The organism is Mucilaginibacter sp. CAU 1740 (assembly GCF_039839285.1).
Lineage (GTDB): Bacteria > Bacteroidota > Bacteroidia > Sphingobacteriales > Sphingobacteriaceae > Mucilaginibacter.
Window position 1 is genome coordinate 173,015 of record NZ_JBDOQS010000009.1, and the last position, 115,343, is coordinate 288,357.

General features: G+C 43.0%; 92 protein-coding genes (1 of these 92 cut by a window edge). 35 read left to right on the forward strand and 57 right to left on the reverse strand.

The genetic code is table 11. The features are described from left to right. Window positions 1-44 precede the first annotated feature (44 nt). Complete coding sequence (locus tag AAFN85_RS19820) at window positions 45-1,451, reverse strand: hypothetical protein (RefSeq protein WP_347529344.1); 1,407 nt, start codon at window positions 1,449-1,451, stop codon at window positions 45-47. Continuing rightward, complete coding sequence (locus tag AAFN85_RS19825; protein WP_347529345.1) at window positions 1,448-2,089, reverse strand: sigma-70 family RNA polymerase sigma factor; 642 nt, start codon at window positions 2,087-2,089, stop codon at window positions 1,448-1,450. Before AAFN85_RS19825 ends, AAFN85_RS19820 begins: the two co-directional genes overlap by 4 nt. Before the next feature lie 580 nt (window positions 2,090-2,669). On the opposite strand from AAFN85_RS19825, the gene AAFN85_RS19830 reads away from it, so the two are divergent. Beyond that, a complete protein-coding gene (locus AAFN85_RS19830) occupies window positions 2,670-3,470 on the forward strand; it encodes a glycosyltransferase family 2 protein (RefSeq protein WP_347529346.1) in 801 nt (266 codons plus the stop codon). 191 nt (window positions 3,471-3,661) lie between these two features. On the opposite strand, the gene AAFN85_RS19835 is transcribed toward AAFN85_RS19830, so the two are convergent. Together AAFN85_RS19835 and AAFN85_RS19840 are read right to left on the reverse strand one after the other, a co-directional pair. Beyond that, on the reverse strand, window positions 3,662-4,864 hold the full coding sequence (locus tag AAFN85_RS19835; protein WP_347529347.1) for a glycosyltransferase family 4 protein: 1,203 nt from the start codon (window positions 4,862-4,864) through the stop codon (window positions 3,662-3,664). Beyond that, complete coding sequence (locus AAFN85_RS19840) at window positions 4,861-6,273, reverse strand: lipid II flippase MurJ (RefSeq protein WP_347529348.1); 1,413 nt, start codon at window positions 6,271-6,273, stop codon at window positions 4,861-4,863. The genes AAFN85_RS19835 and AAFN85_RS19840 overlap by 4 nt, the downstream gene beginning before the upstream one ends. A 252-nt stretch (window positions 6,274-6,525) precedes the next feature. On the opposite strand from AAFN85_RS19840, the gene AAFN85_RS19845 reads away from it, so the two are divergent. The 6 genes from AAFN85_RS19845 to AAFN85_RS19870 all read left to right on the forward strand — a co-directional run bounded on the left by AAFN85_RS19845 (window position 6,526) and on the right by AAFN85_RS19870 (window position 13,712). Continuing rightward, window positions 6,526-8,175 carry a hypothetical protein gene (locus AAFN85_RS19845; RefSeq protein WP_347529349.1) on the forward strand — a complete coding sequence of 550 codons (1,650 nt, stop codon included), beginning with the start codon at window positions 6,526-6,528 and terminating at the stop codon, window positions 8,173-8,175. Next, window positions 8,168-9,187, forward strand: coding sequence for a glycosyltransferase (locus AAFN85_RS19850; RefSeq protein WP_347529350.1), 1,020 nt, complete (start codon window positions 8,168-8,170; stop codon window positions 9,185-9,187). The genes AAFN85_RS19845 and AAFN85_RS19850 overlap by 8 nt, the downstream gene beginning before the upstream one ends. After that, the gene (locus tag AAFN85_RS19855; RefSeq protein ID WP_347529351.1) at window positions 9,177-10,379 is read left to right on the forward strand and encodes a glycosyltransferase family 1 protein; all 1,203 of its coding nucleotides are present in this window, start codon (window positions 9,177-9,179) and stop codon (window positions 10,377-10,379) included. Before AAFN85_RS19850 ends, AAFN85_RS19855 begins: the two co-directional genes overlap by 11 nt. After that, complete coding sequence (locus tag AAFN85_RS19860) at window positions 10,318-11,445, forward strand: DUF1972 domain-containing protein (RefSeq protein WP_347529352.1); 1,128 nt, start codon at window positions 10,318-10,320, stop codon at window positions 11,443-11,445. Before AAFN85_RS19855 ends, AAFN85_RS19860 begins: the two co-directional genes overlap by 62 nt. Further along, window positions 11,423-12,676 carry an O-antigen ligase family protein gene (locus AAFN85_RS19865; protein WP_347529353.1) on the forward strand — a complete coding sequence of 418 codons (1,254 nt, stop codon included), beginning with the start codon at window positions 11,423-11,425 and terminating at the stop codon, window positions 12,674-12,676. The genes AAFN85_RS19860 and AAFN85_RS19865 overlap by 23 nt, the downstream gene beginning before the upstream one ends. Before the next feature lie 163 nt (window positions 12,677-12,839). Further along, window positions 12,840-13,712, forward strand: a complete 873-nt coding sequence (locus AAFN85_RS19870) for a hypothetical protein (protein WP_347529354.1) — start codon at window positions 12,840-12,842, stop codon at window positions 13,710-13,712. 257 nt (window positions 13,713-13,969) lie between these two features. Here AAFN85_RS19870 and AAFN85_RS19875 read toward each other — a convergent pair whose 3' ends face one another. From AAFN85_RS19875 to AAFN85_RS19890, 4 genes are all read right to left on the reverse strand, one after another. Then, window positions 13,970-14,791 carry a class I SAM-dependent methyltransferase gene (locus AAFN85_RS19875; protein WP_347529355.1) on the reverse strand — a complete coding sequence of 274 codons (822 nt, stop codon included), beginning with the start codon at window positions 14,789-14,791 and terminating at the stop codon, window positions 13,970-13,972. Further along, entirely contained in the window at window positions 14,788-16,251 is a 1,464-nt protein-coding gene (locus AAFN85_RS19880) for a radical SAM protein (protein ID WP_347529356.1), read from the reverse strand. The genes AAFN85_RS19875 and AAFN85_RS19880 overlap by 4 nt, the downstream gene beginning before the upstream one ends. Before the next feature lie 205 nt (window positions 16,252-16,456). Then, window positions 16,457-17,509, reverse strand: a complete 1,053-nt coding sequence (locus AAFN85_RS19885) for a radical SAM protein (protein ID WP_347529357.1) — start codon at window positions 17,507-17,509, stop codon at window positions 16,457-16,459. A 3-nt stretch (window positions 17,510-17,512) separates the two neighbouring features. Then, a complete protein-coding gene (locus AAFN85_RS19890; protein ID WP_347529358.1) occupies window positions 17,513-19,015 on the reverse strand; it encodes a radical SAM protein in 1,503 nt (500 codons plus the stop codon). A 116-nt stretch (window positions 19,016-19,131) separates the two neighbouring features. On the opposite strand from AAFN85_RS19890, the gene AAFN85_RS19895 reads away from it, so the two are divergent. The 6 genes from AAFN85_RS19895 (at window position 19,132) to AAFN85_RS19920 (ending at window position 24,585) form a co-directional block, all read left to right on the forward strand. Further along, window positions 19,132-19,257, forward strand: coding sequence for a hypothetical protein (locus AAFN85_RS19895; RefSeq protein ID WP_347529359.1), 126 nt, complete (start codon window positions 19,132-19,134; stop codon window positions 19,255-19,257). A gap of 398 nt (window positions 19,258-19,655) precedes the next feature. Next, entirely contained in the window at window positions 19,656-20,408 is a 753-nt protein-coding gene (locus AAFN85_RS19900; RefSeq protein ID WP_347529360.1) for a methyltransferase domain-containing protein, read from the forward strand. After that, window positions 20,395-21,552: an amidohydrolase family protein gene (locus tag AAFN85_RS19905; RefSeq protein WP_347529361.1), complete on the forward strand. Its 1,158-nt coding sequence runs from the start codon at window positions 20,395-20,397 to the stop codon at window positions 21,550-21,552. Before AAFN85_RS19900 ends, AAFN85_RS19905 begins: the two co-directional genes overlap by 14 nt. Next, window positions 21,549-22,553 carry a polysaccharide deacetylase family protein gene (locus tag AAFN85_RS19910; RefSeq protein ID WP_347529362.1) on the forward strand — a complete coding sequence of 335 codons (1,005 nt, stop codon included), beginning with the start codon at window positions 21,549-21,551 and terminating at the stop codon, window positions 22,551-22,553. The genes AAFN85_RS19905 and AAFN85_RS19910 overlap by 4 nt, the downstream gene beginning before the upstream one ends. Continuing rightward, window positions 22,546-23,484: a GNAT family N-acetyltransferase gene (locus tag AAFN85_RS19915; protein ID WP_347529363.1), complete on the forward strand. Its 939-nt coding sequence runs from the start codon at window positions 22,546-22,548 to the stop codon at window positions 23,482-23,484. Before AAFN85_RS19910 ends, AAFN85_RS19915 begins: the two co-directional genes overlap by 8 nt. After that, window positions 23,485-24,585: a glycosyltransferase gene (locus AAFN85_RS19920; RefSeq protein ID WP_347529364.1), complete on the forward strand. Its 1,101-nt coding sequence runs from the start codon at window positions 23,485-23,487 to the stop codon at window positions 24,583-24,585. A gap of 172 nt (window positions 24,586-24,757) precedes the next feature. Here AAFN85_RS19920 and AAFN85_RS19925 read toward each other — a convergent pair whose 3' ends face one another. From AAFN85_RS19925 to AAFN85_RS19935, 3 genes are all read right to left on the reverse strand, one after another. Further along, a complete protein-coding gene (locus tag AAFN85_RS19925) occupies window positions 24,758-25,813 on the reverse strand; it encodes a glycosyltransferase (protein WP_347529365.1) in 1,056 nt (351 codons plus the stop codon). Beyond that, window positions 25,810-27,471, reverse strand: coding sequence for an ABC transporter ATP-binding protein (locus tag AAFN85_RS19930; protein WP_347529366.1), 1,662 nt, complete (start codon window positions 27,469-27,471; stop codon window positions 25,810-25,812). The genes AAFN85_RS19925 and AAFN85_RS19930 overlap by 4 nt, the downstream gene beginning before the upstream one ends. Before the next feature lie 254 nt (window positions 27,472-27,725). Further along, complete coding sequence (locus tag AAFN85_RS19935; RefSeq protein ID WP_347529367.1) at window positions 27,726-29,396, reverse strand: hypothetical protein; 1,671 nt, start codon at window positions 29,394-29,396, stop codon at window positions 27,726-27,728. A 323-nt stretch (window positions 29,397-29,719) separates the two neighbouring features. Between AAFN85_RS19935 and AAFN85_RS19940 the strand changes: the two genes are divergently transcribed. From AAFN85_RS19940 to AAFN85_RS19955, 4 genes are all read left to right on the forward strand, one after another. Then, window positions 29,720-30,268: a sigma-70 family RNA polymerase sigma factor gene (locus AAFN85_RS19940; protein ID WP_347529368.1), complete on the forward strand. Its 549-nt coding sequence runs from the start codon at window positions 29,720-29,722 to the stop codon at window positions 30,266-30,268. Window positions 30,269-30,317: 49 nt separating this feature from the next. After that, window positions 30,318-31,370 (forward strand): FecR domain-containing protein, encoded by a 1,053-nt coding sequence (locus AAFN85_RS19945; RefSeq protein WP_347529369.1) that lies wholly within the window; start codon window positions 30,318-30,320, stop codon window positions 31,368-31,370. A 130-nt stretch (window positions 31,371-31,500) separates the two neighbouring features. Further along, on the forward strand, window positions 31,501-34,692 hold the full coding sequence (locus tag AAFN85_RS19950; RefSeq protein ID WP_347529370.1) for a TonB-dependent receptor: 3,192 nt from the start codon (window positions 31,501-31,503) through the stop codon (window positions 34,690-34,692). Window positions 34,693-34,716: 24 nt separating this feature from the next. After that, entirely contained in the window at window positions 34,717-36,297 is a 1,581-nt protein-coding gene (locus AAFN85_RS19955; RefSeq protein WP_347529371.1) for a RagB/SusD family nutrient uptake outer membrane protein, read from the forward strand. Between the two features lie 291 nt (window positions 36,298-36,588). Here the strand turns inward: AAFN85_RS19955 and AAFN85_RS19960 are convergent, their stop codons facing one another. The 29 genes from AAFN85_RS19960 to AAFN85_RS20100 form a co-directional block, all read right to left on the reverse strand. Then, complete coding sequence (locus AAFN85_RS19960; RefSeq protein WP_347529372.1) at window positions 36,589-37,890, reverse strand: ATP-binding protein; 1,302 nt, start codon at window positions 37,888-37,890, stop codon at window positions 36,589-36,591. After that, window positions 37,874-39,247 carry a sigma-54 dependent transcriptional regulator gene (locus AAFN85_RS19965; protein ID WP_347529373.1) on the reverse strand — a complete coding sequence of 458 codons (1,374 nt, stop codon included), beginning with the start codon at window positions 39,245-39,247 and terminating at the stop codon, window positions 37,874-37,876. The genes AAFN85_RS19960 and AAFN85_RS19965 overlap by 17 nt, the downstream gene beginning before the upstream one ends. Window positions 39,248-39,268: 21 nt before the next feature. After that, window positions 39,269-40,453, reverse strand: coding sequence for an ABC transporter permease (locus tag AAFN85_RS19970; protein WP_347529374.1), 1,185 nt, complete (start codon window positions 40,451-40,453; stop codon window positions 39,269-39,271). Between the two features lie 24 nt (window positions 40,454-40,477). After that, entirely contained in the window at window positions 40,478-41,707 is a 1,230-nt protein-coding gene (locus AAFN85_RS19975) for an FtsX-like permease family protein (protein ID WP_347529375.1), read from the reverse strand. Between the two features lie 23 nt (window positions 41,708-41,730). Beyond that, window positions 41,731-42,396, reverse strand: a complete 666-nt coding sequence (locus AAFN85_RS19980; protein WP_347529376.1) for an ABC transporter ATP-binding protein — start codon at window positions 42,394-42,396, stop codon at window positions 41,731-41,733. 48 nt (window positions 42,397-42,444) lie between these two features. Next, on the reverse strand, window positions 42,445-43,902 hold the full coding sequence (locus AAFN85_RS19985) for a TolC family protein (protein WP_347529377.1): 1,458 nt from the start codon (window positions 43,900-43,902) through the stop codon (window positions 42,445-42,447). Window positions 43,903-44,086: 184 nt separating this feature from the next. Continuing rightward, window positions 44,087-45,334 (reverse strand): HlyD family efflux transporter periplasmic adaptor subunit, encoded by a 1,248-nt coding sequence (locus AAFN85_RS19990; protein WP_347529378.1) that lies wholly within the window; start codon window positions 45,332-45,334, stop codon window positions 44,087-44,089. A 209-nt stretch (window positions 45,335-45,543) separates the two neighbouring features. Next, on the reverse strand, window positions 45,544-46,050 hold the full coding sequence (locus AAFN85_RS19995; RefSeq protein ID WP_347529379.1) for a hypothetical protein: 507 nt from the start codon (window positions 46,048-46,050) through the stop codon (window positions 45,544-45,546). Between the two features lie 197 nt (window positions 46,051-46,247). Continuing rightward, on the reverse strand, window positions 46,248-47,030 hold the full coding sequence (locus tag AAFN85_RS20000; RefSeq protein ID WP_347529380.1) for an NIPSNAP family protein: 783 nt from the start codon (window positions 47,028-47,030) through the stop codon (window positions 46,248-46,250). A gap of 30 nt (window positions 47,031-47,060) precedes the next feature. Further along, window positions 47,061-51,278 (reverse strand): two-component regulator propeller domain-containing protein, encoded by a 4,218-nt coding sequence (locus tag AAFN85_RS20005; RefSeq protein WP_347529381.1) that lies wholly within the window; start codon window positions 51,276-51,278, stop codon window positions 47,061-47,063. A gap of 210 nt (window positions 51,279-51,488) precedes the next feature. Further along, the gene (locus tag AAFN85_RS20010) at window positions 51,489-52,259 is read right to left on the reverse strand and encodes a DUF1080 domain-containing protein (RefSeq protein ID WP_347529382.1); all 771 of its coding nucleotides are present in this window, start codon (window positions 52,257-52,259) and stop codon (window positions 51,489-51,491) included. 20 nt (window positions 52,260-52,279) lie between these two features. Continuing rightward, window positions 52,280-53,155, reverse strand: coding sequence for a sugar phosphate isomerase/epimerase (locus AAFN85_RS20015; RefSeq protein WP_347529383.1), 876 nt, complete (start codon window positions 53,153-53,155; stop codon window positions 52,280-52,282). A gap of 51 nt (window positions 53,156-53,206) precedes the next feature. Continuing rightward, entirely contained in the window at window positions 53,207-54,106 is a 900-nt protein-coding gene (locus tag AAFN85_RS20020; protein ID WP_347529384.1) for a TIM barrel protein, read from the reverse strand. Between the two features lie 25 nt (window positions 54,107-54,131). After that, a complete protein-coding gene (locus AAFN85_RS20025) occupies window positions 54,132-55,355 on the reverse strand; it encodes a nucleoside permease (RefSeq protein ID WP_347529385.1) in 1,224 nt (407 codons plus the stop codon). Between the two features lie 15 nt (window positions 55,356-55,370). Beyond that, on the reverse strand, window positions 55,371-55,811 hold the full coding sequence (locus AAFN85_RS20030) for a c-type cytochrome (RefSeq protein ID WP_347529386.1): 441 nt from the start codon (window positions 55,809-55,811) through the stop codon (window positions 55,371-55,373). 142 nt (window positions 55,812-55,953) lie between these two features. Beyond that, on the reverse strand, window positions 55,954-57,261 hold the full coding sequence (locus AAFN85_RS20035; protein WP_347529387.1) for an MFS transporter: 1,308 nt from the start codon (window positions 57,259-57,261) through the stop codon (window positions 55,954-55,956). A gap of 433 nt (window positions 57,262-57,694) precedes the next feature. After that, complete coding sequence (locus AAFN85_RS20040) at window positions 57,695-58,747, reverse strand: sugar phosphate isomerase/epimerase (RefSeq protein WP_347529388.1); 1,053 nt, start codon at window positions 58,745-58,747, stop codon at window positions 57,695-57,697. Window positions 58,748-58,774: 27 nt separating this feature from the next. Next, window positions 58,775-59,926 (reverse strand): Gfo/Idh/MocA family oxidoreductase, encoded by a 1,152-nt coding sequence (locus tag AAFN85_RS20045; protein ID WP_347529389.1) that lies wholly within the window; start codon window positions 59,924-59,926, stop codon window positions 58,775-58,777. A gap of 140 nt (window positions 59,927-60,066) precedes the next feature. Next, window positions 60,067-60,633 (reverse strand): gluconate 2-dehydrogenase subunit 3 family protein, encoded by a 567-nt coding sequence (locus AAFN85_RS20050; protein WP_347529390.1) that lies wholly within the window; start codon window positions 60,631-60,633, stop codon window positions 60,067-60,069. A gap of 119 nt (window positions 60,634-60,752) precedes the next feature. Continuing rightward, entirely contained in the window at window positions 60,753-62,180 is a 1,428-nt protein-coding gene (locus AAFN85_RS20055) for a Gfo/Idh/MocA family oxidoreductase (protein WP_347529391.1), read from the reverse strand. Between the two features lie 37 nt (window positions 62,181-62,217). Then, a complete protein-coding gene (locus AAFN85_RS20060; protein ID WP_347529392.1) occupies window positions 62,218-63,897 on the reverse strand; it encodes a GMC family oxidoreductase in 1,680 nt (559 codons plus the stop codon). Between the two features lie 222 nt (window positions 63,898-64,119). Beyond that, the gene (locus tag AAFN85_RS20065; protein ID WP_347529393.1) at window positions 64,120-65,835 is read right to left on the reverse strand and encodes a GMC family oxidoreductase; all 1,716 of its coding nucleotides are present in this window, start codon (window positions 65,833-65,835) and stop codon (window positions 64,120-64,122) included. Window positions 65,836-65,838: 3 nt separating this feature from the next. Next, window positions 65,839-66,450 (reverse strand): gluconate 2-dehydrogenase subunit 3 family protein, encoded by a 612-nt coding sequence (locus AAFN85_RS20070; RefSeq protein ID WP_347529394.1) that lies wholly within the window; start codon window positions 66,448-66,450, stop codon window positions 65,839-65,841. A gap of 183 nt (window positions 66,451-66,633) precedes the next feature. Continuing rightward, window positions 66,634-67,548, reverse strand: a complete 915-nt coding sequence (locus AAFN85_RS20075) for a TIM barrel protein (protein WP_347529395.1) — start codon at window positions 67,546-67,548, stop codon at window positions 66,634-66,636. Window positions 67,549-67,564: 16 nt separating this feature from the next. Further along, a complete protein-coding gene (locus AAFN85_RS20080; protein WP_347529396.1) occupies window positions 67,565-69,094 on the reverse strand; it encodes a hypothetical protein in 1,530 nt (509 codons plus the stop codon). A 247-nt stretch (window positions 69,095-69,341) separates the two neighbouring features. Then, window positions 69,342-70,412, reverse strand: coding sequence for a fatty acid desaturase (locus AAFN85_RS20085; protein ID WP_347529397.1), 1,071 nt, complete (start codon window positions 70,410-70,412; stop codon window positions 69,342-69,344). A gap of 339 nt (window positions 70,413-70,751) precedes the next feature. Continuing rightward, the gene (locus AAFN85_RS20090; protein WP_347529398.1) at window positions 70,752-71,090 is read right to left on the reverse strand and encodes a hypothetical protein; all 339 of its coding nucleotides are present in this window, start codon (window positions 71,088-71,090) and stop codon (window positions 70,752-70,754) included. A 63-nt stretch (window positions 71,091-71,153) separates the two neighbouring features. Continuing rightward, complete coding sequence (locus AAFN85_RS20095) at window positions 71,154-73,076, reverse strand: tetratricopeptide repeat-containing sensor histidine kinase (protein WP_347529399.1); 1,923 nt, start codon at window positions 73,074-73,076, stop codon at window positions 71,154-71,156. A 56-nt stretch (window positions 73,077-73,132) separates the two neighbouring features. Then, window positions 73,133-73,699 (reverse strand): acyl-CoA thioesterase, encoded by a 567-nt coding sequence (locus tag AAFN85_RS20100; RefSeq protein WP_347529400.1) that lies wholly within the window; start codon window positions 73,697-73,699, stop codon window positions 73,133-73,135. A 219-nt stretch (window positions 73,700-73,918) separates the two neighbouring features. Here AAFN85_RS20100 and AAFN85_RS20105 point away from each other — a divergent pair, with 219 nt between their 5' ends. Then, entirely contained in the window at window positions 73,919-74,641 is a 723-nt protein-coding gene (locus AAFN85_RS20105; RefSeq protein WP_347529401.1) for a hypothetical protein, read from the forward strand. A gap of 137 nt (window positions 74,642-74,778) precedes the next feature. Here AAFN85_RS20105 and AAFN85_RS20110 read toward each other — a convergent pair whose 3' ends face one another. From AAFN85_RS20110 to AAFN85_RS20130, 5 genes are all read right to left on the reverse strand, one after another. Further along, a complete protein-coding gene (locus AAFN85_RS20110) occupies window positions 74,779-75,282 on the reverse strand; it encodes a peptidylprolyl isomerase (RefSeq protein WP_347529402.1) in 504 nt (167 codons plus the stop codon). After that, a complete protein-coding gene (locus AAFN85_RS20115) occupies window positions 75,279-77,315 on the reverse strand; it encodes a thioredoxin domain-containing protein (protein ID WP_347529403.1) in 2,037 nt (678 codons plus the stop codon). Before AAFN85_RS20115 ends, AAFN85_RS20110 begins: the two co-directional genes overlap by 4 nt. 92 nt (window positions 77,316-77,407) lie before the next feature. Then, window positions 77,408-78,349, reverse strand: a complete 942-nt coding sequence (locus tag AAFN85_RS20120; RefSeq protein ID WP_347529404.1) for a DUF6438 domain-containing protein — start codon at window positions 78,347-78,349, stop codon at window positions 77,408-77,410. Between the two features lie 152 nt (window positions 78,350-78,501). After that, window positions 78,502-79,479, reverse strand: a complete 978-nt coding sequence (locus AAFN85_RS20125; protein WP_347529474.1) for an alkaline phosphatase family protein — start codon at window positions 79,477-79,479, stop codon at window positions 78,502-78,504. Continuing rightward, complete coding sequence (locus tag AAFN85_RS20130; protein ID WP_347529405.1) at window positions 79,434-79,808, reverse strand: alkaline phosphatase family protein; 375 nt, start codon at window positions 79,806-79,808, stop codon at window positions 79,434-79,436. The genes AAFN85_RS20125 and AAFN85_RS20130 overlap by 46 nt, the downstream gene beginning before the upstream one ends. A gap of 466 nt (window positions 79,809-80,274) precedes the next feature. Here AAFN85_RS20130 and AAFN85_RS20135 point away from each other — a divergent pair, with 466 nt between their 5' ends. After that, window positions 80,275-82,239: a M1 family metallopeptidase gene (locus AAFN85_RS20135; protein WP_347529406.1), complete on the forward strand. Its 1,965-nt coding sequence runs from the start codon at window positions 80,275-80,277 to the stop codon at window positions 82,237-82,239. A gap of 4 nt (window positions 82,240-82,243) precedes the next feature. Here the strand turns inward: AAFN85_RS20135 and AAFN85_RS20140 are convergent, their stop codons facing one another. Further along, window positions 82,244-83,479: a hypothetical protein gene (locus AAFN85_RS20140; RefSeq protein ID WP_347529407.1), complete on the reverse strand. Its 1,236-nt coding sequence runs from the start codon at window positions 83,477-83,479 to the stop codon at window positions 82,244-82,246. A 322-nt stretch (window positions 83,480-83,801) separates the two neighbouring features. On the opposite strand from AAFN85_RS20140, the gene AAFN85_RS20145 reads away from it, so the two are divergent. Continuing rightward, window positions 83,802-84,161: a response regulator gene (locus tag AAFN85_RS20145; RefSeq protein WP_347529408.1), complete on the forward strand. Its 360-nt coding sequence runs from the start codon at window positions 83,802-83,804 to the stop codon at window positions 84,159-84,161. Window positions 84,162-84,238: 77 nt separating this feature from the next. Here AAFN85_RS20145 and AAFN85_RS20150 read toward each other — a convergent pair whose 3' ends face one another. Continuing rightward, window positions 84,239-84,799 (reverse strand): NADAR family protein, encoded by a 561-nt coding sequence (locus tag AAFN85_RS20150; RefSeq protein ID WP_347529409.1) that lies wholly within the window; start codon window positions 84,797-84,799, stop codon window positions 84,239-84,241. A gap of 58 nt (window positions 84,800-84,857) precedes the next feature. Continuing rightward, window positions 84,858-85,364, reverse strand: coding sequence for a hypothetical protein (locus tag AAFN85_RS20155; protein ID WP_347529410.1), 507 nt, complete (start codon window positions 85,362-85,364; stop codon window positions 84,858-84,860). A 170-nt stretch (window positions 85,365-85,534) separates the two neighbouring features. Between AAFN85_RS20155 and AAFN85_RS20160 the strand changes: the two genes are divergently transcribed. From AAFN85_RS20160 to AAFN85_RS20170, 3 genes are all read left to right on the forward strand, one after another. Next, complete coding sequence (locus AAFN85_RS20160) at window positions 85,535-87,820, forward strand: UvrD-helicase domain-containing protein (RefSeq protein ID WP_347529411.1); 2,286 nt, start codon at window positions 85,535-85,537, stop codon at window positions 87,818-87,820. Between the two features lie 163 nt (window positions 87,821-87,983). Continuing rightward, complete coding sequence (locus tag AAFN85_RS20165; protein ID WP_347529412.1) at window positions 87,984-88,352, forward strand: helix-turn-helix transcriptional regulator; 369 nt, start codon at window positions 87,984-87,986, stop codon at window positions 88,350-88,352. Window positions 88,353-88,574: 222 nt separating this feature from the next. Continuing rightward, window positions 88,575-88,874: a hypothetical protein gene (locus AAFN85_RS20170; protein WP_347529413.1), complete on the forward strand. Its 300-nt coding sequence runs from the start codon at window positions 88,575-88,577 to the stop codon at window positions 88,872-88,874. A gap of 20 nt (window positions 88,875-88,894) precedes the next feature. Here the strand turns inward: AAFN85_RS20170 and AAFN85_RS20175 are convergent, their stop codons facing one another. Then, window positions 88,895-90,325, reverse strand: coding sequence for a tetratricopeptide repeat protein (locus AAFN85_RS20175; RefSeq protein WP_347529414.1), 1,431 nt, complete (start codon window positions 90,323-90,325; stop codon window positions 88,895-88,897). Between the two features lie 551 nt (window positions 90,326-90,876). On the opposite strand from AAFN85_RS20175, the gene AAFN85_RS20180 reads away from it, so the two are divergent. The 7 genes from AAFN85_RS20180 to AAFN85_RS20210 all read left to right on the forward strand — a co-directional run bounded on the left by AAFN85_RS20180 (window position 90,877) and on the right by AAFN85_RS20210 (window position 94,717). Further along, window positions 90,877-91,038 carry a hypothetical protein gene (locus tag AAFN85_RS20180; RefSeq protein WP_347529415.1) on the forward strand — a complete coding sequence of 54 codons (162 nt, stop codon included), beginning with the start codon at window positions 90,877-90,879 and terminating at the stop codon, window positions 91,036-91,038. Between the two features lie 62 nt (window positions 91,039-91,100). Continuing rightward, window positions 91,101-91,244 (forward strand): hypothetical protein, encoded by a 144-nt coding sequence (locus tag AAFN85_RS20185; protein ID WP_347529416.1) that lies wholly within the window; start codon window positions 91,101-91,103, stop codon window positions 91,242-91,244. Between the two features lie 31 nt (window positions 91,245-91,275). Then, window positions 91,276-91,428: a hypothetical protein gene (locus tag AAFN85_RS20190; RefSeq protein WP_347529417.1), complete on the forward strand. Its 153-nt coding sequence runs from the start codon at window positions 91,276-91,278 to the stop codon at window positions 91,426-91,428. A 73-nt stretch (window positions 91,429-91,501) separates the two neighbouring features. Next, window positions 91,502-92,797, forward strand: coding sequence for a hypothetical protein (locus AAFN85_RS20195; protein ID WP_347529418.1), 1,296 nt, complete (start codon window positions 91,502-91,504; stop codon window positions 92,795-92,797). Window positions 92,798-92,834: 37 nt separating this feature from the next. Continuing rightward, window positions 92,835-92,999: a hypothetical protein gene (locus tag AAFN85_RS20200; RefSeq protein ID WP_347529419.1), complete on the forward strand. Its 165-nt coding sequence runs from the start codon at window positions 92,835-92,837 to the stop codon at window positions 92,997-92,999. Window positions 93,000-93,105: 106 nt separating this feature from the next. After that, a complete protein-coding gene (locus tag AAFN85_RS20205) occupies window positions 93,106-94,476 on the forward strand; it encodes a dipeptidase (RefSeq protein ID WP_347529420.1) in 1,371 nt (456 codons plus the stop codon). A 103-nt stretch (window positions 94,477-94,579) separates the two neighbouring features. After that, window positions 94,580-94,717 (forward strand): hypothetical protein, encoded by a 138-nt coding sequence (locus AAFN85_RS20210; protein WP_347529421.1) that lies wholly within the window; start codon window positions 94,580-94,582, stop codon window positions 94,715-94,717. Between the two features lie 47 nt (window positions 94,718-94,764). On the opposite strand, the gene AAFN85_RS20215 is transcribed toward AAFN85_RS20210, so the two are convergent. Both AAFN85_RS20215 and AAFN85_RS20220 read right to left on the reverse strand, forming a co-directional pair. After that, complete coding sequence (locus AAFN85_RS20215; RefSeq protein ID WP_347529422.1) at window positions 94,765-95,223, reverse strand: GNAT family N-acetyltransferase; 459 nt, start codon at window positions 95,221-95,223, stop codon at window positions 94,765-94,767. Between the two features lie 9 nt (window positions 95,224-95,232). Then, complete coding sequence (locus AAFN85_RS20220; protein WP_347529475.1) at window positions 95,233-96,330, reverse strand: dipeptide epimerase; 1,098 nt, start codon at window positions 96,328-96,330, stop codon at window positions 95,233-95,235. A gap of 225 nt (window positions 96,331-96,555) precedes the next feature. Between AAFN85_RS20220 and AAFN85_RS20225 the strand changes: the two genes are divergently transcribed. From AAFN85_RS20225 to AAFN85_RS20240, 4 genes are all read left to right on the forward strand, one after another. Continuing rightward, window positions 96,556-97,284, forward strand: a complete 729-nt coding sequence (locus tag AAFN85_RS20225; protein WP_347529476.1) for a DUF4290 domain-containing protein — start codon at window positions 96,556-96,558, stop codon at window positions 97,282-97,284. Between the two features lie 211 nt (window positions 97,285-97,495). Continuing rightward, a complete protein-coding gene (gene murA / locus AAFN85_RS20230) occupies window positions 97,496-98,803 on the forward strand; it encodes a UDP-N-acetylglucosamine 1-carboxyvinyltransferase (RefSeq protein ID WP_347529423.1) in 1,308 nt (435 codons plus the stop codon). 180 nt (window positions 98,804-98,983) lie between these two features. After that, window positions 98,984-100,546, forward strand: a complete 1,563-nt coding sequence (locus AAFN85_RS20235) for a glycosyltransferase family 39 protein (RefSeq protein ID WP_347529424.1) — start codon at window positions 98,984-98,986, stop codon at window positions 100,544-100,546. A gap of 100 nt (window positions 100,547-100,646) precedes the next feature. Further along, a complete protein-coding gene (locus AAFN85_RS20240) occupies window positions 100,647-101,762 on the forward strand; it encodes a DUF6438 domain-containing protein (RefSeq protein ID WP_347529425.1) in 1,116 nt (371 codons plus the stop codon). Window positions 101,763-101,832: 70 nt separating this feature from the next. Here the strand turns inward: AAFN85_RS20240 and AAFN85_RS20245 are convergent, their stop codons facing one another. Further along, the gene (locus tag AAFN85_RS20245) at window positions 101,833-103,194 is read right to left on the reverse strand and encodes a pyridoxal-phosphate dependent enzyme (RefSeq protein WP_347529426.1); all 1,362 of its coding nucleotides are present in this window, start codon (window positions 103,192-103,194) and stop codon (window positions 101,833-101,835) included. A 213-nt stretch (window positions 103,195-103,407) separates the two neighbouring features. Here AAFN85_RS20245 and AAFN85_RS20250 point away from each other — a divergent pair, with 213 nt between their 5' ends. Then, the gene (locus AAFN85_RS20250; RefSeq protein ID WP_347529427.1) at window positions 103,408-109,293 is read left to right on the forward strand and encodes a carboxypeptidase-like regulatory domain-containing protein; all 5,886 of its coding nucleotides are present in this window, start codon (window positions 103,408-103,410) and stop codon (window positions 109,291-109,293) included. A gap of 116 nt (window positions 109,294-109,409) precedes the next feature. Here AAFN85_RS20250 and AAFN85_RS20255 read toward each other — a convergent pair whose 3' ends face one another. The 5 genes from AAFN85_RS20255 to AAFN85_RS20275 form a co-directional block, all read right to left on the reverse strand. Further along, entirely contained in the window at window positions 109,410-110,264 is an 855-nt protein-coding gene (locus tag AAFN85_RS20255) for an AMP nucleosidase (protein ID WP_347529428.1), read from the reverse strand. Between the two features lie 94 nt (window positions 110,265-110,358). After that, window positions 110,359-111,597, reverse strand: coding sequence for an ATP-dependent Clp protease ATP-binding subunit ClpX (gene clpX, locus AAFN85_RS20260; RefSeq protein ID WP_347529477.1), 1,239 nt, complete (start codon window positions 111,595-111,597; stop codon window positions 110,359-110,361). Between the two features lie 144 nt (window positions 111,598-111,741). Continuing rightward, window positions 111,742-112,467 (reverse strand): ATP-dependent Clp endopeptidase proteolytic subunit ClpP, encoded by a 726-nt coding sequence (gene clpP, locus AAFN85_RS20265; protein WP_347529429.1) that lies wholly within the window; start codon window positions 112,465-112,467, stop codon window positions 111,742-111,744. A 406-nt stretch (window positions 112,468-112,873) separates the two neighbouring features. After that, window positions 112,874-114,232, reverse strand: a complete 1,359-nt coding sequence (gene tig, locus AAFN85_RS20270; protein ID WP_347529430.1) for a trigger factor — start codon at window positions 114,230-114,232, stop codon at window positions 112,874-112,876. A 241-nt stretch (window positions 114,233-114,473) separates the two neighbouring features. Beyond that, window positions 114,474-115,343 carry the 3' portion of a c-type cytochrome gene (locus AAFN85_RS20275; protein WP_347529431.1) on the reverse strand. It continues 105 nt past the right edge of the window, so only the last 870 of its 975 coding nucleotides appear in the window; its start codon lies beyond the right edge, outside the window — the gene reads right to left on this strand; it ends in the stop codon at window positions 114,474-114,476.

Consider the following 115,343-nt stretch of genomic DNA (forward strand, 5'->3'; position numbering starts at 1 on the left):
GTAAATGTGCCGCAAGATAAGCATTCCAATTGTTTTACGCCGAATTACGGTTTCCGGAAAGCGTTGATGTTATACGTAACCCCCACAGCCACACCGGTTGATTGAAGCTTCAGATCAGAGTATCCAACCCCCGAAAGCGGCACTTTCATGTAAGGCTGTACACTCAAACCAAACTTCGAATTGATCTTACGCTCATAAGTAGCATTCAGGTTCAATATACTCAGGTAATAGCCTTTGCTGTTTGGCACAGTGTAAGTTTGCGGCCATGCAGGGTTGTTACCATCTGCATAGTTATAGGTGTATTTTTCATGCAGCATGATGTATGATGAAAACCCTGTACCAACAGAAATTTTATTGCGGAAGTTGCCAAAAACCTGGTAGCCGATATTGATAGGAATATCCAGCATTTTACAATCGGCAGTTACATCACTTGGCTCATGTTTAAATACATAAGCCGTATTGTAATTGGCAAAGCTGGTATTGTAAGGTTTTGACGAATAAACCACACCGCTTGTTATGGTTAGCTTTTTAGTTAACCCTAATGAAAGTAAAGCGCCATAATTACTGCCCATTTTACCCTGGAATGAACTTGTACCATTTACATCCGATGATGCCAGTGCTGTAATAGCCAGTTGCGGGCGGTACCCGAAACCTTGCTTGGTTATTTTTTTTGCAGGCTTATCGGTATTTACGGCCGCTGGGGGTATATCTATCTGGGATTTAAAATCTGGCGATGTATGGGCCATCGTTATATCAAGTGATGGAACCATATTGGCCAGTGCATTTGACAAATTACCATTGCGCTTGTCAATGCTATTAATACCAGCTATCCTGGCAGCATTATTTAGTGTCGCTGTATCGCGCTTAGTTTTTGCAAGGTTATCATTCCCCACAACGCTACTGCCTGGTCCGCTTGCAAATGGCGCTGAAGGTTGTTGACCCACAAGCTGTTTTTTCTGTTTCCTTTTATCGGCAGCAAGGTTATCTCCAGTTTTTTGCGTATTCCAAATGGTATCCTTTTTCGATTTAGCAGCTGCTAAATTCTTAGCAGAGTGTTTATTCCAGTTGGTATCCTTTTCGGGAATTACAGCCAGATTATCACCAACCGACTGTTTGTTGGCAACCGTATCTTTTAAAGGCTGTTTCGTAGCATCATCATTTGCACCTTGTTTTGTTTGAGGCTTGGTTATAGTTGGTTTTACACCCGCCTGTGTATTATTGTCATCAATAACTTTGGCAGGTTTGATAAAAAACCACCAGCCCAAAGCCAATAACAACATAGCTGCTATTGCACTGGCCCGTGGCAGCCAATAAACAATGCCACGGCGCTTTTTGCCCGCATCCAGCATTTGCTCAAAGGCGTCCCAGTCATCCTCGTTAAACGCGCGATGATTGGCCGGGTCGTCCATCGACTTTTTAAATAAGTTATCTAAATCCTCTTCGCTTTTCATCCTCTGATCCCGTTATTTAAAAAAGTGCTCCGTACATCGATGCCGTTATAGGCCACAATCGGATTAAAATCCATTCCCCTATTGTAATTGGTTTTATTAGCAGTTTCCTCTGCCTTTAATATCATCTGTTTCAGTTTATGCCTTGCTTTATGTAGGTTTGATTTTGAAGTGCCGGGGCTAATGTTCAACATTTCGCCAATTTCCTCGTGCGAGTAGCCATCAATAGCGAAAAGGTTAAATACTGTACGATACGCCTGGGGTAGTTGCTGTATCATGGCCAGTAGGTCTTCATAATTTAAATTATTGTCGGTCAAATCACCTTCGGTCATACCTTCGGCCTTTTCCAGGTCGTCGGTGTAAGCCATTTTTAAATTGGCCCGGTAATAATCAATAGATACGTTCATCATGATTCGCCCGAGCCAGGCTTTGAAAGGGCGTGTGGTATCAAACCTGTCGATATGGGTAAACACCTTCATAAAGCCCTGGTTCATTACCTCGGCGGCTTCATCTCTGTTGCCTGCATAACGGAGGCAAATGCCCATAGAAAAGCCATAAAATGCCTTATAGAGCATTTTCTGACATTTCCTATCCTGCTTTACGCAGCCATTAATCAGTTGATGTAACTCTTCTTCGCCCATGGGGTTGATAAAACCGTAACCAAACCTATAAATTTAATCTTATATACGCACATCACGGCAATAATTATAAAAAGGTTGCCTTGGTTGTGAAATATTTTTACAACCAACCCATCGTACTGATTACCAGATAATTATTTCACACTTTTTGAGAATTATTATACAAAACATTGTACGATCATAATAAACACCATGTTTAAGAGTCGGATAAATATATTTTTGGAATTGTAGGCAACTTTATCACAAACTTATACCGTAAGGTATTATAAAATTAAGCTGGCTGTAAGCCAATTATGAGAATCCAGATCAATCCTAACTTTCCTATAAATAATTGTAGCATTTGTGGTGCCCGACCTGTTATTGAGCAAGCAAAAGACCGCTGGATCATCATTTGCCCCACCCCAAATTGCAAAAATAAAGTTGCAGATAAGTTTGTAAACTTTAACGAGTGGAATAAAAGAAACCGCTAAATATTTTTAAAAGTTTAACATTATCGAGGCAACCTCAGGCAATTGATAAACGATATACTTTATAAACCGGCACGCAAACCGGTGTTATAATTATATACTTTATACTGTTGCTGATGGTACCTGTGTCTGTTGTGATCATTACTAAAAACGAAGCCGCTTTTATTACAGATTGTGTAAAAATGGCCAGCCTGATTACAGATGATATTGTTGTGATTGATAACGACAGCAGCGACGGCACCCCGCAAATAGCCACAAGTTTAGGCTGCCGGGTATTTCAAAAAAGCTGGAGCGGCTATGGAGCCAACAAAAATAAAGGCATAGCACAGGCGCGCTACAACTGGATACTCAGTATTGACGCCGATGAAGTGCCAGACCAGGAACTTGTGGATGCATTACATTCTTTAAAATTAGATAACCATAACCAGGTTTATGACATCCGCTTCAGATCATACTTCGGCAAAAAGCTTATCCGCTTTGGTAACTGGGGCAATGATCACCACCTGCGTTTGTTTAACCGGTCGCTGGCAAAATGGAGCGAAACTGAGGTACATGAAACCTTGATGTTACCTGCTAATGCCGAAATAGTAAAAATTGGAGGCTACCTGCACCACCATTCGGTTACAGATATTGACGATTTTAATACAAAAGCAATTCACTATGCCCGGCTCAGCGCGGCTAAATATTACAAGGCCGGCAAAAAGGCAACATTTGTAAAACTGCATTTTTCGGCAGCGTTTGGCTTTTTGCGGAACTATATGGTGAGGTTAGGTTTTTTAGATGGCGCGGAAGGTTTGGCTATTGCCAGGGTGATCTACAAAAACACAAAGCTTAAGTACCAATATTTAAAAGAGTTTGAAACCAAACCGGGGATTGAGAATATTTACAGGAACGACCTGGTAGTTGAACAGGTATAATTAACCAGCGCAAGTCTGATTTCTACTTTTGTCATTTCGACAAACATGCGCGGGGGTTGAGTGAAGGCTTGGGGAGAAATCTCGTACGACATGCTTTTAAACGATGCTTAGCGGCTTTGCATAGCGTATAAGATTTCTCTTTCGCCCCAGCGCGCTACCCACCTCTGCTCTATCGAAATGACATTTTTTTATTACTTGCTCAAAACCTCTCCATAAAACTGCACCGTTTGCCTCGCGATAATATCAATATCAAAAAAAGCTTTCACTTTTTCATTTCCGGCTCTGCCAAGCTTCAAGCACAGCTCAGGGTCTTTTAATAATGATAAAATAGCATCAGCCAACCCATTAACATTATCAGGATCTATCAACAATCCGTTTACTCCATCATCAATTAATTCAGGCCCCGATGTACGGTTTGAGTTAATTACCGCTGTGCCACAAGCCATGGCCTCGAGCGGGGCCAAAGCGAAGGCTTCCGAATAAGAAGGAAAAACAGCAACGGCCGCACCGCTTAAATCAGCATACAGCTCGTCGGCCGCAACATGGCCTTTAAATATTACACTACTTTTCGCTGCCTCATTTAAATAAGCCTCAACCTTTTTTTGCGGGCCTTTACCCAACACAAACAACCGGGCATCGGGAATATTTTGATTGACAATATTCCAGGCTTTGGCCAACTGATAAATGCCTTTCTTTTGCATTAGGCTGCCGGTAAAAACTACCTTCAAAGGATCTCGCGAAGCAGCGCTCAATTTCAAATCCGTATTAATACCGTTATATAAAACCGTTATCGGGTTATTATACTGTAAATAGGCCGCGCTTTTATCGGCGGTGTAACTACTGGCACTACTTACTGCCCTGGCTTGATTCAATATAGCCTGCTCCATTTTAATAATGTGTGGTGCTGTAAGCAATCCGGCTTCGCTATTAAAATAGGTAATGGTGCCGTTCATTTTTACTACAACCGGTACCAATAGCTGCGGAAATGGCACATACGATCTGCAAAAGCGGATATAGTCATTATAATCCGGCATCTCAATAATATCTATCTTTTCATCGGTAATTATTTGCTCCAGCTTTTTCTGGTATGATGCAAGGCTCTTGATTATGTTTTTTTCTACGATGCCCGTCTCACGCAAAATTCTGTTAGCAAATCTCCTTAAAAATGATTGCCCGCTATCGGCCCAGTTGCCGCCTGCCTTCCACCTGTACCTGTAAACGTTTACTCCCTCATCAACAAACTCATCTTCACCACTATATCCCTCGCTATACATTCCGGCCACTATTACTTTATGACCCAGCTTTGCCATCTGTCGGGCTATCAACCGCACGTAGGTACCTATCCCGCCATGCTTGCCGGGAGGATATTCATCGCAGAGGTAAAGGATATTCATCGGGCTAAAAATTGTTTACTGTGTTCAATATGTTTTTTGTTGATCTGTTTGGATAGCAAGGCCACCACTATATAAAAAGCTATCGCCAACAAAAGCCTGAGCATAAAATGAATATTGAGCAAGCCTGTTACAAACCATGCTGCAAGCGCGGTAAGCATAAAAAAAGCAAAGGATGATAAGCCAATAGCCATTACCCGTTTATTTACCAGTCGGTAATATAAAATAGCCTGCAACAGGTTTGTGGCCAGAAACGCCAGGGCCGATCCTACTCCTCCAAGCAAAGGTATCGCTACAAGGTTTAACGCTATGTTAGCGATAGCACAGCTCACGGTAATAGTTGATACAGTTTTATATTTTTTTGCCCCGAAACTCACCGACCACAGCAAGTTGATAAAAAACTGCAGCGGGATACATGCCGATAGGATTAAAAATTCGGTAGCATTTGTTGCGCCGTACTTCCCTCCTGTTATCAGCCCAACCAACGGTGTCCATAAAATATTTAATATCAGTGTGATCAGCATCGCCAAAAAAAGTTCAACCCGATTAAATGAGTTTACCCTTTCCTCAAATTCAGCATTCATTTTACCGGCCATAAACCTGGCAAGCCTTGGTAAAATAACCGGGGCTATAATGAGCATGGGCAGGCGCGATAGCTCATAAGCCCGATAGGCGAAACTGTAATCAGCCAGTACAGCCTTGCTGGCCATAAAACCCAGTAACAGCCAATCCATCCGCGAAAGGCTCATATCAAATATTACCGAAATATATTGTGCCGATGCTTCTTTAAGCAACTTTTTATAAGCCTGAAAACGTACCTTAAAACTAAACTGGGTTTTGGAAATGATATAGATAAGCAATGCCAACAGTTCGGCAACGGCAGTACAGATCATTACGGTAACTATGGTATTTACTTCAAGTCGGTTGGTTTTCATGAGCCAAACCGCGGCGGCTATCCTTGCACTATTGGTGATGATAGCTATGATACCGTAAGGCGTAAATTTTTCCTTGGCGTTTAAATATTGCTTTAATGGGATGCCGATAAACAACAGGCCTTGCGCTACAAAAAACCAGGGCAGTATTTTATAAACGCTATCATTTCCCCAAGTACTCAACAACAGCAAAACCAGCAATGCTGTAAAAAATGCGGTAACCGAATGAAACAAAAATGCCGCCGCCGCCCAATCCGACCGGCCCGATGCGGCTATCCGCCGTACCACAACCTGCTCCAAACCAAAACCTAAAATGGTAGTGATAAAAATTGATAGAGCATTCATCCAGCTGATGGCCCCAAAACTATCTTTACTTAAATAAACCGAAATGAGGTAAAAAAACACGCTGCCCAGCACCTGCACTGCGAGGGCCTGCAAGCCCGACGAAAAAATTTTTACAAACGCTTTATTCCTGAGCAATGCCGTGTGGTTATTGTTTTTATAAGGCTATACCACCGTTTTTGCGGGTTGGTTGCCTGTAATATTTTTATAACTGGTTTAAATATCCGCAATATCCTGCTAATAGCAAGGCAACCATTCCATTTTTCGAGCCGTAATTCCTTTTAAAATAAGAGTTGTGCTAAAAGCTTTCCCGATTGGACGAAATCGGGCTGAAGCACAACTTAAATTAATAGAAAGCGACGAATGATTGCAGGTTTGCCGGGGATTGACATGAAAAAATGGAAAAGCTATGCCGACTGGCGACTGCTCATTTTCCTGTTGCTTTTTATTAATGTAAAGATCCCGGTAAAAGCTGTAGCTATACTGTTTGTTTATATCTCCCAACCCAATTTCAAGTTCGGCTTCAAGCTTAAAAACAGCAGGCTACCGCTTTTTTACTTGTTGGTTTTCCCCATAGCAGTTATAGCTTTTATTACAGATAAAAGTCTGTTCACATTAAATTACCTGATGGTATTTGGTTGGGGCATGGCCTGTTGGGCATTGGCGTTATTAGCCATTCATCAGGTTAAATTAATGGTAGATAAGTTGAGCGCCGAAACTATCTATCATACGTTGATCGCTTTTTTCATTATCAACGCCCTGGTTTCGGCCAGTAACCTGGGTTACATTATGTGGGTTACTAAAACCATCAACCCGTATACTTTCAGGGGAATGTTCCAGCAGTATTTTATCAATACTGGTGATAATATTGCGGGCGTAAGTTTGGATATCTCATCAACTAACGCGGTGCTATGTGCCTTTGGGGCTTTATATTTTATTTTTAAAAGGAACCTTGCCATGCTGATAGTTTGCGTGGCTACGCTTTCGCTTACCTATAGCAACCTTGTAAGCGTGCTATTTATGCTGGCTTTAGGCTTTACATTCATTTTTAAAAGCACCCGCGATCAAAAAAGCCTCATCGTCATAACCATCCTGATATATGCAGTTTCGTTGGTAAAAATATCTCCTCAAAACGAAACTTATATCGATGAAATGATGAAGCAAACGTTTGGTAAGCCAACACCGGCTAATTCAAACATTAATCAATCGCATCAAACGGGCAACGCTTTAAGCCTCGACGAGCAACACCGGAAATTCGCGCAGCATTACCTCGATAGCCTGAGCAACCTGGAAGCAAAACGGGAAAAGGTAACCGCGCTTGATCAAACGTTAAAGCATTTGCCTGTAACTCCGGATGGACGCGTTTATATTCCCCCGCCTGATACTTTCAAACCCGAATATTTTATAAGCCACGATACTACTGCAGACAGGAAGCAATTGCTGGATTTTATTGATCAGCATTACGCCCAGTTACCGCTATGCCAGATCAAGGATTATATCCCGCATCAACAGGGAAAAATAACCGGGATGATCCAAACCTTCAATTACTTAAAGGCGCATCCGCAAAAAAGTATAGTGGGTTTGGGGATAGGCAATTTCTCATCAAAAATAGCTTTCAGGGCTGCGGGGGCTGGCATCAGGGGACAATATTCGCCAAAACGGGTGTACGTCCATACTGCTTTTATGGCTAACCACCTCGATCTGTACCTGAGCTTTTTTAGTAAAAACATCAGCTTCCGTTCGGTGCGTAATAGCCCAAGTTCTACTTATGATCAGTTGCTGAGCGAATACGGTATTTTAGGATTGCTGGGCTTCCTGATATATTACCTGGGTTATTTTGGTCGCCATTATAAAAAACTGAGTTATGGTATCCCCATCCTCATATTAACCGTCGGGATACTTTTTGTTGATTACTGGTTTGAGCAACTCTCGGTGATGGTATTTTTTGAACTGCTGTTGCTACTCAATATAAAAGAAACTACGTCTACATCTACCTTGAAAACAGAACCCAAAGTTGCGGAGGGGCTTGTGTATGCTTAACCCTAAAGTTACCGTTTTAATGCCCGCTTATAATGCAGGCAAATACATTGGCGAGGCAATCAGATCGGTATTGGAGCAATCATTTACTGATTTTGAATTGCTGATAGTGAACGATGGCTCTACGGATGATACCCTCAACGTGATCCATTCATTTAACGATGAGCGGATTGTAGTTATCAGTCAGGAAAACAGAGGCGTGGCGGCGGCTTTGAACACCGGGTTGCACCAGGCACACGCACCATACATTGCTCGTTTTGACGCGGATGATGTTTGCTACCCATACCGCTTACAGGTGCAGTATGATTTCATGATGTCGCACCCTTACTATACCATCATCGGTTCGGGAGTGGATTACACCGATGTTAAGGGCGACCTGATATTTACCTGGCAGCCTGACGCTTTTAGCCATAACGAGATCAGGCAGCTGAGTTATAAGATCTGCCCGTTTATCCACTCGAGCGTGTTTTATAAAAAAGATGCCGTTTTAAACGCGGGCGGTTACAATGAACTGGCTTACACTTTTGAAGATCATTTTTTATGGGCTGGCTTGCTGAAACATGAAAAAGCATTTAACCTTAACCAGCCGCTGATAAAAGTAAGGCTCAATGCCGAATCGATCACCATTGATGAAAAATGGCGTACCAGCCAGTTCAGGCAGATCAAATACAGCACTCTTCGTAAGCTGAGCATTACCGAGCAAGAAGGCAGGCAGCTGGCCGAGATAGGCATCAGGCAGTTATCCCCCCGCATAAAAAAAGGCGCTTACTATGCCCTGTTAGGTAAAAAATACCTATGGAATAACTATCAGCCTAAAAAAGCGAGGAAGAACTTATTAAAAACCTTATCGATCAGTCCGCTGCATATAAAAAATTATTTTTTACTGCTGATGTCCTTTCTGCCCGAAAGTACGCTGAGCAGGTTATACCAGCTTGCCAAAGGTAATTTCCGCCTGGAAGAGCCAGAGATCCCTACACCCGCTTTAACACAAAAGGAGTTGAACTATGGCAGCTAAGAGGATAAAAATATTTGTAGATGCACACTCCTTTGATAAGGAATTTCAGGGGGCGCAAACTTTTATAAGGGAGTTGTATAACCGCCTGATCAATGACCATCCCGAGCTGGATATTTATATCGGTGCGCGCGATACAGCGAATATCCGTAAGCTATTCTCGAAACTACCTGCTCAAAATATCCTTCAGTATAAAAACCGGGGAGTGAACATCCTGCGCTTTGTATTTGATATACCTGCTTTTATCAAAAAACACAGATTTGATTTCGCGCATTTTCAATATATCAGTCCGCGGAAAGTTGCGGGTTGCAGGTACATCGTTACCATGCACGATATGCTGTTTAATGATTTCCGCGAAGATTTCCCTTTGCTTTTCAGCATACCGCGCAATTATTTGTTTGGCCGCAGTTTATTGAAGGCAGATATCAAAACTACCGTATCCGATTATTCGAAAGAGCGTATTTGCGATTATTACAGCATCCCTGAAAACGAAGTACACATCATATCAAACGGTGTAAGCAATTCGTTGCTGCAATTTCAGGCATCAAAACAGGAAGCTGTTGAATTGATTGAGCAGAAATTCGGCATCAAGAATTTCATCCTGTACACCAGTCGCATCGAACCGCGTAAAAATCAACTTTTGCTGCTCAAAAAATTCCTGGACCTGAAGTTGTATGAGCAAGGGATAGCATTAGTATTCATCGGTAAAGAATCTATCAAAACACCGGGTTTACGCAAACTGATAGCGGGCCTTACTCCCGGGCAACAAAAGTTTTTTCTGTGGATAAAGCAGGCCGAGCAACAAGACCTGGCAGCCTTTTATCGTGCCTGCCGTTTGTTTGTTTACCCATCCAAAGCCGAGGGCTTTGGCATCCCGCCCTTGGAGGCCGCCATTTGCGGGGCACCGGTGCTTAGTTCACATACAACGGCCATGCAAAGCTTTGGCTTTTTTAACCCGCACACCTTTAACCCGGCCGATGATTCGGTTTTTGAACAAAAATTATTACAAATGGCTTTGTATCCCCCAGGCGCAACTTTTACCGCATGGGTGACCGAGCAGGTGGAACAACAATACAACTGGCAAAACAGCAGCGATATATTTTATAATCTGTTAAAAGCAAACTACAAGCATCATGAAACTGAGCATAGCGATATTAGGCACGCGCGGAATCCCGAATTATTATGGCGGGTTTGAGCATATCTCCGAATATGTATCGGCCGGGCTGGTGAAAAAAGGGCACTCGGTTACGGTTTATAATTCGCATAACCACCCCTACACTGCCGATACCTGGAACGGCGTAAACATCATACACTGTTATGATCCGGAATACCTGATTGGTACTGCCGGCCAGTTTGCCTATGATTTTAACTGTATTATGGATGCCCGCAAACGCAAATTTGATGTGGTTTTGTTGATGGGTTATACCAGCAGTTCGGTTTGGGGGCATCTGTACCCATCTGGCAGTACCATCATTACCAATATGGACGGTCTGGAGTGGAAGCGCACCAAATACTCCAAACCGGTTCAGAAATTTTTAAAGTATGCCGAAAAGCTTGCGGTAAAGCATAGCCAATATTACATCTCTGATTCGCGGGTGATCCGTTCATATCTACAAGATAAATACGATGTTGAGAGCCGCTATATTCCTTACGGTGCAGATCTTTTTTCTGAGCAGGAACGTGAGCAGTTTGATAAAAGCGAGGTACTAAAAGAAGATTACTTTTTGCTGATGGCCCGCATGGAACCCGAAAACAATATCGAAACCATTTTAGAAGGTTTCAACAACAGCTCATCCCGAAAAAGCTTTATGGTTTTGGGCGATACCAGCAACCGCTTCGGCAAATTCATTACCCACAAATTTAAAAACGACGACCGCATCCAGTTTAAAGGTTCAAACTTTGATAACTCGGTAGTGCGGGCATTGCAAAACAATAGCTACCTGTATTTTCATGGGCATAGTGTTGGGGGTACCAACCCATCCTTATTAGAAGCCATGGCCAGCGAGGCTTTAATTGCCGCGCATAATAACCCTTTTAATAAATCGGTATTGAATTCAGATGCGTTTTACTTTGATAACTCTGCCGAAGTACGCCATTTGGTTGAGAATGTACAGCGCCATGATAACGAACGCGCCATGGTGAAAAACAACCTGCACAAAATACAATACCAGTTTAACTGGGATGTGGTAATAAATGACTACGAAGATTTTATAATTGAATGCTACCGCAAGCAAAACGATGGAAAAGCTATTAAAGCCTAACGATACGCTATCCAACCGGATAACTTATTATTTAATGGCTTTGTTACTGCTTAGCCTGCCGTATAACCTGTTTTACAGTCACCTGTTTTTGATTGGCCTGGCAATGCATACCATTGTGCAGATCCGTAAAGGCGATATTAAACCCGTTTTTACCAAAGCAACCTTTGCTTTAACGGCAGTATTTTTTGTAACGCTGCTCAGCATAATTTACACCAACAACAAACCACAGGGATTTACAGAATTAGGGAGACAGGTTACTATTTTACTTATTCCGCTGATATTTTGTTTTAACGCCATCGATCTTAAAAAATACCGGCATAACCTGTTGCTTATATTTTCGGCGGGGTGCGTGATCACTATAGCTTACCTATTTTTGCAGGCGCTTTATACCATCAGGTTTTATCACCTCCCCTTGCGGGCATTGTTTACATCAGCATTTACCAACCACAATTTTTCGGAGCCGCTGGATATTCATGCTACCTTTTTCTCAATGCAGATAGGTATCGGACTCATCTATCTTATTTATCGCTTTATCAAACAGCCATCGGGTAAACTGAAAACACTTTATTTTTTATGCTGCCTGTTGCTTGCGGCGGGCATGGTACAGCTTAGCGCCAAATCAGTTTGTATAGCCTTGGTGTTGGTGATCAATATTGCAGTTCCCCTGCTTTTATTACAAGGAACTACCCGTAAAAAGTTTTTCATCATCGCTTCCTCGCTCACGGTACTTTTAATAGGCGGAGTTGTAACCCTGAGCGCTTTTAAAGACCGCTTTGTTACCGAATTTAAAAAAGACCTCAGTGAATCTACCGATGCTGAATTGACCGATCCAAGATTGGCCCGTTGGGGAGTGGCTATCAATGTAGCCTCGCAATCGCCGCTTATTGGTCATGGGGCAGGCACGGAAATAGGCTTGTTGCAGGATCCGTTTTTTGAACATAAGTTTTATCGTTCGTACCTGGTAGGGCTTAACGCCCACAACCAGTTCATCAGCTTTTTTATCAAATCGGGCATTGTTGGTGTGCTGGTTTACTTATTTGTATTGTATTTTGGATTGAGAACAGCTATCGGCAACCGCGACCTTTTACTGATGGGTTTTATGGTAATTGTTACCTGTGTTTCCTTTTCCGAAAACTTTTTGGATGTGGATAAAGGCATCTTTTTTTATGGTGTTTTCTTTTCATTGCTCATGTTCTCCAGTTTGGGGCAAAACCCTGAAAAACAGCGCTAAAATATTGTGTAAATTGTTTTGTTACAGGCAACCCCGCCCCGCTTATACCCGTCATCATTATATATAACAGGACGTGAAAAGTATAGCGACGATATCCCGACAAAACACCAGGCAATTGTTAATTACCAGAAACAACATTTTAGCAACCCTTGCATATTTTGATATGTGGGATTATCCCCTCACCAGGGCTGAAATATTTTTGTACCTGGAAAATAAATACGGACAAAATGATTTTGACGAAGCGTTAGATCATCTGTTAAACAGTAAGCAGATATTTTATTTCGATAAATTTTATTCGCTAAAAAATGATTACATGGTGGCAGTAAAACGCAATAAAGCGAATAAAAAAGCTGCCGAATTAATTGTCAAAGCAAAAGAGATCGGCGCGTTCCTGGTAAAATTTCCATTTGTACGCGGCATAGCCATTTCCGGTTCATTATCAAAAAACTGTGCCTACGATAATTCGGATATCGATTTTTTCATCATCACCGCAGGCAACCGACTTTGGTTGGCCCGCACCTTTATGCACATGTTTAAAAAGCTCACCTTTTTGGTAGGTAAGCAGCATAACTATTGCATGAACTACTACATTGACGAAGCCAGCCTTCAGATAGTAGAAAAAAATATTTATACCGCAATTGAAGTGGCAACCATTATCCCGGTTGAGGGCGACGCTACATTCGAGAATTTTTATAAAGCCAATGCCTGGAACAGTGATTTTTTACCTAATAAATGCATGCGCCTGGCTACAGCCAATCCATTAAAAAAGCATTGGTACAAAAGCTTTATTGAAGTACTATTTAACAATAGTTTTGGCAGCTGGCTCGATAATACGTTAATGGGCATAACTGCCGGTCGTTGGAATAAAAAAACCGAACAAAAGAAACTTAACATGCGTGGAACGGTAATGAGCATGGCGGCAAACAAACATTTCGCCAAGCCCTCGCCCGAGAATTTTCAGCATAAATTGATTGAGCGATATAGGTTGAAAGTATCGGGTTTATTGGAACAATCAGAAGATAGGGTTGCGCAGTAACCTATTACCGCAGCCGCTTGACTCCAGCCGAGTGGCAACTACTCGATACTGGTCGAAGTTTAGCGATAGCGTAACTTCGTCCTAAACTGTTGGAAGCATTCTGCTTCCGTGACCGGACATCCGATGCCGGTTCAGAAAAAAATGATTTAAATAGTTATAAAGTTAAGCTGAAAGCTTAACACAGTTTAGGACGAAGTTACGCTATCGCTAAACTTCGACCAGTGTCCGTTGACCAGTATTAGATTTGGTGTCCTGGTTTATTTTTTCCTCAACGAAATAATATAATAATCCCCCACGTACTTCCATGGCCAGGATGTTTTAAGCCTATCTTCCCAGCGGGTTAAAAAGCGATAAGCACGGGGATGTTTTTCGGCAAACCCTTCAATGTATGATGGCGGAACGATGGTGCATAAACCCTCCAAACCTAACAGATCAAAATCTTTGCTCAACCGTTTTTTAATATAGGATGGGGCGTAATAAAAGCAATCAAAGTAAACACCCTCTACATGCGCCCTCCTGCCCTTGCTGCTAAAAAAGCGGCGGAAAGCGGTTTTAAATTTTCCTTTAAAAACCAACAACGTTTCCCAAAGGCAAAACTTAGGCAATACCACCAGGGTTACCATGCCACCGGGATTTAACAGATCAGCAAACGAGCTAAGCACTTTATCCAGCTCACCAGTACAGTTAAGACCGGCAAAGTTGGAGAAGATGAGATCGTAAGGGCCTTTATTTTTTAATTGCTCTAATTGTGTATAGGAACATATCTCGTTACTTACCACTTGCTGCATGCCATGCTTCAGTACCTTTTCGCGTAATTGCTGCTGCATACCTGTAGATATATCGGTAGCATGCACCTTAAAGCCCCATTGAGCAAAATATAAAGCGTCTTCGCCGGTACCGCTGTTCAATTCCAGGATCTGTCCTTCCGGTTTAACGTGCTGCAGGATATGCTCACGCACCCGCCTACGCTTGTAGGCAATTATAGTATCAGCCGAATAAAGCTCATCAAAAACTACCGACTGGTTGCTAAACGCCGCTTCGGCCAATTGCTCGTTAATTTGTGGTGCTGCCTCGGTCATATCGCTTTTTCAAATTTATCCAGCTTCAGCTTCTCGATATAGGTAAGCGGGGTATAGTAAAATACCGAAAGCGCTTTTTTTACATTATTGGCCGAACTGCCGAAAGGGTTATTGAGCAGCTTACGCATGCTATTTTTAGCAAGATGTTTATGGTAGTTACGGTGCACATATTTGTGCAGCTGCTTATAAAAATATGCAGGATAGGTGTTCTTGAACATCAAGGCCATCTCGTCCGAATCCGTCCAGTTAGTTTTCTTTTTTAGTTCGTTTTTTACACGTTCATAAAAGCCGGTTCCGGGTAATGGGTATGATACAGAGATACCTATTTCAAAAGGCAGCAGCTCGTTGATCATATCGATGGTGGAGGTAATATCTTCCCTTGTTTCCTCAGGATAACCAAACTGGATGAAGAAGGATGGCTTGATACCATGCTTTTTCATCAGATGGGTGGAAGTATGGATCTGATCAATAGTAATCCCTTTATCCATGGCATCCAGCACCTTTTGCGAACCGCTTTCGGCACCGATCCACACATTTTCACAACCAGCGGAGGCAAGTGCCTCAACAGCTTCATCATCTACCAATAAGTCTGCTCGAGATTGGATCTTGAACCGGATACTAATGCCTTCTTGTTTTAACAATTTTGAAAACTCCTGTACCCAGCCTGGTTTCAAGCCAAAAATATCGTCGCAAAACCAGATATGGTCCATCCCGTAACGCGCTTTCAGCATTTTGATCTCATCTACAATATATTGCGCGCTGTGCGAATTATACCGATTGCCATAAATAGGCTTGGCGCACCAGTTACACTTAAAAGGACAACCACGCGTGGTAACCACATTAAGCGAAAAATATCCGGCATGCTTAAGCCACATTCCGCGGTAGCCGTTCATATCTACCAGGTCCCAGGCGGGCATAGGCAGATTGTCAAGCTCTTTTGCAACCGGCCGCTGAGGTGTTTTGATGATCTCCCGGCCATTCATATAAGCAAGGCCTTTGATGTCAAAGTAATCATCTCCTCCTTTTTTGATAAGCGTGGTTAACTCAAGTAAAGTTTGTTCCGCTTCGCCGAGGATCACAAAGTCGACACCTTCAGCAAGGTATGCCGCGTAACGATCGGTTGAGTCAGAACTGGAGACGATTACCTTGCAGCCCCGTGCTTTGGCCAGCTTGGCCATTTTAAAGGCTGCCTCGCGCATGTTGGTGAGGCACATTTTGGTGAGGTAATTGAACCCATCATCATAGATCACAAAAAAGTCGGGCTTATGCTTATCCAAAGCCGGGATCACCTCATCCGGACTTTTTACAAACATGGTATCAAACAAACTTACTTTATAACCATGCTCACGCATCAACGCGGCCGCATATATGGTACCCAGCGGTGCATAAGGTTGCCCTATCGACCATTGCTTAGGGTCGAAACGTAAAAAGTACGAATGTGAAAACAGTATATTGTTCATATCAGCTATTAACATTCCCTCCCTCGGGAGGGGTGCGTGGGGTTGTGCGGCGGCAGGGAGGGGTTTCGCCGCTTGGCTTACTCGTCGTTTAGCGTGGCTTAGAAACCCCTCCCTACACCCTCCCGAGGGAAGGAATCGCGCAGTCCCCTGCTTTTTATATTTTTTTTAAATGTAGAGACGCATCACATGCGTCTCTACAGCAATCTCAATCCAACCTCGCCAGCGGCGATAAATTCAACGAGCATACACACTTTATACAGGTTGGATCATTTCCCATATCCAATGTTTTACGAAAGTTGATCGCTTTTTCACTGTTCAGGATCTCATCCAGTTTATTATCCCTGATATTGCCTATTCCCTCATGAAAAAAGCAAGGCCTCACCTCGCCATCGGCTTCAATTACTGCCGATACCCATGGGGCGTTACATTTTTTAAACGGGAACGCGTTATGCCCGTAAAAGGCAGCGTAATAATGATAGATATCCAAAATCTTTGCCTGCGATTCGGCAATAAAGCGATTAGTAAAATCATCCTGGTTGCTCATTACACCGGTAACAACCTGCTGAAACTCTTCCAGCTCGCGCTCTCCCGGCAATATCTCGTGTTGCTTAGGTTCGGCCCAAGCGGTTTGGCGGTTAAAGGCGTGGCTGCTAACATCGGCAGGTAAAAAACTTACCTGGTCGATACCCATCTGCTTTGCCGCTTCAATAATATTTGGCCAATTCCTGAAGTTAAGCCGGTGGATTACCGTGCGGGCTGTGACGCTATACTTGGGATCGATGGATTTGATGGACTCTACTCCTTCCCGTAACTTACTAAAAGCGCCGGGCACATTACGGATAGCATCGTGCAGGGCCTCGTCGCCATCTATGGAAACAATCAGATCATCAACCCACTTCAGGATATTGAGCGCGTTTTTTTTGATGGAAAGGCCGGTTGATAGCAAAGTAACCTTGATCTTTTCGGACCTTAATATTTCACAAAGCCTGAAAAAGTTGGTATTCAACAAAGCTTCCCCGCCCGACATGAGCACCTGTTTAGTACCGAATTTCCTTAACGCGCCAAGCAGGTCGGTCACATCGGCTTCGGTAAGCTGTTTAAGGTTTTTATTATCTTTCCAGATATCGCACATTACACAACGGCAGTTACAGGCGCTGTGTGGCATCAAAATAACTATTGGCAGCGCCGCTATTTTGTGCGTTTGCAGCGTACGGAAACGCTTAAATGTGTGCGATATGGATTGCGTTGTTATCTGCATAGCTTAAAATCCCTGTATTTCGGGCTGCCTGTAGCGCCACACTTTTTGCAGCAGTTTTATTTCATAAGGATATTGATATACGCTGGCCTTGTAGCGCATAGTGGCAATCAGTTTAATGGCCGCACGTTTGATCATATTGAGGCGAATATCTGTAACGGTTGGATAAACGCCATTCAGCACGGTTTCAAAATTTCTGATCTTGTCAATCATCTCTGGCGTGAGCCATGGCGTGAGCGGATTTTTACGGAGATCGAAATTTTCCCAGGCCGGGCTGATCCAGTCTTCCAGCGTTTCGGGGAAACGGAAGCCGCTTTTTATCACCTGCTTGTATAGCTCCGAGCCTTCGGTTGGTACGGGGCTGTAGGTATATATCACGATCTCGGTTTTGGGATTAACCGCTTTTACTTTCTTGATAAAATCTATTTCGAAATCAATTTGCGATTGTACCTGCTCCTGTGTTGGCGCGGGCGTGCCTAATACAAAAGAGTATTCGGGAATGATATCAAACTTTTTAAGGCGTTCGGCAAACTCAATGATCTGGTCGCCGGTTTGGGTGCCACCTTTATCCATCTGTTCTAAAATGGCATTGTTGCCACTCTCTGCCCCGAAAAATATGATCTTACATCCCGACTCACGAATGGCAGCCAGGGATGAATCTTTAAACTTCGACATAGTATCGATGCGGGCCATGCCCCACCATGTCATATTTTCAGGTTTGATTAATCTCGCAAATTCAACCGCCCGTTTTTCCGATACAAAAAAGTTATTATCATGAAACTCAATGGCATCCGCGCCCCATTTATCTTTAATGTATTTTACATCATTATAAACGTTTTGTGCCGATTTAGCCTTCCATCGTGCCTCATAAATAGGCACTACCGCGCAAAACGAACAGGTGAAAGGGCAGCCGATACTGGAGTGATAAGCCATTGTTTTTTCACCCAAATAAGTTTTACCTAAAAACTTGGTAATAGGATAAAATGTGTTCAGCTTATCATATGGCAACGCTGGCAAGGTGTCCTGTTCTATCAGGTCTTCTTTGGCAGTTTTGATGATCTTCCCGTCTTCGGCTTTGTAGATCAGGTTGCGGATAAATTCATAAGGTGTGCCGTTTTCCAAAGCATCAATCAGCAGCGGAAAAGCATGGTCGCCAGGCCCATTGATAATAAAATCAACATAGCCTGAATACAATACAGATTCGGGCTGATTGGATGGAAAATATCCGCCCCAGATCATTTTGGTATGAGGATATAATTCCTTGATCTTTTTAGCAGCGATGATGGCCTGCCTTAACTGCGGACCAGGCATTACTGTAAACCCGAAATACTTAAACTCGCCGGTGCTCAAATAGCTATCTATCTTCACCATCGGATCGGCCTCACAATTTCCGTCAATAATTACCCAATCGTATTTGCCCTCTACAGAAGCCGCAATGTTCAATATCGAATTAGGGATCCGGTATTTGTTATTGGCGCTCCGCGGGTTGAATAATAGTATTTTGTTCATCTGTTATTTTTAATAAAGTCTGAAGTCCGTAGTCTCAAGTTATAAGTCAAAGCCCCATTAACGGACTTTCTACTTATGACTAATGACTTTGAACTAACAAAATCAGTCCCCCGGCAATGGGTTTACCAGAAAACTCAACACCTGTTTACCGGGATGTATATGGTACCCTGAATACCCATCCCGTTACTTTTATTGGCTTTACTCCCCATCTCACTAAAGGAGTGTTTTCGCTTTCAAAATAAGCCCCATTGCCATACCCAATCACAAATGCGGGGGACTGCCCATACAACAATAGAGTTTCAAACCACACATATCGCTTTCACACAATAAATACGCCCCTATTTTGTGGTGGGTTGCCTGCTGTTATAAATAAATTGGCTGGCAACCATTGGCATTTATTGCACGTAATTGAGGTATAAAGCATACCGGATAATTTACTCACCCGGTCTACGCTACGCTGGACACCCTCTCTACGGCAAGCCGCAAAGAGGGTAGAAAAAATAAAAAAACAAAAAGCCCCCTCTTTACGCGCAGCGTAGAGAGGGGTGACAAGCGAAGCGATGTCGGGGTGAGTAAATAGGCGAGCGATAATTTACCCATTATCTATGCATTATGATCTTAAATAATAAAACTCGTTACCGTGATCCATACCGTTAAAAACTATATCAAACAACGTTTATTCCCCACTGCCATATTGGAGAAAAATTCGGTTGAAGCCTATGACATCTGGGCCGAAAACTATGATGAGCAACCCGGCAACCTGATGCTTGACCTGGACGAGGTTCTTTTTCCGCGATTGGTAAACAGCGCCATTATCACCGGGAAACAAGTCGCTGATATAGGCTGTGGCACAGGCAGGCACTGGAACAAACTTTTTGCATTAAACCCGGCGCGTTTAACAGGTTTTGATACCTCGGGCGGGATGCTTGCACGTTTGCAGCAAAAATTTCCGGAGGCGGATACTTACCAAATCACCGAGGATACATTTACAGGCATTGCTGATGGTAGTTTTGATACCATCGTATCCACACTTACCGTGGCGCACATCCCTGACATAAAAACAGCTTTACAAGCCTGGATGAGAATCCTGAAAACCGGCGGAGATATCGTGATAACAGATTTTCACCCGCAAACACTGGCCAACGGCGGCAAGCGTACCTTTAAACATGGCCGCGATTTTATAGCGGTTGAAAACTTTGTGCACCCGGTTAGTCTTATCAAAAACCTGCTGCTTGATAAGGGTTTTACTTTAGTTGCCGAGGAGGAAATAAAAATAGACGAAAGCATGAAGCATTATTATGCCGATAAAAACGCGCTTCATGTATATGAAAAATATAAAGGATACCCTATTATTTACGGACTACATTTAAAGCGCGGCAATGGTACTGAATAATGTTTTGATACCCGGAACCGAAGGAGCGGTAAACATCGGGCTGAGTAACGGCCTTATTGAAACCGTTGCGCCCACGCCGATGTACGACGTGGAGCAAATCACTTTTGTGGATGCGCTGGCATTTCCGGGCCTGATAAATTCGCATGATCACCTGGATTTTAACCTCTTCCCACAACTTGGCAATAAGACATATCAAAACTACACCCAATGGGGTAATTATATCCATGAGGTTTATGCTGATGAGATAGCCTCCGTACTGAAAATACCTGTAGCCCTACGCGAACAATGGGGAGTTTACAAAAACCTGCTTTGCGGTGTTACAACAGTTGTAAACCATGGCGAAAAACCGGTTATTGATAACGCGCTGATCAATATTATTGATCGTTACCAGAGCATCCACTCGGTACAGTTTGAAAAGAACTGGAAAAAACGATTGAACAACCCGATGAAAATTGGGCGACCGGCAGTGATCCATGTTGGTGAAGGCACTGATGATATAGCTCATAACGAGATCAGCGAACTGATTAAATGGAACATGCTTGGCCGTAAATTGATCGGCATCCACGGGGTGGCGATGGATGTTAAGCAGGCTAAACATTTTAGAGCGCTGGTTTGGTGCCCCGAATCAAACTACTACCTGCTCAATAAAACCGCCCCAATAGACGAGCTGAAAAAGCAAACCATTATTTTGTTTGGTGCCGATAGCACCCTTACCGGGCATTGGGATATGTGGCAGCACATCAGGCTGGCCCGCAAAACCGCGTTGCTTAGCGGCGATGAACTATATCAAGCATTAACCAATGCTGCTGCCAAAACCTGGAAACTGAATAAAGGGCAAATTAGTGCTGGTTTTGACGCTGATATTGTGGTAGCGAAAGCCAAACACAAAACCGGCTTAACGGCGTTTTATGATATTACTCCCGATGATATTTTAATGGTGATACAAGACGGCGAGATCCGCCTGTTTGATGAATCACTTTATCATCAACTCAACAACACCTTAACAGCCCGGTACAGTAAAATATTTACCGGTGGCCATTTTAAATATGTACAGGGCGATATCCACAGGTTGATGGACGAGATAAAAAGCTATAAAGCCAACGCCAACTTTCCGGTACCTCAACCTGCACAACCGGCCGCATGAGTATCCTTCAAAAAATATGGCAACGATCAAAACGTAGGGCTACCTATTTAAATGGTAACGCGCGCCATGCTTTGGGTATTGACACAGCTTTTTATAACAATGCCCGCGGCAACAAAATCATCCTTTATCATAACGTTTGCAAAACCGACCCGCATAAATTCAATACGCTTTTTATAACTATTGAACAGTTTGAGGAGCATCTGCAGTTTTATAAAAAAAACTTTAATGTAGTATCGTTAGCAGATTATTATGCGGGTAATTTCAGCAAGAATAAATATAATATCTGCCTCACCTTTGATGACGGGCTGGCCAACAATTATAATTATGTGTTGCCCCTACTTAACAAATACCAGGTGCCTGCCACATTTTTTATCACCGGCATCCGCAATACAGGTTCAGATATTTTATGGAACGATTTCCTTAGCATAGCCGGGAAATACGGACCGGAAAAATTAAGCTACAACAACTATATCTGCCATAAAAACCGCAACAATAAGTACGTTACCCAAACAGGTCAATTACTTGCAGATATACTCAGAGAAACCGGTTTTGATGAAAAAGCTGAGCTGATGAACTATCTTGAACCAATGGTTGATTTTAAAACCAACGGACAGGATGATGACTACTGGCTACAAACAACAAGCGATCAGATCAGGGCCTTAGCCTCCTCGCCACTGGTAACCATAGGCGCTCATGGATATTATCATAACGATCTGGCGGGAATCCCCTTGGCAGATGCTTTTGAAGAAATGCAGAGCTGCAAAACCTATCTTGAAAACATAACCGGCAAGGCCGTAACCAGCATTGCTTTTCCTTATGGTTCATACAATGCTGATGTTTTAGCCGCAGCAAAAGCCGCCGGATACAACCAGCTGCTGGCAACTGATTACTTGAATCCGCAGGATGGAACTGACCAAAGCATGCGCGAACGCTTTACTATAAACCCGTTCATATCCACAGCAAATCAAATGAACGCCATAATAAGGGGGCATTATGCATAGCACTGGGTATAGGATAGAACGCTTAACCGAAGAGCGACTGGCCGATCTGACCAACCTGCATCAAGCTGTATATCAAAAATCTATAGCGCCCGATTTTTTTAAGCGGAAATACAATACCGCTTTTACTAATGTAATGTACATTGGCTTTTTAGCCTATCATGGAAACCAGCCCGCGGCTTTTTATGGGGTGATACCCTGCTTTATCAATTGTAAGGGAAAAAGTGTATTAGCTGCTCAATCTGCAGATACCATGACCCACCCCGATCACCGGGGCAAAGGTTTGTTTACCGAATTGGCCGAACTCACTTACCAGCTTTGCCGAACCGAAGGCGTCCGCGTGTTGTTTGGTTTTCCAAATCAAAATTCGTTACCTGGCTTTGTAAACAAACTGGATTGGCAAATCGGCGGTAATATGGAATGCTTTATTATCCCGGTTAAGGTATTGCCGTTAGAAAGGCTGGCAAATAAACTCCCGTTTCTAAAAAGCCTTTACCATAGCTTTGTGAAACATCAATTAAAACCCTGTTTATTGCCCCGAAACGGCATCCGAAACTCTGTAATTGATGAGGGCTATAGCGGCGTACAGCGCGATAAGGACTACTTAAATTATAAAACAGCCTACGACAGTAGCTTTACCATTAAAGTTGATACTACAATGGTATGGTTCAAAATTAATGATGGGATGTTTATTGGCGATATCGATCTCGCCTTGAACGATCTGGATACGATCATCCCCCATCTGCAAAAAATTGCCCGTAAACTCGGATTAAAAAAAATAATATTCCAGGCCGATAAACGGACGGTGCTACATATGCTGCTTAAAAACCACGCGCTGCCTATCCCATCGTTCCCCATAATTATAAAAAACCTTGGGGTTGATCTTCCTCTTAATAAAATGGCCTTCACTTTTGCCGATATTGATATTTTTTAAATGAGATACGTTTTTAACAGCTACGTGCAAATCCCAGAATTTAACCAGCCCGAAGCCTGGTTTGAACGTACCCGGGCTTATGCCGGGATACTGGAAGCGCTGGCCCATAACAACGAAGTGATCAGCGTTGAACATATCGATTACGAAGGCCGGATTAAAAACAATGGTATCGATTATCATTTTAAACGCTTCACCACAAGCCTGTTTAGGTATTTGCCTTGGAAGTTGAACAGCTATATTAAAAGCCTTAAGCCTAACGTGGTATTTATTCAAAGCCTGCACTTCCCGTTACAGGTTATCCAGTTGCGGTTAGTGCTCGGCCCAAAAGTGAAGATCATGGTGCAAAATCATGCCGAAAAACCATTCTCCGGTTTGAAAAAAATTGCTCAAAAATTAGCCGATAGATACATTGATACTTATCTTTTCGCTTCGCGCGATATGGGGTTGGAGTGGGTTACGGCGGGTGATATATCCTCAGCTCATAAAATTTTCGAGGTAATGGAGGTTTCGTCGGTATTTTACCCCATCAACCGGGAGCAGGCACTGGCCAATACCAGGGTAACAGGGAACCCGGTATTTTTATGGGTAGGCAGGCTTAATGATAACAAAGACCCACTTAATGTGATCAGGGCTTTTTTGAGGTTTGCAACCGAACAGCCTGGCGTAAAGTTATACATGATCTATCATACCGGCGAATTACTCGGCGAAATTCAATCGCTGCTCGAAACTCATCCCAATCGGGAAGCCATCCAACTCATTGGCAAGGTGCCACATTCCGATCTGCTTTATTGGTTTAACAGCGCCGATTTTATTTTATCCGGCTCGCATTATGAAGGCAGCGGTACCGCGGTTTGCGAAGCCATGTCCTGCGGATGTGTACCGCTGGTTACCGATATCCAATCGTTCAGGATGATCACCAATAATGGCGAATGCGGAGTACTTTATGAACCGGGCAATGAGCAGGCTCTATTTGATGTGCTTATGCAAACCGGAAAAATGGATATTGAAGAAAAGCGGAGGTTATCTTTAGCATATTATCGGAAGATATTATCGTTTGAGGCTATTGCCGGGCAGATTGAAGAAATCGCGGCAAGTATTTAACAAAAAACCTGCGCTGGTTTAAAAACGGTCTGGCTTCCTGACAACTTGCGCTCGTTTCCAAACGAGCGCTTAATATGGTTTAGCGATTGTATCGCGTGTCTTGGGTTTACGTTACAAACGTAAACCCACGTTAAGCACTCGTTTGGAAACGAGCGCAAGTACACGTTCTTGGTTACTCAAACAGCTCCATCATCCTATTCACATTATCCCTAATATCAAAAGGCAATACCGCTTCAAATTTCAAACCCTCATCTCCTAATAGCTTATCAATCACAAACTCTGCTTCCTGAAGTGTATTTACAATATGCCAGTTAGCTATTTCATCATTCATCGGTTTAACAAAACTCACTACCCTTGCCCCGGCGTAGAGCGCCTCTAAGGAAACTGCACCAAAACCCTCATATTCCGATGGGTGAAAAAGGATCTTTGAGCGCTGCATCATTTCAAGCAAGTCCTTATGCGGCAATTCGCTTAGCAAGCGGATATTATTTTCAAGTTTCTTCGAGATGATCAAAGCCCGCAACCTTTCCCGTTCGGGGCCGCTACCGCAAATTACCGTTTTAATATTGGGGTAGGCTTTCTTCAATAAATCAACAACCTCAATAAACAAATCAAATCTTTTTAAGGGGATCAATGACCCGGCACCAATAATATCAATATCCTTTCCAACCGGGGCCACATTAAACATCTGCGTGTCAATCCCAACCGGAACCACCGCTTTAGGCTTCAATCCGTAATTGCGGTTAAACTCGCCAACCATAAAATCCGAGAGGGCTATCAGTTCACCTTCATCAGGTTTTATCCATTTTACATATCTGTTGCCCGCTTTTGCATCCTGGCCAAGCATCCAGCAACGATGTTTGATATTTTTATACTTCGAAAAGCAATGGGCAACAAACGCGCATTCGTCCAGCCAAAAACTCAATAAACCAATTAGTTCATATTTACGGTTAAGTTGCAACAGCTTTCGCCAAACACTGAACCATAATTTACGCCGTACAAAGCCATCTCTGCCCTCGCCGCCAAATGCTATTACCTTTACGCCATGCCAGTCGTACTCGGTGGCAGCAAAAGGATACTGAAAACTGAGCACGATGATACTGAGATCGGGGTGTTCGGCCCTTAATGATCGTACAAAAATCTGTTGAGGGGGCAAACAGGTGGTATCCTCCTCGTTTTTCGGGAAACCGGGACTAAGAATGATCAATGTTTTTGTACGTTTATTCATTTGGGGGATATAATTTTATTGCAGATAGCCAAACTGGTCTTATTGTGTGTAATGAGGATGATCATTTTGCCCTGCAGCGCCAGGGTTTGCAGCTTGTTTAATAGCTCGTTTTCGGTATTGGCATCCATTTCGCTGAATGGTTCGTCTAATATCAAAAGGTCATGATCGTGATAAAGCGCCCTCGCCAGCATCATCCTTTGGCGTTGGCCGCCGCTTATGTTTTTCCCGTTTTCGGTAATGATCTTATTGATGCCTTCAGGATATCCCGCTATCAATTTATTTAAACCGCAAAACTCAAGCACTCCAGTAAGCTTTTGTTCATCGGCAACAGTATCGTCAAGGGTTATATTTTTAAGGATACTATCGTAAATAAAAAACGGCTGCTGTTTCACCAGCGACAAGTGTTTGCGATACTCCTGACGGTCCTCGGCCCTGGTGATCTTATCATTAATATAAATTACTCCATCTGTAGGCGGTAAAAAACCCATCAATAGATTGATGAGGGTGGTTTTCCCCCTACCCGAGTCTCCGGAAATCCCTATAATATCACCAGATACTATATTGAAACTAAGAGCATTTAAAACAGGTTTATCTGGATATTCAAAACTGATATTTTCAAATTTGATTGATTTGATGCTCTCATCGATAATATCCGCAGCAATAGATCCTGTATTATCTTCAACAACCAAATCGGTCAGGATAAACTCGTAGGTTTTCATTTGCCCGCTACTGTTCAATATTTTTACTATTCCGGGGATGATCTTATAAGCCGCAGCAACAAAAATGCCTATGGTTATGATACTTACAGCCGGAGCATCACCGGTAAGTTTATTTACAGCGATCAGGATAAAAAAACCCAAAACCGCGAATACCTCCATCAATCTCGATGGCAAATTTTGCCAGGTTTGCTGCGAAGCAATATTTTGATTTAACTGTTGCTGATAATTGAAAAAACGGCGACTAAAAAATTCATTTTTATGGTAGATATTACTTTCCACATATCCCGATAACGATTCATTTAAGTGCTGAAGCATTTTTTCACTCACCGTTTTGATTTGCCCCCGTATAGCCTTCAACCGCGTTTTAATAAACCAGCCCAAAGCCGCCACCGGCGGCAGCAACAATACAAACAGCAATACAAATAAGGTTGGATGATACAGGGTGATAGCGCCTATGGTAAAAACGATCTGTACCCCCTGCGATATAATTTGCTGAAAATTGGTAAGGATATAATGGCTAAACTCGATAGGCTGCTGGCTGATCCGCCTGATCTGTACCGACGAATCAACGTGGATGTATTCGCTGTAAGTAGCATCAAGGTATCTGCGAATATTCCTTTCAGATAATCGCGAAGCTACATCATAATAAAAATGGTGTTGCGAGTTTTGAGCAAAAAAACCAATACAATTTTTGAAGGCAAAAAGCAGCAGAAAAATACCGATAAGCCATAATGAATGATTATCAGCCAACTTAGCAGGCAAAAAAGTTGTGACGTGAACAGCAGTATTCTGCGTATAAAAATTAACGATGAGTAACAAAGCCCCTAAAAAAGCAACATCAAGCAGGGCGATAACCACATCGGCAACAATAAGCCTTATGAGTTTCGATTTTTCCTGGTGATTTAATACCAGGCCAATGCTTTTGATGATCTGTTTCAAGGAATATTAACCAATAAAGCCAGGTTTATTCTGGCTTTATTGGTAATTACGGGAACGCTAAGCCCGGAGTTGCCTTGCATATTGATTATATAAGCACGCAAAGGCGCTAAGACGCTAAGCCCCCTTTGCGACGCAGCACTATTCTGTAACTATTCACAAAACCTTTGCGACTTAGCATCTTTGCGTACTTAATTCTACGCCATCTACTCTTCCACAAAACCTTTGCGGCTTAGCGCCTTTGCGAAAAATATACTCTACGCCCAATCAAAATCCACAACTTTGCCATTCAGTTTCCATTTAGATGGTGTTAAGGTCTCTATCCAATCCAAAGGCTGGCCAATTGGCTGTACTTTAGCAGCTTGTGCAAAGGCAGTTTTTACCGCTTTCTTTTGCTCTTCGCCCATGGCTTCGGGTTGACCGGAGATAAATAACGGCGCACCACTTTCGGCTAATAATTGCAGCCATTGTTTGTTACGTTTCCACTCAATATCTTTAGTAAGACCTACACAATCGCCGTCAACCGCGTAAAAAGCATTATGCTGCGGCAAACGGAAAGCCAGCGTATTTACACCCATTTTACGGGTGCGCGCCCACTCGTGGCCGCTGGTATCATCGCCTATGCGGCAAAGTTCAAATATACCCGCCGAGAGGTGGCTCATAGTATTACAACCTATCACATAAATATTTTCGCCTGCAGCCTGGCGGATGGCGCGGTATAAACCTAAGATGATCTCGGCATTCGTTTTCGACCTATCATTAAAATGCCAGCCTGGTGAAGTAAAGCTATTCTTCATATCAAAACCCCAACGGCCTGCTATATCATAGGTAGAAAAATCGTGCTTCACCATTTCGTAGCCCCATTGTTTGTACACATCAAAATTGTGTTTAATGCGGGCTATATTCTCCGGAATGGTAGGATCCAGTGTCGGGTTTTTGGGGTCGTCCCTGCCGGGAATCTTCGGCGCCAACAAGCTGGCTTTTTCATCATGCTTCGCGCAAAGCGGGCGCATCCACAAACCGGGACGCATACCCATCTTCTTGATGTCATCGCCCAGGATATGCATATCCTTAAACTTATCGTTAGGCTTTGAAAAATCATCGTTCCAACCGCCATCGCCAGGTAATAACGGTGAATAAGTGGCCCAACCAGCATCAATAACCGAGAATGGTTTGTTGCTGTGATCGGTTACCAGTTCGGCCATCATGGCGGTGGTTTTCCTGATCAGATCGGCCGAATTATTGCCGTAGGCGAAATACCAATCGTTAATACCATACACAGGTTGTTTGGGGATCCTCGGTTTATCACACATCATTTTGCAAAAGCGGTGTGTTGCGGCAAAAGTATCTTCACCCGTTTTACCGTTGGTGGTAATGATATCCGCGGCGTGTAGCTGCCTGTCACCTAAAAGTACGCCTACCCCACCAGATGTTGTATCTAAAGTAAGTTCAATGCTATTATCACTAACTCCCCACCAGCAAATACTGTTGGCTCCGGTTTTTACGCCGAAACAGGCGGTTTGCTTATCATCATGGATAATTACATACCATGGATTTTTAATGCCCGCAGCTATAGTTTTCCATTTCAGGTCGCCGTATGAACGTTCCCAATGGTCGCCTAAAAATTTGGCGGATGTAGGGGTGTTATGTTTCCATTTTAAGCGGACAGCATTCAGTTCCTGCTTAGGTGATGAAGCATAAACGCCAAGCGCGTTGCCATTGGTTTTTAAGGTTACTGATATTTCTTTAAAAGTGTAGTGCGATCCGTTGGTAGCCGCAAGTTTCACCCATTCGGTGCCCGATTGTGCCCAAACCTCGTCGGGCGCATTGATCATTGAAGTTCCGTTTGAGGCCGCGTGAGTAAGTCTGCTAAAAAGCAATGCTGCCGATGTTGTTGCAGAAAGTTTAAGAAAATGCCGTCTTTGCATGGTTAAGGTAATTGCAGTATTATCTGTTAAAGGTACATTTAAATTGGTTTACAACATTACTAAAAGGATTAAGCAAAAACTAATACAATTATATTAATTTGTATGCTATGAGATAATCTTAACCATGTCATTGCGAGGCACGAAGCAATCGCACGCAGGCAGGTCTGCTCTGTAGAGTTCGCGATTGCTTCGTGCCTCGCAATGACATGATTGTTGACTATGACCACTGATGCATCTTTCCCAAAAGTTTAACAATAACTTAATACACAACACCGACCATTGTAACAGCTTAGTGATATTATTGCCGAACTGACAACATGATAATGGAGGATATCGAATTACTGTCGAAAGTTAAGGCGGATGACAGGGACGCTTTTAATTCTTTATTTCTGAAATACTATCCATTATTAGCTGATTTCTACCGTTTTTTAGGTGCAGGTACTGATGATGGCGAGGATGCCATTGCCGATGTCTTTTTAGATCTGTGGCTGAAACGTCAACGGTTACAAATTCACACTTCCATCAAATCATACCTGTACGGCGCTGTAAAAAACCGCATCTACACATTAAACGGCAAAAATCAAAAAATGCAGCTCCTGCCCGAGGAATATGCTTCCGAACAACCTATCAGCGATCAGCTCCATCCCGATGAGATCCTGTTCAGGAAAGAGCGCCGTGTGATGATCCAACGTTTTGTTGATGAACTGCCCGAGCAGGGAAAACTCATTTTCATGATGCACTGGCAACACCAGCTGGAACACCAGGAAATTGCCGAAATTTTAAATATCTCGCCCAATACGGTAAAAACCCATATTTACCGGGCCATTAATTACTGCCGCAAGCGCTTGCTATTGTTAAATAATCCGCAGTAATATTAACATTACATTAAATCGTAAAATCATGTAATCGGATTGTGCCGTTTTGAATACCTACCTCAAAATGGCTTACATGGATGAACATCATTACCTATTGATCATAGGCTACCTGGAGGGGAAGATAACCGAAGAGGAAACGCAGTATTTGTTACAAAAAGTTCAGACGGATAAAGAATTTTCTGACGCGTTTGAGGATATCGCCGAGATCTGGTCGGCCAGGAAAACAGTTCCCCATAATAATCTTAGGGCTAATGATGCGCTGAACCGTGTTAACAAAAAGATAGATGAACTGGAAGCCGTTTCAAATCAACCGGTTAATCCCTCTCAGCAAACTACTATTATAAAACTCAGGCCATGGATAGCCATCGCTGCCTCGGTGCTTGTATTGATCGGCGCGTTTTGGTTTTATAATGCGCGGTTGAGTAACCGATCTGGCAGTGCTTTAGCGTTTACAGAAAATCACACTTCACCGGGCCAAAAGAAAAAGATCAACCTGCCGGATGGTACTACAGTTACCCTTAACGCTTCAAGTAACCTACGCGTAACCGGCAATTTTGGTGATGAAAAACGTGAAGTTTATTTAGATGGAGAGGCTTTTTTTGATGTAAAGCGCAATCCCGAAAAACCATTCATTGTACATACCGGCAAAGTAGCCACACAGGTATTGGGTACCCATTTCAACGTTTCGGCCTATGCCAATGATGCCAATATCACTGTTTCCCTGGTACAGGGAAAAGTGCAGGTTGATATGAATAATGATCTATCTAAACGTATCATTCTCGAACCGGGCAAACAAATGACCTATTCAAAAACCGACGCACAAGCTCACGTTACCGATTTTACTACCGAAGACATTACCGGCTGGAAAGAAAACAAACTGGTATTTAACTATGATAGCTGGACAGACGCCGCCAAAAAGCTAAGCCGTTGGTACGGCATCCCGGTACAACTGCAGGATAGCACCCTGCTGCGTTGTAAGCTGAAAGGCACGTTCCAAAATATCCCGCTTACAAAAGTGCTGGGGCAAATCAAAATGGTTTCGGATATCTCATGGAAAATGCAGGGCAATACCATGATCATATCCGGAAAATGTAACTAAATAAACATTGAATGAAATAAAGAAAAGCATAAAACAACAACAGGCAGCATGATCAGATCATACCGCCCGTTCCGTGATCAGGTCCTCGCCAAAGGGCCCAATTCAAATTAGTATTAGCAATCTCAAAAATATGAAAAAATATATATTCTCGCTTTTAAGCGCGATTTATTTACTGTGCGCTGTATTACCGGCTAACGCAGCCAAAATAAATCAAACTTCCGATCCGGTTTGCACCGTACAGGTATCAGGAAAATCAATAAAAGAAGTGTTTTCCTTAATCGAAAAACAAACCGGTTTGCACTTTATACATAATGCCACCGAAGCACAGCTGAGCAAAAAGATCAGCCTGAATGCCAATAACCAACCTATTGATGATGTATTGAAAAAGATAGCCAAACAATCGGGTCTTTCTTTTAAACGTGAAGACCAGGTAATTTACGTACAAACCGCCGCCAGGCTTTTGCGCGTAACCGGCAAAGTAACCGACGCCCAAACCGGCGAAGCCTTGCCCGGCGTTTCGGTAAAAATTAAAGAAAGCGTTGATGGTACCATTACCGATGCAAGCGGCAATTATCATATCGAAGCTGCAGAAAATGCTGTACTTGTTTTTTCGTTCATCGGTTACCAACCGCAGGAAGCCGCCGTTTCGGGCAGTAACCTTAACATCACTTTACATTCGAACCAGGCAGCTTTGAAAGAAGTTGTGGTTGTGGGTTATGGCAAGCAATCGCGTAAGTTATTGACCAGCTCTATCGTAACCGTTCAGAATAAAGATTTTAACCGCGGCGCGTTCAATAACCCTGCGCAACTGCTTCAAGGCAAAGTGGCTGGTTTAAATATCACCCGCTCGGGCGATCCTAATGAAAGCCCTTCTATCAGCCTTCGCGGCCCATCAACCCTCCGTACCGGCCAGGCACAGGAACCATTTTATGTAATTGACGGTGTAGCAGGTGCCGATTTCAGGCTGGTAACACCTGATGATATCGAAACTATCGATGTATTGAAAGATGCTTCGGCAACCGCCATCTACGGTACCCGCGCTGCTAACGGTGTAATCATCATCACCACAAAAAAAGGTAAAAGCGGCCAAACTTCGGTTGCTTACAATGCCTATGCAGGTGTTGAAAAAATTGCCAACAGCATTAAAATGATGAACGCAACGCAATTGGCCGACTACATGAGCAAAAATAACCTGGCTCTTGATCCATCAGATCAGAAAGGCGCAAATACTGACTGGCAAAAAGAAGTGAGCCGCACCGCCTACTCGCAAAACCACAACGTATCTCTTGCAGGTGGTGTTAACCAAACCACGTACAGCGCTTCGGTAAATTATTTTGATGATAAAGGTATTTTAAAAGGTAGTGCCCTTAACCGTTTCACCAGCAAAATGGCAGTTGAGCAAAAGGCTTTTAACGATCGATTGAAACTGGGTTTATCGGTAAATAACTCTACCAGTAATTCGGATATCATCCCAAACCAAAACATTGTGTTGTATAACATGTTGCGTTACCTACCAACCGTACCGGTTATGCAAAATGGTGCCTATACCGAAAACCTGCAACGCATCCAGTACTATAACCCGGTGGCTTTATTGGCAGATGCCTATCAGAAAACCAAAAGCAAACTCAGCTTAATTAACGCTACCGCCGAGTTAAAACTGCCTTTAGGTTTCACTTATAACATCAGCCTCTCAACTCAAAACGAGCAGGTTAACGGCGGCTCATACTACAACAGCCAATACACGTTGGATCAGGGTGTGCATGGAGAAGCTTACCGCTCGGCATTTGAAAACACCCGCAAAGTGGGCGAAACGTTCCTTACCTATGCCAAAACCACCGGCAAACATGATATCAATGTTTTAGCAGGCTACAGCTTACAACAAGATGTGAACGGCGACGGCTTCCAGGCCAACAACCGTAACTTCCCTACCGATGATATCGGCTACCTGAACATCGGCCTTGGCTCGCCTGCCGGTGATTTCAGGACTGATTGGAGGCCAAACCTGTATCAAAAATTGCGTTTGATCTCTTACTACAGTCGCGCTAAATACAGCTACGATAACAAATACCTACTACAATTATCATTAAGGCGCGATGGTTCATCGGCTTTTGGTGCCAACAATAAATGGGGTACTTTCCCATCGGCATCATTAGGCTGGAGAATTACCGAAGAATCATTTATGCAAAACCAGCATTTATTTAATGATTTAAAACTGCGTGGAAGCTATGGTATCACCGGTAACTCGCTGGGTTTTGATCCTTTGATTTCGCAGATCAAATACGGTTCGGCAGGTGCATTTTATTATAATGGCGTGTTTACCAACTCTATCGGTCCATCGCAAAATGCCAATGCCGATTTGAAATGGGAAAAAACCACCATGTACAATTTAGGTCTGGATTTTTCGATGTTCAACGGTAGGTTAAGCGGTACGATTGAGGCTTACGACAAAAAAACCAACGACCTGATCTACTTTTACCCGGTATCAACCACGCAATATTTTGTGGGCACTTTAACCGCCAACGTAGGTTCGATCTCTAACAAAGGCTACGAGGTTACCATCAACGCTACGCCAATTGTATCAGGCAGCTTTAAATGGAATACATCGGTAAACATCGCCCACAACAAAAACAAACTGGTATCGCTGTCAAACAGCAGTTTTAAGTTAGATTCAATCCCGCAGGCAGAACCGGGTGGCCAGGGTGAAACCGGTTACAAAGTACAGATCCTGAAAACAGGTTATCCTGTTGGCCAGTTTCTGTTGTATAAATATGCAGGAAAGGATTCCAACGGCGTATCACAGTTTTACAGCCATAGCGGCGGTGTAACTACTACGCCAACTTCTAAAGATTATTTCTACGCCGGTAACGCGCAGCCTAAGCTGGTATTCGGCTTTAATAACAGCTTTACTTACGGCAATTTTGATCTGAATGTTTTTGTGAGAGGATCATTTGGCGGCAAGATCTTAAACGCTACCCTGGCCGATCTGAACCGTACCAGCGATGTACGAAGCTACAACCTGCCTGTATCATCAGCCAACGAATCGCCTAAGGATGTGAACGCTTACCTGTACTCTGATCGTTACATCGAAAGCGGCTCATACCTGCGCCTGGATAATGCTACCCTTGGTTACACCTTCCCAAAATTCACCCCGAGCATCCGTAACCTGCGCCTATATGTAGCGGGTAACAACCTCGCGGTAATAACAGGTTACAAAGGCATCGACCCCGAAATTTCGTTAGGCGGGTTAACGCCGGGCATCGATAACAAGAATTTTTACCCGCGTACCAGGGCTTTCCTGTTCGGTTTAAGTGCATCGTTTTAAATCATCCACCATTAACAAATCAACATGAAAACTTCCATTCATAAATACTGCGCCATATTTTTTGCCGCAATCACCATATCATCATGCACCAAGGTTGATGTGCCGGTAGAGACCGAACTAACGCCATCCAACTTCCCTACAACCACGCAACAGTTTATCCTTGCTTCGGGTGCTGCTTATGCGCAGCTACGCGGCTCATTCGCCCAATCGTACTGGCAAATGCAAACCCTCAGTACCGACGAAGCAATTATGCCCGCCAGAGCAGGCGGCTGGCGTGACGGCGGTCGTTACCAGCAATTACACTATCACAACTGGAACGCCGATTTACCGCAAGTGCAAGACACCTGGACATGGGGTTTCGGTACTATCAGTACCTGTAACCGCATCATAGCCACTTTCGCTACTGCCCCCGATAACGCAGCCAAAGCCACTACCATCGCCGAGTTAAGGGCAACCCGCGCCATGATGTTCTTTTTCATGATGGACCTATACGGCAATATCCCGGTAGTAACCACATTCGGCTCGGCTGATAAACCAGCTACTATGGCCCGTAAAGATGTTTTTAACTTTATTGAAAAAGAGCTGAACGAGGTAATTCCTAGCCTAAGTGCGGTGGTTGATCAAACTACATACGGCCGCCCAACCCAGTTTACAGCTTACGCTATCCTTGCTAAAATGTACCTGAACGCGCAGGTTTACACCGGCACCAGCCGTTATGATGATGCCGTTAAAATGTGTGATAACATTACGCAATCTGGCAAATTTGCTTTAGAGGATGACTACCTAAAAATGTTTTACCCGGATAACGGGCCTAAAATAAAAGAGTTTATTTTCGCTATTCCTTATGATCACGCATTAGCTCAGGGCGAGCAGTTTAGCTGGTATTCGCTGCACCCGGCATTACAGGCTAAATATGGTTTGCTATACCGCTTAAGTAACCCATGCAGTACCATCCCATCGTACTATGCGCAGTTTAATGATCCTAATGATATCCGTACAAGCCTGTGGCTTATTGGCAAACAGTATGATTTTGCTGGTAACCCCATCATTATCAAAACCACCAAAAAAGGCTTGGATGCGTCATACAATGGCCCCGACCCTACCGCCCCGGTTGATTTTCAGTTAACTTTTACGCCTGACTTGACTTTGGTTGACGTACCCACCTTCGAAGTTGGCGGCGATGAGCTGGGCAAAGCCAAAGGCATCCGCAACAACAAATATTACCCGGATGTTACCGCTACCGACCGTAACCAAAGTAACGACGTTCCGGTTTTCCGTTATGCCGATATCTTGCTGATGAAAGCAGAAGCTATTTTACGCGGCGCTACTCCAACTAACGGCGAAACCGCCTTATCGTTAGTTAATCAACTCAGAGCAAAACGTAAAGCCGCTACCTGGACTACCGTTGATTTGCCTAACCTGCTACAGGAACGCGCACGCGAACTTAACTGGGAAACCTGGAGAAGAAACGACCTGATCCGCTTTGGTAAATACGAAGAAGCCTGGGGCTATAAAACGGATAACGACGTTAATAAACGCCTGTTTCCAATACCATCTGCCGAGCTGATCCTGAACTCGAAGCTTAAGCAAAATACCGGCTATTAATACCCCTGTATAGTTTTAATTTAAAGGATGGCTGTCCCGATTTTTTCGGGGCGGCTTTTTTGTTTTGGGGATATCTAATAAAATAAGAAATCAGCCGCTCGGCTCCAGCCGAGTGGCAACTACTGAAGCGGCCTCTGGCCGCCGCGCCTGACCGAATTACAGATTATAGGCCGAAAGTAATCTATAGCTGAATTTCAATCGGTTTATTTGAGTGGTCGGCCAGAGGCCGTGGGGTAGTTGCCACTCGGCTGGAACCAAGCGGCTGTTTTGTTTTTTTATACTTTTATATTTTTACCCCCACCAAACGGCAAACTCCGTTTGCCGCTCAGCAACTGTTTTCAACGAAAACTCAAACCCATGGTTCAGCATTATTTCGCGCACCAGTGTTAAGCCTATCCCTTGCCCATCCTTTTTTGTGCTAAAAAAAGGCGTAAAAAGGTTAGTCTGCTGCTCTGGACTAATACCCTTACCTGTATCCGTAATGACCAGCTTTTTTGCCCTGATATCAATAGCAAACGTTACGGAACCCTTACCCTCAATCGCCTCAATAGCATTTTTAGTGATATTTATAAAAGCCTGTTCCAATTGCTGTTCATCAGCTAAAATAGTTATCGGCGCTTCGGGCAGATCTGAAAGTAATTCAACACCTTTTTCTCCGGCGCGGATAGCCATTAGTTTTACAACCGAATTGATCAACTTTTGCAATACGACTGGCTGTTTATTAGCTGGCGGCAATTTCACCAGATCAGCAAAGTTGCGCATAAACAGGTTGAGGTTTTGGTTCCTGTCCATAGCCACCTGCAAAGCATCTTTAATCAAATCGAAATCATGACCCTGCCAAAGCTGATCGGTTTTCATGGCCGATTGCATGATGGAGTTTACCGGGCCGATGGTGTTGTTAACTTCGTGCGCCATCATCCTGATCACCTTACCATAAACCTTCTTCTCGGCAGCAAGGATCTCGGCAGTGAGATCCTCCATCATAATAAAATGGCACGAAAAGCCCCTATCTATAAAATGTGATTTTTGGAGCTTAAAAGAGTTAATACCATCAAGTTTCACCACTATCGTTTCGCCGGATTTAAGCGCTTTGATATGAGAAAATATGGGATGGTCCAGCTCGCTTATTAACTCGCCAACCAAAGCTTTTTCCTCCATTCCGAGTGATTGCAAGGCTTTAGGGTTTACCTGCTGTATACGGTCGTCAAAATCAAGGATAATGATGCCCGTTGGCGAGGTATAGATCAGTTTTTCTAAAAAGAAATGTTGTTGTTCCTGCCGGGTGCGTTCGGTTCGTAGTTCGTCCATCATTTGGTTATATACATTGATCAGTACATCAACCTCCAGCTTGCCGGTTGTTAAAAATTTAACGTTAAAATCCTTGTCTTTTATGGCTTCCACCCCCTGCATCAGCATTTTTACGGGTAAAACAAGCTGACGGTAAAGCTGGATAGCTATGGCCGCCGAGATCAATACAAAAGCCTCGGCTATGATAAAGTAGATCTTGTTATTGATAAAAATAAACCATGCCAGCACCAGGGTAAGCAGGTGCAGCATTACCACAAATAAAATGTATTTAGTCCTCAGCTTCATCGTAAGGTATCTGGTACTTTTCCAGTCGCCGGTAAAGGGCACTGCGGGTAAGGCCTAATGCCGCGGCGGCTTTGCTTATTTTGTTTTTATGATGATCTAAGGCCCGTTTTATCATTTCAACCTCTACCTCCTCTAAAGTTAAAGTACCTACACCCGGCAACTGGATATTACCCTTTTTTACCGGCGATAATTCCAACTGCGAGCGGAAATCGTCCACACTCAACTCATCCCTCCTGCTCACCAAAATTGAGCGCTCTACCAAATTTTTCAACTGCCTGATATTTCCCGGTAAAGGTAGCTGCTGCAGCCACTTCATGGCCGATGGCGCAACGGATAGGTTTGGCCGGTTATAGATTTGCTTTAAATTATTAATAAAAAAGCTAACCAGCAAAGGGATATCCTTAGGCCGCTCGCGCAGGGCGGGCAGGTAAACGGTAATGAGGTTAATTCGGTACAACAAATCCTCGCGGAAAGTACCGCGAGATACCATCTCGTTCAGGTTTTTATTGGTAGCGCAAACCACGCGGGTATCAACGGTTTTGGTGCGGCTGCTGCCTAATACTTCGTAGGTACGATCCTGCAAAACACGGAGCAGTTTCACCTGGCTTCCGGCATCCAGATCGCCAATCTCATCTAAAAAAATGGTGCCTTTGTTGGCCATTTCAAAGCGGCCCACCCTATCAAACCGGGCATCGGTAAAAGCCCCACGGATATGGCCGAACATTTCGCTTTCAAACAGCGAGGTTGAAATGCCACCCAAATTCACCTTGATAAAAGGTTTATTTCTGCGGAGGCTGTTCTGGTGGATAGCCTCCGCAATGAGTTCCTTGCCGGTACCGCTCTCGCCCATAATCAATACCGATGCATCGGTTGAGGCTACACGACCAATGGTTTCCAAAATATCCAGCATCCGGGCATCTTCGCCTACAATGTTTTCAAAATTGTAAGTTTTATCCAGTTGCTTGCGTGTGCGGTGTTCCGTCTTTTTATCCTGCAGATCAAGCAGGGTTTTTATTGATTGGATGAGGTGCTCGTTGGTCCAGGGTTTATTAATAAAATCGTTGGCACCAAGCTTCATACCTTTTACAGCCAATTCAATGCTGCCCCAACCAGTGATGAGGATAACCGGGATGGCGCTGTTGATGGACTTGATCTTGCCAAGCAAATCCATCCCCTCACTGCCCGAAGTATCTATCGAAAAATTAAGATCAAGAATGATCAACTCGGGGGCTTTCTTCTTGATAATTTTCAGGGCTTCGGTTGGCTCGGCAGTAGCTGCGGCATCATACCCCTCGCTTTTTAACAGCAGGATAAGCGAGGTGCGTACGGCAATATCATCATCAATAACCAGTATCATAACAGGCAGGTAATATCGTAATTATTCTTCGTGTAAAGCAACAGCGGGGTAAATGGCCGCGGCCTGCTTACCGGGATAAAGTGAGCAAATAAACACCAGCAGGTAAATAAACAACGCCGATAACAAGATCCCTTCGATATAAATATTAGTTGCCAGATCGAACACGTTGAGCAACGGAAACTGCACCGCGAAGAAAACGCCCACTATTAAAGCTAAAGTTGCCAGCAACATAGCCTCGGTAACCAACTGGGCCGATACCGAGCCTCCTGTAGCACCAATAGCCCTGCGCAAACCAATTTCGCCCCTGCGCTTATTGATATTATACCAAAGCACACCGAAAAGCCCCAAAGCCACATTGATCACCAAAAATGAGCTTACAATACCCAAAATGATCATCGGGATAAGCGCGAAGTAATTGGTGCTGCGTAATTTATTGTTCAGATGCTCAATCTCAACGCTCGAATTTTTGTTGTAATTGGCGATGGTTTTGTAAAGCTTACCCTCAAATGCAGCATCCGAACCGGGAGCTACACGTACCAAAATCCGGTTCATCCACCTGTACGAGCCGGTATCGGCTCTGTAATACATACCCGGACCGGCCTTCGAATAGTCGCCATCCTTTTTTATAGTTTGGATTACGCCTACCACCCTCATTTTCTCTTTATCATCGTCGTTTCCAATCAATTTTCCAACGGCCGATTCATTACCAAAAGTTGCCGCTTTAAGATCGGCATCAATAATGATCGGCTTATTTTTACCGGCTATATCAGTTTTGTTAAACCAGCGCCCCTCAAGCAGGGTAAGCTTCAACACATCATTGTAGCCATCCTCAACCGTAAAATTGTTAATACCGTTTGTACGTTTGCCTCTAAATGTAAAAGCCCCTTGGTTAGTTTGCTGTGAAAAAGGGATGTTACCACTGGTGTAACTTATCTCCTTTACCTGGGGCAATGATTTAATGTTTTGTCGCAAGGCTTCGTAATATAACTTTAACGAATCGGCGTTTTTGATATCCGCGTTGCTTTCGTAGTTAACAACCCATACATTGTTATAATCAAGCCCCATTGGCTTTTTGTAATTTTCGTAATAGAACATCATCAGGGTAAATACCGCGAACAGTACCAGGAAGGATACCAGCATCTCGGTGATGAGCAAAAAGTTTTGTTTCTTTTTGTTCCAGATGAGTTTAAATAAATGCTTAAACATAATATTTTAATAAGTGATGAATAATTATTGAGCTTTAAGCGCTGTAACCACATTTAATTTAGACATGCGCCAGGCCGGGTAAACGCCCGATACAAAACCAAAAACCACGCACAGCAACACGCCGATAAACAGCACCGTAAAGTTGATAGTAAGCTCGAGGTTGGCGATCAGATCAGCATGGTTAATTGCATACAAAACTATACCGGCCAACACCGTACCAAGGATGCCCCCTAAAATTGTGAGAATGAGGTTCTCGACAATAAATTGATAAACCAACGTTTTTGACGAGGCCCCGAAAGCTTTACGCACCCCAATTTCCGACGAACGCTCCATAATCCGGGTGATATTAATATTGACCAGGTTAAGCGTTGGCAACAGTGTAAATATGAAAACGAATATACTGATGGCCGTAACCACAATCATTACGCCCGATTTACCATCGTTACCGGTATCCAGGAAGGCATACAGAAATGTGTTGGCATGGCTATGGATCTGGGTATAATCTTTACGCTCTGGAGGAATCCGTTTTACGAGGGCCTCGTACTCTTCGTGCATTTTAGGCACATCACTTGCAGAGTTTGCCAGCAACACGCCCATATAACCGCCAGAATATCCTTTGCTTTTATAGTCGCCCCCTTTTGATATTGTATAGGGTAAATAAATATCACTATAAAACATGTAATCGGTAACAGGCACGCTTTTGACTACCCCAAGCACACGATAGTTTACGTTATCGGCTTCGATGTATTTGCCAACCACCGGGCCAACATCACCAAAATATTGTTTTTTGATATCTTCAGATATGATAGCCACCCTATCGGCATGGTCTACCTGTTGCTTGTTAAAGCCTTTGCCTTCAACAAAATCAAAATCGAGTACATCCCAATATTCGGCATTAGTATATTTATAGTTTAACGCTATTTTCTTGTTGTTTACATAGGTGTTGGTACCATTAAACATGGATGATATGGCCACCTTAACCGGCGTTTTCATTTTACCTGTAAAATGGCTCAGATAATAGTACGACATAGTGCCCGACATCATCCCATCCTTACTCCGCTGCTCCAACCTATTGATGTAAAGCAGACGGTCGCGTTTTTTATCGGGATAATTATCGTTTAAAACTTTATCAACAAAAGCGGTTAATACCAATAAGATAGTTAGTGTAAAGCTGATACCGAACAGGCTTATAAACGTGAAAAACTTATTCCGTTTAAATACCGCTATGGCTATTTTAAAATAATTTTTAAGCATAATAGTTTGTTTAACGCGGTGAATTACAAAACCTGGGCACCATCAAAAAGGCGCACCAAACGGTGGGTTTTATGGGCCATATTTTCATCGTGAGTAACCATTACTATGGTGGTGCCATCGTTACGGTTTAGGTTGATGAGAATATCCATAATCTCATTACCCATGGCGCTATCCAGGTTACCGGTAGGCTCATCGGCCAGGATAATTTCCGGTCTGCCTACAATGGCCCTTGCTATGGCCACGCGCTGTCTTTGACCGCCGGATAATTGTGTTGGGAAATGTTTTAGCCGATTAGCCAATCCCACTTTCTCCAAAGCTTCGGCAGCCAGTTCGCGGCGTTGTTTGGCTGTTGTGTCGCGGTAAAGCAGTGGCAACTCCACGTTGTCCAATACCTGCAGATCGTTAATGAGGTGATAGCTTTGAAAAATGAATCCCAGCTTTTTGTTTCGGAACGCCGCCAGTTGCTTATCGTTCATGCCTTCGGTTTTCTGGTCGTCAATCCTGATCTCGCCTTTTGATGGCGCATCCAGCAGGCCCATAATGTTAAGCAGGGTACTTTTGCCACAGCCAGAGGGGCCCATGATGGATAAAAACTCACCTTTGGCTATATCAAGGCTCACACTGTTGAGGGCCAGGGTTTCGATGGTATCGGTGCGGTAAACCTTTTCAATGTTTTGTAAACGGATCATAATATAAATGTCGATTTTTGAATTAGTGATTGAGTGAATTGTGGTTTGTTAGTTATAGGTGATTTTTTTGTTTGTTTCAAAGTCGTAGAGCGAAAGGTAGCGCAATTGGTAATAGGCTCCCCAAAAATCGCGGAGGGCAGACACGTAATCGCGCTGGGCCTGGTCGTTTTCTCGGAAGGCAATGCCGAGGTCGGTAATGCTTAAGTCTCCTAAAACATAGCGTTCGCGGGCTATCTGGTATTTTTCACCTGCTATGCTATCGGCTTTGGCGGTATAAACCAGTTGCTCTTTCATTACATTAAATAGCGATACCTGTGTTACTATCTGCTGCTTAAAAGTTTGCTTATCCTGCTCCACCGAGTACTCAGTAAATTGCTGATTGGCCAAAGCCGTTTTAGCCCGCGACTTTGATCTGCCCCAATCCAATATCGGCACTGATAACTGTACTTGCAGCAACTGCTGATTTTGCGGGTTCTTGTACACATCCGGGATGTTGGTGGCCGTATTCGAGAAACCAAGATTAGCAGTCAGTGTAGCCGTTAAACCATTTTGCCCCTTAGCTTTGGCTACATCGCGCTTTGCTTCGGCCAGCCTGCGCGAAAAAGCGATAGCATCCGAGCGGTTGGCATAAGCTTCGGCCAGTACCTTTTCTGATGATACGATCATACTGCTTATGTTTTTCGGCACTTCCAATACAATTTTATCGTCGCCCTCTTGCCCGGTAAAACTGCGCAGGTTAAGGGTTGCTATCTCCATATCTCGTCGAGCTGTGCCCACCGCTTTTTGCGCGTTGATCTGCTCCAGTTGCAATTGCAATATTTCGTTTTTAGATACCTTGCCCAATTCATATTTCAGGTTGGCAACTTTCAGAATCTTTTCGGTATTTATTAGGTTGGTTTCGGCAATTTTAAGATTTACCTGGGCCAGCAACAGATCGAAAAAGTAGCCTTCCACATCAATGGCAATCTTCTCCTGCGCCTCGATGTAGGCTTGTTTGCTTTCGTTAAATTTTAAAGGCTCTATCTTTTTGTCCCACTTCAGACTGTTAAACTGAAACAGCGGCTGCGAATAGCCGATACCATATGGTATACCATTGTACAATACATTATGCCTATCGAAATCGTCAAAGCGTTGCAACTGGGTTGTGCCATAAATAGTACCACCCGTAGCCGTAATACTCTGGCTAAAATTAAGCGCCAGCGATGAGTTATCGTTATGCACCGGTTGGAACAGTATAGTACCATCCGGCTGCTGCACCTGGGTAAATGTTTTGGTATAACCGGGTAAAATACCACTTAAGGCCAGTTGGGGTTGATAGTTTGATTTATAGGTGCGGTATTCCCAATACTTGGTTTCGCGCACGGTGGCCGCCTGTTTGGCCGCTATGGAATTGGCCTTGGCCAGCTCAACCACCTGCTGCAAGGTTAGCCGCAGGGTATCGCTACCACTGCGGGCTAACGCAGTTGTGGTTAAGGTTGATAGTAATATGATGTATAAATATTTCATTGTTAATGTCTTTTTTTAAACCTCGCTATTGTTGGCGCCCGCCGTTGTTGGTGTTGTCACCAACAACTTTTCGAAGCCCGATGATTGTCTCCTCACGATAACCCGCGTTCCTGTGCGTGGCGTATAGCTGTTGGTGACAACACCAACAGCGGCGGAACACCAACAGCGGCGGAGTACAAAATTTTTAATTTTTCACCGTCACTTCCTTCGAGTTTTTATACTCACTCATATCTGATGTGATCACTACATCGCCGGGTTTCACCCCGCTTTCTATCTCCACAAAATCAAAATTGGTAAGACCGATGTGTACTGTCCGCCTTTCTGCTTTGCCGTTGTTCAGCACAAAAATGTCTTGCACTGTCGGCCCTTTAAATGCCGGACCATTAGCTACACGCATAATTTTGCTGTGCATGGCCGTCACTAAAAACACGTCCACTTTCATATTGGGGCGTAGTAGTTTGCTGGCGCGATCATCCAGTTGCACCTCGAACGAGATAATACTGTTTTGTACCGATGGGGATACGTTACTTACATGCCCTCTAAGCTGCGCATCGTTAATGCGGACGATAACAGGAAGGCCACTATGCACCTGATCGGCAGAGTTATCCGAGATACTTCCCTGAATCTTAAAACTACCCAGATCGGCAATACGGGCAAGCGTTTCGCCCTCATGAATGGTGGCGCCTATGTTTTTGTTTACGTAAGTTACCACCCCGGCACGGGTAGCAATTACATTGGCAAGGTCAAGTTTACGTTGCAGTGCGTTCAGGTCATTTTGCTGGATATCGGCAGCTATCTGCGCTTCCCTGATCTCGATCTGCATGGTTTGCTGCTTGCTTTTGATCTCGTTTTCCAACTGCTTTTTTTCCAGTTGGGCTACTTTCAGGTTTAGTTCGGCTTGTTCAATACCTTCGCGGGTGCCGCCGCCTGCTTTATACAATCGCTTGGCGTTTTCAACGGCATCGGCAAGGTTGCTGATGCGTAGTTGTTTGATATCGTTATTGGATTTAATATCGTAGAAACTTTTATCCAGATCGAGTTTGGATTTAGCTATCTCTGCCCGCTTGGTTTCGAGCTGAAATTTCTGTTTTTCAAAATCGGTTTGGGTGGCCGATTTATCCAGCGTCAATAACGACTGACCGGGTTTTACTTTGTTCCCGGCATCCGCCAACGCACTTTTTATCGACGCGTTGATGGGGCTGGTAATGATCTCTTCAAACTCAGGTAAAACTTCACCGCTGGCGTTGAGGGTATTTTCGATATTGCCTACTTCAACCGTGGCAACAGTAATTTCAGAGCGGTTGATAGATGATTTGATGTATCCACGTAAAAGCCATATGGCAAATACAAGTACTGCAATAACTATGACGACAACCAACGCCGTTTTTTTGCGTTTGGCCGAGGTAACTTCGAGCGCGATCTCCTTATCCATTGTGATAATTTTGGATAAGAGTTTGCAAGAGCTATACCAATATTAAAACACTAAATATCAACAAATTAAACAAATTAAATTTTAAAAAAGTGGTCGATATCGGACAAATATTTCGTTTCCGAACCGTAGCCGTATCCTGCCGATAGCCCTAAAAAAAGGCAAAAAAAAAAGCGCTGTGTACACAGCGCTTTCAATCATTATACTTTAGCTTAGTTAACCTTAACGCTAAACTTTCCATTGGTAACGGCTTTATGTTTGGCTGTTCCCATATCGTCGCCAACAGTATTGGTCAGGTTGCCTTTAAATGTTCCCTGGTAAGTGTTAACGGAGGCCGAGGTAATGCTAACCGTAACTATTTTGGCAGGATCAGCAACTTCATCGTCATTAAAATAATCGTCGTCTTTTGTCGAGATCAGCAAAATCGGCTTATCATCATCGCTGACAGCTGTTGAGGTGTAGGTTTTACCGGTTGTAATGTTGCCGGCCAAAGTGATTGACAAGGTATCTTTGCCATTTGTACCTTCAATATTGGTAAAAGTTTTGCCATCAACAACGGCATGTACGGCCACAACATTGGCATAATTAATAGTGGTACCATCTACTGTTGCAGATAAGGTTCCGGTAACGGCCGGATCATTCGTTTCTTTATCACATGAACTTAATACAAACGTGCAGGCTATAAAAGCTAATAACAGGGCAGGTTTCCTGATCTTCATCTTAATTTAAGGATTATATAGTTAATAATTAATATTTGTAACACGATACGTGTATTTGCACCTGTATGTTACAATATTTTTTATTATTTATTCCTATTAAGAAACAGCTCGGGGTAATTATTCACAAATCAAGTTTGATAAACATCTATTCTTAAAATTTACTTTTAATTAAACAAGCTTAATAATACCCCTGTTAATTAAAAGTCGGAATAGTTTGCCGGGCGCAGAAAAATGATATCCGCATGCGATACATTATGCTGGTACTCAGCCTTGGCCGATAAAGTTTTCCAGTAGGCATCGTTGTTAAAAGCAGTCCAATGTTTATCCCTGTCTTCCATGTTGTTAAAGGTGGTCATGTACATCAGGTTGGGCATATGGCTGCCGGCTATCACCTCCGAATAAAATACAGCGTTAAAGCCCAAACGTTTAAAAAGGCCTATCTCATCGCCTACGTTAAACATGGTTACTTTGTTTACGTTATATTTTTCGGTCGGACTTTCGTAGCTTCTCAACTCGTAAACGCGATCGGTTTTGTTGGCAGTTAAATTAGGTACATCTGTTGATGGCATACCGGGGAAAGCCTGAAGAATAATGGTTTCTATACGGGTGTATGGTTGTTCGTTATAAGCAGCATCAATGTAATCCTTGCCATCGGCAGCGTATGCGGCATCTGCCTGTAGCTTTTGATCTATCCCCATCAGCTTATCCCATGATGTAAAAGGTGTAAACACATAAATAAGCCTGGCGGTATCAACTTGCTTAACAGGCTTAAAAACGCCCACATTTTTTATACCTGCCCTATGCGCCGCCGGAACGTAGGCTTGCTGAAGATAATGTTCAATTTTATCTTCCTGCGCCTGGGTTTTATAATGATATATTTTAAGCTGATAATAATTACGCGGAGGAGCCGCCGCTAAAGATGATGATACAACAAAAAAGAAAGCTACAGAAGCTACAAAATACTTTACATGAGGGTTCATAATGGCTGTTATTTACCCGTAAATATAGGCTCAATTAAGCAAACTTGTATTTTGTCCGTTGATGTATTTGCCCCATTTTTCAAGCATTTCCATCAGGTCGGATAGCTTCATGGGTTTGCTCAGGTAATCGTTCATTCCGGCATCAAGGCAGGCCTGGCGGTCTTCGGGCATGGCATTGGCCGTCATAGCTATAATAACCGGCTGCTCGTGCATGTTACCGCGGATAAAGCTGGTTGTCTCCAGCCCGTCCATTTCGGGCATTTGCACATCCATTAGTATCAGGTTGTAATGCTTGTTTGTCATGGCGTTTAAGGCGACATGTCCGTTCTCGGCTATATCAGGATGGTACCCCATCTTGGTTAACATATGCACAGCTAATTTCTGGTTGATCAGGTTATCCTCAGCAATAAGGATCTGCATAGGATAATTTTTAGCAAACTCGGTAGTAAAGGCTGTTTGTACCGGTTGGTATTCAGTTTTGATACCGCTACCAGCCTTTAGTTGTTCAACAATATGCTTGTGCAGCAGATTATGTTTGGTTGGCTTGGTTAGCACGGCATTAAACACCTTATCTTCTCGTTTGCTTTGCTCACTCCCTATCGAGCTTAGCAATAAAATAGGCATCTCAGGAAATTTCTTTCGTACCTCAATGGCCAATTCCAGGCCATCCATCTCGGGCATGCTCATATCGGTTATCAGCATGTCTACGGGGTGGTCCTTTTTATCAAGCACCTTAAGCGCTTCCCGGCCGGTGGCTACAACTATCGGATCGTACTTCCATTGCTTTAATTGCGTATCAATGATATCGCGATTGGTGGCGTTATCATCTACAAATAAGATGCGCTTGTTCTCCAATTCGGTAAGGTTGAGGTAAACATAGTTACGTTTTACCCGCTGCCCCACTTTTGATTTAATGGTGAACGAAAACACCGTTCCCCTGCCTACTTCGCTTTTCACAGCAATCTCACCGCCCATCAATTTAATGAGCTTTTCGCTAATGGCTAACCCTAACCCGGTACCGCCATACTTACGTGTAGTTCCCGAGTCAACTTGAGAGAAAGGTTTAAACAGCCGTTCGAGTTTATCGTCAGGAATGCCTATTCCGGTATCCCTGATCTTGAACTCCAATTCCAGATCATCCCCCTCCTGCTCTTTCACCCCAACTCCGATAAAAACTTCGCCCTGTGTGGTGAACTTAACGGCATTGCCCACCAGGTTAATGAGCACCTGCCGCAGGCGCAATGAATCTGATATTACCTGTACCGGTACATTATGCTCCACCTGGTAAACCAGATCGAGGTTTAGTCGTGAAGCCTTTTCGGCAAACACATCCAGTACGCCTTCAATGCAATCGCGCAGATCAAAATCCTCCTCATCCAGCTCCATATTGCCCGATTCTATTTTGGAGAAATCGAGGATATCATTAATTACCGTTAGCAGCGCGTCGCCGCAATTTTTTATGGTTTCGGTGTATTCTTCTTGTTCGGGATTAAGCTTTGTGCTGGCCAGCAGCGTAGCCATACCAATAACACCATTCATCGGTGTACGGATCTCGTGGCTCATAGTGGCAAGGAAAATGCTCTTGGCTTTGTTGGCGTTTTCGGCTTCTTCACGGGCCTTTTCACTGGCTTTACGGGCAAGGCGTTCGTTGGCTGTCATTTGTACCAGGCTTTCGGTACGTTCTTTTACCTGACGTTCCAGTACCGTTTTCTGCGCTTTAAGGTATTTCACGCGGTACCTGAAAACAAAAACAACCAGCCCTATTATCGCAATGGCAGCTATCAATTTAAACCACCATGTTAACCAAAACGGAGGCACAATAGTAATTTTCAAACCCTCGGTAACCGGCGACCATAAGCCTGCCGAGTTTTGATACCTTAACTTAAAAACATAATCACCGGGAGGCAAATTGGTGTACGACGCCGTGTTACGGCTACCTACATTGTTCCACTCTCTATCAAAATTTTCAAGGATGTAACTGTAATTCTTTTTATCAGGCGATGAGTAATCAAGCGCCGCGAACTGCAAAGTAACCACCGATTGCTTATAGGAAAGATTAACGGATGTGGCCGAAGAAATATCCTCTTTTAAAGGCGATGGATCACGGGCATCACGGGCAATTTTCACCATTTTATTAAACAGTTGAAAGTTGGTTATCACCAGCGGCATAAAGCCCGAAGGTTTCAGGATATTTTGCGGATCGACTAAATTAAATCCGTTTATCCCACCAAAAAAGATCCTGCTATCCCGTGTTTGCAGTGCCGAGTGCGATTTAAACTCCTCGTTCTGGATCCCATCTTCAATAGTATAATTTTTAAAAGTATGTTTAACCGGATCATAATTTGATAAACCGTTGTTAGTACTTACCCAGATGGTTCCCAGTTTATCCTCGCGCACGGCATAGATCACATCACTTGGCAAACCATCTTTAGTAGTAAAAACCGTAAAATGTTTAGTGATCGGGTTAAACAGGTTCAAGCCTGATAAAGTACTGATCCAGATGCGGCCCTTGCTATCCTCAAACAAATCGGGGATGCTGTTATTGCTGATACTATTTCGTTTTTCATCATGTTGAAAGCGGGTGAACGTTCCGGTTTTGCGGTCCATCAGGTTTAGTCCGGCATCAAAAGTACCCACCCACAGGTTATCAGCTTTGTCCTCGAGTAAAGCATAAACCCTATCACTGCTGATACTTTTAGGATCGTTAGGATCATATTTGAAAGCGGAGAACGTATTCGATTTTTCATCGTACAGATCCAAACCTCCGTTGTAAGTACCTACCCAGATCCTGTTATCGCGGGTTTGGGTGAGGGCGTAGATATTGTTATTGCTCAGGCTGCCTGGCTTTGTAGCGTCGTGTTTAAAGTTGGTGAACTTGCCGGTAGTGGTATTAAATCTACCTAAACCATCGGCCCAGGTACCTATCCAATAGTTGTTTTTATAATCCTGAATAATGTTTAAAACGTAATTACCCACCAGGCTATTTGCATTGCCGGGTTGCTGTATGAAATGTTTAACCGTTCCATCTTTATTAAACACATTAACGCCCCCACCATCAGTGCCTACCCAGATACTACCGTTCTGATCTTCGTGAAAACAAAGCACAAAATTATTGGCCAGGCTGTTTGGCGATGAATTATGCCTGTAATGCGGAAAGCTTTCGGTACTGCGTTTGTAAAGGTTGATACCACCGCTAAAAGCGCCCAGCCACATATTCCCCATCCTATCGCGGCAAATGCTGTAAAGGGTATTACCGTTAATACTGCTCCGGTCAATATCATCATGTTTATGGCTGGTAATTTTTCCTGTTTCGGGATTTAGAATATTAAAGCCGCTATTCTCCGCTCCTATCCACAGGTTATTGTTCAGATCCATCCCGAGCGCCAAAACGGTATTGCCCGATATGGTGTTGGGATCTTTATCATCGTGCCGATACCATTTAAAGTTACCTTTAGCCTGGTCAAATAAACTTAGCCCGCCATCTTCGGTACCTACCCAAATTCGGTGCGCGTTATCTTCATAGATCACACTTACATAGCTGCCCGAAAGGCTGGTATTATCGCCGGGAACATTATGATACCTTTTAAAAGTACCATTACTTCGGTTAAAAAGGTTAAGGCCCGCGCTCAAAGTGCCAACCCATAGGCGTTGCTGCGAATCTTCAGTTATGGCAGTTACATCATCATCGCTTAAGGACTTCAGATCGGCCTCATTGTGCTTGTAGTGGGTGAATTTATTATGTTGAATATCAAACTTGTCCAACCCGCCCTTTTGGCTACCTATCCATAAAAAACCATCATGATCAAATATCAGCTTGTTAACAAAATTGCTGGAGATACTGTTGGGATTAGCATTATCGTGAAAATAGTGCGAAAAGCGCCCAGTTTTACGATCAAGCTTATTAAGGCCGAAAAGCGTTGCCAGCCAGATATTGCCATCCTTATCCTCGGCAATATCCGATACCAGGTTACTGCTTAACGAATTATCATCCTGGATACTGTGTTTGTATATCGCAAAGCTGTAACCATCATAGCGGTTAAGACCATCGCGGGTACCGATCCACATAAAACCCTTGCTATCCTGCTTAATAACGCTCACATTTATTTGCGATAAGCCTTCACGGGTACCTATGTGTTCAAACTTCAGGTTCCGCTCCTGCGCAAACGCGTTCCCACTCAAAAAAATGGCGAACGCGGCAAATAAATATCTAAAACTGCGCACTATGCGGCCGGTATCGATCTTTAACAACAATGAAAAATTATTTCTCCGCTAAGGCCGGAGTATGGTTTATAATTAGGTTTATACGGCTGTGGTATTTATAAGTTTAAGATATGTAATAAATTAGCTACAATCAAGCTAAGGCCTTATTTTATTGCCGAAATGATAAAAAAGTATCATAAAAAAAGCCCCCCGGTAAATGCCGGAGGGCTTGAAAATATTTTAATTATAAATAAGAGCTTACAACTCCCTTACCCAAATATTACGGAAGCTAAGCGGCTCGCTTTTATCGCCATGAGCTTGTAATTTAATTGGCGATGGACCGTGTTTTTTACCTTCGTAAGATGGTTTGCCAATGTATTGAGTTGGACCCAACAATTCGAAGTTGTTTTCAACAATTACACCGTTAAAAAACACAGTAGCACGCGCTGCCGATTTTAATGAGCCGTCTTCGTTGTAAACCGGAGCAGTCCAGATCACGTCATAGATGTTCCATTCGCCTGGTTTGCGGCCTGGGTTTGCCAATGGGATAGCTTGTTTGTACAAGCTGCCTGCCATACCGTTAACATAAGTTTTGTTCTCGTACGAATCCAAAACCTGTAACTCGTAACCATCATCGCCTTTACCTATTGAGGCTAAGAACACGCCGCTGTTACCGCGGGCCTGGCCACTGCCGGTAATGCTTGCAGGTACTTTCCACTCAATGTGTAACTGGTAGTTGGTGAAAGCTTTTTTAGTTTCGATGTTACCGGTTGATTTATTTACGGTAAGTACATCACCTTTAACCAGCCATTTAGCCGGGGTTTTATCTTCAACAGAAACCCACTCATCAAGACCTTTGCCGTTGAATAATACAATAGCATCTGATGGTGCATCGCCTAAGTTTTTACCAGGGGTAACAACTTTAGGGATCGGCTCCCAGATCTCGGTATCTTCGGGTTTCGCGTTTTGCGCGTTTGCCATAAAGCAGCTTCCTGCTAAAAGGGCGGTTAGTATCAAAGGATATTTCATCTCTGTTTGATTTAATTGGTTTAAACGTGAAGTGTATCTTTCAGGTAAGTAGCACTTTTAGCGATGCTTACATAAGGATCGATGTTGGTAAAATTCTCCTGCTCAACAATAAAGTGTTTAATGCCTGCAAGTTTGGCTTTACCTAATATGGTTTTAAAGTCGATATTACCGTTACCAATCTCTGTGTTTAGTTCATCGTTGGTTTTATCACGGTCTTTAATGTGTACAAATTCAAAGCGACCAGGGTGTTTGCTGAAAATTTCAACCGGGTCTTTACCTGCACGTACTACCCAGTAAATATCCATTTCCATAGCTACCAGCTTAGGATCAGTGTTGTTCAATACCACATCGTAAAAAGTAGTATCGCCTACCGGAGCCCACTCAAAGTTGTGGTTATGGTAACCTAATTTCAAGCCCGATTTTTTCAGGATCTCGGCAATCTTGTTCATCTTATCGGCCACGCCTTTGCAATCATCAACAGTTTTGATAAAGTTGTGATTTAAAGCCGGGATAATGATGTGCGATTGACCGATGGTGTTAGCCACCTCGATATAAGCATTTAGATCGTCGGTTTTGCCTGAGCCTAAATACTCATCCAAACCATAGTGACCGCTTGCAGTAGTTAAGCCGTTATCTTTCAACAACTGACTAAACTCTTTGCCTTTTAAGCCCCAATAGCCTGTTTCCTTGTTAAAACCGAAAGTTTCAACTTCATTGTAACCGGCTTTGGCTACCTGGCCAATAACGCCTTTTACATCTTTTGGTAACTGATCGCGCAGGCTATACAATTGCAGGCCCACTTTATTTGAAGCTTTGGCCGAAACCAACTTCGGTGCAAGCATTGCGCCTGCTGCCATTAATCCGGCTTGTGCTAAAAATGTTCTTCTGGTTGTCATGTATTTGTTTTAGTTAGTTTAGCTTTTTAGAGTGATAAGGTGATGTAAGGTTTAAACATCACAAATATGTACCGCTTTTTTAAGCGAAGCTAATTTGTCTTTTTGTTTTGGGATAAACTCCTGCGCTACAAAACCCTTATGCCCTACCTCAACAATGGCACGCATAATGGCCGGGTAGTAAAGTTCCTGTGTTTCGTCGATCTCGTTACGACCGGGAACACCACCGGTATGGTAGTGCGCTATGTACTGATGATTAGCGCGGATATTGCGGATCACATCGCCTTCATCTATCTGCATATGATAAATATCATACAACAGTTTAAAATTTTCAGAGCCTAAGCGGCGGCATAGTTCCGCGCCCCACTCTACCCTGTCGCACTGGTAATCTTTATGGTCAATTTTGCTGTTCAGCAATTCCATTACCAGTACTACGTTGTGTTTTTCGGCAAGGGCAACCATGGGTTTCAAGCCCTCAACGCAATTGTTCCAGCCTTCCTCGTCGGTTTTACCGCGACGGCTACCGCTAAAGCAGATCAGGTTTTTATAACCGGCTTCGGCTACCAGCGGGATCATTTTGGCGTAGTTTTCATGCAGCTTGGCATGAAACTGTTTATCGCCAAAACCATCGGTCAAATTAATTTCGGCACCGTTACACATGGATGAGAACAGGCCATATTTTTTTAAGGTAGGCCAATCTGAAGGGCCAACCAGGTCGATACCTTTAATGCCGATATCTTTGGCGGCTGCGCAAAGCTGCTCTACAGAAATACTATCATAGCACCAGCGGCATACCGCGTGGTTAATATTGCCTTTTAGTTTATCAGCAACCTGCATATCTTGTTTTTCGGTTTCGGTGGTTGTAAATGATGATAATACGCCCGACGCGCCAATTGCGGCCGTGCCCGCGATCATGCTTTTAATAGCCGAACGCCTGTTTTGGTTTGATGACATGGTTAATTCAGTTTATACTGGTAAATTATGCAGACTTATCCCTTTTTTCTTTAAACGACAGGAAGAACAACAGGAATACCGCTCCTGCTATAGATGCCGGGATCAGCCAGATCATTTTCCAATCGTGACCTGATGGACCGTTGTAGCTATCAGATATTTTACCTGCCACATAAAAGCCTATCAGCATACCAACGCCATAAGTAGCCAGGGTGATCATACCCTGTGCAGCACTTTTGTATTGTGCGCCAGCCCTTGCATCGGTATAGATTTGACCGGATACAAAGAAAAAGTCGTAACAAACACCGTGTAATGCCAGGCCGATAAGCAGCATAAAGCTTAGATCGCCCGCGTTACCGTAAGCGAATAAAACGTAACGCACAGCCCAGGCCAACATACCAACCAATATTGTCCACTTGAAGCCTGCTTTTTTAAAGAAGATAGGCAAACAAAGCAGGAACAATAACTCAGAGATTTGGCCAATGGTCATCTTACCGGTTGGGTTATCCATCTTAATATCGGTAAGGAAGCTGTTTGCATTTTGATAGTAAAATGCCAGCGGAATACAGATCAGGATCGAAGCAACAAAAAAGATAGCGTAGTTAGGATCCTTAAGTAATTTTAAGGCATCCAAGCCAAGTACCTGGCTGATGGTTACTTTTTCGCCTTTAGCAACCTTTGGTGGTGTTGCAGGCAAAGTGAAGCTGAAAACACCTAATACAGCCGAAGCAATACCTGCCATAAGGAAGGTGTTTTTCAACATACCTTTACCTATTCCATCCGGAGAATCCCAGTGGAAAAGAAAACTGATAGCCAAACCGGCAATGATCCAGCCAGCTGTACCAAAAACCCTTATTGATGAAAACTCCGTTTCAGGATCATTCATCTGGTTAAAAGATACCGAGTTTACCAATGCCAATGTTGGCATGTACAACACCATGTAACCTAACACATAGGGATAAAATACAGAAACATCAGTAGCCGAGTACATTTGATACATCAACACCGCGCCAATAAGGTGCAGCACACCTAATATTTTCTCGGCATTGAAATATTTATCGGCAATTAAGCCGATAATAAATGGAGCGATAATAGCGCCCCATGATTGAGTAGAAAATACTTCGCCTGATTGCGCGCCGGTGGCATGCAGCGATTTATCTAAAAAAGTACCTAAAGTTACGAACCATGCGCCCCAGATAAAAAACTCCAGGAACATCATGAACGATAGTTTTGATCTTATCCCTATGGTCATGAAAATTTTATTTGATTATTTTTTTGTTGATAAAATGTATTTAACAATTTCCTTAGCATCAGCCTCAGGCAATGAAGGGTGCGGAGTCATGGCAATGTTACCCCAGTTACCGCTGCCACCACTGATGATCTTTTTAGCTAACATTTCGATATTAGCATCTGAAGCATCGTATTTAGCCGCAATTTCCTGGAATGCAGGGCCGATAACTTTGGTATCAACTTTATGGCAAGTGCTGCAATCTAAAGTTGCGATCAGTTTTTCGCCGGTTGAAGAGCCTGCAGAACCACCAGCCGATTCGGTACCTGTTTTTTGAACAACGGTATCAGCATCAGAGTTAGCTGCTTTTGCGCTTTCGTTTACCGATTTGGTACTATCGCTACCGCCGGTGTTTGATGAATTTCCGCCGCATGCAGCAAATACTGCACTGATACCAAGAATAATGAATACTTTTTTCATAAAAGTTTAATTGTGGTTTTCGATAATAACCTAACAGAAAATCTGCTTATTAATAAAGCTCTTATAGGTTATCATCATTTAATTTTAATTGGGTTGGTTAATCAGGCGAAAAATACAACTTTTTATCATAAATAGTACCTCATTAAACCGATATAGCACCTAATGAAGCAGTTTTTTTACGTGAGCGCATGTAAATTACAAGCCCGATAAAAGCAACGATTAATACAACCGGAATAATGAGCGTTGTATTCAACACCTCCGGCCCTGCCGCAGAACGTGCCGCGTCAAAAGCCTTAGCCATTTCCGAACCCGCCGGTGCCGATCGGTAAGCATCCAAACTTGCCCCGGTTGGTAGTTTTGACACCATGATATTATCGTAAAAACCACCCATAAACATCATGTAAATAGATACACCGAACATACCCGCGCCGCCCATCAGGTTTAAACCTACAGCACCGGTGCGGGGCAGGTTTTCGGCAACAAAACCTATCATACAAGGCCAAAAGAAAGCTACGCCTAAACCAAATACTACAGCCGCGAAATAAATTGCATCGCCATGCAGGTGCACCATCAGGTAAATGCCCAATGCAGATAAAATAGCTGAGATGAGCAATACCCCCTGTGGTGCTAAACGATGTACTATCGGGCTTGCAAACGCGCGGCCTAATACTTGTACCGAAGCTACGAAGGTTAAGATAAGTATGGCGTTATCGGTTACTGTTTTGAATAATACGTCTGTCCACTGGTTGGTGAATAACTCGGTGATGGCTGTGCCAAACATGCAGATGATCATGAACAAAAACAACGGGTTCATCAAGGCTTTGTACATATCTTCGGTACTAACACCTGCTGATACACGCTCCGTAACCGGGAAATCCAGTTTCGAGAACAAGAACCCGTAAGCTATGGTAGGGATAAGCATCAAGGCGATCTCCACCTGCGAGATCCAGTATGGTTTAGGTGATACACCGTGCGCCAAAGCGGTATCCAAACCGAATACTATTAACGTACCGATCACTATGCCTGCCGGAAACCAAAGGTGAAAGTGATTGAGTTTGGTGGTTTTATTATCGGTGTATAATGAAGCTACCAGCGGATTGCAAGAAGCCTCCACTGTACCATTGGCGATACCTATCATCAAGGTTGACAGGAACAAAGTCCAATAGCCATTGGCAAAAATGGTAAGCAGGATGCCCACGAGGTGAAATACGAAAGCCGATACCAGCAGCTTTTTCATGCCGATGACATCAACGATAAAGCCCCCTACAATAATGGCCAGCGGAAAACCCCAAAAAGCGGTTGCCGCGATAATGCCCAGTTGTGAAGCGTTTAAGTGAAAGCGCACGCCCTGATCGCTCAAAATCCCGGCACGGATACCAAATGATAATGATGTTACCAGCAACGACAGGCAGCTTGCCCTGAATAGCTGGGCACGGTTAATAGTTTGCATTTTTTGTTAATTAGGTTATTTGATAATTGGTTAATTGGCTGTATCAAAATGCATTTCGCTGAGGTTTATTTCAGCGATTTTCCCGCTTTGTGAGTCCCATCTACACGTGGGCGGGAGTGATAAATTAAATAACGAACGTTGGCCCGTCACCCTGAGCTTGTCGAAGGGTCGCGCGTAAAGGCCCTACCCACCATGCTTCGACAGGCTCAGCATGACACCCATTTTAAGCTTTGTTATCAGAGAAATCAAGACTTACGAAGTTTTGAAAACTTCGTAAGTCTAAATCTCCCAATTGTCATGCTGAACTTGTTTCAGCACCCCACATGCAAAGCCGCTTGCATGGCCGCTCTGCATGTGGGATCCCGAAATAAATTCGGGATGACGTTTTTATAGTTTAACTCCGAAATCGAAAGTCCGACTTCCGAAATCAAAATTATATCCCTAACGTTTTCCTGTTAAACGCGTCATCACTGCCTGATGCTGCGAAATCGTCGAAAGCGCGTTCGGTTACACGAATGATGTGATCTTTGATGAATCGGGCGCCTTCTCTGGCGCCGTCTTCCGGATGTTTGAGCGCGCATTCCCATTCAAGCACGGCCCATCCTTTAAAATCATATTGTGTTAACTTGCTGAATATCGATTTAAAATCAACCTGTCCGTCGCCCAGTGAGCGGAAACGGCCTGCGCGGTCAACCCAGTTTTGGTAGCCGCCGTAAACACCCTGCCTGCCGGTTGGATTGAACTCGGCATCCTTAACATGGAACATTTTGATACGCTCATGGTAAAGGTCGATGTACTCTAAATAATCCAGGCATTGCAGTACGAAGTGCGACGGATCGTATAGTAAATTGGCGCGTTTGTGGCCTTTTACATGATCCAGGAACATCTCGTAAGTGATACCATCGTGCAGGTCTTCGCCCGGGTGGATCTCGTAGCAAAGATCGATGCCGTTATCTTCGTAAACATCCAAAATCGGCGTCCAGCGTTTAGCCAATTCTTCAAAGGCTGTGCCTACTATACCTGCAGGGCGTTGAGGCCATGGGTAAACCATTGGCCAAAGCAGCGCACCGCTAAAAGTAACCGAAGCCGCTAATCCTAAATTTTTTGAAGCTTGTGCAGCATATTTTAGTTGCTGAACAGCCCATTTTTGCCTTTCGGCAGGGTTACCGCGCAAATGCTCTGGTGCAAAACCATCAAACAAGGTATCATACACCGGGTTTACCGCAACCAACTGACCTTGCAAATGGGTTGATAACTCGGTAATTTCCAAACCGGCAGCGTTAACAATGCCTTTGATCTCATCAGCATAAGTTTTGCTTTCGGCAGCTTTTTGCAGATCAATAAAGCGGGGATCAAGGGTTGGCAATTGTACGCCTTTATAACCCAAACCTGCTGCCCACTGGCAGATAGATTCGAGGCTGTTAAATGGTGCTGTATCGCCTATAAACTGTGCTATAAATATTGCAGGGCCTTTTATAGTGTTCATGTTTTTTGTTTTTAGATAGATGGTGAATTAAATAGTGAAATCAGTCCATTTAACGTCTGATTTACCTGAGGCGATCACATTTTCGATAAAGGCCATCCCACGGATACCTTCTTCGATACCCGGAAAATCCAGTTCTTCGGGAGTGGCTTCCTTACCTTCCAAACCGGCTTTAACAGTTAAAGCAAAGTTGCGGTACAGGTTAGCAAATGCCTCCAGGTAACCTTCCGGGTGACCTGCAGGTGTGCGGGTATTATGCTGAGCGAACGAGCTGGTGTAGCCACCACCTGTACGCCAGGTTTCGGCAGGTTTATCGGTGTACATCACAGTTAATGAATTGGCATCGCTCTGGTGCCATTCCAAACCACCTTTTTCACCATACACCCTGATCTTTACATTATTTTCTTCACCTGCTGCAATTTGAGTTGCAGTAAGTACGCCGCTTGCGCCATTGTTAAATTTTAATAGAGCAGCACCGTCATCATCCAGTTTGCGGCCTTCAACCACAATATTGATATCGGCACAAATTTTAGTAACCTGCAAACCGGTAACATACTCGGCCAGGTTAAAGGCGTGGGTACCTATATCGCCCATAGCACCCGCTATACCGCTTTTACCCGGATCGGTACGCCATGAGGCTTGTTTGTTATCTTCTCCTTCTAAAAATGTACTTAACCATCCTTGCGGATATTCAACATACACTTTTTTCACTGTACCGATTTTCCCTGCTTTGATCAGTTGCTTAGCTTCCTTGATCATTGGGTAGCCGGTGTAGGTGTGTGTTAAGCAAAACAGTTTACCTGATGCTTTTACTACTTTATCCAGTTCTTTAGCCTCATCCAACGAGAAGGTCATCGGCTTATCCAACACTACGTGGAAACCGTTTTCCAATGCCATTTTGGTTGGGGCAAAATGTACGTGGTTAGGGGTTACTATGCTGATCACCTGCACGCGTTCGTCTTCGGGCAGTTGTTTTTCTTTTTCAATCAGTTCCTGGTATGAGCTGTATGAGCGGCTGGCCGGTAAACCAAGCAAAAGGCCGCTGGCTTGTGATTTTTCGGCATTGGAGCTAAAAGCGCCGCAAACCAATTCATACACACCATCAATACGGGCAGCTATGCGGTGTACGGCACCAATAAAGGCACCTTGTCCGCCGCCTATCATTCCTAATCGTAATTTCATTTGTTGGGATTGTTTTTTGGGGTTAGATTTTACTCAATCGATTGTAAACATCAAAAACAGCATTATAATATAATGCTGTTTTTGATAATAATTTCTTTTGGATTGGAAACCAAAGGTATATCAATTGATATTGCAATTTTTTAGGTTGCCCAGGCTTTGTCGCCTTTTTTGTATGGCAAGTTGCCATCATATTTGCCCGGAACGGCAATATAACGCAAAGCCTGTGTAGCACCCGGTTTTGAAGTGAAGAAACCCAGCAAGGTTAATTCTTTCAGCATCCTGAAGTAATGGTTAGGATCTTCGGGCTTTTTAGTTTTAGTGTATTCCTTTTGCTCTTTATCCAGATCGGTTAACAATTCGGTACGTTGCTGAGGGGTAGCCTCCAGGAATTTTTTACCGAATTTTTTATCGCTGGCATCGTTCAAATCGTTCAAACCTTTGGTAAAGATCTTCTGATCATCCGGTGTGTAGCAATCCTGTACCATTACGGTCATAAACTTGCCAACCTGGGCATCCTTAGCGCCCGGAGTTGATGTTTTAGGCAAAATGGTTTCACCAATTTCATCTAATAAGGCAAGATCATCCTGCGTAAACAGGTCGTTTACTTTTGGCGAAGATGGTTTACATCCCGAGATGAAAAACTCGGCACCAATAATAGTACCGCCCAGGATCAGGCCCACCCTGCCTATCGCTTCTCTTCTATTCATAATTTAATTATTGATTTAATGAATTAGTGATTTAAATTAATGATGAATTAGCGAATTAGTGAATTAATGATTTTTATTCACTAATTCGCTAATTCACTAACTCACTAATTAGCATCAGCTTATGCTTTTAACACGAAACCATCGCGGTAATCGCGTTTAATGTATTGGTTAACGGCATCAAAGTTGGTAACCTTCATGGCTTTGTTATCCCACTCCAGTTTCACCCTGCCACCTTTTAACTCATGACCGCGAACCGCAAGGTTTGCCATCAATAACGCCTCGGTAAGCGGACCAGCCTTATCAAACGATGAGCTTAGCTCTGTTTTACCGTAACCGGCAATACAGCCTTCAACCCACTGCGCGTAGTGGCCATTTGCACCACCCGGTACACGCGCCCATTTTTGCGGGGCTTTTGCACTTTGGGTAAGCGATTTTGGCAATAATGTAGCCGCATCAGAATACGTGCTGGCATACATTTTACCTTTTGTACCGATAAATAAAGTACCGTTACCTTCTTCGCCGCCAAAGTCTTCGCTTGCTAACAGCTCGGTAGGCCTTTCAGGTTGGATACCACCGTCCATCCAGTGCAGGGTAACATCACCTTTGGTTTTATTAGTTTTAGGGAATGTTAAAGTGATGTGGCTTGACGGAGGGCAGCTTTCAGGGAAGTGGCCTTCTTTAAACTCATCTACATAAACACTACCAACGCTGGCCTGAACATCTTTTGCATACTGGATACCCAACACGCGGAAAGGTGCTTCAACAAGGTGGCAGCCCATATCACCCAATGCGCCGGTACCGTAATCCCACCAGCCGCGCCAGTTAAATGGTACCAGTTTATCAACGTAATCTTTTTTAGGCGCAGTACCTAACCACAGGTCCCAATCCAACTCTTTAGGGATGTTTTGCTGTGGTTGCGGCCATGCAATACCCTGAGGCCAAACCGGGCGGTTTGTCCAGCAGTAAACAGTGTGCACATCACCTATCAGGTCGGCATCATACCATTCTGACATTAAGCGTGTGCCATCGTTTGATGAACCCTGGTTACCCATTTGCGTAACCACTTTATATTTTTTAGCAGCTTCGGTTAATAAACGGGCTTCCCAGATATCATGCGTTAACGGCTTTTGAACATACACGTGTTTGTTCAGTTGCATCGCGTTATAAGTGATGATAGCATGGTTATGATCGGGGGTTGAAACCGATACGGCATCGAAATGCTTGTGTTCTTTATCAAACATTTCGCGCCAATCTTTATAATATTTGGCTTTAGGGAAACTATTACGTGATTTGGCCGCTCTTCTGTCGTCCACGTCGCATAAAAAGGCGATCTCGGCTTTACCGCTTTTGTAAAAGTTTGCGATATCGCTTTCGCCTTTACCACCTGCACCAACGCCGGCAATTAACAATTTATCGCTTGGGGCGATGAAGCCTTTACCGCCCAATACATGGCGCGGAACGATCATAAAGCCAGCCGCCGCTACAGCGCCGGTTTTAAGAAACTGCCTTCTCGACGGATTAGGGGTTTGGTCCTTTTCTTCAGTCATGGGTATTTTTGTTATAGGTTTTTGTATGTGATACTGATTAAATTTCTCCTTTTTTAAGTATTTCAACCGCGTGGTTAGCTGCACGTGCAGTTAAAGCCATATAAGTTAATGATGGGTTTTGGCATGCTGCCGAGGTCATGCATGAGCCATCGGTAACAAATACGTTTTTGGCATCCCAAACCTGGTTCCACTCGTTCAATACAGAAGTTTTTGGATCGCGGCCCATACGTGCGGTACCCATTTCGTGAATACCACGACCAAGATATGGATTGGTGCTTGAAGTTTGTACATCTTTACAGCCAATTGCTTCCAGCATTTCTTTACCATCTTTTTCCATGTCGATACGCATTTTCAGCTCGTTCTCTTTCAGTTCGGCATCAATAGCAACAACAGGTAAGCCCCATTTATCTTTCTTGGTTTTATCGATAGTAACTTTGTTATCGTGGTAAGGCAATGTTTCGCCGAAAGCGCCCATACCTACATGCCATGAACCTGGTTCGGTCAGGGCGTCTTTAAACGCGCCGCCAATGTTCAGTTCGGCAATGTCACGGCTCCAGCCTTCGCGGCTTGCCGAGCCCTGGTAACCGAAACCGCGGATATAATCGCGTTTTTCGCCGCCAAGGTTGCGGTAACGAGGGATATAGAAACCGTTTGCACGGCGACCGAAATAATATTTATCTTCATAACCTTCAAACCTGCCCGAAGCGCTTACGTTCAGGTGGTGGTCCATTAGGTTGTGGCCCAACTCGCCGCTGCTGCTGCCTAAGCCGCCTTCCCAAACATCTGTAGCAGAGTTCATCAGGATCCAGGCCGAGTTAATGGTTGAAGCGTTTACGAATACGATCTTAGCAAAATACTCGTAAGTTTTGTTTGTTTCGGCATCCAACACCTCAACACCTTTAGCTTTCTTAGTGTCTTTATCGTAAATGATTTTGGTAACGATAGACCATGGGCGAACGGTTAAATTACCTGTAGCCATAGCCGCCGGCAAAGTAGCTGATTGCGTGCTGAAGTAAGCACCGAACGGGCAACCTAACCAGCATTTGTTACGATACTGACAATTGGTACGGTCATAATGCGGCACCGTGATATTGGCTGTACGGCCAATGATCATATGACGCGCTTCTTTATAGTATTCTTTTAAGCGTTTTGAAACATCTTTTTCAACCACGTTCATCTCCATAGGCGGCATAAAGTCACCATCCGGAAGAATTGGCAAACCATCCCTGTTACCAGAAATACCGGCAAACTTTTCGGCATAGCTATACCATGGCGCGATATCTTTATAACGGATAGGCCAGTCGACAGCGATACCGTCTTTTAAGTTAGCTTCGAAATCAACATCAGCCCAACGGTATGATTGACGGCCCCACATCAATGAACGACCGCCCACGTGGTAACCACGGAACCAATCGAAACGTTTAATTTCGGTGTATGGGCTTTCCTTATCACTTGCCCAATAATCAAGGTTGGTTTCGTTTAGCGGATAATCGCGTTTCAGAACAGGGTAATCATCAATCATCTTTTGGGTACGGCCTCCTCTGTGCGGAAACTCCCAAGGATCTTTGGTAGCGTTCACATAATCTTTAATGTGCTCGATATTGCGACCACGCTCAAGCATGATGGTTTTCAAACCCTTTTGTGTTAGTTCTTTGGCAGCCCACCCGCCTGAAATTCCTGAGCCAATGACTATTGCGTCATAAGTGTTTGCAGACATACGAATATTACGGTTAAATTATTTTTGTTTAGTACTTGGTTGTCTCGTTAAATGTATGAATAAAATTCATTTTCCAAATATTTCATTGTGTTTTTTACACACAAAGCTTTTTTATCAGTTGGCAGTTTTCGGTTTGCGGTTGGCAGTTATTTTTTTTTATTCCGATTTTTCAGTTCACATTTTTTAACTGCAAACTGTGAACTGCAAACTGCCCACTGAAAACTAAATATTTCCCTTTTTCATCTCGCTCATCGCGTAATCAGCTGCCCTTGCGGTAAAGGCCATATAGGTTAGCGATGGGTTTTGGCATGAGGTTGATGTCATGCTTGCTCCATCAGTAACAAATACGTTTTTAACGCTGTGCACCTGGTTCCATTTATTTAATATCGATGTTTTAGGGTCGTTACCCATGCGCGCGCCGCCCATTTCGTGGATATCCAATCCAGGGGCACGTTTATCCGTGCTGGCCTTGATATTGGTAAAACCTGCACTGGTGAACATCTCAGTTAACTGCTCGATGTAATCCTTCTTCATCTTTTCATCGTTATCATCATAATCGATGTTCATTTTTAGCAACGGTACGCCCCAGGCATCTTTTTGCTTATCATCCAGACTTACAAAATTGCTTTCCTTCGGGATGGTTTCGCCCATCATATGCGAACCTACGTGCCATGGGCCAAGTTCTTTATTAGCCAGATTATCCTTAAGGCTGCTGCCAACGCCATCCCAACTGCGTTCCGGATAACGGTATGCGCTAAAGCCGGACGCATAACCACGCAGGAAGTCGGTTTCCTGTTTGTACACGTTCCTAAACCTTGGGATATAACCACCACCTGCCGGGTTGCGGCCATCGGTTGTCCATTCTGTATCGCCATGATGCTCGGCACCTATATGTGCCGAATAGTTATGGAAGGCAACGTATTTACCCAATACACCGCTATCGTTACCCAAACCATTAGGAAAACGGTGCGATTTGGAGTTTAGCAAAATGAGGTTTGTATTTAATGCGGCCGCGTTCACGAAGATCACCTTAGCGTGGTATTCAATGGCTTCTTTAGTATTGGTATCGATAACGCGCACGCCGGTTGCTTTACCTAATTTATCATCATAAATAATAGATTCAACAACCGAGAACGGCCTCAATGTAGCGTGACCAGATTTTAATGCCCACGGGATAGTACTCGCATTAGCGCTGAAATAACCGCCAAACGGGCAACCGCGCTCGCAGATGGTACGGCGCTGGCATTGCACCCTGCCCTGATCCAGGTGAATCTGGTTAGGGGTTGATAAATGTGCGCAACGTGCACTAATTACGTAGCGGTTTTTATAGGTATTTTTTACGTGCTTGCTGAAATATTCTTCAACCGTATTTAAAGGGAATGCTGGCAGAAACTCACCATCCGGCAATTCAGCAATGCCATCACGGTTGCCCGAGATGCCAGCGAATTTCTCTACATAGCTATACCATGGCGCGATATCCTTATAACGAATCGGCCAATCAACCGCGAAACCATCGCGGGCCGGGCCTTCAAAATCAAAATTGCTCCAGCGTTGGGTTTGGCGCGCCCAAAGCAGCGATTTACCGCCTACCTGGTAGCCACGGATCCAATCGAAAGGTTTATCCTGCACGTATGGATGCTCGGCATCTTTTACAAAAAAGTGCGCTGCGCTTTCCCCAAATGCATAGCAACGGTTTACAATAGGGTTAGCCTCCTGGACGGCCATTGGCAGTTCGCCGCGGTGCTCAAACTCCCAGGGGTACATATTGGTGGTGGGGTAATCCTTAATGTGTTTTACATCGCGGCCACGCTCCAATATCAGTGTTTTTAATCCTTTATCGGTAAACTCCTTGGCAGCCCATCCCCCGCTCATGCCCGATCCTATTACAATGGCATCAAAAGTGCGATCCTTAACGCTGTCGATATTCAAATTAGCCATCGCTTAAACTGCCTGCTTTAATTTATAAGGGAAACGCGCGTTGTACCTGCCCGGCACAAGTTCGTAAACCACTATGTTGGTCATAAAATATTTTGAATTGGTGTACCCGTTGATGGTTTGCCTTTTTACCATGCTGTAAAACTTCTTCAGTTCGGGCGAGTATTTTCCGGCAGGTGGAGTAACCGATGCCGTATCTTTTTTATCTGCATTTTGATTAGCCGCTGCTTCTTCAGCTTTGCCTTCTTTTTCTATATCCAGCAAAAATGCTTCGCGGGTTTTAGTATCGAGTTGATTAAAGGTTTTACCATATTGTTTTTCAGCATGGTCGGCAAAGTGCCCCATGCCGGTTACAAACGCTTGCTGATCTTCTTTTTTATAGCAATCGTCAACCATCTTCAGTACAAATAAATGCAACTGCAGATCCTTCGCCCCCGGCGTAGTGGTTTTTGGGATAAAAGTTTCAGATACATCGCCTATCAGTTGTTCCTGATCGGCACTGATATCGATATTTTTAAGTGCGACTTTTGATTTCGCTTTATCCTGCGAACAGGCCGGGAGCAATGCTGCTCCACCAATAATCAAAGCCAGATTTTTTATAACAGTACGCCTGTCCATTTATTAAACTAAATTGTTTTAGCGAAGCCTATATTATCTGCCCTTTCATTTTTAGCGGATTGGACAAATAGCGGGGGAGACTTATTATGATTTATAACGTATTTCCAAACTTAAACATTACAAGTTAAAATACAAGGCCTGGAAAATTAAATCTTCACGATGGTGTAAGATAGCTTTAAGCTATTAATAGCCCCACTTTTTCATGATTTGTAAATCAATTTTTACACAATCAACCGGATCCATTCCCTGGTAAGATTCCTGCTCGATGATAAACAGCGTTGTGCCCCCTTTTTTGGCGGCAGCTTTTACAATATCCCTCACTGGTAAAATGCCTTTTCCTAAAATGGTACTTTCGGTGTCATCACCATCATGAGGCGGTACTTTGATCTCGTCCTTCACGTGCATAGATAGAAAACGACCCGGGTATTTATTGATAAAATCCAGAGCCATACCACCGGTACTGTACATATTGCCAATATCTATCTGCTGCGCAACCAACGAGGCATCGGTGTTCTGAATAATATAATCGTACAGGGTGATATCCCCTACTTTGGTACTGATCTCGAAGTTGTGGTTATGGTAGCCAAACATCATGTTTGATTGTTTGCACAGCTCGCCACTTTTGTTAAACTGCTCCATTGCACGTTTCAGGGCATCTCTGTCGGTACGTACTTTTTCATCCAGCCAGGGGCTGATCACATATTTCTGGCCCATGGTGGCGGCATCTTCAACCGTGTATTTCCAGGCATCGGTAAAATCGTTTTTTGAAGCATCCCAATGCTGGGCTGTCATTACGGTGTGACCACTTGGCATTTTCAGGTTCAGATCATCCAATATCTTCTTAAACTCCTTAGCGGGATGGCCATAAAACTTCCTGTCTACATAATTGGCATGTTCAACATGTGCATAACCCGCATCAGCGATTTTTTTAAGGGTAGCCAGCGGATCGGCCTTCATGGCATCGCGTACGCTGTACAACTGCACCCCTACCCGCTTCAGCTTATTATCCGTAGCGGCAAATAAACTATCAGGAAGCAAGGCTGCGCCGGCTATGGCCATAGCACCGGTTTTTAAAAATGATCTGCGTGATGTGTACATGGTTATATGTTTAAGGTTATTTTGCTATTGGGAATACAGGGAACAATAAATCAGAATTACTTACAAAGGCCAGATGTTTGCTATCCGGTGCCCATGATGGGGTATTGATAGTACCCTGACCACCGTATAGGTAGGCTACTACTTTTGACGGACCGCCGCCAACAGGCATTACCCGTAAATATACGTGTTTATAAAAAGGATGATCGCCCGGAGAGACTTCGCTTTTCAGGAACGTGATATAAACTATCCATTTACCATCTGGCGAAATATGTGGGAACCAGTTATTATAATCATCGGTAGTGAGCTGTGTTTGCTCAGTGCCGTCGGCCTTCATCCGCCAGATCTGCATCAGGCCGCTGCGTACCGAATTGAAGTAGATATACTTACCATCGGGCGAATATTCCGGGCCGTCATCTAAACCAGGTGTTGTGGTCAACCTTTCTTCGGGGCCACCATTTGAAGGGATCCTATAAACATCATACTCTTTATTTCGCTCTCCACAAAAAACAAGGAATTTTCCATCCGGCGACCACCCGTGCATATAACTTGCGCCCTTTCCGGTTTGGGTAACCTTAGTTGCTTCCCCTCCTACCGATGAAACGGTGTACCCTATTGAAGGCCCGCCATCTCCGCTGCTGATAGTCAGCATTTTGCCATCGAATGATAGCACGTGGTCATTATTGTTGTTTTTGGCGATACCGGTATTGAGTACAGTTGGCGTATGTGATTTTAGGTCGAATTTATACAATGAACCTTCGCTGTTGTAAATAAGCGATTTGCCATCGAGCATCCAGTTGGGTGCCTGTAATGATTTTGGCGATTGGTAGATAACCGTAGCATTCTGGCTTTCCAGATCAAGCAGTTCGATAGCACTACCTAAGTATTGTTTATAAGGTACCAGCGTTGTTGGAGCCGGAGTAACTATCCTTACATTATTGAACACTGCTTTCTCAGTAACATCCGCATTGTGCGAACAGATGAAGATACCTACATAAACATCATCACCCAGATCAAGATCGGTAACTTCTTCACTTACAAACAGATCGCCTTTGCGCGCTACCGACATGGTGTAGGTGTTGCCTTTACGCTCTAATTGGATAACATCGGCAGCGGTTATGGACGATTTTTTTTCTTCGGTGATGCCGCTTACAGTTTTACGGTATTGCAGCGACGTGAGGCCATCGCCATGTACAACGGCATTAATATGTTTTGAATTAGAATCGAGCGTGGAGCGTACCATTAAGCCCACCTTGCGGTGCAACTCTACGCCTTTTCCAATAAACGCAGCATTTGTGCGCAGGATGAAATCACCTTTCATTTTCTTCCACACAAAATGAAAATCATCGTGCGTAGCCCAGATGTTTTGGCCGGAGCCGCTCAAATTGTACTGCTGTGTTTTAGCGTCGAAACTTCCGCTGCCCGCATGTTTAACGGTACCAACATCGGTTTGCCCATCAAAAATCCCTATACCCTGTGCACTTGCTTTTGAAACCGACAAAACAAGGCAAGCCATGCATAAAACAATACTAAATAGTTTGGTGCGCATTGGTTTTTGGTGTTTAGTGTACACTATAATTGGTTCACTAAGGTATATAATCAATTTGCAATTAAGATAGTACTATTTTAACATTTCTCCACATTTTTTTCGTATAGCCAGATTTTTACACAGTTTAATTTTAACACCTGCCGGGCTCTTTTATTCTAATAAAAAGAGATTAACGCCTTTTCAATAGCCAACAAAAAAGCCACAGCGATTATCTCGCTATGGCTTTTCAATATATTTTAAGCGCTGTTTATTCCGCAGCCACCAATATTTTCGTAACAGGTACAGCCACCGGTACAACAGCCGGTACCGGAGTACAGTACACTTTCAAAAATTCGGCTTTCGAATCTTTATATGAACTAACCGCGCCAAGCATGCTCATCATTTTAATATAGCACCAGGCCAAATCAAACTGATACGGCTTAAAACCAGAACGGGCACTTTTAGGATACAGGTGGTGGTTGTTATGCCATTCGCCGGCCACGTAACCTGGCCATAGTTGATTAATCGACATATCCTCGCGGTTATGGTCAATACCCTCACGACGCATATCTTTTCCTTTGCCATGGCCTTCGTAATTAAATGTACGCACACCCACAGCCCAAATACCTGCCGAACCGAAAACAGCACAAGCCAATGCCGGGCCACCCAGCAAATAAAATGCAGCGAACCAAAAACCCCAGTTTAATAAAATACCTATTATGGTACGGGTTGGATTAGCAAGGGTTCCCCATTTTTGGTACTCTTTATAGGTATTCACTTTTACGCCTGTGTGTTTCATCAAATTGACACATTTGGCGTAACAGGCTTCGCTCATGTTACGGGCTATTGGCTGATGGTTAACATCGGCCAAAAAGCAATACATAAAACCGCCCTGGGCATTGTATGGATCGCCGGGTTGATCAGATAAGGCGTGGTGTACATGGTGCGATACCGCGTAAATCTCTTCAGGAATAATTTTAAGGGTGAGGTTCTGGGTGAAAAAACGCCAGAAATTATTTTTAAAGGTATAAGCGCCATGCGTACAATACCTGTGGTGCCAGATAGTACCGTGGGTACCCATAATGATCATACTATACACAAATGCTACTATAAGCCCGGTGATGCTGAAATATTTAAAAATAAACAGCGCTAAAAATGGAACTAAAGCCAGCACCAGCATCCAGCTAAGGAACGATAACCAGTTTTTCTTGTCTTTGAATACGTTAAGTCGTTTAAAAAATTCAGATACAATTTGTTTGTTGGTGGGTTTTGATAAGTTACCAAGTTCATCAGTCCAACCATACGCAGGTGGTTCGAGCACTGTGTTTAAAAAAGCCATTAATTATGCGGAGATTAGTTTAAGGGTGGAATATTTCCGTTTATTTTGTCACAATATAGTAAAAAGTTCTAATTGCTTATACGTACTAACGGAACAAATAGATTTAAATTACTCAACATATGATTAAAACTTTTTCAAAATAATTAAATTACTTTATAATTAATCACGGCTGACAAAAAATCAGAAATATAAATTAGAACGAATTTAAATAAGCTAAACAGGTTAATTTTAGATAGGAATAATTTTTGATGACAGGCAGAATTAACTGATTAAAGCGGCAATTTCGCAGTATTTTGATATAATAAAATGAATGATATAGAGGTAAAGCTTTACAGGGCACTAATAATTAATAAAATCAAGCCACTCTTGCAAAAGCCCCCGCATGTCAACCATGGGGATAGTTAAAATATCATTGATTACAACATTTGGATAACAGTATCTAATGTCCTGGTTATCCACCGAGTCAGAACGGAAACCTTCGTCTACATTACTTTGCCCATCTATACAGCTATCTAAATCATAAATAAATCCTCTACACTCATTCGCGTCTAACAAATCCAGGAAGTGTAAATGAGAATTTTCGTAATGACCAGGATTTTTCTGAACACAAATATTCGGCTTTACCTTGCGTTCATCTTTTATAAAATCAATTTGATATTTATCTTTTAATGACATCATGGTTAAATGCAAACGGGTATATCACTATATAATACAATGCTTTACTGCTACTGAGGCAAAACCCTACCCTATCAGTTCACCATCCACCAGCGGCAAACTAAAACTAAAAGTGCTGCCCTTATCCACTTCAGAACTTGCCCATAATTTGCCCCCGTTAAATTCAACCAGTTCACGACATAAAAACAAGCCGATACCAGTCCCTTTTTCGCCCGAAGTACCGGTTGAAATGTACCTTCCGTTATCAAGTTTAAACAGATGGTTCAACCTATCATTGGGGATCCCGCTTCCTGTATCGGTTACACTCACCACAAGGCTGCGGCCATCTACCAGGCTCGATAGCGTAATAGTGCCGCTATTATTGGTAAACTTTATCGCATTGCTTACCAGGTTACTCAGCACTACTTTAATATGTTTTTCATCAGCCCTCACAAAAAAATGAGGCTCGGCTGTATTTTCAAACCTGATATTTTTTTGCTGCAATTGATAATTAAACGTCCGGATCATTTCATCGCCGGTGGAGCTGATGTTAACCGCCGAGGGTTCGAGGTTGATGCCTTTGATCTGGCTGCCGGCCCATTCCAACAGGTTTGAAAGGGTAAGTTCGGCACCATGTACCACAGGTTCCATCATCCGCATCAAATCCTGGATCTCGGATGGGGTTAACGAATCGGCAGTATTATAAAGATGCAGTATGGAATGTAAATTGGCCAGCGGCGTGCGCAGGTCATGCCCTATTACCGCCAACAGCTTATCTTTTAAATTATTAACGTTTGTTAAATTTGCCGATTGCTCTTCAATCAATTCCTTTTGAATAAGTAAGGCCTTGTGCTGTTTACGCATCCGGTTAACCAGCATCCTTTTTGCCTTATAATGATAATACGTAAACGACAAGGCTCCCACTACAAAAAGCAACGACGCGATGAGCGTAATAATGATGGCTTTTTGAAAATGCAACTCTTCGCGGTAGGTGTTAGTTTTTTGTTCCATAACCGCTATATCATTCAATCGGTTATTAAGCTCAAAGTAACTTTGTATCAGCCGGGTATTATTTCGCTTATTGGTAGCATTAACACTATCAAGCGCCTGCGTATATCGTTTTTGATAAACAAGAGATTGCTTCAGATCATTTTTTTGCTCAAAGCTATGAGCCATAGCACTGTAGGCCGAAGATATGCCGTCCATTACGCCAATGCTATCAGACAAGGCCGCGCCTTTTTTCGCCAAAACAATAGCCTCATCATACCGGTTAAGCTCGTTAAAAATTTTGGCACGCTCAATAAATGATATCGCCCTTAAGCGTTTGTTATTAACCGCGTAGCTCATGTTCAGCGCTGTATCCGAATAAGCTATAGCCTGTGTGTATTGGGCTTTTAACCTGTAAGCATTTGTAAGCCTGCTATATAATATGCATAACGATGGCTTATCATTTATAGCGCGACTAAGCTGCATAGCCAGCCGGGCATAGGCAATACCCTTATCAAATTGCTTCAATTTAAGGTAAACAAATGATTGTTCGTTGTAAACCTCGGCCTGCATCTCCTTGTCGGTACCGGCATAGCGCATAGCTACGTCAAGATTTTGCAACGCGGGGGTATAATTTTGAAGATCGGTATAGGCCCTCCCTATCGAACTGTAGCAAAGCGCCAGTGTTAGCGGTTTGTTTTTAGATAGATAAGTTAAAGCCGAGTTAAAGTAAAATAAACTGATAGGATAATAAGACTGCGACCAATACACATGCCCTAAATTAAGGAACGAACAGCCTGTACCTTGCCTGTATTTGATCTTTTCGGCAAGTAAAAGGGCACGTTCGGCCATAGCCCTGGCCTCGAAGGGAGCTGCCACGTATGTTTTTTCGACAACGTTGTTAAGGCTATCAATAATTTTTATGGTATCACGCGCGGTTTGCCGCTGTTCTGCACCTTTTATTTGGGCATGCGCAGCACTATGCATCAATAACAGCAATATCAATCCAACATACCACCTCATCAGTTAACCTTTCTTAAGCACCCGCAATGTAACAAAAATGTTAATATCAACAACATCTATCCTGCAACAAGGCAGCGTTCGCCGTGCAGAAGTTCAATGCAATGCTCATAATTATCCGGCATCTGGATTTGCTCAACCTCTTTCATGTAACTCTGTTTGATCTCTTTACGTCTCCTGGCTTCAATAAAGCGCCTTACTTGTTCACGGTTTTCCAGTATCAGCCCAGGCACTTTGGCGGGCTTGCCATCCTCATCTTTAGCTACCATAGTAAAGTAGCTTGTGTTGGTATGCTTTACCGAGTTGTTTTTAATATTTTCAGATACTACCCTTATACCCACTACCAATGATGTATTACCTACGTAATTTACCGAGGCCAGTAATGATACCAGTTCGCCCACCTCAACCGGATGTAAAAAATCGACTGTATCTATAGATGCCGTTACACAATAATTATTGGCATGCTTGGCCGCGCAAACGTAGGCTACCTTATCCATTAATGAAAGTAAAATGCCCCCGTGTATTTTGCCGCCAAAATTGGAGTACGATGGGATCATGAGTTCGGTGATAGTGGTTTGAGAAAACCCTACGGTTTTATAGTCGGAAGTATCGGAGATAGAGGTCATATGTTTTGTGAGATCTTCAGTTTGCTGTACTAAGATACAATTACTACAATATTAGTATCATATAAAGTGAAACTGTAGCTAAATTCTACTTGTTAGAAGCATGTTAGATAGAGGCCAAATAGCAAAACGGAGAAAAACAAGCCCACTACAGCTAATTTACTGCAGATGCTTGAAGATGTGCAAACCTGCTTTATATTTACAAAAATCAAAATACCTGCATTGAGAACTCTTGTAATTATCCTGCTATCATTTTTTTGTTGGGGAACATCATTTGCTCAAAACAAACCATCTACACCTGCCGATTCCCAACCGGAAACTGTTATTCAAAAACATCGCCTAACCGATTCACTTTTTGAGCGTTACAGCGTGCTTAAAAGTGATAAATATACCAGGCAGGGGTTATACCAAGTTATCTACCAAAAGAATTATGCACTGGCCAGCGGCTATTATACCAATGGCAAAAAAACCGGTACCTGGCATTTTTTTGATACCCGCGGAAACCTGATTCAAAATTTTGATTACAACACTAACCTGATAACTTACGAAGCCCCTGAAGACAGTACATCCAATGTGCAATATGCAGTTGACGGGCAATTGAACGATAGCGTTAAGATCACCAAACCACTTAAAGTTGGTGGCCGTTATTTTGGTTACCTGCCTTACCTTAACCTGTTTAAGCTACCGCCGGATCTGATGAACATCAACCCAAAGGTATCATGGGGAATGGTGGAGTTGTTGATCAGCCCGCTGGGGAGACTGGCTTCATTTAAGGTTCACGTTTACAGCGGCCCGGCTTATCATAAAGTTTTTAACATGAGCATTGATGTGCCGGATGAGGCAGATAAAATATTTGTACCGGCAACTGCAAATGGAGAGGCAGTAAGCTGCAGAGTAGCGATAAGATGCGTATTCAGGAATGATGGAGGGCTGGCGTTTAATTAGGAGGTAGAATACCCTTATTTAAGCAGAAACGTCATTACGAGGTACAAAACAATCGCGAATTATACAGGGCGGATCCGCTTATCGGGGATTGCTTCGTACCTCGCAATGACGTGGTTTATATAGCACTGGGGCTTTTATTAGTGAGCGTGATGACCATCCGGACCATGTGCATGGCCGTGAGATAATTCTTCTGGAGTAGCAGGGCGAACGTTAACAATCTCGCCTTTAAAATGCAATGCCTGGCCAGCCATTGGGTGGTTCAGGTCAACAATAACAGCATCTTCAGCAATTGATACTACTACGGCCTGGAAACGGTGACCCTGGTTATCCTGCAAAGGCAATACGCTGCCAATTTCAGGCAATTCAGTTCCCTGGAACATTTCTTTTGGCAGGTTGGCTACTGCTTCTTCATCATATACGCCGTAGGCATCTTCGGGTGCCAGGCGAAACTCGTAGCTATCACCGGTTGAAAGTGTGCTCAGGTTTTCTTCAAATTTAGGCAACATCTGGCCGGCGCCAAATAAAAATGTTAGCGGTTGCTCTTGAGTGGCACTTTCTACTAAATCTTCAGTACCTGTGTTTTCGCGGTCAACATACAAATCGTAGGTTAACGATACTACGTGTTGTGGTTCAATCTTCATTGTAAATTATTTTTAATTTTAAATCTGGCCTCAACCTCTTTAAGGGCGTCGGCCGGGTTATTCGCAGGTAATCCGCAGGTTTTATCCTTACAAATGAAAATTTGTGTTGATGCACCAAACTTATCCTGCAGCAAAGGTAAACTTCCTGTATTACCGCCCAACATAATTTTGTTGGGGATGTAATTATTTTCCATTTCCCTTCTAAAAGCTTCGGCATTACTACCAGTGATGGCAATTTCATTTACGCCAAATACCTCATCCAGTAGCAGCATTACCCAATTTGAATAAGCCGAACCGTATTTTGGTAATTGCGGCATTACATTGCGTAACAGCTGCGCCGAAACCTCTGTGTACTCTTCGTTATCAAAAAGCAAGCCTAACTTTTTAAGCACCCTTGCCATAACCGAATTAGATGCCGGGATCACCCCATCCATAATTTCCGATTTGCGGGCAATCAGTTGCTCATCATCATCGGCCGTGAAAAAGAAAATGCCTTTGGTTTCGTCGTAATAATGGATTAAAGCGGTATTAGCCAATTTACGGGCTTCCTGTAGCCATTGCTCATTAAAGGTAACTTCATATAAAGCGATCAAGCCATCGATGATGTTAGCATAATCATCTAAAAAGGCAACCGGTTTTTCTTGCGACGATGTGGCACTGTAAACCCGTGATAGCCTGCCATTTTGGCCAAGCAACTTTTCTAATATAAAGCTGGCGTTGTTTAATGCGAGGTCGAGATATTCGATTTTATTAAAAGTGCGGTACGCATCGGCAAGGCCTTTCAGCATCAATCCGTTCCACGAAGCAAGGATCTTGTTATCCAATCCCGGCCTAACGCGTGAAGCACGGGCTTCGAATACGTTTTGCTTTGAAACATGCACTTTAGAGAGCAATTCTTCAACCGAAAGCCCTAACTTTTGAGCCAGTTCTTCATCGCTATCCTTGCGGAATAAAACGTTCGATTCTTCCTCTTCCCAATTGCCATCTTCAGTTATATTGTAGTAGATACTGAACAGGCCTGCATCATCGCCTAAAATCTCTTCTATCTCGGGTTTAGTGAAAATGTAAAACTTCCCCTCCTTACCTTCGCTATCAGCATCCAGAGCAGAATAGAAGCCATGATCGGTCGACATCAGTTCGCGGGTGCTGAACGTGATGATCTCATCAACAATCTGCCTGTATAATTCATCAGGCTGCCAGGTATAAGCCTCGGCATATAAACTGATAAGCTGGGCATTATCATACAGCATTTTTTCAAAATGAGGTACATGCCAAAGCCCATCAACAGAGTAACGGGCGAAGCCGCCGCCAGCATGATCATAAATACCACCGAAAGCCATTTTATGCAACGTAAGTTTTACCTGCGCTGCAACTTCTTCATCCTTTATTAAATAAGCGTAGCGCATTAAAGCCTGCCAGTTATTAGGCATTGGAAATTTTGGAGCATTACCACTACCTCCCTCCCGTTTATCAAAATAACGTTTCCAGTTGTTTACAATGGTTTCGAGATCTGTTTTAGCATATTGGGCCTGCGCCTCCACAAACTCTATCGATTCGTAGTTTTGGATGCCTTCGGTTAAACGAACGGCGTAATCTTCGGCTTCTTCGGGTTTTTGTTTGTAGAAATCGGCCAGGTTAAACAGCAGCGAGGTCCAGTCGTTTTTACGGAAATAGGTGCCACCATAAATAGGCCGCTGATCGGGCAGGCAGATACAGTTTAAAGGCCATCCGCCTCTGCCGCTCATCAACTGCACGGCACTCATATAGATCTGGTCTACATCCGGGCGTTCTTCCCTATCTACCTTAATACAAACAAAATACTCGTTCATTACCGCGGCCACGTCCTTATCTTCAAAACTTTCATGCTCCATTACATGGCACCAGTGGCAGGCCGAGTAACCAATGCTCACCAAAATGAGTTTATTTTCGGCTTTGGCCTTATCAAGGGCTTCTTTTCCCCATGGGTACCAGTTAACCGGGTTATTAGCGTGTTGTAGTAAATATGGCGATGTTGAATTGGCCAGACGATTCATATAGTAAAATGTATTTGCTGCAAAGGTGCAGATATAATTGTACCTGTAGGATAAATGGTATTTATTTAGAAAAGTTTTACGGAGAGGATAGTTTATTCATACCACGTTTGTCCGGCTCTCAACCCGAAAAATATCTGATACAGGTAACGCAACCCGTAGGTACCCTGCATGCCATAATCGGTGATTTGTTTACTGGAACCGTCGGCAAATTGAACACTAAGCTTTATAGTTTGATCGTCGGTCCAGTTTACATCATAATTAGTGTTTAGGTTTTTTATGTCGATATAGTTAATTAAGGAATTTATCTGCGTAAGCTTTTCCTTCTCAATAGTTCCCTTAAAAACCCCGGTTTCGGGATTAAATTTTTCTGCGCTGTAAGTAGCTGCGCCATCGGCAGCTATATCCAACTTAAATACCGGGCATTTTCCAAAACACATGGTAGTTTCAACATGGATGTTTGTAATCGCTACGGTTGCCGGCTTGGGGTTATATTCAACAAAATTACCGAACTTAAAAATGAGCGTATCCGTTTTTTCAGGACTACTCTTTTTATTGGCCGAAAAATGACGCCCCGGGCATGTGTGATAAAGCAGCACTTGCACGCCGTTAATCAATATTGGTTTTGCCAATGGCAAATCGGGCAAAAGTCCGTAATTCTTCCGTACAATATTAAGGAGTTTAAAGGAGTTATTACCATTATCAATTACAGCCATCAAATTCCTGTTGAAACCATTGCCTGCAACATTTACTAACAGATCAGTTTTTCCATCATTGTTAAAATCAGCTTTTTCCCAGGTTTTGCAATCCATTTTACGCGCTTCCTCATAACAACCACTGTTTACAAATAACGAATCGGCAGGCAAAATGGCTATATCTTTTTCTTTGATCTTATAGGTCTTTTCAAGCCATACTACCATAAACCGTTTTACATCTCCGTCATTTTTCAAATCGTCGATAGCATTAGCAGAAGCAATGTGTGTTAATAGCAATAGCAAAGAAAAAAGCAGAAGTTTTGCAAGTTTAGGTTGATGCATAATGGTGTTGCTTTATGAATTTAGTATGCCCCCGGGTAAAATCAAAAATAACTATTAAAGAAATGTATCCTGAAAAATAAGAATACATTTCTTCAATAGCTATCACTCATATACTAAACACAAAAAGTGTTACACCACAATTGGAAGCCAATTTATTGCAACAGCTCAGCTGGTATCTTCCCATCCACCTTTCCGAACGGGATGCCAAGCAACTTCACCATAATAGGCGTCATATCGCGCAGGTTCATTTCTTCGATAACCGCGCCCTTACGAATACCGGGACCATGAGCTATTAGCCCTGTACGGATGTTTTTTGTATCAGGAAAATGCCCGTGAGTACCGCCTTTGCCCGGTTTCACGGCATCGCCGATAATTGCCCCGCTAAATGCTGCATCATGTTCGCCGGTAAGCGCAAAGGCCACATTGGGGTTATAACCGCCTTTGGTAAGTTGCTCTTTAGTAATTATACGATAGTATTGCTTCACGCTATCGGGTTGTGCGGCTAATAATGCTTTTACTTTATCGGCAGTAGTTTTGTCTGATGGATCTTTTAAGTAGAGGTACGCCGAGCCGCCTACGGTATTGAATTGCGCTTTCCAATCGCCGGTTTTCAGATCAGTGATCAGGCCAGCTTCTTTAAGCCATACGTTCGGCGAAATGGTTTTCTTTACATCGTAAAAACCATGGTCGCCACCAACAAGTAATACCGTGCTATCCCATATGCCTGCATCTTTCAGCGCATCAACTATAATGCCTACTGCGGCATCCGCGTCGGCCACAGCTTCCTGTACGCGGGTTCCTGAACGGCCTACAGCATGCTCGGCACCGTCTACCGAAAACACGTGAATGGTCATCAGTTCGGGTTTGCTTTTTTTGATCACATAGGCGGCTATCTTGCCTATGTTTTGATTTTTACCGGCATCAATTTTATCAACACCACCGAAAACTTCTTTTTTAACTTCGGCATAAAAACCTTGAGGTAGCGAGTATTGCTCACGCACGCCATCGCCCAGGCCACCAATATCGGGGATATTATAATCAACAGGTGCATTGGCAGATACCGGCCAGTAAAGCGATGCAACGGTCATGCCTTTATCTTTAGCCGCCTTCCAGATGGTGGGCGCATGGATCGAACTATCCTGCCAGTAAGGTTGCTGCGGCTCGCCATCCGGGGGAACATATTGTTATAAAATACGCCGTGTTTAGCCGGCTGTACACCGGTAACAATGGTGGTATGCGATGGATAAGTCATCGATGGGAATACGCTGTTTACGCCTTTGGCATAAGCGCCATCCTTCATCAGCGCGCGCAAATTGGGCGTTTGCCATTCGCTCTCAAGGTAAAAATCGGGGCGAAAACCGTCGATAGTAATAAAGATAACGTGTTTGGCAGTTTGCGCCATGAGTTGCCCCGTTGTTATAAACAAAGCAAGCAGTGCAATTGATAGTTGTTTTTTCATAGTTAATAGTATCCGGGATGCCGGAGTTTAGTGTAGAATCTGTAAAACAGAATATTGGAACAGGGCAAAACTGTTGGTATTTCTGTTAACTATTTATGAAATTATGGTTATGCAATTAACGTTAGCGAAACCTGAGAAATTTTCACACGAATTGAATTTCGAACCGCCCACAATTATTCGAATTACACAAATCTCAAATACTGATCAATATTAATTTGTGTAATTCGATAATTCGCAAAAATCCGTGTAGGAAATTTTTCATTAATCCGTTTTCTATTCAAACGCGCGTTTAAAATATTTTCCCTGATCTAATTCTTCTATTGGTAAAACTTAGTGTAAAATCCCTTAATTACCTTATGCTTAATATTATCCATCTGTTAAGCAATTTCCCTGATACAATCATCTCAAATTATCAAACTCACAAATTATTTGCCTTTATTTGCGCCTTTATTGCTAAAAATTTAAGATGAACTGTTTAAAACTGAATTATTTATTATGCGCCGTAGCGCTGATGCCCCTAACGCAAAAGGCATCGGCACAAAGCAACGATACAGCTAAATACAATCACCAGGACCTTTTTGGCCCCATAACCTGGCCGGTTACCAGCGGCGGCACACGCTCTGCCGCGGGTAAACCATCGCCAACCTACTGGCAAAACCGCGCCGATTACCAGATCAGGGCAGCCCTTAACGAGGGGAAAGATACCACCATTACCGGCGAGGTAACCATCACCTATACCAACAACAGTCCTGATAAGTTAGACTACTTATGGCTGCAATTGGATCAAAACCTTTTTAAACCAGATTCGCGCGGGGCGGCGGTTACGCCTTACACCGGCGATAGGTTTGATGTGCGTGGTTTTAGTCGCGGTGGTTACCATATAGCATCGGTTGACGTTACTTACAAAGGCGAAACTTATAAAGTTGAGCCAGTGATAAGCGATGCCCGTATGCAATTGCGCCTTAATGCCCCTATGGATGGCAAAGGCGAAAAGATCCAGGTAAAAGTTAACTATGATTTTGCTATCCCCTACTATGGTGCCGACCGCATGGGTCGCAAAAAATTTAAACAGGGTTACGTTTACGAAATTGCCCAATGGTACCCGCGCATGTGCGTTTATGACGATGTAGAAGGTTGGAACACCCTACCCTACATGGGCTTAGGCGAGTTTTACTGCGAATACGGCGATTTTGATTATTACATCACCGCACCGGCCAATAAAATTGTAGTAGGCTCGGGCGACCTGCAAAACCCAGAAGAAGTGCTTAGTCCGGCGCAGTTAAAACGTTTGGAAGAAGCCCGCAACAGCGATAAAACCGTAACCATTATTAGCCAGGGCGAAGTTGGCAAAACCGCCACCCGTCCGTTTAAAGGCACGCTTACCTGGCATTACAAAATGCTGAACACCCGCGATATTGCCTGGGGTGCTTCGGATGCTTTTATCTGGGATGCGGCGAGGGTTAATTTTCCATCGGGTCGTAAAGGTATCGCTATGTCGGCCTATCCGGTTGAAAGTTCGGGCAATGATGGCTGGGGTCGATCTACCGAGTACCTGAAAAACAGCATGGAGATCTACTCAAAAGCTTACTTTGAATATCCATGGAACTCGGCCGTAAACGTATCTGGCGTGGCTTTGGGGATGGAATATCCGGGCGCTATCTTCTGCCTTAGCAACTTTAAAAAAGGACAGCTTTGGGGTGATGTTACCCACGAGATTGGGCACAGCTGGTTCCCGATGATAGTAGGATCGAACGAGCGCAAGTACATGTGGATGGACGAGGGTTTCAACACTTTCATTAATGAATACGCTACAGAGCAGTTTAACAACGGCGAGTATGTTGATAAAAGCAACTCGGCACAAAACATCCTTGCCGGATACCGCAATAGTAAAGATCCGCTGATGACGGCTCCTGAAGCCATTGGCCTTAACGATTACGGTCAGTATTATGTTAAAACAGCATTAGGCCTCAATATTTTACGCAACGTGGTACTTGGCCCTGAGCGTTTTGATTACGCCCTGCGCGAATACATTAAAAACTGGGCATTCAAGCATCCCCTACCATATGATCTGTTCCGTGCCATAAACGATGCCAGCGGCGAAGACCTTAACTGGTTTTGGAAACCATGGTTTTTCACTACCTGGAAACTGGACCAGGCCATTACTTCGGTTAGCTACGTAAATGATAAACCTACTGAAGGCGCTATCATCACCCTAACCAACAACGAAAAAATGGCCATGCCTGTCGACCTGAAAATCACCCAGGCCAACGGCAAAGTTGAAACCATTCACCTGCCGGTAAACATTTGGCAGCGCGATGGCGTATGGAAATTTAAATATCCATCAACCTCGGCCATAAAAGCCATGGAAATTGATCCTGAACATCAGCTACCGGATGTTGATCTTCGTAATAACGTTTACAACGCAGAGTAAAAGATTAGAGATTAGAGGAAATTTTAATTGGCGATGGGTGTTTAGGCTCATCGCCATTTTTTATTGGTTTGTTAAAGCTCACAAAACCAAATTTTGATGTGATCACGATATTGCAGCTCGCATTACCTTTACCAAGCTGCCCTTTATAATTTTTCGCCGAGTTTAAATCACTGCTATTATCGGCAAGTTTAGCCAAAATTTTCAGGCTGGGGTCGTCGGTTTTTAATATGCCATAATTGGTTGTTACATCGTAACTGGCATTCATTTGGGTAACATTACCCAATTTTACCGCTGTATAATCTGAAGTAATATTGAGGCTTTTCAATTTTTTATCCAGGCCACCAATATTCAATTCCTTACCAAATCTAACACTGATATTGGCCGATGAATACAGTTTACCTATGCGTGCCTGGCCATAACTAATGGTCGCGTTCAAATCATCACCCTCCATTAAATCAAGGCTACCATAGCTAATTTCAAGTTTGCTGCCACTGAAGCTTTCAATGCTCGCGTTGCCAAATGATACCTTAACCTGGTTAAGCGGGTTATTTAACCGCTGAGCTTTTAGTGAACTGTAGGTACTTTTAAGCAGCAGCCGCCCATTAAAATCGGGCAAAATAACGTTACCATAACTATTGCTAATGTTCAGCGAGTTTTTTGCCGGCATATATACCACGTAATTGATCTCGATTTTTTTTAAATGCGGTTGGCCATTGGCTGTCCATAAAAGCCGGTCGCTACCGCGGGTATCTCCTATTATGGTTTTAAAAGCAACCAGGGCATCTTTTTTAGTATCGAAAACATTTACCAGGGGCAAAAAGCTTTGGGCATCGCTTTGTTTATCGGCATAAATATTTACCTGTACTTCAACCTTAAATTCGGGCTTATCCCATGTATTGATCTTTACTTCGCCAAAACGGTTATCAATAGCCAGCTCATCCATTTTACCGGCAGTGTATGTTTTGCTGTACCTTTTGCTGGCAAGCCGCACTTCGCCCAAATCAATTTGCCTTTGCATATCGGCATCAATTTGTATCAAGCTGATGCTTTTCAAAAACTCATCGTTGGGTGATGGATCAAATGGCTGCGCATTGCCAAGTGTATCGGTAAGGTTCACAGCCGGCGTTATCGCATCATCGGTTTGGTTTTTATCAACCGCCTGGGCCATGCCCAAACAAGAAACAAGCATTAATCCTGCAGATAAGAAAAAGGTTAGTTTTAGGTTCGGGAAGCTTTTCATTTGCAAATAGTTTTAGCATACTGCTTAACAGACATCCAATTTTTTACAAACGTTGCATTAAATAAAAATAAAATGCCGCACCATCAAAATCCAATAGTTAATTCTATAACAAAAACCAAAACAAACAACTGTTAATCAGTTATATTACGAATAAATATATTCAATAAACATTATAATACACTTTTGATAATAAACAAAATAGTTGTAAATTAGCTATAGCCTCAACAGCCAATTAAATACCGGGAAATATTTTTAATTAAAACATTTTGTTTATTTGCAGTATTAATCTACAAGGGTTTATATTGCAATTGCCTACTACCATATGCCAAAAAATATACTCATTATTGAAGATGATGCCGAAATTTTAAGCGTACTTGAAACAGTACTAACTTTTAATAATTTTGAAGTTACAGGCCTTAGCCAAACCGACGATATCATAGCCGCGGTAAAAAATCATAAACCAGATCTGGTACTTACCGATTACATGCTCCCCGGCCTTAACGGCGGTCGCATCTGTCAGCTAATTAAAACAAACGAAGAAACCAAGCATATCCCGGTTATCCTGATCTCGGCCTATCACGAGCAGGCCATAGCGCTGGTTAATTTTGGCTACGATGCTTTTGTACCCAAGCCTTTTGATGTAAATAAGCTGGTGAAAACTATTAATAGGTTTTTGAATTAATTAGCCTTCCGTTTACCCGCTCGTTATAAGTGCAAAAGGCTACCAAGCGCTCATCAAAAATGAGCGCAAAGCGAGTGTTATTTAGTTTCTCTTAAAACATCCCTAACTTCCATCAACACAAATCCTAATAAATTCAGTCCTCTCCATGTATCAGGGTGCTGTGCTTTGGGGTTCTCCCCTCCCAGTCCAATTCCCCAGATAGTATCCCTTGGGCTTGCTTCTACTAAAACACGGTCGCCGGTTGTGAGCAAATAATCGGCAAAGGGTTGGTTTTGGCTAAATTTATGGATGTTGCCTTGCTTTACTATTTCAAATCGTTGGGCTTTCCATATGCCATCATCAAAGTTTTTCACTTCGCGGCCAAGCTCTTTAGCTTCGCCCGGTTTAAAAGCTTCGATAATTTTATCATGTATTTCCTGATCATTAAAAAGCAGGGCTTTTTTGGCCATCATCCAGTGTTCGGCCGTGCGGTAGGTTATTCCATCAACAGTAAAAGGCAATTCATACCATTGGCTAAAGCAAAATTTCCCTACCAACTCACCATCCTTTGGCGTGTGTCCCCAAAAGAAAATATATTTAACCGATTGCTCCTGTTCAAGCTCATTAGCAAGCCATTGTTTATCGTAATGCTGTAACATTTGTTTAAATTTATAAGTAGATTGACGAATGCAAATTGAAGGATCGATCAAATCTGGGTTATCCAACCAGATCGATCCCGTTTGAGATTATTTTAAAGCCATCCTGTTTCCATTGCTTCATGAGCAACTCCAGTTTGCGCCATTTTCTTTCAGATGAGATAACAAAGCGGTGCTCGATAACCTCTCCTTCTGGCTTCGTAATAATAATTTTGTTATAGGTGCCATCGTTTTTTGATCGTCCTGGCTTGCCCGCGTAATTATGGCAGTCTATCTCTATCTTTTTTAAATCGGTTAAAAGAAATGTAATGCTGTTTAAAACTACCTTATCGTCTTCAAAAAGTAACTCGCCGTCTTTTATATAACTTGGTGCACTCAACCAAAACAAACTCACAAAAAAACCAATAAAACCCAAAATGAAACAAGAAGCCATTAACATTATTAAAGGTTCGCTTAAGCTTTTATTAAAAGGGGCCATTACACAAGCAATTACCATCAGCACTAATGGCACCTGCATAATTTTGTAGGTAAGGGTGCGGCGGGTATAAGTATCAAAGGTTTCGGTCATTTTTAAAATATTGATACAATTTTAATCAATAAATTAAATATCACAACATGCTATTGTTTCTTCAAGCCAAATCCTAAATCTAAAATCCGCCATCCAAAATCAACAAATCCACTTTCCCCTTTCGCATCAAAACCTTAATTTCGCTGCCTCACAGCAAAGAGGAAAAGATTTTGGATTACTTACAGGGATTAAACCCCGAACAAAGGGCAGCGGTTGAACAAACTGAAGGGCCGGTAATGATCATTGCCGGTGCCGGATCGGGCAAAACACGTGTTATTACCTATCGCGTGGCGCATTTAGTACGCAAGGGTGTTGATTCATTTAACATATTGGTACTAACCTTTACCAACAAAGCCGCCCGCGAAATGCGCGAGCGTATTACCCACGTAGTTGGTACCGAGGCCAAAAACATTTGGATGGGTACCTTCCACTCGGTGTTTGCCAAAATTTTACGGGTTGAGGCCGAAAAAATTGGCTATCCAAGCAACTTTACCATTTACGATACCGACGATAGCAAAAGCGTACTCAGGGCCATTTTAAAAGAGATGAACCTTGATGATAAACTGTACAATGTAAACTTTGTACTGAACCGCATCTCGGCATCAAAAAATAACCTGATATCGTGGCAGGAATATAACAAGAACGAGCAGATCCAGGCCGACGATTTTTCGAGCGGACGTGGGCAATTGGGCAAAATTTACGAAATGTATGCTACCCGCTGCTACCGCGCCGGAGCCATGGATTTTGACGATTTGCTTTACAAAACCAACGAACTGCTTAAACTGCACCCCGATGTACTGAACAAATACCAGCACAAGTTTAAATACCTGATGGTGGATGAGTATCAGGATACCAACTTTTCGCAGTATCTGATAGTAAAAAAACTGGCTGCCGTAAACGAAAACCTTTGCGTTGTGGGCGACGACGCGCAAAGTATCTACGCCTTCCGTGGTGCCAATATTCAAAACATCCTGAACTTTGAAAAGGATTACCCGGATTTGAAAGTATTTAAGCTGGAGCAAAACTACCGCTCAACCCAAAATATTGTAAATGTTGCCAACAGCATTATCCGCAATAATAAAGATCAGCTTAAAAAGAACGTTTTCTCTGAAAAAGAATCGGGCGATAAGATCAAGGTAATGCGCGCCTTCAGCGATAACGAGGAAGGTAAAATAGTTGCCGAGGCCATTATGCAAGATCGCAGCTCGAACGGTATGAAATGGGCCGCCTTTGCTATCCTGTATCGTACCAACGCGCAATCACGATCTATGGAGGAGGCTTTGCGTAAGCTGGGCGTACCCTATAAAATATACGGCGGTCTGTCGTTTTATCAACGTAAGGAGATCAAGGACCTGATATCATACTTCAGGCTTACCTTTAACCCTAACGATGAGGAAGCACTTAAACGCGTTATTAATTATCCAAAACGCGGCATTGGCGATACCTCGGTAGATAAGATCATTGTAGCCGCCGATCAGCATGGCATTACCCCATGGGAAGTTATTGCCGAACCGGGCAAATATCTTGAAGGTAAAATATCAGGAGCAGTGGCCACATTCGCTACCATGATCCAGAGTTTCCAGGTGTTGGCCAAAACCAAATCGGCCTATGAATCTGCCCTTTATATTGCCCAACATTCGGGCTTATTGAAGGATCTGTACGAAGATAAATCGGTAGAGGGCCTTAACCGTTACGAAAATATACAAGAGTTGTTAAACGGTATCAAGGAGTTTTCGGAACGGGAGGATATTGAGGAAAAAGGCCTTGATATTTTTATGCAGGATGTGGCCCTTTTAACCAACGATGATAAGGATAAAAACAAAGATGCCGATACGGTATCACTCATGACCATCCACTCATCAAAAGGTCTGGAGTTTCCGCAGGTGTATGTGGTAGGTTTGGAAGAGAACCTTTTCCCTTCGCAAATGTCGCTAAATTCGCGTAGCGACCTGGAGGAAGAACGCCGCCTGTTTTACGTAGCCGTTACCCGTGCCGAAAGTAAATTGCACATTAGCTATGCTACGTCGCGCTTTAAATTTGGTACGCTGATAAGCTGTGAACCGAGTCGCTTTTTAGATGAGATCGACCCTAAATTTTTAGAACTTGACTATACAGCACGCCCAACTTCGGGTGGCAGCGCCGCCTTTGATGACGACCGCAAAGCCTGGAGCCGCGATAAGCAACCAGATACTTTTAGCAAGCCGAAACCAGCCAGCCAGGCCCCGGTAAAAACCACATCGATACTGGCCAAGGCACACGTGCCATCGGCCAATTTCAAGCCTTCTGATACATCCGGATTACAAGTTGGTATGGAGGTTGAGCACGAGCGTTTTGGCTTCGGTAAAGTGATCTCGCTTGAGGGTAACAAGCCTGATATAAAGGCTACCATATTTTTTAAAGAGATTGGCCAAAAGCAATTGCTGCTGAAATTTGCCAAGCTTTATATCATTCAATAATATTAACCAAGAATTAAATTCCTATTTTGGGGAATTGATTCCCCATATTAAATATCCCTCCATCATTAAATTGCCGTTATAACACTAATTTAAAGGTAATTTAATGATGGCATGCCGTTTGGATTCGTTGCATATCCCTTTTCCTAATTAATAGTGTATTGATATGAGCGATATTGTAAAAAAGAAAACAAACAACTCGGTTGGTAAAAACATCAGAACTTTACGTCATCAACATGGATGGAGCCAGGAAGACGTGGCCAACCGTTTAGGTATCTCGATCCCCGCGTTTTCGAAGATCGAAACCGGCGTTACCGATATTAACTTATCACGTCTTGAGCAGATTGCCAACATTTTTGATGTAAATGTTGTAAACCTTTTGGCGCTGGATGCCGAACAAACCGATTTAAAACCATCAAGCCTGAGCGTGGCCCAGAAAAAACTGGTTGACCGCGAATCGGAAATTGCCAGCTTACAACGTAAGGTTATATTATTGTACGAAGAACTGCGTAACCAAACCAGCGTAGCTGTATAAGTGTAGCTTATTAACCCTTATAATTCCGGCATAGTGTACATTGTTCAGAATAGCAGAATTGCCTTTTTCTTATTAATATTAAATAAAAATTAACAATATTTAATCGAGAGAAATTCAGCCAATAATAATTAAACAAATTGGCTATTTTTTTTGCTTACTGTTGATTTTTAGGAAGTTGGTTTAAAAATTGTGGCATATACATCATAATAAAAGATGATGTATATGTCAAATTATCTTATCTCAATATCCAAAAACGAAACCTTAAATGATGGGGTTATCCACGATCCTTCGAGCAAGTTAAAAGTCAAAGCTTTCGACCTGATCAAGAAACGGTTTAAACCCAGCAAAGGCGAAATGAGGTTTTTTGTAACCGCGGGCGAAGAAACGCTGGCTTTTGAAACACAAGGCTATAATAAGCACAGGCAATTGTTGATCCTGCAAATGATATCGTACTATTGCATATACCTCGGCTTGATAGAGGCACAGATCCATTCAACCTTGCCAGTGCATTTCAGCTATTAAACCTGTACTATAAAAATTGATTAAACGCTCGGAGGGTTGTGAAGCATATCGCTCATCTCGATGATCTTTTCATCAATTTCTGATACGCATTTATCCATCATATCCAAACATTCGGCCTGGTCAACCAGGCCTTCCTTTTCAAGGTTAATTAGCCCGCGTAGAGTGGCGATAGGCCCGCGTATCTGGTGCGAAAGGTATGAAGAATGCTCTGAAAGCTTTTTGTTTTTTAACTGAAGATCTTTGGTACGTTCATCAATGATCTCTTCCAGGTGATGATTTATCCTGTCAAGGTTATCCTTCTGTCGTGATACCTCACCATTAAGCAGTGTGAGCTGCGCGTTTGTTTTAGCCTTACGTTTTACGTTATTGATGAGCAAGCCTATCACCACCAATAATAATCCTGCAACTACCGTTACCGCCCAAAATTTCGACCTATCGTAAGCCTGGCGTTCGGCAATCCTTTCATTCTCTTTCACCTGTTCTTCCTGCCTGCGCTTAGCCTCTACCAAATTCATCTGTGCTGATGCATTGGTTTTGTAGGTGGTGCTATCCTGGCTATATATTCCACGCAAAAGGGTTAAGGCCCGGCCGTAATTTTTACGCTTAAGCTCCAGTTCGTAGGTGGTGTAACGATAGTCATAATCAAGCTTCGGGTCTTTAACCAACTGCGTATAAGCTGATCCTTCCTCTACAATTTTCTCGGCGTTGTTATAATCTAACTTGGCAACATACAAAGCTGCCAGGGTAAGATCTATACTGGCTACAGATTCGTTAAGGTCGCGTGCCTTGGCACCCGCGTTGGCCTGCAGCAACAGTTCCAGCGCTTTATCATAATTTTTAAGCTTAAAATAAATAACGCCCCTGTTTTGAAGGCACTGGATCAGGTTTACCGAATCCTGCAGCTTTTGAAATATAGGGAAGCTTTTGTCATAGTAGGTAAGCGCCATGAACAAATTATTTTTACGGGTATAAGTGCTACCTATGTTAAGGTATAACGACCCCATAAGCTTCATGTCATTTAACTGCTGCGCTATTTCTAATCCTTTTTTAAGATAGCCGAGCGAACGCTCATAATCATGATCGCGAAACAAAATACCTATATTATTATAAACCTTTGCTTCGCCACGCAGGTTTTTTCCGCGTGTAAAATAAGCAAGCGAATTGAGGTAATTTTCAATAGCTTTTTCAGGCTGATCAAGATAGTATTTTCCAATACCAATAACACGGTAAGCTTCGGCTATACCATTGATATAGTTAAGCTTAGTTGACAAAGAAAGCGCTCGTTTTGCGTCCTCAACCGTTTGCTCGGGATTCGTTAACCTGTTTGCGTATGCGTTGGTGTTAAGCGTATTTACTTCGTTAGTATCAGTAACGGCTACACCGGTTATATCATTCGCATACGCTGTTAGCGATAATAAAAAGAATAATATAAGTGAGTAGACTTTTTTCATTAAAACACTTCTACGGTCTGTTGGGTGGAAAGTTATGAAATATTACTGAATTATACTTAATGTTAAAGATAAAAAACGTTGTGGAAAAATATTTTTTATTTTTTTTCGCTTCAATTAAAAAACATATATATATTTGCCACGTTAATACACTGAATTACAATTAATTAAATTCATCAATTTACATATTAAATACTTTTTTTAACACAATAAATTCCTGTTTCGCCGCAAGCGGCAAAGCATAGTAAAAACACAGATAGTGCTTAATAATAAGTGAGAAAAATTTCACACCAAATTGTACACTATCTGAACAGCTAAAAAAAACTTATTAAGTTTAAAATTAGTAATTTAAATTGATTTATAAAGTAGATAAATATAAGAGACAAATAACATTATTTTAAAATTTTAACGGGTTTATAAGTAAGAAAAAGAGATAAAAAAATCACTTTCTTTAAATAATATGATCAACTAAAAATAGTCGATATGTATTATAGCAAATATAAACTATCGTTCTAATTTAAAATATAGAATATTAAATATATTAATTAATCATTATGAAAAAAACAGTAGTTTTTGTGCTACTGGTTGTGGCAACCGGAGTACTCACATCATCATCCGTTTTATCCTCGTCGGGAAAAAAGGATGAGCAGCCAACCGCGGTGAATTTCACCAAGACGCCGGCAGGTTTTAAGCGCGATCTGGGCAGCGCCGATTAACACTTTAAAAAATTACCCTGAATAATTAACACAGACAATATCATATAAACATATATACGATCATGAAAAAAATAATCACCATCACTTTGGCAGTAATCTTTACCGGCGCTATTTCTTCCTGCAAAAAAGAAACTGTAAAAAATGACCTGGCCGATATCCATTCATTTACTACCGGCTACAAACGAGACCTAGGAAGTGCCGACTGATTATTCACGATCAATTAACATTAAAAACAACATGAAAAAATTCATCATCATAGCAGCAGTAGCCCTTAGTGCAGGTGCATTAACATCAGCTACCAACAAAAAAGAAAACAAAGAGCAACCTGAAATTGCACAGGTAAACTCATTATCAAGCGGCTTTAAAAGAGATTTAGGCAGCGCCGACTGATAGAAACACAACAACGATAATCAACAACATTAAATAAAATATTTACCCCACACCCCACATTCTAAAAAACATCATGAAAAATTTAACTCTTTTAGCAACTTTAGCATTAAGCACCATATTATCATCTGCAACTATCGCAAACGCCACTATCGTTAACCCTAAAAATGGTTCCGCCAAATCTGGCCCAGGCCCAAAACGCGATCTTGGCTCTGCTGATTTTACTCATGCTGGCCCAAAAAGAGATTTAGGCTCTGCTGATTTTACTCACGCTGGTCCAAAACGTGATCTTGGTTCTGCTGATTTTGCTGTGACTAAAGCTGGCCCAAAAAGAGACCTTGGTTCTGCTGATTTTGATGTAACTAAAGCTGGTCCGAAAAGAGATTTAGGTTCTGCTGATTTTGCCGTGACTAAAGCTGGCCCAAAAAGAGACCTTGGTTCTGCTGATTTTGATGTAACTAAAGCTGGTCCGAAAAGAGATTTAGGTTCTGCTGATTACGCTGTAACTCATGCTGGCCCAAAAAGAGACCTTGGTTCTGCTGATTTTGATGTAACTAAAGCTGGTCCGAAAAGAGATTTAGGTTCTGCTGATTACGCTGTAACTCATGCTGGCCCAAAAAGAGATCTTGGTTCTGCTGATTTTGATGTAACTAAAGCTGGTCCGAAAAGAGATTTAGGTTCTGCTGATTTCGCTGTAACTCATGCTGGCCCAAAAAGGGACCTTGGTTCTGCTGATTTTGATGTAACTAAAGCTGGTCCAAAAAGAGATTTAGGCTCTGCTGATTACGCTGTAACCCATGCTGGCCCAAAAAGAGATCTTGGTTCTGCTGATTTTGATGTAACTAAAGCTGGTCCAAAAAGAGATTTAGGTTCTGCTGATTATGCTGTAACCCATGCTGGCCCAAAAAGAGATCTTGGTTCTGCTGATTTTGATGTAACTAAAGCTGGCCCGAAAAGAGATTTAGGTTCTGCCGATTTCGCTGTAACTCATGCTGGTCCAAAAAGAGATCTTGGTTCTGCTGATTTTGATGTAACTAAAGCTGGTCCGAAAAGAGATTTAGGTTCTGCCGATTTCGCTGTAAGTGGTCCTGGTCCAAAAAGAGATCTTGGTTCTGCTGATTTCGATGTAACTAAAGCTGGTCCGAAAAGAGATTTAGGTTCTGCTGATTTCGCTGTAAGTGGTCCTGGTCCAAAAAGAGATCTTGGTTCTGCTGATTTTGATGTAACTAAAGCTGGTCCGAAAAGAGATTTAGGTTCTGCTGATTTCGCTGTAAGTGGTCCTGGTCCAAAAAGAGATCTTGGTTCTGCTGATTTTGATGTAACTAAAGCTGGCCCGAAAAGAGATTTAGGTTCTGCTGATTTCACTGCATAATCTCTCAAACCCAGTCAACAATTTAAATAAAAGCACCATGAAAAAATTTATCGTAGCAGCCGCCATATTAGTAGCCACCGGCCTTACCGCGGTATCTTTAACTCATAAAGAAACTAAAACCGAGGCTAAACCTCAAATAGAAAAAGCTGATTTTGTTAGAATGCCCAATGGCCCGAAATCAGACCTTGGCTCGGCAGATTGATCAGTTATCGAATTACTGATTGATCTGATCGAAAAATTGTTCACTAATGAACTATTGAACCAGTGAACCAACATAACTAACTATATTTGCTGCAAACCATAATATTATGCAGCACATAAAGCAATATGTTGAGCAAAACAAACAACGTTTACTGGATGAGTTATTCGATCTGTTACGTTTAGCATCGGTTAGCGCCGATCCAAAATACAAACCCGAAGTATTAAAAACTGCCGATTATGTGGCAGCAAGCCTGCGCAATGCCGGGGCTGATAATGTTGAAATTTGCCAAACCGCCGGATACCCCATTGTGTACGGCGAAAAGATCATCGATCCATCAAAACCAACAGTACTGGTTTATGGCCACTACGATGTACAACCCCCAGATCCGCTGGAACTTTGGCACACCCCTCCCTTCGAACCTACCGTACGTGGCGGCAAAATTTACGCCCGCGGCGCCTGCGATGATAAAGGCCAGTTTTACATGCATGTGAAAGCTTTTGAGCTAATGATGCAAACCAATACCTTACCCTGCAATATCAAATTTATGATTGAGGGCGAGGAAGAAGTAGGATCATCTAACCTGGGTATTTTTGTTAAAGCCAATAAAGAAAAACTGAAAGCAGATGTGGTATTGATCTCTGATACCTCGATGATCAGTATGGAACACCCATCTTTAGAAACCGGATTACGCGGCCTCTCCTACCTTGAGGTTGAAGTTACCGGCCCTAACCGCGATCTGCATTCGGGCGTTTACGGTGGCGCGGTAGCCAACCCTATCACCATACTGGCGCAAATGATAGCCAGCCTGCACGATGAAAACAACCACATTACCATACCGGGCTTTTATAACGATGTAATACCACTTACCGAAGCCGAACGGACAGCGTTAAACAGTGCGCCATACGATGAAGCCGAATATAAAAAAGACCTTGACGTTGCCCAACTCTGGGGCGAAAAAGGCTACAGCACTTTTGAGCGTACCGGTACCCGCCCTACTCTTGAGCTAAACGGTATTTGGGGCGGCTACATTGGCGAAGGTGCCAAAACCGTATTACCATCAAAAGCCAACGCTAAAATCTCAATGCGGTTAGTACCTAATCAAACATCAGAAGCTATTACCAAATTGTTTACCGATCATTTTTTAAGCATCGCCCCTCCTTACGTTAAGGTAAAAGTAACCCCGCACCACGGCGGTGAACCTGCTGTTACCCCAACTGATAGCGTAGCTTACAAAGCAGCTCAAAAAGCTATTGCCGAATCATTTGGTAAAGAGCCAATTCCAACCCGTGGCGGTGGCAGCATCCCTATCGTAGCTTTGTTTGAGGCCGAACTTGGCTTAAAAACTGTATTGATGGGCTTTGGCCTTGATAGCGATGCCCTGCATTCGCCGAATGAAAAATATGATATTTACAATTATTATAAAGGGATAGAAACTATTCCGCTATTTCACAAATATTTCGCCGAGTTATCTGAATAGTGTCATAAGCTTTGAAATTTTCGGCTAACAGTGGTTATTTTTCGTTTTGCATAAAACAAATAATATCTTTAAGATATTATCTATTAAAACAAAATCTACCGCTATGGCAACTAAAGAAATGGAAAAAGAAAAGACCGATGCATCAAAACAGTTGCGCGATCTAAAATCATCAAAACAGGAAAAAACCGGTGCCGCTAAAACTTTAAATGCCAACCGGGCTAAGCGAAAACCCCTTTTATAAAATATTTGAAGATACACGCAAGTCGGCAGCAAAACTGCCGGCTTGTTTTATTTTAGCCTTATCCGCATCTCTATCATCCGTTTCTCAAATCCAACTTTCTCGTAGGCTTTAATAGCACCTATATTATCATTATAAACTTCAAGCTTAATTTCAGTTAAGCCCTGCCCCAGGGACCAGCGTTTTAACTCTTCAATAATGGCTTGGTTTACACCTTGCCCTCTAAATCCGGGCAATACATACATAAACCCGAGGTAAGCGTATTTTTCAAAATCATAATATGTTTTCGAGTTTTCTTTAATGCGGGCATAACCGCTACCGGCTATGATGCCGTCAATTTCGGCTACCAAAAGCTCAACATCGGGCGCTGTGATAAAAGCTTTTAAATTGTAATAACTTATTGGGTCGGGCTGTAGCGTGCTATCAAAGGGGCGTTCGGCATTGATAATGCCTTGCTCAAACTGCAGCAATACGGGCAGATCCTCAATAGTGGCTTTTCTGATGATCATCGGCATATATTAAATAGTAAAACGTTCGCATCCGGCCAAAAATGATTCATCGGCATCAGCACCTATTCCTGGCGCATCATCTATATCTAAATGAAAACCATTATAGCGAGCACCACCAACACAGGGATCAACCAAATGACCAAGTTTACAGGTGTCCATATCATAAAAACTGATATTAGGACTGGCGTACACAAAATGCAATTTAGCGCTGAGGGCAATCCGGCTCTCCAACATCCCACCCATCATACAGGCTATCCCTTTTGATGCCGCCACATCATGAATTTTCTTGGCTTCATAAATGCCCCCCGATTTAGACATTTTGATATTGATATAATGGCACGAACCGCTGTTGATATGCTTGCGCGCATCGTGATGGTTATAAACGCTTTCATCGCCCATTATCTTCACCGGCGAAAGCTGCATTAGTTCGGGCAGGCGGTCGTCATACCAGGTGCGCATGGGTTGTTCACAAAACTCAATATCATATGGCCCTATAGCTTGCAGGGCAAAAACTGCTTCATTAAAACTCCAGCCCTGGTTGGCATCAACACGAATGCGCATAGCCGGGCCAACAGCCTCGCGAATCTGCCGGATCCGTTCAACATCCTCAACCGCGTCTTTACCCAGTTTCACCTTTAATATATTAGCGCCCGATGCCTGGAAGTCAAGAGCTTTCAGGGCCATGGTGTGATGCCCGGCTATACCTACAGTAATATCCGATTCCACAACGCGTTTTTCTCCCCCTAAAAACTGGTATAAAGGCAAACCCGCGTTTTTCGCAGCTATATCAAATAGCGCAATATCAAATGCGCTTTTTATAGTGGTGTTACCAGCGGTAAAGCTGTGCAACTCTTGCAGCCGGGCTTCAATATCAAGGGCATCCTTCCCCTTCCATAAGCGGGCAAATTCGCGGGCCATGATCAAGCAGGTATCCTGGGTTTCGCCAACTATCATCGGGAAGGCCGAGCATTCGCCTAGGCCGTAAAAGCCGGCATTGGTATGTACGCGGATAAAAACGTTTTGGGCATGATCCATAGTGCCGGTGGCAATGGTAAAAGGCTCCATGGGGATGCTGAAGCGGTAGATATCTATATGGGTGATAGTTATATGCTGATTTTCCAATTTGTAGCTGTTTTTAACTAAAGTAAAACAAATAATTGTAACATTTAGTTCATGTAATTTGCACATTATAAGTATTACGTTATATTTGCGTTACTTCAATACAAGTAACAATTCAATTTTAGCCTCATTTGCCCTTCCGGGAAATTGTCTGGCTAACTTTCAAACTTTCTTAAAAAAAATACAACTAACATGGCATTAGATAAAACGCCTATAAATTTTGATTACAACTCAACCAGGAATAAACTGATCCTGTCTGAATATGGCCGCAACGTACAAAACATGGTTAAGTACATTGTTGCACTGCCAACCAAAGAAGAACGTAACCGCTACGCACAGGTAGTAATTGACCTGATGGGCTTTTTAAACCCCCACCTGCGCGATGTGGCTGACTTTAAACACAAACTGTGGGATCACCTGCACATCATTTCTGATTATAAAATTGATGTTGATTCGCCTTATCCGAAGCCACTACCAGAGGCTGCACACGTTAAGCCCGCACCCCTAAACTATCCGCATCAGCGCATTAAATACAAGCACTACGGCAAAACCATCGAGCTGATGATCGAGAAGGCAAAAGCCATTGAAGAGCCTGAGCGCAAACGCCACATGGTACAATCAATAGCCAACTTTATGAAAATGGCTTACGTACAGTGGAACAAAGATTCGGTAAGCGATGAAAGTATTCTTTCGGATCTTTACGCTTTATCTGGCGGCACTTTAAAACTGGAAGAGAACATCAACCTTAACCGTGTTGATTTCCGTCCTAACAACTTCCAGCAAAACGCCAGCAACAATAATAACCGCGGTCGCAACAATAATCAAAACAACCAAAACCGCGGCGGCAGCAACGGTGGCAGGCAAAACAATAACCAAAACAACCGCAATAACAACAATCAAAATAACCGCAACCGTAATAACGGCGGTCCTAAAAAATATTAAACCCTCTTCAGCGGTTTATTTAAAAGGCGTTATTTCGAGGAACCTCAAAATGACGCCTTTTTTGTATCATATCATTAATGATAATTCCCCCCTCCTTTTATTTTATCTGCATTAATTTTCTAATCTTTGCCCCGTAAAAATTATTTAGCAAAACCGATAATGGTTTTGTTAGTTTATTGATGGTGATCTTATCAATTATTTGAAATTCCGCATGACTAACGCATTTGTAATAAACGGTGGCAAACCGCTAAAAGGTGAAATAACCCCACAGGGTGCAAAAAACGAAGCTTTACAGGTTATATCAGCCGTATTGCTAACCGCAGAGAAGGTAACCATCAGCAATATTCCCGACATTAAAGATGTTAACAAACTCATTGAGCTGCTTGGCGATATGGGCGTTATTGTTGAACGCATAAACGAGCACACACACACCTTCGAGGCTAAGGATATTAACCAGGACTTTTTCGCTTCAGAAACTTTCAAAGCCAAAGGCGGTGGTTTACGCGGGTCGATCATGATCGTAGGCCCGTTGTTGGCGCGTTTTGGTAAGGCATCTATCCCTAAACCAGGTGGTGATAAAATTGGTCGTCGTAGGTTAGATACCCACTTTTTGGGCTTTGAGAAACTTGGCGCTCAATTTAATTATAACCCCGAGGATGGTTTCTTTAACGTAGATGCTTCTAACCTGCAGGGTACTTATATTTTGTTGGATGAAGCTTCGGTAACCGGTACTGCCAACGTAGTAATGGCGGCAGTGTTAGCTAAAGGCATTACTACCATTTACAATGCTGCCTGCGAACCTTACCTGCAACAGCTTTGCAAAATGCTGAGCCGTATGGGTGCAAAGATCAGCGGTATTGGTTCAAACCTGCTTACCATCGAAGGCGTTGAGAAATTAGGCGGTACAGAACACCGTTTGCTTCCGGATATGATCGAGATCGGCTCGTTCATCGGCCTTGCTGCCATGACCGGCTCTGAGATCACCATTAAAGACGTTCAATACAAAGAACTGGGCATGATCCCGGATGTATTTAAACGTTTGGGTATCAAATTAGAACTAAGGGGCGATGATATCTTTATCCCTGCTCAAGAGCACTACGAAATTGAAACTTTTATTGACGGCTCGATCATGACCATTGCCGATGCTCCATGGCCAGGCTTTACTCCCGATTTATTGAGCATTGTATTGGTTGTAGCTATCCAGGCCAAAGGTTCGGTACTGATCCACCAAAAAATGTTCGAGAGCCGTTTGTTCTTTGTGGATAAACTATTGGATATGGGCGCGCAGATCATCCTTTGCGATCCACACCGTGCTACCGTTATCGGCTTAGATAACCAGGTTAAATTGCGTGGTATCTCGATGACCTCGCCTGATATCCGCGCAGGCGTATCATTATTGATCGCCGCCCTATCGGCGCAAGGCCAATCAACCATTTACAACATTGAGCAAATTGAACGCGGCTACCAGCACATCGATACCAGGCTTAAAGCTTTGGGTGCTGATATAACCCGGATTTAATTTAGGTTAAAGGATAAAGGCAAAAGGTTAAAGGTAGCTGCAGTTTGCAGGTACTTTTAACCTTTTGCTGTTTTAGCACGCTTTGTCTTCGTTTTTGTAGCTTCTTCAAAAAACCTTTTGCGTTTGGCCTTTTACCTTTCACCTAAAAAAATACTACCTTTAAAAAACCTTTTATAAACAATGCCCTACAAAAACCGGAAGCCCACTTACGTTTATTTCGTACTGATTTTTGTATTTATTAAAGTTGTTTTAAACCTGTTTGCCATATCGCACTTTGGCTTTCATCGCGATGAGTTTTTGCACCTTGTACTGGCCGATCATTTGGATTGGGGTTATAAAGAAGTGCCTCCATTTATAGCCTTACTGGCTAAAATATCCATTACCTGTTTTGGCGATTCTGTTTTCGCAGCGCGGATATTCCCCACCATTTTTGGCGGCCTTATAGTTTGGCTAACCGGACTTACTGTTATTGAATTTGGCGGAAAAAAGTTCGGCATTACGATAGCCTGCTTATCCATCATATTCGCCCCTGCCTTTGCGGCCAGCGAATACCTTTTTCAGCCCGTAGTATTTGATCAGTTTTGGTGGGTATTAACTGTGTGGTTATTGATCAAATACCTTAATACAACCGATGTTCGTTATCTTTATTGGCTGGGGGCCGCTGTTGGCTTAGGGGTACTTACCAAATATACCATGCTGTTTTTCAGCGTGGCGTTGATCATCGGCATTCTTATCAGCAAACAACGCCGGTTGCTGTTCAATAGGCATATCTTGGGCGCTGCAGCGCTTGCAATAGTTATTATACTGCCTAATCTCATCTGGCAACTAACGCACCACATGCCGGTATTTACCCACATGAAGGCCTTGCGCGAGCAGCAGCTGGACTACATTACCCCTGCCGATTTTATCAAGCAACAAATATTGGTTAATGGCGTAGCGCTGTTTGTTTGGCTTAATGGGTTAGTGTTCCTCATCTTCTCGTTCAGGCTGCGAAACTTTCAGTTTTTAGCGTTGGCTTACGGGCTTATTTTTCTTTTTTTATTGATGATGGATGGCAAAAGCTATTACCTGTTTGGCGCTTACCCAATGCTTTTTGCAGCCGGAGGATTTGGCTTTGAGCGGCTGCTAAAAACCAGCGGATATCCACTTCGCATTGCAGTAATATTGTTATTCACGACACCAAACATCTTGCTACTCCCCATTTTACTCCCTATTTTATCGATGGATCAAACACTGGCCTTTTTCCGCTTCGCCGATAAAAATCTGCCGCCCGCACGCTTCATGATTACCTGGGAAGATGGCAAAAAACACGCCACTACGCAGGATTATGCCGACATGCTTGGCTGGGACGATATGGCCGCCCTGGTTGATAAAGCTTACCGAAGTCTCAGTCCCGCCGATCAAAAACAAACCGTAGTTTATGCCGATAACTACGGCGAAGCCGGTGCCTTACACCACTATCGCAAGCAATACGGCTATCCCGAAGTGATCTCCCTAAACAGCAGCTTTACCCTTTGGGCACCTGATAGCCTGAAATGCAAATACATGATTTATGTAGATGATGGCGGTGGCAAAAACATCAAGGAATTTGTAGCCGGAAAGATGATCAGCAGCTTTACCAAAATTGGTGAAGTAACCAATCCTCTTGCGCGTGAAAAAGGGACTGCCGTATTTATTATAACTCCTAACCAACTGTTGAATGAGCGGTATGCACCGGAGTTAGCGAAGAAGAGGTTGGAATAGAAAGTCCTTTAAATTCCGCATGAAGGAGAGACTTTTGAGTCAAATGGAGTTTCATACTAAAATGTACTAACGAACGTTTTTCGTCAAAGCCTTATCATCAGTGAAATATATTTTATCTGTACTGCTGTTTATATTCCTCTCATCCTGCAAAAATAAACTACAGGATAACGAAAAATATATTTTAGGCGATTGGATCAGGGTAAGAACCATGAAAACAAATCGTGCAGGAATACCTCTTGTTATTGCTCCTCCTTATAAAAACGGGTTGGCTTTTTATAAAAATCAATCATTTGATGATAAGAGCGGCTTTATAAATTATAACGACCATGAACATACCTATCTTGGCACCCGTTCAAAATACAGAATAACCAAGGATAGCCTGATGCTTTTTGATCTGGTTCGGCGACAATGGGAAAGCTATCCAATAGTTAAACTTTCCGCAGACACACTCCAATTTGATACGGGAAAAGGTTTATATACATTTCAACGTTTTAAGCCTCAAATCTTTCCTGAAAACAAATTCGATAAGATCATTTTATCCACATCAGGCTGTTTAGGAGAATGTTCCGTAATGGATATGATTTTGAATGCAGATAGAACATTAAAGGTTAACGGAAAAATGTCTACCGGAGATTTCACCGGGGAATTTACGGGAGTAGTACCCGAAGATAAATACGAGCAGGTTTGCCGGAATTTCGAATTAATTGACTTTGATAATATCACCCCCAAAGGGGCACTTGCGACCGACGCACAACATGTAAGCACTACTTATATAAAAAACGGCAAGATATTTAAAACTATTGAAAACTCTGAGGATTTTAATTATCCTACTCTTGTTTGGGCTTCTAACTATTTACGTTACCTGTACCAAGGTATTCATTTAAAAAAGATCGCCAAAACTGCTATACGAGCCAACTCCTCAATAATATCCGCCGCCTATTTTACTAAGGGAGACTCATTACTTTCCCTCAACCTTTCGGATGCAGTTTATCTTTCTGAATTGCTCAATAAAGGTGCACGGGTTGGTCCAAAAGATTTCGCCTCCCGGTTCACACTTCATATATACTCATTTCGAGCCTCAGGGGATAGTATTGATACTGATGGCCGTTTCTTCAAGATCATAAAAAAAGGAAAAAACACGACCATCGATCTCGGCTTTAACTTTTATGATGTAAACGCCCAAAACTGGAATTGGAAAAAGCTCCAAAACCATTAAACTCTAAAACAAAAAGGTGCTATGCTCACCGCATAACACCTTTAAAGCGTTCCGCCTCCAGCTTTAAACCTTAAGCCGAGATAGCATTTATAATATCATACTGCGTAATGATCTCGATTTTGCCTTGCTCGTCCTCAACCAGCACGGCGATGTTATCTTTATTGATCATGGCCGAGATCCTGTCTATCGATGTATTCAGATCAACAAATGGGAACGGTGCGGTGGTAATATTTTTTATCGGTTGTGATTTGATGGATGGATTTTCGATGAGCGAATCGAGAATATCACTCTCGGTGATCTTGCCTATTACCATACCTTTTTGCGTAACCGGGATCTGTGATATGTTAAGCGATTTGATGGTATTGATAGCTTCCAGCACGCTCTTCTCACAATCTATAGTAACAATTTCCTGAACATCTTTTTTGGCGATGATGTCGTGCGCAGTAAGTTTTCCATCTTTCAGGAAACCGCGGTCGCGCAACCAATCATCGTTGTACATTTTGCCAAGGTAACGGGTGCCATGATCCGGGAAAATAACCACAACCACATCGCCTTCTTTAAACTTATCCTTCATTTGCAGCAAACCAGCCACCGCCGAGCCGGTTGAGTTTCCTGAGAAAATCCCCTCTTTACGGGCAATCTCTCGGGTCATTAACGCTGCATCTTTATCGGTTACTTTTTCAAAGTGATCTATCAGGTTAAAATCAACGTTGGCAGGAAGGAAATCTTCGCCTATGCCTTCGGTGATGTATGGATAAATCTCGTTTTTATCGAAAATGCCAGTTTCCTTGTATTTTTTAAACACCGAGCCGTAGGTATCAATACCTAACACCTGGATAGCCGGGTTCTTTTCTTTCAGATAGCGGGCAATGCCTGATATGGTACCGCCTGTACCCACACCTGCAACAAGGTGGGTAACCTTACCTTCGGTTTGCTCCCAAATCTCCGGCCCGGTTGATTCATAATGCGCCTGCGAATTGCTCAGGTTATCGTACTGGTTGGGCTTCCATGAATTTGGCACTTCCCTTTCCAGGCGTGATGATACCGAGTAGTATGAACGTGGATCTTCCGGCTCAACGTTAGTTGGGCACACAATTACCTCGGCACCAAAGGCGCGCAGGGCGTCAAATTTTTCTTTCGATTGCTTATCTGTACTGGTGAAAATACATTTATAGCCTTTTATCACTGCCGCGATAGCCAGGCCCATACCGGTATTGCCGGATGTGCCTTCAATGATGGTTCCTCCGGGTTTAAGTTTGCCGCTTTTTTCGGCGTCCTCAATCATTTTAAGGGCCATACGATCCTTAATAGAGTTGCCGGGGTTGGTTGTTTCAATTTTGGCTAAAACTGTTGCCGGGATATCTTTCGCTATTTTATTAAGCTTTACCAGGGGCGTGTTGCCAATGGTTTGGAGTATATTATCGTACCACATAATTTAAATCTCTACTAACCCGGTATGCATAGCAGGGTTACGGCTCAAAAATAAGTTTCTTAAATGATATTTCTTTTATGGAATAGTAAATACATCTGCATCTTATATAAGTCGCGAGTCTTAAGTTTTAAGTTGGATATGATATTTTGACTTCGAACTTGAGACTTGCGACTTAAAACTAAACAGATTATATTACAATACCACGCGCTACTTATGCTATCTAAACTTACAAAAACACTGCTAACATTTATTGTTTTAATTTATAGCGGATTTGCATATGCACAAAAACCGTTAACGCCCAGCAGGCAAAGCAGCTATTATACCTACATTTATAAAATAACCGCCGACGACGTTTTAAAGTTTTACCAGCATCCCAATAAAAAGCCCGACGAAAAAATACTGCACAACCCTGTCGATTCATTTAAGACCGACACTAAGTGGTGGGAAAACACACTTCCACCGGGAAATTACATGAAGGTTGCAGCTAAGCAAAACAAACTTGATTATCAGCTTATTGAAAACCGGTCGGCCTATTTAAAGATCCTTGCCAATAATTACGATCTGCGGTTTATACTCACCGATAAACAGGGTAAAGCTATTAGCGGCGCAACCGTTCAAATTAATAATACCCTTATCCCCTACGATACCAAAAATGGACTATACGTTGCGCATCCATCAAAAAAAGACACCATACTCAAAGTTGATTATAACGGCGTAACAAACTATCATCTTATTAAACAACAGCAACGATACTACGGTTACAACCCTTACCGTAACATGAGTTTTGTTAAGGCCCTCTGGCGGCGTTTTAAAAACCTGTTCAGAAAACGGAACCGCTATTATCAGCCGCCCGGCAAATACGAAGGATTTATGGTATTTAACAAGGCTATTTATAAGCCTCATGATACCGTGAAATTCAAAGCTTTTATTCTTGATAAAAAATCCAAACAGCCCATAAAAGCATCGCAGCTGCTGGTGAGGTTAAAAGAGCGCAGTGATGACGACGGCAAGATCATTGGCCGGGTAAACAGCTACCGTGACGGAGCCTTTGAGTACAGCATCCCGCTGGTTGACAGCCTCGACCTTTCGCTGGATGAAGATTATACCATCACACTCGAAGATCCGTCTGCCGAAAAATATAAACTCGATGATTATGATGGCGATGATGAGCGTAGCTTTTTAGCCAAACGGAAGGTTTACCTGAGCGGCCAATTTAAATATGAAGAATACGAACTAAAATCAATAACCTTTACAACACGGGTTGATAGAAAGGAACACTCGCCAGGCAACCAGGCAACCCTGTATTTAAAAGCTGTTGATGAAAACAACCTACCTGTTACCGATGGAAGGGTTAGCGTTACACTCAACACAACAAGCACCGGCACCCATAAACAAAAATATACCTTTGTTCCCGACCTGCTCTGGAAACATGATATGCAGCTTGATCCGGTTGGTGAAACTAAATTGATCATTCCCGATTCTATTTTCCCGAAAGCCGATATTAAATATGCCATTAACGCCGAATTTCTGAACAGCAACAATGAAAGCCAATCGTCCAATCAGGATGATATGAGTTACACTTACAGCCCTTTCAGGCTTACTGCCAAACTAAATGCCGATACGCTTATTGCCAATTATTACGTGAATGGGAAAGATGCAAAGACCGCGGCAACTATCAGCGCACTTGATGCCCACGACGATACCCTATCTACAACAAAAGTGATCCTGCCTGCTAAAATCATGATAAACCCATACGCGGTTAGTTATGATGTAGAAGCCGACAGCGCTTATGCCGATATCGACCTGAAGGAAAACACACCAGATGTATCGCTTTCGGGCTACCGCACTGCCGATTCGCTGTTTGTAACCGTTAACAATCCGCAGCACCTGCATTTCTGGTATTCGGTATTTGGTGGTGATAAGCTAATAGATGCCGGACAGGCCGACAGCCTGATTTACAGGAGGGCTTACCGTGAGCAAAACGCCGTAAATTTCCAGTTGCATTACATTTGGGCAGGCGAAAGTAAAACCGAAGCAGCAGATGTTATTTACCGCGATAAGCTGCTTACCATTAATGTAAGGCAGCCTATAACCGTTTACCCCGGCCAGCAGGCTAAAACAGATATTGTGGTTACCGATAGGGATGGAAAGCCCGTACCTAACACCGACCTAACGGCCTGGAGCATGACCAGCAAATTCACCAATTATCAAATCCCATACGTGCCCTATTTAGGCGAAGGTTTCCGCTATCGCAAACAAAAACAGCCCTTTAAAATCCAGGAAATAAGCAGCGACGGTTTGCTGGACTTAAACTGGAAGCGATGGAGCACCGAAATGGGGCTGGATAGCATCAGCTATTACCGTTTTACCCATCCCGATAAAATGTACCGGGTGCAGGAAGACCCTAAACAGGATACCACTACACAGGTAGCGCCTTTTGTAGTTAAAAATGGAGATATTTTACCTGTACATATCCTTTATATTGACGGCAGGCCGGTTTATTTTGATCAAACCCAACAGTTAAAACGCTACAGCTTCGCGGTAACGCCGGGTAAGCACGCGTTCAGGTTTCGTACCAGTCATCAAAATATATGGGTAGATAGTGTTATGGTCGAAAAATCAAAAAAGCTGATCTTTAGTCTTAATGCCGATAACGCTCAATCAACAAAAGTTTCGGATACCTTAACCAATTATGAGATCGATCTGATTAACCGCTATCTTATCACCGTGGTAAACAACTTTGGTTGGAAAATGACTTTGTTAAACCAGGGCAGCACTTTATACATGATCAACCCTAACCCTAATTATGGATACCGGAATAATGACGTGCTGGTAGGGCCATTGGCAGGCAGCTTTTCAGGTTTAGAAGTGCAGGGCGAAAAGCCACGCTACTTTGAAAACGAACCCGGATATTCATACCTGTTTGCACCAGGCTTGCTGAAACAGAAGAGTATTCCGAAGGCTTTTAACCCGGTGCTATCCTCATACCAGGGGCCATATGACGATTATACCCAGCAGGTACTCACACAGCCCGAAGCCGAAAATATATGGCAGCAATATCTTGATTTACGCAGATACAGTCAGCCGCTTTTTAATAACCCTGAAATAAAAGGTGAAACAGGCCGCTTACAGATGAGTATCAAACAGCCAAAAGATAAAGTGTTGCTTATTAAAAATGTTATTGTTTACAAATACAATGATCCGGATTTTATGCTTGTATATCCCGGCAACACCTTCTACATCGATAAGCTACAGGCAGGTAAGTACAGGCTTTTGTTTTTGCTGAAGGGCGACAAATATGATATAAAAGAAAACGTGGCGATTAAAACCGGCGGTGCCAACTACTATAATTTTGAAGTATCGCCAACCCATGCCAAAGATTCGGTAAGTATCAAGATAGGCGATATTATAGACAACCGCCAATCTGCCTACAACAATAACGACAAGGAAATTGTGAACGATGCCCTCAAAATAAAGGAAGCGTTTAACGAAAAATACCTCGACACGGAAGTATTTATGGATGGTATGAGCGGCACTATCACCGCTGTTGGCGATAAACTTCCTATACCAGGTGTATCCATAAGAGTAAAAGGAACAACGATTGGCATCACCACAGACATCCGTGGGCATTTTAGCCTTAAGGTGCCTAAAAGCGGCAAGTTGATCATTGCCTTTATTGGCTTTGAAACACAAGAGCTTAATATTAATCCGGGATCAAATGTAAAAGTGGCTTTGAAGGAGAGTTACAAATCGTTACAAGAGGTTGTAGTTGTTGGATACGGGGTACAAAGAAAAATGGAAATGACAGGAGCTGTTAGTACAGTTTTAGCAGGGCGGGTAGCAGGTATAAATGTCGCTGATGGAAGTCTTGGCGCATCGACTATTATACGGCTACGTGGAGCAGCCGGTTATACCACAGGGGCACAGCCGCTTATTGTAGTTGACGGCGAAATTGTAGATAAACTATCTGATGTAAACAACGACGAGATAGCCGAAATAAACGTTTTGAAACCCGCTGCAGCTACAGCCATATACGGGTCGCGCGCGGCCAACGGGGTTATTGTTATACGCAGAAAGGCTAAACCCGGTGAAGCAGGTGCAAAAGCTGATAGCACACAGGTAGCGGGAACGCAAACCATGCGCAAAAACTTTTCGGATTACGCGTACTGGCAACCCAAACTTACAACGGATGCACAGGGCAAGGCGAGTTTTATGGTTACCTATCCGGATGATATCACCAATTGGCGTACATTCATTATTGGTATAAATGGTAATAAACAAACCGGTTTTAACGAAAGCAGTATAAAATCATACAAACCGTTAAGCGCCAATTTCATTGCCCCGCAATTTGCTGTAGCGGGTGATGAAATGAACCTGATAGGCAAAGTAATGAACTATAATAGCAACCCGGCAAAGCTTACCCGTACATTTAAATACAACGGCCGGCAACTTAAACAAGACGAGTTTGAAGTTAAAAGCTCGAAAATAGACACGCTTAAAATAACTGCCACCAGCCTTGCTACAGCCACTATCACTTCAACGGATAGCCTTACATTCGAGTACACCATCAAACGGGATAACGGCTATTTTGATGGTGAACAACGCAAAATACCTTTAATGCCGCAGGGGACTAAAGAAACCAAAGGGCTATTTGAAGCGCTTGACCGGGACACCACAGTTACTTTGAAATTCGACCCATCCCTGGGGCCGGTTACTTTCCACGCCGAAGCCTCTGCCTTACCTGTATTGGCTGAAGAAGCCCGTAAACTGCGTGAATACAAATATTTGTGCAATGAGCAGTTGGCATCAAAACTGAAAGGTTTGATCATGGAGCGCCATATCAAGAAGTTTTTGGGCGAGGATTTTAAATACGGAAAAAACGTGCAGGAGATAATTAAAAAGCTAAAAGAAAATCGCAAGGCCAATGGATTGTGGGGCTGGTGGAAAGATAGCGATGATGAGCTTTGGATAAGCCTGCACGCCGTTGAAGCTCTTTTAATTGCACAAAAAGAAGGCTACCAGATAGATCTGGATAAACAAAAGCTTACCGATTATTTAGTTTATCAAATGGAAGGCTACCATGGCCAGGATAAAGTGATGTGCCTGGAATTGCTTAATCAACTAAATGCAAAGGCAGATTATCAACGCTACGTAGGTATTATCGAAAAAGAACAAGCCAAAGACAAACGCCTATTTAACAATCCCCCATCCGGTTATGATAAATTAAGAACCATACTATTACGCCAGGAAGCGGGTTTAAAAATCAATATGGATAGCTTGTTTGCCGCAGCGAAGCACACCATGTTTGGCAATATGTATTGGGGCGAAAGTGGTTACAGATTTTTCGATAACTCCATACAGTTGAGTGTACTGGCGTATCGCATCATAAAAAACAATGGCCAATATCCCGAACTGCTAAACAAAATCCGCGGATATTTCCTTGAGCAACGCCGCTTTAACGAATGGCGTAACACCTACGAATCTGCCTTAATACTCGAAACTATCCTGCCGGATATGCTCGCCGAAAACAAACAGGCAAAACCATCGCAGATCACCATCGCCGGGGCCGAAACAAAAACCATCAACCAGTTCCCCTACTCGGCTACGTTAACTGATAAGCAGATCAGCGTTAGCAAAACCGGTGGATTGCCCGTTTACATTACCGGTTACCAACAATTCTGGAACAGCAAGCCCGAAAAGGTAAGTAAAGATTTTACAGTAAACACTTGGTTTGAGCGTAAAGAGAAAACAATAACCACCCTTAAAGGCGGCGAGCAGGTGCAATTAAAAGCAGAGGTAACAGCCCGCGGAGATGCCGATTTTGTTATGATAGAGATCCCTATCCCGGCCGGATGTTCGTACGAGGGCAAGGAACAATCCTGGGCCAACAACGAGGTACACCGCGAATATTTTAAAGAGAAGGTGAGTATATTTTGCCGCAAGCTTAAACAGGGCAAATATACATTCACCGTAAACCTCACCCCCCGTTATGACGGCAAATACACCCTAAACCCAGCCAAAGCCGAAATGATGTATTTCCCGGTATTTTACGGCAGGGAGGGGATGAAGACTGTGGTCATTGGAGCATTGGGGCATTAAGTCATTTTGGGTGAGTGGTGAATAGTTGATTGAGTGAGTGGTTTTCCTAACCATTCACCTAATCAACCTAATAAACCATTCACCAGACTATGACCATTCACTAAATCAACCACTCACTAAAACTTCAAGTGCTTAACCGTTAACCCGTTATTGATCAATTGCTTTAACGATTCGATACCGATGTGCAGGTGCGTTTCCACAAACTTTTCGGTTACTGACGAATCACTTTCGGCGGTTTTTACACCTTCGGGGATCATTGGCTGATCGGATACCAATAGCAATGCCCCTGTTGGGATCTTATTGGCGAAACCAGTGGTGAAGATGGTAGCGGTTTCCATATCAACGGCCATGGCACGCAGGTCTTTCAGGTATTTCTTAAAGGTTTTATCATGTTCCCAAACACGGCGGTTGGTGGTGTAGCAGGTACCTGTCCAGTAATCGCGCGAATAATCACGAATGGTGGTTGAAATTGCCTTTTGCAGCGCGAATGATGGCAGTGCAGGCACTTCGGGAGGTAAGTAATCGTTTGATGTGCCTTCGCCACGGATAGCGGCAATTGGCAGGATCAGATCACCTACTGCGTTCTTCTTTTTCAGGCCTCCGCATTTACCTAAAAATATCACAGCTTTAGGATGGATAGCGGTAAGCAGGTCCATTACGGTAGCAGCTACCGAACTCCCCATACCAAAGTTAATAATGGTGATGCCGTTGGCGGTTACGCTTTGCATCGGCTTATCAATACCCATTATTGGCGCATCATCATTCCATTGCGAAAACAGTTGGATGTACTTTGAAAAGTTGGTAAGGATGATGTAATCGCCAAAGGCTTCCAGCGGGCGGCCGGTGTAACGTGGCAACCAGTTGGCCACAATTGCTTCCTTAGTTTTCAAGCCCGATTTTACAGGCGATTGAACTTCTTTTACTACAGGGATGTTGTCTGCATCTTTTTTAATATTTAATTCTTCGTTCATAATATAATTCCTTTTTATACAGCAAACCCCGGTATGATAACCAGGGCCGCAGTATTGTCTAAATAAATATAAGGATTTACTTATATCTTTTTTGTTAAGCTACTTTTAACTTTTTCAGATCAGATTTTTCAAACTTCTCGTGCGCATAATCCAAAGTCACATTCAGGCGTTTCACATCTTTTTTAGATGGAAACTCGAACATGGCATCGATCATGATAGCCTCGCATATCGAGCGCAAGCCCCTTGCGCCAAGCTTAAACTCCATTGCTTTATCAACAATAAAATCAAGCACTTCGGTATCAAAATCAAGTTTTACACCTTCGTATTCAAATAGCTTTTTGTACTGTTTCAATAACGAGTTTTTAGGCTCGGTTAGTATGTTATGCAATGCATCCCTATCCAACGGATTAAGATAAGTAAGCACAGGCAACCTACCGATCAACTCGGGTATCAAACCGAACGATTTCAAATCCTGAGGAGTAATGTACTTGTACATGTTTTTAACATCTACTTCGTGATCATTACCTTTCAGCTTGTAACCTACGGTTTGGGTGCGCAAACGGCTTGCAATTTTACGGTCGATACCATCAAATGCTCCACCGCAAATAAACAGGATGTTACTGGTATTTACCGTGATCATTTTTTGATCAGGGTGTTTACGGCCACCTTGTGGTGGTACGTTAACCATGGTGCCTTCCAATATTTTTAACAAGGCCTGTTGTACACCTTCACCGGATACGTCGCGGGTGATAGAGGCGTTATCGCTTTTACGGGCTATTTTATCAACCTCATCAATATAAACAATACCTTTTTCGGCAAGGGTTACATCATAATCGGCAGATTGTAGTAAGCGGGTCAGGATACTTTCAACGTCCTCCCCTACATAACCGGCTTCGGTTAATACCGTAGCATCACAAATGCAAAACGGAACGTTCAATACTTTAGCAAGGGTTTTAGCCAGCAGGGTTTTACCGGTACCGGTTTCACCTACCATAATGATGTTCGATTTCTCGATCTCTACCTCGTCCTTGTCAACACGTTGGTTTAAACGTTTGTAGTGGTTGTAAACCGCTACAGATAATATTTTTTTGGCATCATCCTGACCAATTACATACTGATCAAGGTGGGCCTTCATTTCTGATGGTTTAAGTAAGGCCGGTGCTAAAGGCGACGATTTTACCTTACGCACCTTCAACTCCTCAGCCAAAATTTCGTTAGCCTGGTTAACACACTTATCACAAATATGTGCATCAAGCCCCGCTATTAACATCAGGGAATCTTGTTTCCCGGCGCCACAGAACGAACACCTGATTTCCTTGCTGTTTTTATTCATCTGATTGGTTTTCTTACTCAAAGTTAATTAATTGCTATCAAAAAACAAAGTGTATAGCCTTAAGTACTAAGCCGAAAGCACCAATATTAAATTGTAACTCCGACTTAATACTTCAGACTTAATACTTATTGCTCAAGGCTTAAATTATTTGCCTTTATTTCCTCTTAAAATCTCATCAACCATACCAAATTCTTTGGCTTCTTCGGCAATCATCCAATAATCACGATCCGAAGCATCCCAAACTTTTTGATAATCTGCACCGCTATGATCAGCAATGATCTGGTACAACTCTTTTTTCAGTTTAGTGATCTCATGGTAAGAGATCTCAATGTCTGATTGCTGGCCTTGCGCACCACCCGATGGCTGGTGGATCATTACCCTTGCATGTGGCAACGCTGCCCTTTTACCTTCGGTACCGGCAACCAATAATACCGCTGCCATAGATGCCGCCATACCTGTACAGATAGTAGCCACATCATTCGAGATAAACTGCATGGTATCATAAATACCTAAACCAGCATAAACCGAACCACCTGGCGAGTTGATATAGATCTGGATATCACGCTTAGCATCAGCGGACTGTAAGAAAAGCAATTGAGCTTGAATAATGTTTGCGATATTATCATAAATAGCATCGCCCAGGAAAATAATACGGTCCATCATCAAACGCGAGAACACGTCCATCTGGGCCACATTTAACTGGCGCTCTTCAATGATATAAGGAGTCATGCCGGTTGGTACGGTAGCGATACCGGTTGGCATATTGCTACGTTCAACGCCAGCAATGTATTTATCTACGTATAAACTGTTAATACGGTGGTGTTTAACAGCGTATTTTCTGAATTCGTTTTTATCGATGTTACTGTTCATGGTTTTTGTTAATTGTTCTTATCAGGTTTGCGGGCGTCTTACCCGCGTTAAATATAGTTTTTAGTTGAATACTATTTTTAAAAGATAGTTTTAAATAAGTAATTTTTTTGGTGACGGACAGTTGAGTTGGCCGGTTTAAAAGCGGATAACATCACAATGTTACTTTAGGTTTACATTGAGTGGTTATTTTGGTCGCTGGAATTGAGCTAACATCACCACCACGTCATTGCGAGGTACGAAGCAATCCCCAACTATACAGGGCCGCTTGCATGGCTACTCTGCTAATCGGGGATTGCTTCGTACCTCGCAATGACGGCTTTATGATTAAGAAGGCCCAAAACACCAAAAGCAACCCGATGAGTTGCTTTTGGTGAATATACAAATCTCCCGAGGGAGAAAATTAAAATTACTGCGCTGCAGAAACCAATGCACTGAAATCAGTGTAAAGGATCTCTTGTTTATCTAAAGTGATAACGTTTTTAATGTAATCAAATACTTTAAGGGCTTTTACCTCTTCAAATATTTTGTTAGCGTTGTCTTTGTTTTGCAGGTACTGAACGGTGTACTGACCTAACTGATCTTCAGGGATAGCAGTTGGGCTGTACATCCTGAATTGTTGGTCTAAACGAATTTTAGCCAGTTCAAACACGTCTTCGTATTTAATTTCGATCGTGTTATCAACAATGATCTTGTTTTCGATCAAAGTCCATTTCAGGTTTTGAGCAAAATCGTTGTAACCACCTTCTAATTCTTCTTCAGTCAGTTTCTCGTTAGTAGCTTTTAACCAACGTTTCAGGAATTCATCAGGTAACGCGAAATCAACTTTAGCAATGGCCAGTTTGTAGATATCGTCCTGTAATTTACGGTCCGAATCCTGTACCATCATGCTTTCAAGCTCTTCGGTAATTTTAGCCCTGAACTCCTCTTCGGTAGTTACTGTACCTTCACCAAATAATTTGTCAAAGAACTCCTGGTTCAGGTCGCTTTCCTCTAAACGGTTAACGTTTTTAACGGTTAACTGGAACTCGCCTCTCAGGTCGGCCGCGTCATCCTCTTCAATTTTCAATAAACCTGCAATTTTAGCTGCATCGCCATCAAAAGCTTTACGGATATCGAAATTCAAAACGTCGCCTTTTTTCAAACCGATCAATGAAGCTTTGATAGCCTCATCTTTAATTTGATCTAAACGAACCGACGCGGTGTTGCTAATGCCCCCCTCAAAAACACTACCATCAGCCGAAAGCTGAGCCAAATCGCTGTAAAGAACGTCATCATCTGCCGATACGTCAGGATTTGTCATTTTGCCATAGCTACGACGAATATTTTTGATACGTGAAGCAAGCGTTTCGTCATCAATTTTGATAACATATTGGGTTAAGGAATCTTTTGATGAAAACTCGATAGCAAACTCAGGCGCTAAACCTAATTCGTAGCTAAACTCAAAGTTATCGGCAAAATCCCAGTTGTATTCTTTGTTATCATCAACAGCAGGCAACGGCTGACCTAATACGGCCAGTTTTTGCTCGTCGATGTAATTGTTTAAAGTATCTTGTAGCAAGTTGTTGATCTCATCAACCAAAATGCTTTTACCGTACATTTTTTTGATGTGCGATGCCGGCACCATACCCGCGCGGAAACCAGGAAGTTTCGCTTTTTTAGCGTTTTCTTTTATCGCCTTTTCAACACGTGGCTGATAATCTTCAGGGTTGATGTTAATTTTAACAATCGCGTTCAGGTCACTAATTTTTTCCTGTGTAATATTCATCTTTTACCGGGTAATTTAATTTAATCGTTTGAAATATAGCCACGAACCTAATGCAGGCTATACAAAATTCGAGGCGCAAAAGTATAAATTTATTTTTAATTACGGTTTGATTTTATATTGTTTTAAAGGAAAATGTCTGAATCAGAATTTACAGAATTTTAGAATTAACAAAATGAAAAACTATTCAATGTTCAATTTTGAAAATCTTAAAATTCTGTAAATTCTGATTCAGACAAAATCTCTACCTAATAAACTTTACCACCTGATTTTTAATCGGCTTAATAGTTTTCAGATAAGCGTATATCGCTTCCAGATCAGATGTTTTCATGCCCGCATATTTCCACCAGGGCATAATGGTTTGAAACTCGCCGGGTCTTACTGGCGTTGGCTGCACTTTGCCATCGGCATATTGAGTAAAGCGACTTACAAACTGTTCTTTTGTCCAGCTGCCTATACCCGTTGTTTTATCAGGAGTGATATTGGCTAAATATACCTTCCCTCCTCCCGGCAATTGGTAGCCTTGTCCGCCTGCAAAAGCCAGTTCCTCTTTTAATGTACCTTTATCCGATTGGGTATGACATTCTTTACAAGCCGCTGCGTTTAACAAATAAGCACCATATTTAATAGTATCCGACGGATTTGGCACCGTACCCAGTTCTGCCTTTTTAGGCATAGTATGCACAATAACACTTAACGGAAAATCCAGCTGATGCGCCGGGTAGTTTTTGCCCAGAGGTTTTAATGTGCGCATATAGGCTATAATATCATAAACATCTTCCCTATCCATTTTAGCGTAATAAGGCCATGGCATAATCGGGAATATAGCCGAACCATCTTTTTTAACACCCGCAGTAATAGCCCGAAATAATTCGCCATCGCTCCAGCTGGCTAAATTAAGCGGCGTAATATTGGGCGAATAAACCGTACCCGGAAAGCCAACCGCGGCATCAAACTTTTCGCCGCCACCGCCAAGGGTTGTAGAATCCGACGGACCGGCAAACTTATCCCAACTGCGGGCCGAGTGGCAGTCCATACAAAGCGTTACGTGATTGGCCAGGTACTTGCCGCGGGCAATGCGCTGCGGCGTGGCATCTATTTTAATGGCTTCTGG

Excerpts from the sequence above, each read along its gene's own strand:
- AAFN85_RS19820 (WP_347529344.1), bottom strand. The coding sequence starts at position 1,451 with ATGAAAAGCGAAGAGGATTTAGATAACTTATTTAAAAAGTCGATGGAC.
- AAFN85_RS19825 (WP_347529345.1), bottom strand. The coding sequence starts at position 2,089 with ATGGGCGAAGAAGAGTTACATCAACTGATTAATGGCTGCGTAAAGCAG.
- AAFN85_RS19830 (WP_347529346.1), top strand. The coding sequence starts at position 2,670 with ATGGTACCTGTGTCTGTTGTGATCATTACTAAAAACGAAGCCGCTTTT.
- AAFN85_RS19835 (WP_347529347.1), bottom strand. The coding sequence starts at position 4,864 with ATGAATATCCTTTACCTCTGCGATGAATATCCTCCCGGCAAGCATGGC.
- AAFN85_RS19845 (WP_347529349.1), top strand. The coding sequence starts at position 6,526 with ATGAAAAAATGGAAAAGCTATGCCGACTGGCGACTGCTCATTTTCCTG.
- AAFN85_RS19850 (WP_347529350.1), top strand. The coding sequence starts at position 8,168 with ATGCTTAACCCTAAAGTTACCGTTTTAATGCCCGCTTATAATGCAGGC.
- AAFN85_RS19855 (WP_347529351.1), top strand. The coding sequence starts at position 9,177 with ATGGCAGCTAAGAGGATAAAAATATTTGTAGATGCACACTCCTTTGAT.
- AAFN85_RS19860 (WP_347529352.1), top strand. The coding sequence starts at position 10,318 with ATGAAACTGAGCATAGCGATATTAGGCACGCGCGGAATCCCGAATTAT.
- AAFN85_RS19865 (WP_347529353.1), top strand. The coding sequence starts at position 11,423 with ATGGAAAAGCTATTAAAGCCTAACGATACGCTATCCAACCGGATAACT.
- AAFN85_RS19870 (WP_347529354.1), top strand. The coding sequence starts at position 12,840 with ATGTGGGATTATCCCCTCACCAGGGCTGAAATATTTTTGTACCTGGAA.
- AAFN85_RS19875 (WP_347529355.1), bottom strand. The coding sequence starts at position 14,791 with ATGACCGAGGCAGCACCACAAATTAACGAGCAATTGGCCGAAGCGGCG.
- AAFN85_RS19880 (WP_347529356.1), bottom strand. The coding sequence starts at position 16,251 with ATGAACAATATACTGTTTTCACATTCGTACTTTTTACGTTTCGACCCT.
- AAFN85_RS19885 (WP_347529357.1), bottom strand. The coding sequence starts at position 17,509 with ATGCAGATAACAACGCAATCCATATCGCACACATTTAAGCGTTTCCGT.
- AAFN85_RS19890 (WP_347529358.1), bottom strand. The coding sequence starts at position 19,015 with ATGAACAAAATACTATTATTCAACCCGCGGAGCGCCAATAACAAATAC.
- AAFN85_RS19895 (WP_347529359.1), top strand. The coding sequence starts at position 19,132 with ATGGGTTTACCAGAAAACTCAACACCTGTTTACCGGGATGTATATGGT.
- AAFN85_RS19905 (WP_347529361.1), top strand. The coding sequence starts at position 20,395 with ATGGTACTGAATAATGTTTTGATACCCGGAACCGAAGGAGCGGTAAAC.
- AAFN85_RS19910 (WP_347529362.1), top strand. The coding sequence starts at position 21,549 with ATGAGTATCCTTCAAAAAATATGGCAACGATCAAAACGTAGGGCTACC.
- AAFN85_RS19915 (WP_347529363.1), top strand. The coding sequence starts at position 22,546 with ATGCATAGCACTGGGTATAGGATAGAACGCTTAACCGAAGAGCGACTG.
- AAFN85_RS19920 (WP_347529364.1), top strand. The coding sequence starts at position 23,485 with ATGAGATACGTTTTTAACAGCTACGTGCAAATCCCAGAATTTAACCAG.
- AAFN85_RS19925 (WP_347529365.1), bottom strand. The coding sequence starts at position 25,813 with ATGAATAAACGTACAAAAACATTGATCATTCTTAGTCCCGGTTTCCCG.
- AAFN85_RS19935 (WP_347529367.1), bottom strand. The coding sequence starts at position 29,396 with ATGCAAAGACGGCATTTTCTTAAACTTTCTGCAACAACATCGGCAGCA.
- AAFN85_RS19940 (WP_347529368.1), top strand. The coding sequence starts at position 29,720 with ATGGAGGATATCGAATTACTGTCGAAAGTTAAGGCGGATGACAGGGAC.
- AAFN85_RS19950 (WP_347529370.1), top strand. The coding sequence starts at position 31,501 with ATGAAAAAATATATATTCTCGCTTTTAAGCGCGATTTATTTACTGTGC.
- AAFN85_RS19955 (WP_347529371.1), top strand. The coding sequence starts at position 34,717 with ATGAAAACTTCCATTCATAAATACTGCGCCATATTTTTTGCCGCAATC.
- AAFN85_RS19960 (WP_347529372.1), bottom strand. The coding sequence starts at position 37,890 with ATGAAGCTGAGGACTAAATACATTTTATTTGTGGTAATGCTGCACCTG.
- AAFN85_RS19965 (WP_347529373.1), bottom strand. The coding sequence starts at position 39,247 with ATGATACTGGTTATTGATGATGATATTGCCGTACGCACCTCGCTTATC.
- AAFN85_RS19970 (WP_347529374.1), bottom strand. The coding sequence starts at position 40,453 with ATGTTTAAGCATTTATTTAAACTCATCTGGAACAAAAAGAAACAAAAC.
- AAFN85_RS19975 (WP_347529375.1), bottom strand. The coding sequence starts at position 41,707 with ATGCTTAAAAATTATTTTAAAATAGCCATAGCGGTATTTAAACGGAAT.
- AAFN85_RS19980 (WP_347529376.1), bottom strand. The coding sequence starts at position 42,396 with ATGATCCGTTTACAAAACATTGAAAAGGTTTACCGCACCGATACCATC.
- AAFN85_RS19985 (WP_347529377.1), bottom strand. The coding sequence starts at position 43,902 with ATGAAATATTTATACATCATATTACTATCAACCTTAACCACAACTGCG.
- AAFN85_RS19990 (WP_347529378.1), bottom strand. The coding sequence starts at position 45,334 with ATGGATAAGGAGATCGCGCTCGAAGTTACCTCGGCCAAACGCAAAAAA.
- AAFN85_RS19995 (WP_347529379.1), bottom strand. The coding sequence starts at position 46,050 with ATGAAGATCAGGAAACCTGCCCTGTTATTAGCTTTTATAGCCTGCACG.
- AAFN85_RS20000 (WP_347529380.1), bottom strand. The coding sequence starts at position 47,030 with ATGAACCCTCATGTAAAGTATTTTGTAGCTTCTGTAGCTTTCTTTTTT.
- AAFN85_RS20010 (WP_347529382.1), bottom strand. The coding sequence starts at position 52,259 with ATGAAATATCCTTTGATACTAACCGCCCTTTTAGCAGGAAGCTGCTTT.
- AAFN85_RS20015 (WP_347529383.1), bottom strand. The coding sequence starts at position 53,155 with ATGACAACCAGAAGAACATTTTTAGCACAAGCCGGATTAATGGCAGCA.
- AAFN85_RS20020 (WP_347529384.1), bottom strand. The coding sequence starts at position 54,106 with ATGTCATCAAACCAAAACAGGCGTTCGGCTATTAAAAGCATGATCGCG.
- AAFN85_RS20025 (WP_347529385.1), bottom strand. The coding sequence starts at position 55,355 with ATGACCATAGGGATAAGATCAAAACTATCGTTCATGATGTTCCTGGAG.
- AAFN85_RS20030 (WP_347529386.1), bottom strand. The coding sequence starts at position 55,811 with ATGAAAAAAGTATTCATTATTCTTGGTATCAGTGCAGTATTTGCTGCA.
- AAFN85_RS20035 (WP_347529387.1), bottom strand. The coding sequence starts at position 57,261 with ATGCAAACTATTAACCGTGCCCAGCTATTCAGGGCAAGCTGCCTGTCG.
- AAFN85_RS20040 (WP_347529388.1), bottom strand. The coding sequence starts at position 58,747 with ATGAACACTATAAAAGGCCCTGCAATATTTATAGCACAGTTTATAGGC.
- AAFN85_RS20045 (WP_347529389.1), bottom strand. The coding sequence starts at position 59,926 with ATGAAATTACGATTAGGAATGATAGGCGGCGGACAAGGTGCCTTTATT.
- AAFN85_RS20050 (WP_347529390.1), bottom strand. The coding sequence starts at position 60,633 with ATGAATAGAAGAGAAGCGATAGGCAGGGTGGGCCTGATCCTGGGCGGT.
- AAFN85_RS20055 (WP_347529391.1), bottom strand. The coding sequence starts at position 62,180 with ATGACTGAAGAAAAGGACCAAACCCCTAATCCGTCGAGAAGGCAGTTT.
- AAFN85_RS20060 (WP_347529392.1), bottom strand. The coding sequence starts at position 63,897 with ATGTCTGCAAACACTTATGACGCAATAGTCATTGGCTCAGGAATTTCA.
- AAFN85_RS20065 (WP_347529393.1), bottom strand. The coding sequence starts at position 65,835 with ATGGCTAATTTGAATATCGACAGCGTTAAGGATCGCACTTTTGATGCC.
- AAFN85_RS20070 (WP_347529394.1), bottom strand. The coding sequence starts at position 66,450 with ATGGACAGGCGTACTGTTATAAAAAATCTGGCTTTGATTATTGGTGGA.
- AAFN85_RS20075 (WP_347529395.1), bottom strand. The coding sequence starts at position 67,548 with ATGTACACATCACGCAGATCATTTTTAAAAACCGGTGCTATGGCCATA.
- AAFN85_RS20080 (WP_347529396.1), bottom strand. The coding sequence starts at position 69,094 with ATGCGCACCAAACTATTTAGTATTGTTTTATGCATGGCTTGCCTTGTT.
- AAFN85_RS20085 (WP_347529397.1), bottom strand. The coding sequence starts at position 70,412 with ATGGCTTTTTTAAACACAGTGCTCGAACCACCTGCGTATGGTTGGACT.
- AAFN85_RS20090 (WP_347529398.1), bottom strand. The coding sequence starts at position 71,090 with ATGATGTCATTAAAAGATAAATATCAAATTGATTTTATAAAAGATGAA.
- AAFN85_RS20095 (WP_347529399.1), bottom strand. The coding sequence starts at position 73,076 with ATGAGGTGGTATGTTGGATTGATATTGCTGTTATTGATGCATAGTGCT.
- AAFN85_RS20100 (WP_347529400.1), bottom strand. The coding sequence starts at position 73,699 with ATGACCTCTATCTCCGATACTTCCGACTATAAAACCGTAGGGTTTTCT.
- AAFN85_RS20110 (WP_347529402.1), bottom strand. The coding sequence starts at position 75,282 with ATGAAGATTGAACCACAACACGTAGTATCGTTAACCTACGATTTGTAT.
- AAFN85_RS20115 (WP_347529403.1), bottom strand. The coding sequence starts at position 77,315 with ATGAATCGTCTGGCCAATTCAACATCGCCATATTTACTACAACACGCT.
- AAFN85_RS20120 (WP_347529404.1), bottom strand. The coding sequence starts at position 78,349 with ATGCATCAACCTAAACTTGCAAAACTTCTGCTTTTTTCTTTGCTATTG.
- AAFN85_RS20130 (WP_347529405.1), bottom strand. The coding sequence starts at position 79,808 with ATGAAAAAACAACTATCAATTGCACTGCTTGCTTTGTTTATAACAACG.
- AAFN85_RS20135 (WP_347529406.1), top strand. The coding sequence starts at position 80,275 with ATGAACTGTTTAAAACTGAATTATTTATTATGCGCCGTAGCGCTGATG.
- AAFN85_RS20140 (WP_347529407.1), bottom strand. The coding sequence starts at position 83,479 with ATGAAAAGCTTCCCGAACCTAAAACTAACCTTTTTCTTATCTGCAGGA.
- AAFN85_RS20145 (WP_347529408.1), top strand. The coding sequence starts at position 83,802 with ATGCCAAAAAATATACTCATTATTGAAGATGATGCCGAAATTTTAAGC.
- AAFN85_RS20150 (WP_347529409.1), bottom strand. The coding sequence starts at position 84,799 with ATGTTACAGCATTACGATAAACAATGGCTTGCTAATGAGCTTGAACAG.
- AAFN85_RS20155 (WP_347529410.1), bottom strand. The coding sequence starts at position 85,364 with ATGACCGAAACCTTTGATACTTATACCCGCCGCACCCTTACCTACAAA.
- AAFN85_RS20165 (WP_347529412.1), top strand. The coding sequence starts at position 87,984 with ATGAGCGATATTGTAAAAAAGAAAACAAACAACTCGGTTGGTAAAAAC.
- AAFN85_RS20170 (WP_347529413.1), top strand. The coding sequence starts at position 88,575 with ATGTCAAATTATCTTATCTCAATATCCAAAAACGAAACCTTAAATGAT.
- AAFN85_RS20175 (WP_347529414.1), bottom strand. The coding sequence starts at position 90,325 with ATGAAAAAAGTCTACTCACTTATATTATTCTTTTTATTATCGCTAACA.
- AAFN85_RS20180 (WP_347529415.1), top strand. The coding sequence starts at position 90,877 with ATGAAAAAAACAGTAGTTTTTGTGCTACTGGTTGTGGCAACCGGAGTA.
- AAFN85_RS20185 (WP_347529416.1), top strand. The coding sequence starts at position 91,101 with ATGAAAAAAATAATCACCATCACTTTGGCAGTAATCTTTACCGGCGCT.
- AAFN85_RS20190 (WP_347529417.1), top strand. The coding sequence starts at position 91,276 with ATGAAAAAATTCATCATCATAGCAGCAGTAGCCCTTAGTGCAGGTGCA.
- AAFN85_RS20195 (WP_347529418.1), top strand. The coding sequence starts at position 91,502 with ATGAAAAATTTAACTCTTTTAGCAACTTTAGCATTAAGCACCATATTA.
- AAFN85_RS20200 (WP_347529419.1), top strand. The coding sequence starts at position 92,835 with ATGAAAAAATTTATCGTAGCAGCCGCCATATTAGTAGCCACCGGCCTT.
- AAFN85_RS20205 (WP_347529420.1), top strand. The coding sequence starts at position 93,106 with ATGCAGCACATAAAGCAATATGTTGAGCAAAACAAACAACGTTTACTG.
- AAFN85_RS20210 (WP_347529421.1), top strand. The coding sequence starts at position 94,580 with ATGGCAACTAAAGAAATGGAAAAAGAAAAGACCGATGCATCAAAACAG.
- AAFN85_RS20215 (WP_347529422.1), bottom strand. The coding sequence starts at position 95,223 with ATGATCATCAGAAAAGCCACTATTGAGGATCTGCCCGTATTGCTGCAG.
- murA (WP_347529423.1), top strand. The coding sequence starts at position 97,496 with ATGACTAACGCATTTGTAATAAACGGTGGCAAACCGCTAAAAGGTGAA.
- AAFN85_RS20235 (WP_347529424.1), top strand. The coding sequence starts at position 98,984 with ATGCCCTACAAAAACCGGAAGCCCACTTACGTTTATTTCGTACTGATT.
- AAFN85_RS20245 (WP_347529426.1), bottom strand. The coding sequence starts at position 103,194 with ATGTGGTACGATAATATACTCCAAACCATTGGCAACACGCCCCTGGTA.
- AAFN85_RS20250 (WP_347529427.1), top strand. The coding sequence starts at position 103,408 with ATGCTATCTAAACTTACAAAAACACTGCTAACATTTATTGTTTTAATT.
- AAFN85_RS20255 (WP_347529428.1), bottom strand. The coding sequence starts at position 110,264 with ATGAACGAAGAATTAAATATTAAAAAAGATGCAGACAACATCCCTGTA.
- clpX (WP_347529477.1), bottom strand. The coding sequence starts at position 111,597 with ATGAATAAAAACAGCAAGGAAATCAGGTGTTCGTTCTGTGGCGCCGGG.
- clpP (WP_347529429.1), bottom strand. The coding sequence starts at position 112,467 with ATGAACAGTAACATCGATAAAAACGAATTCAGAAAATACGCTGTTAAA.
- tig (WP_347529430.1), bottom strand. The coding sequence starts at position 114,232 with ATGAATATTACACAGGAAAAAATTAGTGACCTGAACGCGATTGTTAAA.